The sequence below is a fragment of the Kitasatospora sp. NPDC094016 genome (genome assembly GCF_040304045.1).
Taxonomy (GTDB): Bacteria; Actinomycetota; Actinomycetes; order Streptomycetales; family Streptomycetaceae; genus Kitasatospora.
In genome coordinates this window covers 1-115343 of sequence record NZ_JBEOUK010000009.1, presented here as the reverse complement: position 1 = coordinate 115343, position 115343 = coordinate 1, and the positions used below count along the sequence as shown (strand labels likewise).

At 71.9% G+C, this 115343-nt stretch carries 95 protein-coding genes, 1 tRNA gene and 6 pseudogenes; 63 read left to right on the top strand and 39 right to left on the bottom strand.

Features of this window, described 5'->3' with window-relative positions; genetic code table 11:
- Position 1: 1 nt before the first annotated feature.
- A complete protein-coding gene (locus ABT015_RS11845; protein ID WP_184941582.1) occupies positions 2-205 on the bottom strand; it encodes a cold-shock protein in 204 nt (67 codons plus the stop codon).
- Between the two features lie 982 nt (positions 206-1187).
- Between ABT015_RS11845 and ABT015_RS11840 the strand changes: the two genes are divergently transcribed.
- Both ABT015_RS11840 and ABT015_RS11835 read left to right on the top strand, forming a co-directional pair.
- On the top strand, positions 1188-3326 hold the full coding sequence (locus ABT015_RS11840; protein ID WP_350878627.1) for a tetratricopeptide repeat protein: 2139 nt from the start codon (positions 1188-1190) through the stop codon (positions 3324-3326).
- A 172-nt stretch (positions 3327-3498) separates the two neighbouring features.
- The gene (locus ABT015_RS11835) at positions 3499-4536 is read left to right on the top strand and encodes an NAD-dependent epimerase/dehydratase family protein (protein WP_350878625.1); all 1038 of its coding nucleotides are present in this window, start codon (positions 3499-3501) and stop codon (positions 4534-4536) included.
- Positions 4537-4699: 163 nt separating this feature from the next.
- Here ABT015_RS11835 and ABT015_RS11830 read toward each other — a convergent pair whose 3' ends face one another.
- On the bottom strand, positions 4700-6376 hold the full coding sequence (locus ABT015_RS11830) for a phospholipase D-like domain-containing protein (protein ID WP_350878623.1): 1677 nt from the start codon (positions 6374-6376) through the stop codon (positions 4700-4702).
- Between the two features lie 347 nt (positions 6377-6723).
- Here ABT015_RS11830 and ABT015_RS11825 point away from each other — a divergent pair, with 347 nt between their 5' ends.
- Both ABT015_RS11825 and ABT015_RS11820 read left to right on the top strand, forming a co-directional pair.
- Positions 6724-8046: a hypothetical protein gene (locus ABT015_RS11825; RefSeq protein WP_350878622.1), complete on the top strand. Its 1323-nt coding sequence runs from the start codon at positions 6724-6726 to the stop codon at positions 8044-8046.
- A 208-nt stretch (positions 8047-8254) separates the two neighbouring features.
- On the top strand, positions 8255-11620 hold the full coding sequence (locus ABT015_RS11820) for a hypothetical protein (protein ID WP_350878621.1): 3366 nt from the start codon (positions 8255-8257) through the stop codon (positions 11618-11620).
- A 119-nt stretch (positions 11621-11739) separates the two neighbouring features.
- Here the strand turns inward: ABT015_RS11820 and ABT015_RS11815 are convergent, their stop codons facing one another.
- Positions 11740-12240, bottom strand: coding sequence for a hypothetical protein (locus ABT015_RS11815; RefSeq protein WP_350878620.1), 501 nt, complete (start codon positions 12238-12240; stop codon positions 11740-11742).
- Between the two features lie 441 nt (positions 12241-12681).
- On the opposite strand from ABT015_RS11815, the gene ABT015_RS11810 reads away from it, so the two are divergent.
- Positions 12682-13590 carry a DUF6528 family protein gene (locus tag ABT015_RS11810; RefSeq protein ID WP_350878619.1) on the top strand — a complete coding sequence of 303 codons (909 nt, stop codon included), beginning with the start codon at positions 12682-12684 and terminating at the stop codon, positions 13588-13590.
- A gap of 148 nt (positions 13591-13738) precedes the next feature.
- Here ABT015_RS11810 and ABT015_RS11805 read toward each other — a convergent pair whose 3' ends face one another.
- Complete coding sequence (locus ABT015_RS11805) at positions 13739-14053, bottom strand: hypothetical protein (RefSeq protein WP_350878618.1); 315 nt, start codon at positions 14051-14053, stop codon at positions 13739-13741.
- Between the two features lie 466 nt (positions 14054-14519).
- Between ABT015_RS11805 and ABT015_RS11800 the strand changes: the two genes are divergently transcribed.
- The 5 genes from ABT015_RS11800 (at position 14520) to ABT015_RS11780 (ending at position 22161) form a co-directional block, all read left to right on the top strand.
- Entirely contained in the window at positions 14520-15974 is a 1455-nt protein-coding gene (locus ABT015_RS11800) for an MFS transporter (protein WP_350878617.1), read from the top strand.
- Positions 15975-16244: 270 nt separating this feature from the next.
- Positions 16245-17228, top strand: coding sequence for an ABC transporter permease (locus tag ABT015_RS11795; RefSeq protein WP_350878616.1), 984 nt, complete (start codon positions 16245-16247; stop codon positions 17226-17228).
- Positions 17229-17376: 148 nt separating this feature from the next.
- Positions 17377-18237 carry an ABC transporter permease gene (locus tag ABT015_RS11790; RefSeq protein ID WP_502897291.1) on the top strand — a complete coding sequence of 287 codons (861 nt, stop codon included), beginning with the start codon at positions 17377-17379 and terminating at the stop codon, positions 18235-18237.
- Positions 18234-20399 carry a dipeptide ABC transporter ATP-binding protein gene (locus ABT015_RS11785; RefSeq protein WP_350878613.1) on the top strand — a complete coding sequence of 722 codons (2166 nt, stop codon included), beginning with the start codon at positions 18234-18236 and terminating at the stop codon, positions 20397-20399. The genes ABT015_RS11790 and ABT015_RS11785 overlap by 4 nt, the downstream gene beginning before the upstream one ends.
- 61 nt (positions 20400-20460) lie before the next feature.
- The gene (locus tag ABT015_RS11780; RefSeq protein ID WP_350878611.1) at positions 20461-22161 is read left to right on the top strand and encodes an ABC transporter family substrate-binding protein; all 1701 of its coding nucleotides are present in this window, start codon (positions 20461-20463) and stop codon (positions 22159-22161) included.
- Positions 22162-22375: 214 nt separating this feature from the next.
- Here ABT015_RS11780 and ABT015_RS11775 read toward each other — a convergent pair whose 3' ends face one another.
- Complete coding sequence (locus ABT015_RS11775) at positions 22376-29353, bottom strand: LamG-like jellyroll fold domain-containing protein (RefSeq protein ID WP_350878609.1); 6978 nt, start codon at positions 29351-29353, stop codon at positions 22376-22378.
- Positions 29354-29891: 538 nt separating this feature from the next.
- On the opposite strand from ABT015_RS11775, the pseudogene ABT015_RS11770 reads away from it, so the two are divergent.
- From ABT015_RS11770 to ABT015_RS11740, 7 genes and pseudogenes are all read left to right on the top strand, one after another.
- Positions 29892-30224: pseudogene (locus tag ABT015_RS11770) on the top strand (transposase); the annotation flags it as partial.
- 261 nt (positions 30225-30485) lie between these two features.
- The gene (locus tag ABT015_RS11765; RefSeq protein ID WP_350878607.1) at positions 30486-34388 is read left to right on the top strand and encodes a DUF6603 domain-containing protein; all 3903 of its coding nucleotides are present in this window, start codon (positions 30486-30488) and stop codon (positions 34386-34388) included.
- 16 nt (positions 34389-34404) lie between these two features.
- Complete coding sequence (locus tag ABT015_RS11760) at positions 34405-36615, top strand: hypothetical protein (RefSeq protein ID WP_350878606.1); 2211 nt, start codon at positions 34405-34407, stop codon at positions 36613-36615.
- Positions 36612-40085, top strand: coding sequence for a hypothetical protein (locus ABT015_RS11755; protein ID WP_350878604.1), 3474 nt, complete (start codon positions 36612-36614; stop codon positions 40083-40085). Before ABT015_RS11760 ends, ABT015_RS11755 begins: the two co-directional genes overlap by 4 nt.
- The gene (locus ABT015_RS11750; RefSeq protein ID WP_350878603.1) at positions 40082-40747 is read left to right on the top strand and encodes a hypothetical protein; all 666 of its coding nucleotides are present in this window, start codon (positions 40082-40084) and stop codon (positions 40745-40747) included. The genes ABT015_RS11755 and ABT015_RS11750 overlap by 4 nt, the downstream gene beginning before the upstream one ends.
- A 36-nt stretch (positions 40748-40783) precedes the next feature.
- On the top strand, positions 40784-42355 hold the full coding sequence (locus ABT015_RS11745; protein ID WP_350878602.1) for a hypothetical protein: 1572 nt from the start codon (positions 40784-40786) through the stop codon (positions 42353-42355).
- On the top strand, positions 42352-43431 hold the full coding sequence (locus ABT015_RS11740; protein ID WP_350878601.1) for a hypothetical protein: 1080 nt from the start codon (positions 42352-42354) through the stop codon (positions 43429-43431). Before ABT015_RS11745 ends, ABT015_RS11740 begins: the two co-directional genes overlap by 4 nt.
- A 30-nt stretch (positions 43432-43461) precedes the next feature.
- Here ABT015_RS11740 and ABT015_RS11735 read toward each other — a convergent pair whose 3' ends face one another.
- The 6 genes and pseudogenes from ABT015_RS11735 to ABT015_RS11710 all read right to left on the bottom strand — a co-directional run bounded on the left by ABT015_RS11735 (position 43462) and on the right by ABT015_RS11710 (position 50046).
- On the bottom strand, positions 43462-43818 hold the full coding sequence (locus tag ABT015_RS11735; RefSeq protein WP_502897290.1) for an integrase core domain-containing protein: 357 nt from the start codon (positions 43816-43818) through the stop codon (positions 43462-43464).
- A 234-nt stretch (positions 43819-44052) separates the two neighbouring features.
- Positions 44053-44307, bottom strand: a pseudogene (locus ABT015_RS11730) (transposase family protein); the annotation flags it as partial.
- A 503-nt stretch (positions 44308-44810) separates the two neighbouring features.
- Positions 44811-46130 carry an ALF repeat-containing protein gene (locus tag ABT015_RS11725; RefSeq protein ID WP_350878600.1) on the bottom strand — a complete coding sequence of 440 codons (1320 nt, stop codon included), beginning with the start codon at positions 46128-46130 and terminating at the stop codon, positions 44811-44813.
- Positions 46131-46333: 203 nt separating this feature from the next.
- Positions 46334-47593: an acetylxylan esterase family protein gene (locus ABT015_RS11720; protein WP_350878598.1), complete on the bottom strand. Its 1260-nt coding sequence runs from the start codon at positions 47591-47593 to the stop codon at positions 46334-46336.
- Positions 47594-47902: 309 nt separating this feature from the next.
- The gene (locus ABT015_RS11715; RefSeq protein ID WP_350878597.1) at positions 47903-48412 is read right to left on the bottom strand and encodes a hypothetical protein; all 510 of its coding nucleotides are present in this window, start codon (positions 48410-48412) and stop codon (positions 47903-47905) included.
- Between the two features lie 203 nt (positions 48413-48615).
- Positions 48616-50046 (bottom strand): alkaline phosphatase family protein, encoded by a 1431-nt coding sequence (locus ABT015_RS11710; RefSeq protein WP_350878596.1) that lies wholly within the window; start codon positions 50044-50046, stop codon positions 48616-48618.
- Between the two features lie 349 nt (positions 50047-50395).
- On the opposite strand from ABT015_RS11710, the gene ABT015_RS11705 reads away from it, so the two are divergent.
- A complete protein-coding gene (locus ABT015_RS11705) occupies positions 50396-50836 on the top strand; it encodes a hypothetical protein (protein ID WP_350878593.1) in 441 nt (146 codons plus the stop codon).
- A 319-nt stretch (positions 50837-51155) separates the two neighbouring features.
- Here the strand turns inward: ABT015_RS11705 and ABT015_RS11700 are convergent, their stop codons facing one another.
- From ABT015_RS11700 to ABT015_RS11655, 10 genes are all read right to left on the bottom strand, one after another.
- Positions 51156-51449, bottom strand: coding sequence for a DUF1330 domain-containing protein (locus tag ABT015_RS11700; RefSeq protein WP_350878592.1), 294 nt, complete (start codon positions 51447-51449; stop codon positions 51156-51158).
- Positions 51450-51481: 32 nt separating this feature from the next.
- A complete protein-coding gene (locus tag ABT015_RS11695) occupies positions 51482-52915 on the bottom strand; it encodes an MFS transporter (protein ID WP_350878590.1) in 1434 nt (477 codons plus the stop codon).
- Positions 52912-53274 carry a MarR family winged helix-turn-helix transcriptional regulator gene (locus ABT015_RS11690; RefSeq protein ID WP_350878772.1) on the bottom strand — a complete coding sequence of 121 codons (363 nt, stop codon included), beginning with the start codon at positions 53272-53274 and terminating at the stop codon, positions 52912-52914. Before ABT015_RS11690 ends, ABT015_RS11695 begins: the two co-directional genes overlap by 4 nt.
- A 120-nt stretch (positions 53275-53394) precedes the next feature.
- On the bottom strand, positions 53395-54261 hold the full coding sequence (locus tag ABT015_RS11685; protein ID WP_350878771.1) for a PIG-L deacetylase family protein: 867 nt from the start codon (positions 54259-54261) through the stop codon (positions 53395-53397).
- Positions 54262-54629: 368 nt separating this feature from the next.
- Positions 54630-55148, bottom strand: coding sequence for a hypothetical protein (locus ABT015_RS11680; protein WP_350878588.1), 519 nt, complete (start codon positions 55146-55148; stop codon positions 54630-54632).
- 168 nt (positions 55149-55316) lie between these two features.
- Positions 55317-55829 carry an NUDIX domain-containing protein gene (locus ABT015_RS11675; RefSeq protein ID WP_350878586.1) on the bottom strand — a complete coding sequence of 171 codons (513 nt, stop codon included), beginning with the start codon at positions 55827-55829 and terminating at the stop codon, positions 55317-55319.
- A gap of 2 nt (positions 55830-55831) precedes the next feature.
- Entirely contained in the window at positions 55832-56344 is a 513-nt protein-coding gene (locus ABT015_RS11670; protein WP_350878585.1) for an HIT family protein, read from the bottom strand.
- Positions 56341-56817 carry a GNAT family N-acetyltransferase gene (locus ABT015_RS11665; RefSeq protein ID WP_350878584.1) on the bottom strand — a complete coding sequence of 159 codons (477 nt, stop codon included), beginning with the start codon at positions 56815-56817 and terminating at the stop codon, positions 56341-56343. The genes ABT015_RS11670 and ABT015_RS11665 overlap by 4 nt, the downstream gene beginning before the upstream one ends.
- Positions 56818-57092: 275 nt before the next feature.
- Positions 57093-57575, bottom strand: a complete 483-nt coding sequence (locus ABT015_RS11660) for an NUDIX domain-containing protein (RefSeq protein ID WP_350878583.1) — start codon at positions 57573-57575, stop codon at positions 57093-57095.
- 24 nt (positions 57576-57599) lie between these two features.
- Positions 57600-58115, bottom strand: a complete 516-nt coding sequence (locus ABT015_RS11655; protein WP_350878582.1) for an NUDIX hydrolase — start codon at positions 58113-58115, stop codon at positions 57600-57602.
- A gap of 407 nt (positions 58116-58522) precedes the next feature.
- On the opposite strand from ABT015_RS11655, the gene ABT015_RS11650 reads away from it, so the two are divergent.
- Both ABT015_RS11650 and ABT015_RS11645 read left to right on the top strand, forming a co-directional pair.
- Positions 58523-58846, top strand: a complete 324-nt coding sequence (locus ABT015_RS11650) for a DinB family protein (protein ID WP_350878581.1) — start codon at positions 58523-58525, stop codon at positions 58844-58846.
- A 391-nt stretch (positions 58847-59237) separates the two neighbouring features.
- Complete coding sequence (locus ABT015_RS11645) at positions 59238-59996, top strand: hypothetical protein (RefSeq protein WP_350878580.1); 759 nt, start codon at positions 59238-59240, stop codon at positions 59994-59996.
- A gap of 739 nt (positions 59997-60735) precedes the next feature.
- Here the strand turns inward: ABT015_RS11645 and ABT015_RS11640 are convergent.
- From ABT015_RS11640 to ABT015_RS11630, 3 genes are all read right to left on the bottom strand, one after another.
- A complete protein-coding gene (locus ABT015_RS11640; protein WP_350878579.1) occupies positions 60736-61194 on the bottom strand; it encodes a MarR family winged helix-turn-helix transcriptional regulator in 459 nt (152 codons plus the stop codon).
- Complete coding sequence (locus ABT015_RS11635) at positions 61187-61942, bottom strand: alpha/beta fold hydrolase (protein ID WP_350878577.1); 756 nt, start codon at positions 61940-61942, stop codon at positions 61187-61189. The genes ABT015_RS11640 and ABT015_RS11635 overlap by 8 nt, the downstream gene beginning before the upstream one ends.
- A 332-nt stretch (positions 61943-62274) precedes the next feature.
- Positions 62275-63045, bottom strand: coding sequence for a class I SAM-dependent methyltransferase (locus ABT015_RS11630; protein ID WP_350878769.1), 771 nt, complete (start codon positions 63043-63045; stop codon positions 62275-62277).
- Between the two features lie 187 nt (positions 63046-63232).
- Here ABT015_RS11630 and ABT015_RS11625 point away from each other — a divergent pair.
- Positions 63233-63724: pseudogene (locus ABT015_RS11625) on the top strand (helix-turn-helix domain-containing protein); the annotation flags it as partial.
- A 552-nt stretch (positions 63725-64276) separates the two neighbouring features.
- Here ABT015_RS11625 and ABT015_RS11620 read toward each other — a convergent pair.
- The 4 genes from ABT015_RS11620 to ABT015_RS11605 all read right to left on the bottom strand — a co-directional run bounded on the left by ABT015_RS11620 (position 64277) and on the right by ABT015_RS11605 (position 68367).
- A complete protein-coding gene (locus ABT015_RS11620; protein WP_331742835.1) occupies positions 64277-64627 on the bottom strand; it encodes a beta/gamma crystallin domain-containing protein in 351 nt (116 codons plus the stop codon).
- Positions 64628-65337: 710 nt separating this feature from the next.
- Positions 65338-66498 carry a serine hydrolase domain-containing protein gene (locus ABT015_RS11615; RefSeq protein WP_350878575.1) on the bottom strand — a complete coding sequence of 387 codons (1161 nt, stop codon included), beginning with the start codon at positions 66496-66498 and terminating at the stop codon, positions 65338-65340.
- 58 nt (positions 66499-66556) lie between these two features.
- Positions 66557-66910 carry a DUF4190 domain-containing protein gene (locus tag ABT015_RS11610; protein WP_350878574.1) on the bottom strand — a complete coding sequence of 118 codons (354 nt, stop codon included), beginning with the start codon at positions 66908-66910 and terminating at the stop codon, positions 66557-66559.
- 1010 nt (positions 66911-67920) lie between these two features.
- Positions 67921-68367, bottom strand: coding sequence for a hypothetical protein (locus ABT015_RS11605; RefSeq protein WP_350878573.1), 447 nt, complete (start codon positions 68365-68367; stop codon positions 67921-67923).
- Between the two features lie 289 nt (positions 68368-68656).
- On the opposite strand from ABT015_RS11605, the gene ABT015_RS11600 reads away from it, so the two are divergent.
- Both ABT015_RS11600 and ABT015_RS11595 read left to right on the top strand, forming a co-directional pair.
- The gene (locus tag ABT015_RS11600) at positions 68657-69127 is read left to right on the top strand and encodes a hypothetical protein (protein ID WP_350878571.1); all 471 of its coding nucleotides are present in this window, start codon (positions 68657-68659) and stop codon (positions 69125-69127) included.
- 433 nt (positions 69128-69560) lie between these two features.
- The gene (locus ABT015_RS11595) at positions 69561-69941 is read left to right on the top strand and encodes a hypothetical protein (RefSeq protein ID WP_350878570.1); all 381 of its coding nucleotides are present in this window, start codon (positions 69561-69563) and stop codon (positions 69939-69941) included.
- A gap of 9 nt (positions 69942-69950) precedes the next feature.
- On the opposite strand, the gene ABT015_RS11590 is transcribed toward ABT015_RS11595, so the two are convergent.
- On the bottom strand, positions 69951-70805 hold the full coding sequence (locus ABT015_RS11590) for a DUF6895 family protein (protein ID WP_350878568.1): 855 nt from the start codon (positions 70803-70805) through the stop codon (positions 69951-69953).
- 131 nt (positions 70806-70936) lie between these two features.
- A complete protein-coding gene (locus tag ABT015_RS11585) occupies positions 70937-71806 on the bottom strand; it encodes an endonuclease/exonuclease/phosphatase family protein (protein ID WP_350878768.1) in 870 nt (289 codons plus the stop codon).
- A gap of 363 nt (positions 71807-72169) precedes the next feature.
- Between ABT015_RS11585 and ABT015_RS11580 the strand changes: the two genes are divergently transcribed.
- From ABT015_RS11580 to ABT015_RS11560, 5 genes and pseudogenes are all read left to right on the top strand, one after another.
- Positions 72170-72721, top strand: coding sequence for a MauE/DoxX family redox-associated membrane protein (locus ABT015_RS11580; RefSeq protein ID WP_350878567.1), 552 nt, complete (start codon positions 72170-72172; stop codon positions 72719-72721).
- Positions 72722-72810: 89 nt separating this feature from the next.
- Positions 72811-72987 (top strand): hypothetical protein, encoded by a 177-nt coding sequence (locus tag ABT015_RS11575; protein ID WP_350878565.1) that lies wholly within the window; start codon positions 72811-72813, stop codon positions 72985-72987.
- 679 nt (positions 72988-73666) lie between these two features.
- Positions 73667-73996 (top strand): hypothetical protein, encoded by a 330-nt coding sequence (locus tag ABT015_RS11570; RefSeq protein WP_350878563.1) that lies wholly within the window; start codon positions 73667-73669, stop codon positions 73994-73996.
- Positions 73997-74266: 270 nt separating this feature from the next.
- Positions 74267-74611, top strand: a complete 345-nt coding sequence (locus tag ABT015_RS11565) for a hypothetical protein (protein ID WP_350878562.1) — start codon at positions 74267-74269, stop codon at positions 74609-74611.
- Between the two features lie 235 nt (positions 74612-74846).
- Positions 74847-75373, top strand: a pseudogene (locus ABT015_RS11560) (GNAT family N-acetyltransferase).
- Between the two features lie 25 nt (positions 75374-75398).
- On the opposite strand, the gene ABT015_RS11555 reads toward ABT015_RS11560, so the two are convergent.
- Entirely contained in the window at positions 75399-76601 is a 1203-nt protein-coding gene (locus ABT015_RS11555; RefSeq protein WP_350878561.1) for an IS110 family RNA-guided transposase, read from the bottom strand.
- A gap of 885 nt (positions 76602-77486) precedes the next feature.
- On the bottom strand, positions 77487-77909 hold the full coding sequence (locus tag ABT015_RS11550; RefSeq protein ID WP_350878559.1) for a hypothetical protein: 423 nt from the start codon (positions 77907-77909) through the stop codon (positions 77487-77489).
- Between the two features lie 528 nt (positions 77910-78437).
- On the opposite strand from ABT015_RS11550, the gene ABT015_RS11545 reads away from it, so the two are divergent.
- The 7 genes and pseudogenes from ABT015_RS11545 to ABT015_RS11515 all read left to right on the top strand — a co-directional run bounded on the left by ABT015_RS11545 (position 78438) and on the right by ABT015_RS11515 (position 82387).
- Positions 78438-79349, top strand: a complete 912-nt coding sequence (locus ABT015_RS11545) for an aminoglycoside phosphotransferase family protein (RefSeq protein ID WP_350878557.1) — start codon at positions 78438-78440, stop codon at positions 79347-79349.
- 241 nt (positions 79350-79590) lie between these two features.
- On the top strand, positions 79591-80391 hold the full coding sequence (locus ABT015_RS11540; RefSeq protein WP_350878555.1) for a fumarylacetoacetate hydrolase family protein: 801 nt from the start codon (positions 79591-79593) through the stop codon (positions 80389-80391).
- Positions 80388-80927, top strand: a pseudogene (locus tag ABT015_RS11535) (thiolase family protein); the annotation flags it as partial. The gene ABT015_RS11540 and the pseudogene ABT015_RS11535, both read left to right, overlap by 4 nt.
- Before the next feature lie 217 nt (positions 80928-81144).
- A complete protein-coding gene (locus tag ABT015_RS11530; RefSeq protein WP_350878553.1) occupies positions 81145-81612 on the top strand; it encodes a thiolase C-terminal domain-containing protein in 468 nt (155 codons plus the stop codon).
- Complete coding sequence (locus ABT015_RS11525) at positions 81609-81785, top strand: hypothetical protein (protein WP_350878786.1); 177 nt, start codon at positions 81609-81611, stop codon at positions 81783-81785. Before ABT015_RS11530 ends, ABT015_RS11525 begins: the two co-directional genes overlap by 4 nt.
- Positions 81764-81895: pseudogene (locus tag ABT015_RS11520) on the top strand (hypothetical protein); the annotation flags it as partial. The gene ABT015_RS11525 and the pseudogene ABT015_RS11520, both read left to right, overlap by 22 nt.
- A 45-nt stretch (positions 81896-81940) precedes the next feature.
- Positions 81941-82387 (top strand): AMP-binding enzyme, encoded by a 447-nt coding sequence (locus ABT015_RS11515; RefSeq protein WP_350878767.1) that lies wholly within the window; start codon positions 81941-81943, stop codon positions 82385-82387.
- A 123-nt stretch (positions 82388-82510) separates the two neighbouring features.
- On the opposite strand, the gene ABT015_RS11510 is transcribed toward ABT015_RS11515, so the two are convergent.
- On the bottom strand, positions 82511-83344 hold the full coding sequence (locus ABT015_RS11510) for a TetR/AcrR family transcriptional regulator (protein WP_350878552.1): 834 nt from the start codon (positions 83342-83344) through the stop codon (positions 82511-82513).
- 211 nt (positions 83345-83555) lie between these two features.
- Between ABT015_RS11510 and ABT015_RS11505 the strand changes: the two genes are divergently transcribed.
- From ABT015_RS11505 to ABT015_RS11485, 5 genes are all read left to right on the top strand, one after another.
- Complete coding sequence (locus ABT015_RS11505) at positions 83556-85154, top strand: MFS transporter (protein WP_350878551.1); 1599 nt, start codon at positions 83556-83558, stop codon at positions 85152-85154.
- A 136-nt stretch (positions 85155-85290) separates the two neighbouring features.
- A complete protein-coding gene (locus ABT015_RS11500) occupies positions 85291-85641 on the top strand; it encodes a DUF3703 domain-containing protein (RefSeq protein ID WP_350878766.1) in 351 nt (116 codons plus the stop codon).
- 679 nt (positions 85642-86320) lie between these two features.
- Positions 86321-86482 carry a hypothetical protein gene (locus ABT015_RS11495; RefSeq protein WP_350878550.1) on the top strand — a complete coding sequence of 54 codons (162 nt, stop codon included), beginning with the start codon at positions 86321-86323 and terminating at the stop codon, positions 86480-86482.
- Between the two features lie 92 nt (positions 86483-86574).
- Entirely contained in the window at positions 86575-86877 is a 303-nt protein-coding gene (locus ABT015_RS11490; RefSeq protein WP_350878549.1) for a hypothetical protein, read from the top strand.
- A 243-nt stretch (positions 86878-87120) separates the two neighbouring features.
- Positions 87121-87582, top strand: coding sequence for a hypothetical protein (locus ABT015_RS11485; protein WP_350878547.1), 462 nt, complete (start codon positions 87121-87123; stop codon positions 87580-87582).
- 161 nt (positions 87583-87743) lie between these two features.
- Here ABT015_RS11485 and ABT015_RS11480 read toward each other — a convergent pair whose 3' ends face one another.
- Positions 87744-87893 (bottom strand): DUF6368 family protein, encoded by a 150-nt coding sequence (locus ABT015_RS11480; protein WP_350878765.1) that lies wholly within the window; start codon positions 87891-87893, stop codon positions 87744-87746.
- 206 nt (positions 87894-88099) lie between these two features.
- Here ABT015_RS11480 and ABT015_RS11475 point away from each other — a divergent pair, with 206 nt between their 5' ends.
- The 8 genes from ABT015_RS11475 to ABT015_RS11440 all read left to right on the top strand — a co-directional run bounded on the left by ABT015_RS11475 (position 88100) and on the right by ABT015_RS11440 (position 93090).
- On the top strand, positions 88100-88339 hold the full coding sequence (locus ABT015_RS11475) for a hypothetical protein (protein ID WP_350878546.1): 240 nt from the start codon (positions 88100-88102) through the stop codon (positions 88337-88339).
- Between the two features lie 90 nt (positions 88340-88429).
- Entirely contained in the window at positions 88430-89215 is a 786-nt protein-coding gene (locus ABT015_RS11470; RefSeq protein WP_350878545.1) for a hypothetical protein, read from the top strand.
- Between the two features lie 152 nt (positions 89216-89367).
- Positions 89368-89649: a hypothetical protein gene (locus ABT015_RS11465; protein WP_350878543.1), complete on the top strand. Its 282-nt coding sequence runs from the start codon at positions 89368-89370 to the stop codon at positions 89647-89649.
- Positions 89603-90130 (top strand): DUF6879 family protein, encoded by a 528-nt coding sequence (locus ABT015_RS11460; protein WP_350878542.1) that lies wholly within the window; start codon positions 89603-89605, stop codon positions 90128-90130. Before ABT015_RS11465 ends, ABT015_RS11460 begins: the two co-directional genes overlap by 47 nt.
- A 40-nt stretch (positions 90131-90170) precedes the next feature.
- On the top strand, positions 90171-91019 hold the full coding sequence (locus tag ABT015_RS11455; RefSeq protein ID WP_350878541.1) for a helix-turn-helix domain-containing protein: 849 nt from the start codon (positions 90171-90173) through the stop codon (positions 91017-91019).
- A 274-nt stretch (positions 91020-91293) separates the two neighbouring features.
- Positions 91294-91719, top strand: coding sequence for an ATP-binding protein (locus ABT015_RS11450; RefSeq protein WP_350878540.1), 426 nt, complete (start codon positions 91294-91296; stop codon positions 91717-91719).
- 91 nt (positions 91720-91810) lie between these two features.
- A complete protein-coding gene (locus ABT015_RS11445; RefSeq protein WP_350878539.1) occupies positions 91811-91960 on the top strand; it encodes a hypothetical protein in 150 nt (49 codons plus the stop codon).
- Positions 91957-93090, top strand: a complete 1134-nt coding sequence (locus ABT015_RS11440; RefSeq protein WP_350878538.1) for a methyltransferase domain-containing protein — start codon at positions 91957-91959, stop codon at positions 93088-93090. Before ABT015_RS11445 ends, ABT015_RS11440 begins: the two co-directional genes overlap by 4 nt.
- A 144-nt stretch (positions 93091-93234) precedes the next feature.
- Here ABT015_RS11440 and ABT015_RS11435 read toward each other — a convergent pair whose 3' ends face one another.
- Complete coding sequence (locus tag ABT015_RS11435) at positions 93235-94437, bottom strand: IS110 family RNA-guided transposase (RefSeq protein ID WP_502897288.1); 1203 nt, start codon at positions 94435-94437, stop codon at positions 93235-93237.
- A 239-nt stretch (positions 94438-94676) separates the two neighbouring features.
- On the opposite strand from ABT015_RS11435, the gene ABT015_RS11430 reads away from it, so the two are divergent.
- The 7 genes from ABT015_RS11430 to ABT015_RS11395 all read left to right on the top strand — a co-directional run bounded on the left by ABT015_RS11430 (position 94677) and on the right by ABT015_RS11395 (position 103134).
- Positions 94677-95183, top strand: coding sequence for an HIT family protein (locus ABT015_RS11430; RefSeq protein ID WP_350878537.1), 507 nt, complete (start codon positions 94677-94679; stop codon positions 95181-95183).
- A gap of 779 nt (positions 95184-95962) precedes the next feature.
- The gene (locus ABT015_RS11425; RefSeq protein WP_350878784.1) at positions 95963-96349 is read left to right on the top strand and encodes a peptidoglycan recognition protein family protein; all 387 of its coding nucleotides are present in this window, start codon (positions 95963-95965) and stop codon (positions 96347-96349) included.
- A gap of 241 nt (positions 96350-96590) precedes the next feature.
- Positions 96591-97322 (top strand): DUF7873 family protein, encoded by a 732-nt coding sequence (locus ABT015_RS11415; protein ID WP_350878535.1) that lies wholly within the window; start codon positions 96591-96593, stop codon positions 97320-97322.
- Between the two features lie 64 nt (positions 97323-97386).
- Positions 97387-97480 (top strand) — tRNA-Phe (locus ABT015_RS11410).
- Positions 97481-98353: 873 nt separating this feature from the next.
- Complete coding sequence (locus ABT015_RS11405; RefSeq protein WP_350878533.1) at positions 98354-99223, top strand: LLM class F420-dependent oxidoreductase; 870 nt, start codon at positions 98354-98356, stop codon at positions 99221-99223.
- 501 nt (positions 99224-99724) lie between these two features.
- A complete protein-coding gene (locus ABT015_RS11400; protein ID WP_350878761.1) occupies positions 99725-100600 on the top strand; it encodes an ABC transporter ATP-binding protein in 876 nt (291 codons plus the stop codon).
- Positions 100597-103134 carry an FtsX-like permease family protein gene (locus ABT015_RS11395; RefSeq protein ID WP_350878532.1) on the top strand — a complete coding sequence of 846 codons (2538 nt, stop codon included), beginning with the start codon at positions 100597-100599 and terminating at the stop codon, positions 103132-103134. The genes ABT015_RS11400 and ABT015_RS11395 overlap by 4 nt, the downstream gene beginning before the upstream one ends.
- Before the next feature lie 14 nt (positions 103135-103148).
- Here the strand turns inward: ABT015_RS11395 and ABT015_RS11390 are convergent, their stop codons facing one another.
- Entirely contained in the window at positions 103149-103928 is a 780-nt protein-coding gene (locus tag ABT015_RS11390; protein WP_502897287.1) for an alkyl sulfatase C-terminal domain-containing protein, read from the bottom strand.
- Between the two features lie 205 nt (positions 103929-104133).
- A complete protein-coding gene (locus tag ABT015_RS11385) occupies positions 104134-105360 on the bottom strand; it encodes an alpha/beta hydrolase family protein (protein ID WP_350878530.1) in 1227 nt (408 codons plus the stop codon).
- A 167-nt stretch (positions 105361-105527) separates the two neighbouring features.
- On the opposite strand from ABT015_RS11385, the gene ABT015_RS11380 reads away from it, so the two are divergent.
- The 3 genes from ABT015_RS11380 to ABT015_RS11370 are packed head-to-tail and all read left to right on the top strand — an operon-like array spanning position 105528 to position 107674.
- Positions 105528-106715, top strand: coding sequence for a sensor histidine kinase (locus ABT015_RS11380; protein WP_350878529.1), 1188 nt, complete (start codon positions 105528-105530; stop codon positions 106713-106715).
- Positions 106712-107455 (top strand): response regulator, encoded by a 744-nt coding sequence (locus ABT015_RS11375; RefSeq protein ID WP_350878528.1) that lies wholly within the window; start codon positions 106712-106714, stop codon positions 107453-107455. The genes ABT015_RS11380 and ABT015_RS11375 overlap by 4 nt, the downstream gene beginning before the upstream one ends.
- 60 nt (positions 107456-107515) lie before the next feature.
- Positions 107516-107674: a hypothetical protein gene (locus ABT015_RS11370; RefSeq protein WP_502897286.1), complete on the top strand. Its 159-nt coding sequence runs from the start codon at positions 107516-107518 to the stop codon at positions 107672-107674.
- Positions 107675-107765: 91 nt separating this feature from the next.
- On the opposite strand, the gene ABT015_RS11365 is transcribed toward ABT015_RS11370, so the two are convergent.
- Both ABT015_RS11365 and ABT015_RS11360 read right to left on the bottom strand, forming a co-directional pair.
- The gene (locus ABT015_RS11365; RefSeq protein ID WP_350878526.1) at positions 107766-108866 is read right to left on the bottom strand and encodes a quinone oxidoreductase family protein; all 1101 of its coding nucleotides are present in this window, start codon (positions 108864-108866) and stop codon (positions 107766-107768) included.
- Between the two features lie 132 nt (positions 108867-108998).
- Positions 108999-110612 (bottom strand): CocE/NonD family hydrolase, encoded by a 1614-nt coding sequence (locus tag ABT015_RS11360; protein WP_350878524.1) that lies wholly within the window; start codon positions 110610-110612, stop codon positions 108999-109001.
- Positions 110613-110696: 84 nt separating this feature from the next.
- Between ABT015_RS11360 and ABT015_RS11355 the strand changes: the two genes are divergently transcribed.
- From ABT015_RS11355 to tpg, 5 genes are all read left to right on the top strand, one after another.
- On the top strand, positions 110697-111590 hold the full coding sequence (locus ABT015_RS11355) for a VOC family protein (RefSeq protein ID WP_350878522.1): 894 nt from the start codon (positions 110697-110699) through the stop codon (positions 111588-111590).
- A complete protein-coding gene (locus ABT015_RS11350) occupies positions 111587-112648 on the top strand; it encodes an alcohol dehydrogenase catalytic domain-containing protein (RefSeq protein WP_350878520.1) in 1062 nt (353 codons plus the stop codon). Before ABT015_RS11355 ends, ABT015_RS11350 begins: the two co-directional genes overlap by 4 nt.
- Before the next feature lie 14 nt (positions 112649-112662).
- On the top strand, positions 112663-113145 hold the full coding sequence (locus ABT015_RS11345) for a MarR family winged helix-turn-helix transcriptional regulator (protein ID WP_350878518.1): 483 nt from the start codon (positions 112663-112665) through the stop codon (positions 113143-113145).
- A gap of 765 nt (positions 113146-113910) precedes the next feature.
- Positions 113911-114156, top strand: coding sequence for a hypothetical protein (locus ABT015_RS11340; RefSeq protein ID WP_350878516.1), 246 nt, complete (start codon positions 113911-113913; stop codon positions 114154-114156).
- Between the two features lie 90 nt (positions 114157-114246).
- Positions 114247-114720, top strand: coding sequence for a telomere-protecting terminal protein Tpg (gene tpg, locus ABT015_RS11335; RefSeq protein WP_350878513.1), 474 nt, complete (start codon positions 114247-114249; stop codon positions 114718-114720).
- The last annotated feature ends 623 nt before the right edge of the window (positions 114721-115343 follow it).

Sequence of the window (115343 nt, the reverse complement as noted above, 5' to 3'; positions counted from 1 at the left end):
GTCAGGCGGGGCGGATGTGCTCGGCCTGGGGGCCCTTCTGGCCCTGGGTGACGTCGAAGGTCACCTTCTGGCCCTCCTGGAGCTCACGGAAGCCCTGCGCGTCGATGTTGGAGTAGTGGGCGAAGACGTCGGCGCCGCCGCCGTCCTGCTCGATGAAACCGAAGCCCTTTTCGGCGTTGAACCACTTCACGGTGCCGGTGGCCATGTGCTGCTCCCTGGTCGGGGACGGGATACGCGCTGGTGCGTACCCCTGGGGTTGAGGTGATCGCCCTGGTCCTCCGACTGCTGGTGTTGCTGCACTTCGGATCCACGACTGCTTACTCAGACCGTACCCACGACAGCAGAGATCATGCAGCCGCTCGCCCGGGCCGGCGAGGGGGAGCGGTTTCCCGGCGCGTCCCCGTTCAACGGACTGACCGGCCTCGGTGGCCGCCCGTCGCGGGGGACGGACAGCGCGGCACCCTGACCACCGCCACCCGGGCCCTCGACCTCGGCCGCGTCCGATCCGTCTGGTACCGCAGCCCCTCCACGTACGGGCCCCGGCCGGGATGGCGGGGCAGGACGCGGCGTTCTGCCTGGCCCGGGCCCACTGGGGGGTCGGCGCCGTCTACAAGCCGCTGTGGAACGGTCCGTACCGGGGAGAGGACGGCCGAGCCGCGCAGGCCTGGGTGTCCGAGGTGAGGCCGCAGAAGATCACCGGGGCGGTCGCGGCCTGCCCCCACCTGTTCCAGGCCAGCATGGACAAGGCGTACGACGTGCGCCTCACCGCCGTCGGGACCCGGGTGTTCGCGGTCCGGATCGACAGCCCCGACCTCGACTGGCGCCGCCGGCAGAACCGCTCTTTGATTAGCGGAGTCCCCAATTCCTTGACAGTTCATGCGAATTATCACCACCATTGGCGGTGGTCGCCGCGAGTCCCGGCCGACCGCCCCCACACGCACCGAAGGAGACAGACATGCGGAAGATGACGACCCGTAAGTCCGGCACCGTCGCACTGACCGGCAACGCCCGCCGGCTCTGGTTGGAGTGGTGCTGGTAACTCCGGCGCACCACTGACACCGGTGGTGCGCCAGGGCGCTCGGAGTGCCCTGGCGCGCCACCGGTCAGCCGAGGTCCCGGAGCGACGGCCCGCACGGGCCCGTCGACACGGGAAGGACCCGTCGACACGAGAAGGGGATGAGTCGAGCATGCGGCACGTCTGGCTGGAAGCACCGCTGCCCCGGGACCGGTGCGCGGCGGCCGCCGGAGCCGACGGGCTCCTGGGCTCCTTCGACTGCCGGGTCTGGCAGCGCGGACCCTACGGCGGGGTCGGCGAATTCGTCCGCCGTCTCGTCCTCGACCAGGGGCAATCCCCGCTGGTGGTCCGGCATCAGGTCGAACTCATCTGCGCAGTGAGGGACTTGAAGCCGACGATGCCGTGGGCCACCGAGGCGGTCACGGCCCTGGACGCCGCGGACGTCCAGATCAGGTTCCATCCGGCCCGGCGCACCCGCTATCTCGCCTACGGGATAGCCGAGTTCGTCGCAGCCTGGTCGGAGGGGCTCCGGTCGCCGGCCGCCGTCGTGCTCGACCGGGTGGACCAGGCGGACGCCACCACCGTCGAACTCGTCGACACCCTGCTACGACGCGTCGACCCGTCTCGGCTGAGGCTGTACGTCGGCGGCGCCTCGCTGCCCGCCGCGCTCAAGGAGGCCGTCGCCGAGTACTCCCGGCCCCTCACCACCGGCCCGCCCCGACCGGCCACCGAGCACGTCACCGCGGTCCACGATCCCACCGCGGTCCACGACCCGACCGCGGTCCACGATCCCACCGCGCACCACGACCCGACCGCGGTCCACGATCCCACCGCGCACCACGACCCGACCGCGGTCCACGACCCCGCCTGGCACGACGAGCGCGCCGACGAACTGGCCGCGACCGGCGAGTGGTCCTGGCAGCTGGGCGCGATCCCCTACCACCGCGAGCGCGGCACCCGCCCGGCCACCGACGGCGTCGAAGCGCTGCGCACCGCGCTCGGCCTGGCCCTGCACAGCGGCTTCTACGAGCACGCCGTCCGGCTCGCCGGGCGCGGCCTGCCGCTGGTCACCCCGGCGGGGGACACGCGGAACTGGTGGGCCTTCACCACCATGCTGGCCACCGCTCTGACCGCCCTGGACCGCCCGGCCGAGGCGCTCGCGCTCTACGACCACGCCCGGCAGGTCACCGACGAGCCGAGGATCCACCTGTCCGCGGCCTACTCCACCGCCATGCTCCACGCCCGCCACCTGCCGTCGCCCGCCCGGGACCTCACGGTCGCCCGCACCTGGCTGGACCGCGCCCTCACCCTCGCCGGACAGCTCGACGACCCGCGCGAACGCACCGTCACCACCGTCTTCCACCGCCAGGGCCTGGCCCTGCTGGACAGCCGTGCCGGCGACCACCCGGCGGCGCTGCGGACGGTCGAGGACGGTATCGCGAAGCTCGCCGAGACCCTGGCACCCGGCGAACGCCCCCAGGACCGCGCCCGGCTGGTGCACAACCGGGCCCAGCTGCACCTCGCGCTGGGCGATCCGGCCCGGGCGCTCGCCGACCTCGACACGGTGATCGCGCAGGACCCGCAGAACGCGGAGTACTACGTCGACCGGGCCGCCCTCCACCGGGCCACCGGACGGCCGGACGACGCGATCGCCGACTACGACACCGCGATCCGCCTCGGCCCGCATCTCCCCGAGGCGTACTACAACCGCGCCGAGACCCACACCGACCTGGGCCGGCCGGAGGCGGCCCTGGCCGACCTGGACCGGACCCTGCGCATTGACCCCGGCCACCTCGACGCACTGGTCAACCGGGCCGGCCTGTACCTGGACGACGGTGAACTCGACCTCGCCGAACGCGACGCACACGCGGGCCTGGGCCGGTCGCCCGGCCAGCCGCACCTGCTCTGCGTGCTCGGTCTGGTCGAGTCCGAACGCGGCCGGCTCCCCGAGGCCGAGGCCCTGCTCACCCGGGCCGTCGAGCACGCCCCCGACCTGCCGACCGCCTGGGCCAACCGCGCGACGATCCGCTTCAAACGCGGCGACACCCCCGGTGCCATCGCCGATCTGGACCGCGCCATCGCCCTGGACCCCGATCCCGTCGCCCTCTACAACCGGGGGCTGGCCCACCGCGGGCTCGGCAACCGGGCCGCCGCCGCCGAGGACTTCACCCGCGCACTCGCCGCCGACCCCGGCCCGGACCTCGAACTGCGCGCCGAACTGCTCCGGGAACTGGCCTCCTGCACCTCGCCCGCGCCGGGCTCTCCTCTCCCGGCCCCCGGACCGCCCCCAAGCGATTCCCCCTGCCGCTGACCACCGCCCCCCGCAGTGCGGCGACGAGTTCGCCCACGGACACGGCACGCGTCACCGCCGCTGCCACGGCTACGGTCCGGTCCGGTCCGGGCCTCGGTCACTCAGCGGGACCGGGAGAACCCGCCGGGTGCCGCACGGTTCTGCGGCACGGCCTCCGGGGCACGATCGTCACATGCGAATCCTCGTTCTCGGCGGGTCGGTGTTCCTCGGCCGCGCCTTCGTCACGGAGGCCCTGGCCCGGGGCCACGAGGTCACCGTGTTCAACCGAGGCCGTTCCGGACCCGACCTGCCGGGCACCGTGACGGTGCGCGGCGACCGCCACAATGCCGGTGACCTGGCCGCGTTGGTCGAGCGGGCGCCGGGCCCCGACCGGGCCTGGGAGGCGGTGATCGACACCAGCGGCCAGCAGCCGCACGCCGTCGCCACCTCGGCCCGGTTGCTGCGCGAGCACGCGAGCCACTACGCCTTCGTCTCCTCGGTCCACGCCTTCGCCCGATGGCCCGACCGGCCGGTCGACGAGGGCTCGCCGCTGCACGACTGCCCGGCCGACTCGCCGCCCGGCCTGCCGTTCGGCACCGCGCTCAAGGCGGGCTGCGAGCGGGCGGTGCTCGAACAGTTCGGCGCCGATCGATCGACCGTCCTCAACTGCGGTCTGCTGATCGGCCCGCACGAGAGCATCGGGCGGCTGCCCTGGTGGTTGGAGCGGACGGCGCGCGGCGGGCGCGTGCTGGCCCCCGGCAGGCCGGATCTGCCGATCCAACTGGTCGATGCCCGGGACTTTGCCGCCTTCGGGCTGGACCTGGGGGAACGCGGCGTCGGCGGCCGGTTCGTGACCACCTCGCTGCCGGGGTCGAGCACCTACGGCGAACTGCTCACGGCCTGTGCGGCGGCCAGCGGTTCGAACGCCGAACTCGTCTGGGTTGAGGACCAGCGGCTGCGCGCGGCCGGCGTCCGGCCGTGGAGCGAACTCCCACTCTGGTACCCGGAGTTCGATGACAACGGGAGCGCCGGCGCGAGCTGGCGGGCGGACTCCCGGGCAGCCGCGGCGGCCGGGCTGCGCTGTCGCCCGCTCGCCGAAACGGTGCATGACACCTGGGCCTGGCTGCAGGAACGCGGCCCGCGCGAGGAGCCCTACACCCAGGGCCTACAGGGCGACGTGCTCGGCATCGATCCGCAGAAGGAGCGCCGGATCCTGGCGGGCGAACTCTGACGGCGGACCCTGACGGCGAACTCTGACGGCGAACTCGAGAACGGGCACCCGGTGCCGAGAACGGACACCGGGCACCCCGCTACGACGTCGGCAGGACCGTCCGGCGCCCCGAGGTGCTGAGACGCCGGTGGCCCCGGAAGATCCTGACGGACGGAGAACGCGCTCAGTTCGGGCAGATGCCGCGGGTGTAGTCGACCGTGGCGGCGGCCTGCGAGTAGCGCCACTCGGGTGCCAGCAGGTTCGCGTCGAGCTGGGCGGCCGCGTCCGGGCTCTCCACCAGGTAGCCGAAGTCCTGCAGCCAGGCGGGGTAGAGGTTCTTCGAGCCGACGAAGAACGCCGAGCCGTCGACCGCGACGACCTTGTGGTGCAGTGCGTACGGGTGACCGTCGGCCCAGGTCGCGGTCGGCGCCGCGCGGAAGGAGGCGAGCTGGAGGTTCCGGCACATGGTGGCCTTCGCACCGGACGCGTCGCCGGTCCGGGCCGCCAGCCGGGCCTGGAGCGCGTCGCTGATCTCGGAGAGGGATTTGATCTGCGAGTAGCCGCCGCTGCCGACCGTGCCGCGGTTGGCCGGGTCGCTCACCACGATGCGCACCTTCACGCCGGCGGTGAGCTTGGCGGCGAGCAGGTCGTAGAGGCGCAGGTCGTAGCGCGGCAGCGGCGGGCAGGTGCCGTTCAGGTCCTGCTGGGAGATCTCTATGTGGCTGGTGGCGCCGGCCACCAGGGCCCGGAGCGCGCTCTCCTCGGGGTTGACCGTCTCGTAGTCGCGGTCGCCGTTGGTGTTGTCGTGCAGGGCGACCAGGCCGCACTTGGCGTCGGCGGCGGCCGGCAGGTCCGGCTGGTAGGTGGAGGCCGGGTCTGCGCTCCGGATGCCGACGCCGAGGCCGCCGATCGCGATCACCGGCAGGTTGCCGGTGGCCGGCACGGGGCCGGGGTTGGCGTCCTTCTCCAGGTTCGGCAGGCAGGGCGCGCCGTTGCTGGAGGCGAACCAGGCACTCGACAGCACTCCGGTGTTCTTGCAGGTCCAGCCCCACAGGGTGTCGAGGTAGGAGCCGGCCGAGGCGGCGGCGGGGCCGGTCAGCGCGAGGTCGACGTCGGACACCGGGTGGGTGGTGTCGATGTAGTCGTCCTTCCAGTTGTTGATGCCGCCGGTGATCACGCTGCGGCCGTCCACCACCAGCAGCTTGGAGTGGTTCCAGGACAGGGCGGTTTTCGAGGTGGTCATCGAGGCGACGTTCAGCGTGACGCCGGCGGCGGCCGGGCCGAGCCGGGCCAGCAGGTCGTCCCGGTAGCTGGTCGGCAGCGCGGTGATGTTGTAGAGGGGGGCGGCCCCCACCAGGACCCGCACGGTCAGCTTGTTGCCCGCCGCCACCGAGGCCTTCAGGCCCGAGACGATCGCGTCCTGGAACGCGCCGTTGGGGAACGGCGCGAGGGTGGAGATGTCGACGGTGCGGGTCGCGCCGGCGATGTTCGCCGTCATCTTGGCCAGCAGCTTGTCGGTGCCGGCCCGGTCGGTGCAGTTCGGGTCGCCCCAGCAGTTCGGGGTCTGCAGCAGCCAGCCGGCCGGGTCACCGGCGGGGGCGTCCAGGTTGTTGCCGCCGGTGCGCTGCCAGACCGTCCCCTCCAGGCCGGGCGAGACCTGACGCAGCATCTGCTCGACGACGTCCAGGTGCGGGGTGCCGGTGGCGGCAGGCGCCGCCGGGGCGGGTATCCGCGTGTCGGCGGAGGCGGAGGCGAAGGCGGGTGCGGCGGGCAGTGCTGTCAGCGCTGTGCCGAGGGTGAGGGCGGCGGTGAGCGTGGTGCGGGCGGAGCGGCTGAGGCGGGGGGACGGACGACGGGGCACGGGCAATCCTTCAAGAAGTGGCAATGTTCACCTGAAAGGCCCCTTAAAAATACCTGATAGTAACTTGAAGATGTGTCAGGGGCCTGTCGGGATCAGCCCGCTGGGGCTGCCGGCCCGGCTGTGCCGAGATCGCTCGTCGTCGGCAGGTGTCCGGAGACGGGGAGGAATTTCTTTCCGATCACCTGCAACCTTTGGCCGGGCTCCACGTCTATGGCAGTGAGAAGCGGGGCCGTGGGCGCCCCCGGCCGCACACAAACCTGCTGCGGCCCGCTCGCCATCAGTCATTCAGTCATCAGCCATCAGCGCGCTGCTGCGGCCTGCCCGCAGAACGGTTTCAGGGGAGAACTGTGTCCACCATCGTTCATGTTCGTCGTACCCGTCGTGCCATCGTCGTCGCCGCCGCCCTCGGCGTCGCCGCAGTCTGCGGATCGGTCGTGGCCGCCGCCCCGGTGGCCTTCGCGGGAGAGCCGTCGCACACCTCGCTCTCCGTCGAGGCCCCGGCCTCGGTCGGATTCGCCGGTGGGCCGGTCGAGTTCACCGAGGACATCACCAACTCGGGCCAGGAGAGCACCGGTTACAACCTGGAGCTGCGGACCGTCACCGACGTCGGAACGCCGCCGGACGCGATCGTCATCGACTTCAGGGACCCGGCCGACGGTACGTGGAAGTCGGTGCCCCTGGTGATGACCGCCACCGCCGGAGGCGTCGTGTACGACGGGACGGTGCTCGGGCTCACCGTCCCGGCCGGGCGGACCCTCAGGGTCGACCTGCGGATCGGCGCGCCGATGGGCCTGCCCCACAACGGCGCCACCAACGGCGGCTTCCGATCCATCGCCCTGCATTCCGCCGTCGTCGTCGACCCCCTCGAGCCGGTGCAGGCCGAGGTGACCAGCACGATCAAGGTCACCTCGATCACGAGCTCGCTCGACCACGTGCCGGCCACCGCCGTCGCGGGCGGCGCGCCGGTCGAGTTCGACGCCACCCTCGACAACCCCACGCCGTCCGACTACACCAACCTCGGCAACGTCCTGTTCGTGGACCGGTACGCGACCGTGCAGGTGCGTACGGCGGACGGGGCCTGGCGGACGCTGGACAAGGTGGCCGGAATCGCGCCCGACGACCCGGACGGCGTGTACCTCCAGGGGCGTGACTCCAGCCTCCGGTCGGGTGGCAAGGCCGTCGCCCGGGTGCGGGTGTCGTACGACGCGAAGACTCCGGCGGGCGCCACCACGCTCGGCCCGTGCGTGTTCGTCAACGAGGGCGAGCCGTTCCGGGGAACCACGAACTGCGGTACCCGCTCGACGATTCAGATCCTGCCCGCCGCCACGAAGGCGCCCGAGCCGAGCCCGTCCTCCTCCTCCTCCTCCTCGGCGCCGTCGGCCCCGGTGTCCTCGGCCCCGTCGGCCCCGGCCGGCGCCGCCGTGCCGGTCTCCGCGTCCTCCCCGAGCGCCCCGAGCGCCTCGGCTCCGGCGGACCCGTCCACCACCTCCACCGCGCCGTCCGTCCAGCAGGCCCGCGTCGCCGACGTCGCGCAGCCTGCCGCGCCGTCGTCCGTCCAGCTCGCCTCCACCGGGGCCGACCACACCGCGGGCCTCGCCTTCGGCGGCCTCGCCCTGACGGCCGCCGGGGCCGGCGCTCTCTGGCTGCGCCGGGTGCTGCGCCGGGCCTGAGCGCGCACGGGGAAACCGAACGCGAAGGAGCCCGCCATCCTCCCCGGGTGGCGGGCTCCAGCCGCGGGCGGCACGTCGGGCGCGCGGCGTCGGCGCCGGCCCAGGCACGGTCCTCGTCCGCCCCGCGTCCTCGTCCGCCCCACACCCGCTGCCCGCATCCCCGGAAATCCGGTGGGAGGCACCCGTCGCGGCAGGTCAGAATGGTCGCATGCCGCACGAAGTCGAACAGTTGCTCGCCGACCTCGACCTGCTCCCTCACCCGGAGCGTCAACGGCTCGTCGCCCGCAGGGCCCGGGAGCTCGCCGTCGACGGCGAGCTCCCGGGCCTGCTGCTCGACCTGGAGCGCTCTGGTCTGTACGGTCGGCGGCTGGCCGCGCTCGCCGCGTCGGCCGGCTGCGCCACCGACTACCTCTCCGAGCGGCTGACCGACCCCGACCCGGTGGTCCGGGGGTACGCCCTGCGCGCCGCCCGCACCCAGGGCGTCCCGGACGAGGCGATCGAGGCGGCCTTCACCGGCGCCTCCTGCACCCTGCGCCGGCAGTTGGCCCGGGTCGTCCGGCACGGCCGCCGGCACCGGCTGGCCGAGCGACTGGTGGGCCGCCTGCGCGCCGAGTGGGGCGATGCCGAGGCCGCCCGGCTGCTCTCCGCCTGCAGCCCCGCCTTCGTCGAGCGGACCCTGCCCGACCTCGCGCACGCCGTACCGCTCGCCCCCCTCGCCGCGCGTTTCCCGGACGAGGTCCTGGCCTACCTGGAGCGGCTCCTCGCCGAGCACCCCGAGACGCTGAGGCTCGGGCAGTGGCCCGCCCTCGCCGACGCCCTCGGCGCCACCGTGCGAGCCCGCCCCGAACGGGTCCTCGACCTGCTGGAGCGGTTCGGGCCCGATATCCCGCTGCGCCGCGACCATCTGCCGCCGCTGGCCGCCACGGACGCCGAACGCACCGTCCGGCTCCTCGCCGACCCGCGGCGCGGCGCGGTCGGGCCGTACACCACGCCGCCGACGAGCGGCACGCTGCGCCGGCTGGTGCGCGCCGACCCGCTCTCGCTCGCCGCCCTGGGCCGCCACTGGCTGGCCGCACCCCGCTGCTTCGCCGCCCTGTTGCGTGCTCTCCCTCCGGGCCGGCGCGACGCGTTCCTCGACCTCGTGTACGCCGGAGCCCTCCCACGGGAGGCCGAACTCTCCCTCCTGCTGCCGCTGTTCCCGCACGCCCGCCGCCACGCCGAGGCGCGGCGGCAGGTCGCCGCGCGCCGCGCGGAGGGCCGCCCCTGGGCCCGGATCGCCCTCGCCTTGGCGTATCTGCCCACCGAGGAGGCCCAGCCGGAGCTGCGGGCCGCTCTCTCCCGCCCGGACGCCGACGACCGCTCCGCCGCCTGGACGGCCCTGTTCGCCAACGCCGCCGCTTCGGACGACGGGGCCGCCGTCCAGGACGCGCTCGGTCTGCTGCCGCGGCTGCGCAACGAGCAGGACCCGGTGCGCTGCGCGGCGCTGACCGCACTCGTCCAGGTGCCCGCCCGGCTGCTGACCCGGGCGGCGGTGCCCCTCCTCGACGCCGGCGTCCAGGACGCGGTCGACGCCCGTGACTGCTCGTACGCCACCCGCGCCGCTCTGCAGCGGCTGGTCGCCGAGGTCCTGCGCGAGCACGCCGTCGCCGACGGCGCCGAGCTGGTCGAGTGGGCGCTGCGGAGCCTGCGCAGGATCGCCGGGCAGACCGGCACGGTCGAACTCGGCCGACTGGAGCACCGGCTGCGGCGAGGCCAGGAGCACGCGGTGTTCGCGACCTTGCGGCCGTGGCTGGACACCATGGCCGACACCGCGGAGTACTGGCTGCTGTTCACCCTGGCGCGCTCGCTCGGCCGACGGGCCCACAACATCCCCGAGCTGCAGGAACTCCTCCTGCACGCCCTCCAGTTCGGGTCGGACGGCGCGTTCACCACGGCCGCCGCCCTCTGGCTGGACGACCCGCGCACCCGCGGCGCCCGGGTCGCCGAGATCCTCGAACTCGAGCCCTCCGCCGCCGTCCTGCCACCGGTGCAGGGCGTGTTGGTCGAGCGGCGCACCGACCTGCTCGACCCGCTGCTCGCCCCCCTGCCGCCGTACGGGCGGTTCCTCAGGCGGTCGAAGCGGGCGACCCTGCCGCCCACCTGCTCGGCGAGCCGCTGGACACCGCGCCAGTGGCAGGCCGCCGCCCGCCTCGCCGCCACGGCGGCGAGCGATCCCACGGTGCCGCTGCACGGGCGGGCCGCGGCCGTCCACGCCGCCGCCGCGATCCCGCAGTACGGCGAGGCGGTCGTCCGCGCCCAGCTGGACTCCGCCGAGGTGGTGCTCGCCGAGGCGGCGCTCGCCGCGCTGGCCTGGACGGACCGGCCCGCCGACGCGCTGCGCGATCTGCTGGCCCACGCGGGCGGCGATCGCGCCCGGGTCGCGGTGTACGCGGCCACCCGGGCCGCCCGGTTCGTCCCGCCGGGCGAGCTCGCCGAGCGGCTCGGCGAGCTGCTGTCCCAGACGCGGGGCAGCAAGGTGACCAGCCGCAAGGAAGCCGTGCGGCTGGCCGCCGAGCACCTGCCGCCGTCGGCCGCCGCCGACCTGCTCGTCGCCGCGTACCGTGCCGAAGGCCAGCACCACGACGTGCGCGCCGCGGCGGTCGCCTTCGCGACCGGCCTGCTGGACGCCGAACCCGTCTGGGAACTGCTCGCCGACGCCGCCGGGCAGGCTCCGCCGTCCGTGCGCCGCGCCGTGCTACGGGCCGACCCGGGGCATCTGCCCGAGACCCACCGGGCCCGCTACGCCAGGCTGGTGGCCTCCGTCGCCGCCGCGCCGGAGCCGGAAGTCGCCGCACCCGCCCTCGCCGCGCTGCCGCGGTGGGCGGCCTGGGCCCCGGAGACCGCGGACACGGCGCGGCGGGCCGTCACCGACCCGGCCAACCGGGGCGGCTGGCAGGAGGCGGCGGGCGCCGTCCGTGCGCTCGCCGCCTCCGGGCTGCCGCACCCGCTCGGCGGCGCCGCCCCTGGCAGCCTGCTGCACCGCACCCTCGCCGAACTCGCCGCCGCCGCACGGACGGACGACCTCGACGCCGAGGGCGACCAGGACCTTCCGGCCCGCCGGAGGCTGGCGCACCTCACCGATCTCCCCGCCGACGACCGCCACCGGCCGCTGCTGGCCGGCGCCGCCGACCTGCTCGCGGACGAACCCGACCTGGCGGGCATCAGGGCCGCCGCGCTGCGCCGACTGGTGGACCCCACGGCCGGGCCGCAGGCGCTGGCGGCCGCGCTCGGCGTGCTCGCCGACGCCCACCGAGGCCGGCCGGCGGCGGCCGCGCTCACCGCGCTGGCGCTGTTGCGGGAACACGCCTCGGGCCCGCTGCCGCCGCCCGGGACGATCGATGTGCTGGCCCGGACCGCCCGCCGGGACGGGGACACCGGCCCGGCTGCCGGACTGTTCGCCACGGCGCTGACGGAGGCCTTCGGGGACCGCCTCGGCTGGCCCCAGGAGTGGCGGGCCCTGTTGCGCGGGCTGCGCGGCCACCCCTCGGCGGACGTCCGCGAGCGCGCCCTCGCGGTCGTCACGCACCGGGAGTGACCTGCTGCACGCACCGGGAGTGACCTGCGGCCGGGCCGTCCGGCGCGCGGCGCCTCGACGAAGCGGGCGGCCCCTGGAAACCGCCATGCGAACGGGGCCGCCCGGGGAGCCGGTCGGCGTCAGTCGCAGTGCGGCAGGGACTCCTGGCTGCTGTCGTAGCTTCCGTTGGAGAAGTTCCACGTGACGGTCTGACCGTTGCAGTTGTGGCCGCCGGCGGTGAAGTTCCAGTTGCCGTGGTAGAGACGGGTGTTCGACACGCCGGTCACCGGAATGAATCCGGAGTCCCACCACCACGAGCCGACGTTCGGCTGGGGCGAGCCCGTGTTCGAGTTGTGGTTCGAGCTGGACTTCACGTCGATCAGGCCGCCGTGCCAGTTGCCGTTGACGTAGTTGGTGTTCCACAGGTTGATCTCGGTGTAGGCCTGCTTGCTGCAGGAGTTCCACGCGAGGTAGGCCCGACCGATCGACTGGCCGCCGGCCACGATGGTGCGGGCGGGTCCGAGCACCTGGCCGCAGTCGGCCGCGCCGGCGGTTCCCGCTCCGACCGTGGCGAACGTGAGGCTGCCCGCAATGACGGTGAGCACGGCCGAGGCGGCGCGCAATCGCGTGCTGATCCGCATGACTCTCCTTGGGAAGAGCTTCGAGGTGACTGTGGGTCACCCGTTGGCACCAATGCTTCCACCGGACGTGCACACGGTCCATAGGAAGGACGTCAAGGGTCCGCTGGGACGGGTTCACCCGGACGCTGCGACGAGGATGGCGCCGGGCCGGGCCGCCGGGACGCAGAGTAGATAGTCCGATAATCATGGCGCGAAAGGGACGTGGCAGTGTGCGCAAGAGCCGGAGCGGGACTCAGGCTGGGATCCGTCCTGGGCGGCCTGATGCTGACGGCGTGTTCGACCCCCGCCCCGCAAGCCGTGGACGGCAGCGCCGGAGAGCCTCGCGGCAGCGCGGTGGTCATCGCGGCTGATCAGGCGCCCGGGCAGGCAGCCGTGCCGGGTGATGCGTCGGGTGATGCGGCCGACCCGGGGTCCGGGCAGGCCGGCGTCCGGGGCAGTGCGTTGATCGTCGCGGTCGATCAGGCGTCCCGGCAGGTTCTCGTCCTGGACGGCGAGACGGCGCGGGAGGCCGGACCCGAGGCCGACCAGTTACCGGTGGTGTGGTCGTGGACCGCTGACGGCGACGACCGGCTGGCCGACCTGGAGCCGGCCCGCAGCTGGGCCAGGCCCACCGAGGCCAGGGACGTGGTGCTCGACGGTGAAGGCTCCCTCCTGGTCACCGCCTCGGGTGGCCTGGCAGCCCTGGTCGACACGGCGACCGGCACGCCGATCTGGGCCACCGACCTCGGCACCTCCGCCAACCCCCACAGCGCGGAGCTCCTACCGGACGGCAACGTCGCCGTGGTCGCCAGCACCGGCGGCTGGGTGCGGCTGTACGCGGCCTCGGAGGGGCCCCGCAGCACCACCTACACCGAGCAGGAACTCGACGGGGCCCACGCCGTGCAGTGGGACGAGAGCGCGCAGCTGCTCTGGGTGCTCGGGGACGACACCCTGCTGGCCCTTCGGGTCGGTGGCACGCCCGACATCCCGTCCCTCACCCCCGAACGCAGCATCCCCCTTCCGGAAGTCGGGGGACACGACCTCGCACCCGTGCGCTCCGCGCCGGGGACGTTCTGGCTCAGCACCGGCGACCGCCTGTGGCGCTACGACTCACACCTCGACCGCTTCGAGGCCGTCGGGCTGGGCGCGGAGGACTCGGCCCGCGGAATCAAGAGCGTGGGCAGTGAGCCCGTCACCGGTCGCCTGCTCACCATCACGCCCGATCACGCGGGGACCTGCTCCTGGTGCACCTCCGCCGTCACCTTCCACCACCCCGACGGGACGCTCGCCCTGACCGGAACCGAGCTGTACAAGGCCCGCTGGTGGACCACGCCGCTGCCAGGTCCGGGCCCGACGAACCGATCCCGGTAGCGCGCTCCTCCGGCAGCCGCGGGCCACGCTCGACGCCGAGGCGGGGCCTGCGGCATCCTCGCCGCCACTGCCGCCGCCGGCCACGCCGAGTGGCAGCGCATCAGCGACCACAACCGGCCCCGCCCCGGCCTGCCGGGCCTCGCCCGTGTCAGCGTGGGAGAAGGGACTGCACCAGGTCGTTCGCCGAAATGAGCCCCAGCCCCGGGACGGTGTCCCGCAGCACCTTCACGGCCCGGACCGGGTCCAGCGCGGGGTCGACGTCCGCCGCGGACAGGATCCGGCCTGCCCACCGGCTGACACGCTCCTCGTCCGCCACGATCACCTGGCGATCCACCACGCGCAGGGCCGCTTCCAACCCGGGCCGCTCCGCCGCGCCCGCCGTCCGTATTTCCGCCAGGAGCTCGGCACGGACGTCGTCCAGGTCGTGCAGGACCACGACGGGGTGTGTGGTGTTGGTGAACATACGAGTTCTCCGATCAGAGCGCGAAGCAGAGCGCGAAGCAGAGCACGAAGCAGAGCACGAAACAGGGCAGGACGCGGGCGACCACGTGGTCGGCTCTCGTGTACGACCTGTCGCCGGCTCCCGCCGATTCCAACCTAGACCACCATGCGAACCTCCCGCTGCCGCGCCAGTGGCAGGCTCCCCCGCCACGGAAACGGCCGGATCATCCGCACCACCGCGACGCCGTTTCGCCCGAACTGATGGTCCCTCAGTCGGCAAGTCCCCTATCCTCGCGTTCGGGGGGAGGCCAACGGACCGTCATGACCTCCTCCCACCTGCGCATACCGCCGCCGTCACCTCCGTCGACCACGTCGCCGACGTCCTGGGCGAGTCCTTCACCAGCGGTGAGCCCGCGCCCCGGATGCCGCCGCGCTGTCGTCCGGGCGCCTCGCCGAGCTGCTGCGACCACCATGGACTGGAGATTCCGATGCCCGCCCCCGGACCGACGACCAACGCCCCGCCGGTGAACGGGATACCGCCCGGGCGTCCGTTCTCGTGGCGATTCACCACCCCGTTGTTCGTCGGTTCGGCGCTCAACCCGATCAACAGCTCGCTGATCGCCACGGCTCTCGTACCGATCGCCCACGGACTCGGTGTGTCGATCGGGCAGACCGCCGCGCTGGTCACGGCCCTGTACCTGGCCAGCGCGATCGCCCTGCCCACCGCGGGCAAGGCCGCCGAGGTGTTCGGCCCACGACGGGTGTTCCTGGCCGGAATCGGACTCGTCATCGTCGGAGGACTCGTGGGCGGCGCCGCCGACAGCCTTCCGATCCTCCTGATCAGCCGAGTACTGATCGGGTCGGGCACCTCGTGCGCCTATCCGACGGCCATGCTGCTGATCCGCCGCCGCGCCGAGGACGCCGGTCTGGACAAGCCGCCGGGCGGAGTGCTGGGCGGCCTGCAGATCGCCGGCATCGCCACCGCCTCCCTCGGGCTGCCCCTGGGCGGTGTCCTGGTGGCCGCGCTGGGCTGGCGATCCGTGTTCCTCGTCAACGTTCCGGTCGCACTCGTCGCGCTGGTCACGACAGTGGCCTGGGTCCCACCCGACAGCCCACCAGGCAGCCCGTCCGACAGCCCGTCCGGCAGCCCACCGAACCGCAGCCGACGCGCCCGTGACGTCGCGGCCGCCCTCGATGTCGTCGGCATCGCCGGGTTCGCCGCCGCGATGATCGCGCTGCTGCTGTTCCTGTTCGCCCTGCCCGACGCCCACTGGTACCTGCTGGCGATCTCCGCCGTGCTGTGGATCGCCCTGGTGCTGTGGGAGCTGCGAGCCGCCACCCCGTTCCTCGACCTGCGCCTGCTCGCCGGCAACCGGGCCCTGACCAGCACCTATCTTCGCTACGGCCTGGTCCTGGTCTGCGCGTACGTCGTGCTCTACGGCGTCACCCAGTGGGCCCAGAGCGTCCGGGGACTGTCCGAGACCGAAGCCGGACTGCTCCTGTTGCCCATGACGCTGATGTCCGGCCTGGTGATCTCGCTCATCTCCCGGCGCAACACGGTGCGCGGACCGGTCACAGCGGCGGCCCTGGCCTGCCTCGTCGGCTCCGCCGGCGTACTGCTGCTCAGCACCTCGGGCTGGATCGGATGGGTCGTGGTGGTCACGCTCGTCTTCGGCGTCGCCATGGGCACGTCCGGCGCGGGCAACCAGACCGCCCTCTACGAACACGCCCCCACCGAACAACTCGGCACCGCCTCCGGCCTGCTGCGCACCTTCGGCTACCTCGGCTCGATCGCCGCTTCCGCGATCACCGGCATCGTCTTCCGCACCCACGTCTCCGACCGCGGCATGCACCTCGTCGCCTGGATCATGGTCGGCGTCGGCGTCGTCCTGCTCCTGACGACCCTCGCCGACCGCACCCTGCGTACCCGGCCCGCCTCCTGAGCAGGTATCTGCGGGGAGGGCGTCGTCGACCCGGTCACCTGCGAATGTGAACGGGGGAGTGGGGTCGACGCCTCTTTGCTGCGGGGGTGTTTCGTTCCCATGTACATATGCCCGGATCACTGGCGTCGCGCACCAGTCGTACACAGACTCGTATCTGCACGATCGTGCACTCGACTCCCACCCCCAGAAGGTCCCTACCGGCATGTGCACCTCCTCCAGACCCGACGTTCCCCAGGCGCTCCCGCCGCACCTGGTGGGGAGGTGCCGTCCGTGCTCCGGTACGTGACACGCAGGGCGGCGGGCTGGCTCCTGGTGATCGCCATGGCCACCAACGCCACGTACTTCCTCGCCAGTTGGTTCCTCGACCCGCGCTCGAACTTCAAGGAACTGCGTCCGGTCCGCACCGAGGAGCAGATATCCCGGGCCCTGGCCCCCTACAACCTCGACCCGCACGAGCCGCTGCTCCACCGCTGGTGGGACTGGCTGACCAGCGTGGTCCTGCACTTCGACTGGGGCCGCTCCCCGGTCGGGGTCCACGTGAACGGGGAGATCGGCTACCGCTCCCTCGTCAGCGCCGAGCTGGTGAGCGGCGCGACGGTCCTGTCGGTCGTCGTCGGTGTCGCCCTCGCGGTCCACACCGCCTCGCGCCAGTACGGCTGGAGGGACCGGGCCGCCCAGGCCGTCTCCATGGCGCTGTTCAACGTCCCGGTGTCCATCGCCGCCCTTGCCGTGGTGCTGCTGGCCATCTGGCTGAACGAGCAGGCCGGTTGGCACTTCCTGTACGTCGCGGGGGAGAACTCGCCCGGCGTGGAAGGGTTCTGGGCGACGGTCGGTGACCGGCTGCTGCACCTGATCCTGCCGACGCTGACGCTCACCCTGACGGGGTACGTGGGCTACCACCTCACCCAGCGCTCCCTGCTGCTGGACGTCATCGGCTCCGACTTCGTGCGCACCGCCCGGGCCACCGGGCTCACACGTGCCCAGGCGATCCGCCGGCACGCCCTGCGCACCGCCCTGATCCCCACCGCGCAGTCCGTGGCCTTCAGCATCCCGGCCGTCTTCACCGGCGCGGTCCTCACCGAGACGATCTTCGGCTGGAACGGCATGGGCCAGTACTTCATCCAGACCATCGGCAAGAACGACGTGCACGGCACCGTGGCGGTCGCCGCCTTCGCCGCCGCCCTGACCGCGATCGGCGCGATCCTCGCGGACATCGCCACCGTTCTCCTCGACCCGAGAGTGCGGGTGAGCTGAGATGGGCACCCCTGTGAGTCCCGACGGGAGCTCCGAAGGCGCACTCGCCATCGCACCCGCGCGAGCCGCCGATCCGCCGCCCACCGGGCAGGCCGGGCCCACCGTGCACGCCGGGCCTGATGGGCGCGACGGGCGCGACGGGCACTACCTGGGCCGGCGCCGTCTCTACCTGCGGCGCTTCCTGCGCAACCGGATCGCCGTCGCCGGCGTGGTGATCTTCCTGCTGCTCGTGCTGTTCAGCGCGCTCGGCGACCTGTTCACCCCGTACGGCTACGCGGACGCCGACTTCTCGGCACTGACCCAGGCCCCCGGCGCCGAGCACTGGTTCGGCACCAACCAGGGCGGCAACGACGTCTATGCCGCCGCCGTGCACGGCCTCCAGCGCTCGCTGGTGATCGCGGTGAGCGTGTCCGTGCTGACCGTCGCCATCGCCGCGGTCGTGGGCGCGGGCGCGGCCTACTTCGGGGGCCGGGTGGAGAAGGCCACCCTCGCCGTCATCCACTTCCTGCTGATCGTGCCCTCCTTCCTCATCCTCGCCCTGGTCTCGCACCGGCTGGCGGGCGACTGGCGGGTCCTCATCCTCGTGCTGACGGTGTTCGGCTGGATGTCCACCGCGCGCGTGGTCTGGTCGGTGTCCACGTCCCTGCGTGAGCGCGACTACGTGCGCGCCGCGGAGTACATGGGCGTGCGTCCCCTGCGCATCGTGATGCGCCACATCATTCCGAACCTGGGCTCCCTGCTCATCGTCAACCTCACCCTGGGCGTGGTCTCCACCGTGCTCAGCGAGACCGCCCTGTCCATCCTGGGCTTCGGCGTGCAGACCCCGGACGTGTCCCTGGGCACGATGCTCGCCGACGGCGTGGGCACCATCACCAGCGCCCCATGGCTCTTCGCCTTCCCCGCCGGGCTGACCGTCCTGCTCACCGTCTCGATGACCTTCGTCGGCGACGGCCTGCGCGACGCCCTCGACCCCACGTCCACCACCGGCGCGGCAGGAGGCCGACGATGACCCTCGCACCCGCCCGCCGCACCGGGCCCGTGGCCGGGACCACCGAGCCCGCACCCGTCCTGTCCGTACGCGACCTGAGCGTCTCCTTCCCCTCCGAGGCCGGACCGGTGGAGGCCGTGCGCGGCATCGGCTTCGACCTGCTGCCCGGGCGCACCCTGGGCATCGTCGGGGAGTCCGGCTCCGGCAAGTCCGCCACCGCCCTCGCCGTCATGGGCCTGCTGCCGCCCACCGCGCGCCTCGGCGGCCGGATCCTCCTGGGTGGCCGCGACCTGGCGGCGATGGACGACAAGGGCCTCTCCCAGGTGCGCGGCAAGGACATCGGCATGGTCTTCCAGGACCCGATGTCCGCGCTCACGCCCATCTTCAGCGTCGGCCGGCTGCTCTCCCAGGCCCTGCGCGTGCACCGGGAACTGTCGAAGAAGGACGCGTGGGAGCAGGCGGTGGAACTGCTCGACCTGGTCGGCATCCCCGATCCGCGCGAACGCGCCAAGTCGTTCCCGCACGAGTTCTCCGGCGGCATGCGCCAACGCGTCGTCATCGCCCTGGCCATCGCCAACAAGCCCTCGGTCCTCGTCGCCGACGAGCCCACCACGGCGCTCGACGTCACCGTCCAGGCGCAGATCCTCGACGTGCTGCGCCTGGCCCAGCGCGAGACCGGCGCCGGCCTCGTCCTGATCACCCACGACCTGGGCGTGGTGGCGGGCCACGCCGACGAGGTCGCCGTCATGTACGCCGGACGGATCGTCGAGCACGCGAGCGTCGACGAGCTCTTCCGCCGCCCCACGATGCCCTACACCGCCCGGCTGCTGGCCAGCGTCCCCACCGTGGACAGCGGCGTCGAACGGCCCCTGATCCCGGTCGGCGGCGAGCCGCCCTCCCTGGTCGGCCTGCCCGGCGGCTGCCCCTTCGCGCCCCGCTGCGCGGTGGCCCTGGACGTGTGCCGGACCACCGAACCGGACCTGACCGCACCGGACTTGGCCGAGCGGGATCTGACCGCACCGGACCTGACCGAGCGGGACCTGACCGTACCGGACCTGACCGCACCGGGCGGGCAGCACGGCCGCGTCGCCTGCCACCGCGCGCAGGAGATCGCCGACGGAACCCTCGACCCGGCCGGGCGCGCCGATGCCGTGCCACCGTCCCGCGCCGGAGCCCGGACCGCCGGCGAGGTGGTCCTGCGCGTGGAGGACCTGGTCAAGACCTTCCCCGTCACCAAGGGGGCCCTCCTCAAGCGGCGGGTGGGAACCCTGCACGCGGTCAACCACGTCAGCTTCGAACTGCGCGCGGGCGAGACCCTGGGCCTGGTGGGGGAGTCCGGCAGCGGCAAGACCACCACGCTGCGCGAGGTGCTGCGGCTGCGCGCCCCCGAGGGCGGCCGCATCGAAGTGGCCGGCACCGACGTCGCCACGCTGCGGTCGGCGGCCCAGGTGCGCGAGCTGCGGCGCGACGTCCAGATCGTCCTCCAGGACCCGACGGACGCCCTGGACCCCCGCCTGACCGTCTTCGACCTGCTGGCCGAACCGCTCCAGGCCGCCGGTGTCGACCGGACGGCCATCCGGTCCAGGGTCACCCGTCTCCTGGACCTGGTGGGCCTGGACCGCGCCATGGGCGACCGCTTCCCCGCCGCCCTGTCCGGCGGCCAGCGCCAGCGCGTCGGCATCGCCCGCGCCCTGGCCCGCGAGCCGAAACTCCTGGTCCTGGACGAACCGCTGTCCGCGCTGGACGTCTCCGTGCAGGCCGAGATCATCAACCTGCTCGCCCGGCTGAAGCACGAACTGGGCCTGGCGTACCTGGTGGTGGCCCACGACCTGGCCGTGGTGCGCTACGTCTCCGACCGCATCGCGGTGATGTACCTCGGGCACATCGTCGAGTCCGGTGCCACCGAGGAGATCTTCGCCCGGCCCCGGCACCCGTACACCCAGGCCCTGCTGTCGGCGATTCCGGTGCCCGACCCGGAGCGCGAGCGCCACCGCGAGCGCATCGTCCTCGCGGGCGAGCAGCCCAGTGCCACCCGGCTGCCGGAGGGCTGCGTGTTCGTCGACCGCTGCCCGCTGTACCGGGAGGCCGACGAGAGCGTACGGGCCCGCTGCCGCACCGAGCGGCCGGCGACCGTCGCCGCCCCGGACGGCTCCGACCACCAGTACGCCTGCCACGCGGCCTGACACCCGTCCCGTCCCACCCCCGTCCCACCCCCTTCTCGCCGATTCCCACCAAGGACATCCCATGCGTCGAAAGCTCGCCCCGCCCCTCGCGCTCGCCGCGGCCGTCCTGGTCGCCGCCACCGCGTGCTCCTCCTCGACCTCCTCATCGTCGTCCTCCGCCGGTGGATCCTCCGGGCCGAACGCCACGAACGCCGCCAAGGCCGCGTCCTCGGTCACCGACTACAACCCCCAGCCGTACGAGAACATCAAGGACGGCGGCACCTACACCACCGCGGGCACCTTCGACGAGCAGGGCAACCCCTTCAACGTCAACGGCACCCTGAACGCCTCGCGGATCTGGTCCTGGTACAACGCCCACGCCATCACCTACTCGCCCACCGGCGAGGTCCAGTACAACCCGGACTACTACAGCGACGTGAAGGTCTCGGTCGAGGGCGGCGACCAGAAGGTCGTCATCACCCTCAACCCCAAGGCCGTCTTCAACGACGGCACCCCCATCGACTGGCGGGCCATCGAGGCGACCTGGAAGGCCGACAACGGCTCGGACAAGGACTACGCGGCCGCCTCCACCGACGGCTACGACCGCATCACCTCCGTCACCCGGGGCGCCGACGACAAGCAGGCGGTCATCGCCTTCAAGGGCGTCAACGCCGCCTGGTCCGCGCTGTTCACCACCTTCCTGCACCCCCAGGCCGCCACCGTCGACAACTTCAACAAGGCGTACGTCAAGACGGCCCACCCCGAATGGGGCACCGGACCGTACACCGTGGGCACCTGGGACGAGCACTCCGGCAACATCACCTTCGTGCGCAACCCCAACTGGTGGGGCCGGCCGGGCAAGTTGGACAAGCGCGTCTACGTCAACCTGGAGAACACCGCCTCGGTCAACGCCTTCAAGAACGGCGAACTCGACTACGCCCCCGTCGGGACCGCGGAGAACCTCAAGCAGGTGAAGACGGTCAAGGACGCCGAGATCCGCAGCGGCGGCAGCCCCTTCGAGTACGCGCTGTACCTCAATGCCAAGTCCCCGTTCCTCGGTGACGTCCAGGTCCGCAAGGCGGTGCAGGAGAGCATCGACCGTCCGCAGATAGCGAAGATCCGGTTCCAGGGCCTCGACTACACGGAGCCGCTGCCCGGCTCGGCGGTGCTCTACAGCTTCCAGCAGGGCTATCAGGACAACGTCGCCGCTGTCCTGAAGTACGACCCGCAGGAGGCGCGGAAGACCCTGGACGCGGCCGGCTGGAAGCCCGGAGCCGACGGCATCCGCGCCAAGGACGGCAAGCAACTCGAGCTCGGCTACACCATGCTCGGCGACGAGCCCATCGAGAAGGCCATCGCCGGAGCGCTCACCGCGATGCTCAAGGGCGTCGGCGTGAAGGTGAACGTCAACAAGGTCTCCGAGAACGACTTCTCCAAGGTGCTCAGCGACCGCCGCTTCGACCTGTTCATCTCCGGCAACCGCTCGACGGATCCCTTCGGCGCGCGGTACCTGTGCGACTTCTACTGCTCGGACCGTGACTCCAACATCACCGGAACCGGCACTCCCGAGCTGGACAAGGAGATCCGCGCCACCGGCGAGATCGCCGACCTCGGGCAGCAGATCGAGGCCGTCAACAAGGTCGAGCAGAAGGCCCTCCAGCAGTACGCCCTCCTGCCGCTCTACAGCGGTCCCTCCACCTACGGCATCAGGAAGGGCCTCGCCAACGTCGGTGCCGCCATCTTCTACAGCCCGCTGCCCGAGACCATCGGCTGGCAGAAGTAGCACCGGTGTTCCGGCGGCCTCGTCGGGAAGGAGTCGGGAGCGCAACAGCCCCGACGAGGGCCGGCGGATCACCAACGGCCACAGCGCCCTCAGGCTGGAGATCGGCGGCTGGGCCACCGACAGCGGCGCCACGGCTGGCCGCGCTGGGCGGGGCCGGCCCGTCTCGGCCGGAGCGGACGCGGGTCGCATCCGCTCCGGCCGGGGCGGGCGTCAGCTACGGCTTCAGCTCGTAGTAGCGCGCCAGATAGGTGATGATCTGTTCGGTGTAGGGGACCAGCCGCGGGAACCGCGTGGCCACCGCGTCCCGTACGGCGGCGGCGAACTCCTGGTTCGTGGTCGCGTGCTCCTTGACGTACGGCTCCAGTTTCCGGATCAGCTCGTAGTCGCTGGAGACGTTCTCGGCCCGCATCGCCTTCTCGACCGGGGAAGCGCCCTCCGGGACGACGGCCGGGAGCTTGCGGCTGACGAAGGTCACCCGGTGGAACACCCGCCAGCACGGCGGTTTCTTGTCGGACTGCTGTGCCTGGCGCAGGGCCGCGGCGTTGGGGTGGTCGCTTCCGCTGAGCCACAGGGGATCGACGACCTTGCCGTAGAAGTCCTCGAAGTTCTCCTTGTCGGCGTCGAGGTAGAACGTCATGAACCGGTACGCGTCCACCCGCCCCGGGACCTCGACCGGGTTGCCGTTCTCGTCGAAGACAGGGGTGTTCGCGGAGTCGTACCGCTGCATGTCGCCCGCCGGGTCGCAAACCACCTCCAGGCCGAAGGTGCGGGTGGCCTCCCTGGCGCGGGCCCGGGTGCGGTGCAGGGCCCCGCCGACCGAGCCGTCGACCTGGAGGGCCGCACCCACACCGAAGATCTTGACGCCGCCCGAGGCGGAGAAGGAGGTGGAGCCGGTCAGGTCGTACGAGCCCGAGGTGACCTCGGTGACCACGTCCGTGGCCTCCGTCGTCTCGGCGAAGAAACCGCCGTCGGCCGACCACACATAGGTGTTGGCGATGTTGCGCCGGGCGAAGCCTCGGGCGGTCTCGGTGTCCTCGGGAGCCTTGCTCTCCGGCTCCCGCAGGGGGCCGACGAAGTCACCGAGGAGTTTGCGGGCCCTGCCCGCTGTCGGGTCCTCGGCGTGGGTCTCGGTGGAGACCGTGTCGTAGTACGCCCGGAGGCGCTGCTGCTCCTCGGTGATGCGGCGCTTGAGCGCGTACGCCTCCCGGGGCTTGTGATAGCTGTGCTCGCCGTTCGTGGGCGCCCCGTCGTAGTGGGGGTCGGGCACCGGCCTGCCGTTCTCGTCGAAGCCGATCGTCCCGTCCAGGGTCCCCTGCTTGGTGTAGAGCGGGTTGATCGGGAACGGCAGGATGTTCCAGTCCCGGGGGATGTCGGGGTTCGGCAGGATCCGGTACGCGACCAGGGCCTGGTTGTGAGCCAGCCGCAGGGCGAAGAGATCGGCGGTCTCGGACTGCACGAGCGCGTACCCGGTGTTGGCGGGAAGGAAGCGCCGCCCGTTGAAGGTGTTGCCGAGGTGCTCCGGGTCCTCCCAGCCGCCGGACAGACCCACCGAGGTGGCCCGGGTCGTGTTACGGCCCTGGGACACCGTGGTCTCGTCGCCCCAGGCGTTGGAGTACTCCAGACGGCCCCCGCCGGAGAGGCTGACACCTCCCTCCGCGATCGGCTTCGCGGTGCCCATGCCGAGCGGGGCCGTGATGAGCAGGGTGCTGACGTCCACCTCCTTGGCGAGCGAGAAGCCGAACGCCGCGTCCACACTCCGCTCCCGGGCCGAGGAGAGCGTGCTGACCACCTGGTCGGCCTGGGCGAAGGTCACGGAGGACGCGTTGAGGTAGGTGAAGTTCCGGGGATTCTTCGTGGGAACCAGATTTTCCGAGGGAACCGGGGGGGCACCCTCGACGAATCCGATGATCTGCGGGTCGAACTGGACCTGGCCGACCCACTCCGTGAGCAGATCACCGATCTTGTAGCCGGTCACCAGCCGCCAGGAGCCGTCCCGGAGGAAGCCGTAGCAGCGCTTGAGCACCCCGCGGGTGCCGCGGCCGCCGTCCCGCTGGATGTCGGCGTACTCGGTCACCGCCGGGGTCCCGCTGACGGCCCGCGCGTAGCCGGTGGTGACCTTGGAGAAGACGGGCCGCACCTCCACCGTGTCCCCCGAGATGGGCGCCGTGGACAGCACGGGCGAGGGCCGCCGCGCCTCCGGGCCGGACAGCACCAGGTCACAGCCGCGCAGTCCCCGGTCGGCCAGGGTGCCCGCCGCGTCCTCCGTGGAGTCGTCGTCGAAGGGGTAGTACGCGAGCAGGTCCTCCTTCTCGCCCCGCAGCCGGGTGAAGAGATTGTCGAGGATCTGCTCCTCGGAGCGCGCGGTACGCCAGACGCGGACCTCCTCCAGGGTGCCCGTATAGCCCTCGTGCACCTCCTCGCCCGCCCATCGGCCCGCCAGGGTGAACTGCTCGTCGCCGTAGGTCGTCTCCGCCCCGGACGGCGCACCGGCGGCAGGCGGCGCCGAGGGCGTGGGCTGCCCGTCGACGTAGAGCCGGAACACACTGCCCCGGGGGTCCGGGTTCTTCTCCCAGACCACGCCGCGCAGCCGTGCCGGGTGCGAACCCGTGTCGTCGTGGGCGGTGTTGCCCTCGTTCTCCTCGAAGCGCCAGCGGGCGGCGAGCCCCTGGACCCGCGTGGTCGGTTCGGCCCCGAGCTGGGACATCTCGCGGGCCGTGTTCCAGATCCGCACCTCGCTGATGAGCCCGGTGAAGGGCTGGGCCTCCGCGCCTTGCCAGGCGCGGCCGATCTCCAGAGCCCCTTCACCGCCGAGGGGCGCGGCGCCGCGGTGGCGGACGGTGCCCGCGTCCCGGCCGTCGATGCTGAAACGGATGTCGAACCACTCCTCGGTCAGGACCGACTCGACGACATCGACCTTGTGGGTGGCCGGGGTGCCGGAGGAATCCGTGACCGTGATGTCCTTGGTGCCGCGTTGCTCCTGGAGCGACTGGCCCGCCTTGCGCACCACCGCCACACGGTGGAAGACACCGGGAGTGACCGCCTCCGTCGAGGTGTGCCGGACCACGGCCCCGTCGGCGGTCTCCATGGCGAGGACGAGACGCCCTTCGGCGTCGAGCAGCAGCTGATACGGGACGTGCCTGCCCCGGCCGTCGGCGATACGGCCCTTGGAGACCAGGCCCTGCGGCGCGCCGAGCGCCGGGGTCCGGAAGAACACCTCCAGGGTGAGGTCGCGGGAGAGATTCAGCGCCTCCGTGTGCGGGGCCTCCAGGGACGCGTCACCGTCGAACGACAGGGCCCACGACTGCTCGAAGGCGGCGGCGACATGGGTCCACCTGCCGTCCGGCACGGTGGCCCGGCTGGTCACGAAGCGGTCGCCGACCCCGGCGACCAGCGGCCTGCCGCCGTCCGGTGCCGCCGCGCCCAGGGCGAGGGTGTACCTCGACCCGGGCACCTGGGCGTGCACCAGACGCGCGAACCCGCCGGGGCCGGGCTGCACCCACGCCTCCAGGGTGAGGTCATCGGCCGCGCGGACCGCGCCGTGCCGCTCCCCGGGCAGCGAGGGCGGCCGCGAGACCTCGGTGAAGGACAGGGCGCGCCCCGGGATGTCACCCCACCAGCGGGTGGGCCGGGCGTCGGCCAGGTCGGCCGCGGTGCCGTCGGGCACCTCGGCCACCGGCCCGGCCAGGGCGGCCGTCACCAGCCGCGAGCCGTGGCGGGCGGTGGCGCCTGGCCGGGTGTGCCGGACGAGCGAGGGATCGTACGAGACGAGGTGCACCGGTGTGCCGGGGGCCACCCAGATGTCGTCCTCGTCGGCCGAGAGCATCAGCTCGGTGGCGTCCCCGGCGGCTTCCCGCTCCAGGACGCGTACCCGCCCGCCGAGGCTCAGCAGGGCCCCGGCGGGGAGTGCCCGCCCGGCTGGCTCCTCCAGGGTGAGCAGATCGTCCCAGAGCTCCGCGACCTCGCCGAGCAGGGCGGGCTCGTCACGTGCGCCGTTGAGGGTCCTGACGATCAGATCGGCGCGGCGAGGCATCAGCGGCCAGGTCTCCCTCTCGCCGCCGGACGCGGCGCCGCCGTCCCGCAGGGTCACGGTGCAGCGGCCGGGGTGCCCGCTCTCCGTCACCTCGACGGTGACGTCCTTGAGGTCGGTGCCGGGGTCGCGGGCGGTCAGCAGGATGCCGCTCCCGGTACCGGCCGGGAGCCGTTTGGCGGACCGGGCTACGCCGGTGTCGTAGTACGCGGCGGTGAAGTAGCCCTCCTCGTCGCGGAAGTACAGGCCCACATGGCCGGAACCGCTCTCCAGCAGCGAGGGGGCGGCCGTGGCCCGGGCGAAGGTGAGCAGCGCCCCGGACCAGCCCAGTCCGAGCCGGTCCCGGCCGAGCTGCGGCATGGGCAGGCTCAACGCGCTGCGGCCGCGAAGCCCGCCGGTGAGCCTGCCCAGCTCGGCCTGCCGGGCCTCCAACTCCCCTTCCAGGCCGGTGATCGCCACGTCGAAGACGCCGCGCTCGTCGCGTACCCGCTCGGCCTGCCGGACGCGCTCCTCCAGGGCGGTGACGGCATCGCGGGCGTCGGCCAGGGGCTTCTCCAGGCCGGTGGGGGCGTGGACGGGGACGGAGACGAGTGGCGTCCCGGTGTGCGGCTTGCCTTCCACCGAACCGTAGGGCGTCCATGCCGCGTCGCCCCGGTCGCTCGCGAGGTAGCAGCGCCCGTCGCCGACGAGCACGATCTGCTTGGCGATCCCGTACGGCCGCAGCCAGTAGTTGAAGTCCGCGACGAACGTGGGTGTGAACCACTCGTCGTCATAGCTCCAGGTGCGCAGATTGCTCCAGCGCAGCGCGGTGGTGCCCCGGGCGGTGTAGTGGAGCCGCAGTTTCGTCCGCAGGTTGACGTAGGAGAGGTGTTTGCCGGAGCGCGAGACGTTGACGATCCACAGGGCGCGCTCGTCCTCCGGGTCGTCGGTGAAGGAGATCCCCGGGGTGCCCGCCGTGTCCTTCGTGACCGCCAGATACACCGACTCCGCTGTGGTGGTGCCGCTTGCGGCGACCCCGGCGGGGAACTTGAGCAGGCGCATCCGTGTGTCGAGGTAGGTGTGGTCGTCGGTGAGCTGGGCGGTCTTCTGCTGCTGGGCGGTGAGCTCCTGCTGGAGCGCCGGGAGCCGGGCCGCGTCCGCCTCGGCGGCGGCACGGGCGTCGACTGCGCTCTGCAGCCGCCGCTTGAGCGTGTCGACCGCCTCCTCCACGACGGTGATCTCCTTCGGGTCCACCGCCTCCACCGCCTCGCCGAGGAGCGGCAGTTCGACCGCGTCCGGGAGCTGGACGAGGCGGCCGTCGCGGGCGACGGCGAGATCGAGCGCGGCCACACAGCCAGGGCCGCCGTCACCGCCGCCGTCCGGGGCCGCCACCCAGGTCAGCAACACCCGGGCGTGCTTCTTGAGCGGCCTGGGCTCGGCCGAGTGGCCGGTGACCGCCCGCTCCTGTTGGTGGTACAGCACCGCCGCGAGTCCGGAGCCGACCGTGCGGCCCGGCACCGAGAAACTCTCCCTGCGCACCCCCGGGTGGTCGCCGATCGGCGCCCCGGAGGTGATCCAGCGGGGCCCGCCGTGCAGGGTGCCGTGGGCGGCCGAGTCCGTCTGGTCGTACAGCTCGGTGCCGGAACCGGCGTCGAACCGGTAGTAGGCGGTGAGCCCCGACTCGTCGCCGATGAGCCGGTACGAGCGGTCCCGCTCCAGCTCGTCGGCGCCCCGGGCACGGTCCCAGATCCGGATCTCGTCGATGACGCCGGTGAAGAACGAGCCCACCACGCCGTCCTCGCCGGCCCTCGCCCCGATCAGCAGCCGGTCCCCGCCGGGGCCGACCGGCGGCAGCTCGGCCCCGTCACCGCGGGACCCGTCGACGTACAGCACGGCCGTGGTCCCGTCGTGGACCACGGCGATGTGTGTGTACGAGCCCTCGACGGGCACCGGGACCGAGGAGACGGCCTCGGTCCCGCCACCGGCGTGGCCGAGCCGCAGGAATCCCTCGTCGTCGATGCGCAGCACGATCCCGCCCGCCACGACGGTGCCGCCGGTGGCGGCGGGGCTGAGCCACATCTCCAGGGTGTAGGGCCCGCTCCCCGGCGGCGGCGTGGTGGCCGGGACACTGAGGTACGCGCCGGTCCCGTCGAACTCCAGCGCGGTCTCGGCGAAGCCCTCCGTCGTGGCGACCGGCACGAGCCCGGCCCCGGTGAAGGGGCACAGCCCGGGGCCGCGTTCGAGGACGGCCTTGCGGTACACCGGGTCCGGGCTGGTGTAAAAGCGGGTGCCCTCCGTGTCGAACAGGCCGTCCGCGCCCTGCTCGACGTTGAGCGCGTCGATCCGGCCGGTACGGTCGTTGTGGACGAAGAACTGCCAGCGGCGCACGTCGTGCACGGCGGTCGGCAGCAACAACGCGGTGAAGCGCCCGCCGTTGATGCGTCCGGCGAAACCGAGCTCCAGCGTGGGCTCGTGGAAGTCGTTGCCGTCCATGTCCCGGGTGCCGAGGCTGTCCTTGGCCGAGTCCGGCAGGGTGCGGTGGCGGCTGCGCCGGTAGCGCACCTCGGGCGCGGGGCGCAGCCGCCCGCCCACCAGCAGGAACCGGTCGCACAGCAGGGCATCGCGCACCACGGGGACCGCCGAGCCGGTCGCCGGGGCGCGGACGGTGTCGTCCCGTGCCGCGCCGCCGGAGCAGCCGCCGCCGGTCAGATGGAAGAGCGCGTCCTCGTGCCCGTCCCCGACCGACTGGCGGAAGACATGGACATGTTTGCCGTCGGAGACCGCCTGGAAGGGGACGTCGGCGGTCAGCCGGGCGGTGGAGGACAGGAAGCCGTCCACCTCGTCCGCGCCGAGGACCTCGGCGGCACCGGCCTCGGTCCGGGAGCCCGCCTTGACCCGGGGCAGCGCCAGCGCGCCCGTGACGCCGTATCCCGCGCGCGCGATCTCGCGCGGGAAGCTCAGCTCCGCGGGTTCCTCCGGCCAGTACGCGACATCGAGCCCGGCCTCCGCGGCGTGCTCCTGCCCGTCGGGCGCGTCCTGGGCGCGGTCGGGGTCGAGGACGCTGTAGAAGATGCGGCGGGTGTCGTCCATGGCGAACGCCACGGTCGTTCCCTGGTGACGCACCATCGTGGTGTGCAGGTACCGCCGGTCGTTGTAGATCTTTGTGCGGGAGCTGTCGGACGGCATCCAAACCCCTGTCTCGGCTGCCAAGAGATGGCCGGGTGCGGTGCCGGGTGCGGCACCGCACCCGGCCATCTCGTCAACCGAGGAGGGAAGGAAACGTCACGGAGAGGAGTTGTCCGGAAACCGACAGTGGTTTGCCCTGTTGTCCCGAGGTCTTCTCCCGTGCACCCCGGGACGGCCGGGTGCGGCGCCCGGTGCCGGCGGAGACGCCCGGTGGCCGCGCTGGTGGCCGCCCCGGACGATCCGTGGTGGGAGGCGCGGGCGCTGCACGCCAGGCCCTGCCCGGCCAAGGGCCGCATCAGCGTGTGAACGTACCCCCGGCCGCCCCATCCGAACAGCGGGCGGCCCGACGGCAACGACGACCAGGGCGACGCCGTCGACCCGCCGCAGCCGCCCCGGCCGGGCCGGACCGCGTTCGTGCGCGGGGCCGCCGACCCGAACGGCTCGACCAGCACCCTGTACTCCGATGTCCTCGGCGCGCTCGGCGTACTCAAGGTCGCGACCGCCGACCGGTTCCAGCGTTCGGCCGGCAGGACTACGGTACCGAGACCTGATCGTCCGGGCCCGCACCCAGCTCGGAGGCCCGATCGTGCTGGTCTGGGACAACCTCTCCGCCCATCTGATGCCACCGATGAAGGAGTTCATCACCGCGAGCAGCGATTGGCTCACGGTCTTCCAACTCCCTTCGTGTGCACCGGATTTCAATCCGCAGGAAGGGATCTGGGCGCTGATGAAACGAGGGATCGGCAACCTCGCCGTCGTCAACGTCGACCACCTGGCCAAGTCCGTCAAGCGACGCCTCGAGAAGATCCAGTACCGCCCCCATCTGATCGATGGCTGCCTTGCGGGCGTGGGTCCGATCATGGACGGTTGATCACGACCGGACCCGACATCACGCTTTAAAGTTCAGTGTTCTGACGTGCCGCCAGATGTGGTGATGGTTGTCTGCTTCGCGGTCCCGGCGGCTGGACCGCCAGATCGGGACGGGTGAGCTTCAGGCGGTCAAGGGTGTTCCGGACAGCGGCGCGCCATAATCCGCCAGATTCAGGAATGGCCCAGGCTTGCTTGTCGAGATCGGATTTGATGGTCCGGCGATTGTATGCCAACTGCGGGGACTGCCAGTGGAGGACGGCCCATGGGCGACACGGTAACGGTGAAACTGACCGTTGACGACGGGCGGTTGGACAATCCGTTCGGCACGCGAATCCAGGACGACGACCGCGACCCAGATGACCTGGACAAGCGGCTCCAGGGCGGCGTGCCGCTCGCCCGCCACCACATCGTGCCGTGCAACCGACTGATCCAGTTCTGGAATACCGTCATCAGGTTGGAGTACAACAAGCCGAAGTCTCCACTCCGGGGCGACCTGGTGGCTCTGGTGTCCGTCCTGTCCGTGCAATCCCGCTGCTACGAAGACCTCAGTTACCTCGCAGCTGACTTCGACAGCATCGACGCGTTCGCGGCGAACTTCAGAGACGGCTACCGGCACGGTGACGGCGCGCAGAGCCCGGACGGCCGAGACGATCTGGTGCGGCTCTTCGAGTGGCTGCCGGGGAACCTCTTCATCGGGCCGACAGGTGGCAGGCGCTATGACGACCCCCACGACGGCTTCGAGGGCACGTGCGCACTGGTTGTCGGAAGGGATGCTTTCCACCACCGTGACAAGGCCAACAAGCTCCTGACGAGGTACCTCGCGGATCCGGCGAATTTGCAGAAGACCGGGAGGAACTTCCTCAAGCTGCTGCGCAGCGCCCTGGTCCCGCCCACCGGCCTGTGGGCACTCAAGGCGGCCAACTGGCAACGGCAGGGCAAGCAGTCGGCCGCGTGCCGGTTCGGCATCCACGGCGCAGCGGCGCATTCCAGCGCGGCAGCCGCACTTCCCGGAGACGACCCCGTCACCCAGATCACCATCAACAACCGGACCCTGGACCTGGAGATCTGGTACCAGGAGGACGGCTGGACCCGAACACGCGGCAGTGCCCAGGACATTCCGATCGGCGACCTCCTCAACTACCTCGCCCAGAACTGGACGGGCAGCGACCTCCCGAAGGGTCTGGCGGACCTCACCCTGAGCAATCTGACGCTGGAGGTCCTGACCGGCCCCGACGGCTCGGAATGGACCTTCACCCTCGCCGCCCAGACGCAGCTCGGCGACGTGACCCCGGAGCTGCTGGTCGACATCCGCCGGTCCACCCTCGGCGACGGCGGCCCGCAGGAGGCCACCGTCACGGTGTCCGCGGCGGTCGGCGTCGACATCGGTGACGCCGGGTACCTCTGGTTCGACGGCGAGATCGCCCACACCTCGGGCGGCGGTTACACGGTCTCCGCGGCCTGGAACGCCGACGAGGACGAGACGGTCTCCCCGGCAGACCTGGCCGGGCCACTCGGCATCGACCTGACCGGCCTGCCGAGCGCCCTCCAGCCCGTCCTGACCTCGGCGGCCCTGCGCTTCGACACCGGAACCGGCACCCTGGTGCTCGCCGTCTCGACGGAGCACACCCGGTGCGTGCTCGCCGCGGTCCGCACCGGCGCGTCGGGGTACGCGTGGGCGGCCGCGCTGGAAGCGGTCGTTACGGCGAAGGCATCGGACCTGCCGCTCGTGGGGCGGCTGATCCCCGCGGAGGACGACATCCAGCTCGACGGTGCGACCGTCTCGGTCTGCGCCCGGCAGTTGACGCACGATCAGCTCGCCACGCTCAACGAGGCCATCGCGGCCACCGAGAGGGACGCCGCCACGCTGCCGCGCTTTCCGGACCCCGACGCCGGGTTGGATGAGGGGGCCGCACTCTCGGTACCCTACGAGATCGGCGGAGTGGCGCAGACCCCGCTGGTCGCAGCCTTCCCGACCTCATCATCGTCACCGACTCCGCGCGGGCCCGCCACGACGTCCGCCGGGCCGACCGCCTGGGTCCGGCTCGACCGGACGCTCGGCCCGCTCACCGTCACCCGACTCGGCCTGAGCTACCAGGACGGCACCGCCTGGGTGCTGGTCGATGCCTCCTTCACGGCCTCGGGTCTGCAGGTCGGCGCCGACGGGCTCGGGCTCGGGCTGCTCATCGACGCCGACATCTTCGAGGTGCGCACCCGGCTGGACGGACTGGGCGTGGCCTTCGACAGCCCGCCCGTGGAGCTGGCCGGGGCTCTGGTGGTGCGGCAGGACCCGCCGGCTCCGTACGACCTCCAGGTCGAGGGCGGGGTGATCATCAAGACACCGCCGGTCACCATCTCCGCGCTGGGCGGGTACTCCCACCAGAGCCACGGGTTCGCGTCGATGTTCGTCCTCGGGGGGCTGTCCCTGTCGGGTGAGGGATTCGGCCCACCGCCGTTCCGCGTCAAGGGACTCGTCGCGGGGTTCGGCTACAACAGCGACCTCAAGCTGCCCGCGCCGGACGCGGTGGACAGCTTCCCGCTGGTGACCCTGGTCAACGGCGACCAGTCCGACACCACCCCGCTGGAACTGCTGGAGCGGCTCGACCAGGACGGGTGGGTGAGCCCGCGCGCCGGGGAGGTCTGGGGCGTGCTCGGGCTGCGGTTCACCACCTTCGAACTGGTGGACTCGACGGCCCTGGCAGTGGTCGAGTTCGGAAACGACTTCACTATCGCGCTGCTGGGCGTGACGACGGCGTCCTTCCCGCCCGAGGGGTTTGCCTTCGCACGGATCCGGATCGACCTGGAGGCGCTGTACCAGTCCTCCCAGGGTCTGCTCGCGCTGACCGCCACCCTCACCCCGCAGTCGTACCTCATCGACCCCGCCTGCCGGTTGACGGGTGGCCTGGCCCTGCGGCTCTGGCTGGGCAGCAGTGGCCACGACGGGGACGCGGTCCTCACCATCGGCGGCTACCACCCCGCCTACCAGCGGCCCGCGTGGTACCCGGACGTGCCCCGGCTCGGCTACGGCTGGTCGGTGTCGGACGCCGTGTCGATCCGCGGTGAGGCGTACGCGGCGCTGACGCCGTCGGCCATCATGGCGGGCGCGTCGCTGAAGGTGAACTTCCACGCCGGTCCGGTGCGGGCCTGGCTCACCGCCTACCTCGACGCCCTGGTCCAGTGGGCACCGCTGTACTTCCGGGTCGACATCGGGGTCGACGTCGGCGTGTCGATCGACCTGTGGCTGTTCACCATCACCGTGGAACTCGGCGTCGACGTTCACCTGTGGGGGCCGCCGGTCGGGGGCGAGGCGGTCTTCCACGTCCTGTGGTTCCACATCGCGATCCCGTTCGGCTCCGACGGGCAGTGCGCCCCGCCGCCGCTGAACTGGGCGCAGTTCCTGTCCCGGCTGCCCGAGCCGGCGCAGGTGGTCCGGGTGAACGCCCTGCAGGGGCTGCTGCCTCTGGGGCCCGCCGCCACCGGAACGGCGGATCCGGCGGGGGCCGACTGGGCGGTGTCCGCGCACGGCTTCGCCTTCACCGTCTCCAGCGCCGTGCCCGCCTCGGCGCTCTTCGTCGCCGACACCTCCGTCACCGGCGCCGAGCAGCTGCTGAACATCCGTCCCATGGCCCGCGCCGGCCTGACCTCCCAACAGGTCCTGACCGTCCGGCGCGGCGAGGAGACCGTCGACATCCGCACCGACGGCTGGCTGGTCGAGCCCGTCACCACGGACGTTCCCAAGGCGCTGTGGGGCGAACCGGTCGACGGGGCCCCGCCGCTGCCCGAGGGCGGAAACGACGTGGTACCGGGCCAGTTGACCGGGCTCAAGGTCACCGTGCCGCCCGCTGTCCTCTCCGAACGCGAACTGACGGCGACGGAGCAGGCCCTGTCCGTCGAGGACCTGCCGGACGGCCCGCTGCCGATCGCCGACGACGCACCGGTGGGCCCCACGCCGCACGCGTGGCAGGCCGGCGATCCGAGCGTCGTGGGCATCGTCACCGCGGAGATCACCTCGGATGCCGTGACGGCCGCCCGCACCGAACTCACCACGGTGCTCGCGGCCCTGGGAGTCGGCGCCGGATACGACGACCCGCTCACCGGCTTCCAGTCGATGGCCGCGAACGACCTCGTCGCCGAACCCCTGCTCGTGTCCGCTCCGTCAGCGGCCTGATCTCCCGGGAGCCTCCGTGACCCGCCCGCACACGACCGACACGGCCGCCGACCGCCAGGTCATCCTGCGCGACTCCTACACCCCCGCCCTGGCCGGCGGGGCCTACACCATCGACGTCACCCACACCGTCGCCGACGGCGGCACCCCGCTGGGCGACCCGTTCGCCGCCACCCAGGGTTTCGAGGTCCGAGCCCCGCGCTTCTCCCTCACGCCGGACGCGATCCACAGCAGCACTCCGCCGGCCGGCGCCCGGGGATCCTTCGCCGACCTGCTGCCCCACCTCACCCTGGAGCGGGCGACGCTGCCCTGGGAGCAGCCGCTGGCCGACGACGGGGTGCCCGGCCCCTGGCTCGCCCTGCTGGTCTTCGCCCCGGACGAGCTGCCCGGCGACCCGGCGTGCGAGGGCCGGTACGCGACCACGACCGTGCGCGACCTGCTGAGTAATCCTCCCGTCGGCGTGCTGCCGCCGGCCATCGACCCGGCCTCGGCCGCGGCGGATGTGCTGGACGGCTCCTGCCGCTATCTCGACGTACCCGCCGAGGTGTTCACCGCCGTCGTGCCCCGACGGGCGGACCTGCCCTTCCTCGCCCATCTGCGCGATGTCGTCGACCCGGCCGCGTTCCGCGCCGCGCGGATGAGCGAGGAGCTCGACCCCGGGCGGTACGCCGTCGTGGTCGGCAACCGGTTCCCCACCGTCTCCGGGAGCTACGCCGTGCACCTGGTCTCTCTCGAAGGGTTCGCCGACCACCTCGACGGCAGCCGGCCGGCGCAGCCCACGGTGCGCATGGTGTCGTTGTGGTCGTGGTCGTTCCAGCACGACGCCCAGCAGACCGACGCCGACAGCGACTTCGCCACCCGGACGGCCGCGATCGCCGCGGCAGGCAGCCACGACCCCGCCGCCCTGACCCTGCGCCTGCCACCGCAGCAGGCACCCTCCCCGCCACCTCGCAGCGCCGCCGAACAGGAGGCCCTGGACCGGCTGTCCATGGGGTACGTCCCCGTCGCCCACCACACGCTGTCCGGCGAACGCACCCACGCCTGGTACCGGGGACCGCTCACGCCCGAGGTCCCGCAGGCCATCACCCCGGCGCCCGACGTCATCAGCAGCGCGGACCAAGCCCTCGTCTACGTCCGTGAGTCCGGCGTCTTCGACGTCAGCTACTCCAGTGCCTGGACCCTGGGCCAGGCCCTCGCGCTCGCCAACCCCGACACGGCGGCCACGCTCAACCGCATCCGCCACGAGCTGCGGGCCGCTGGCGCCCGGCTGCTGCGCCCAGCCGCACCGGGGCCCGGGCAGTCGGCAAGCGACCGCTTCCACCAGTTGCTGGCCGAGGGGTGGGGCGACCGACTCACGGCCGCCCTGGCCGGGCCACCCGGACCAGCTCGCGCCGCGGCACCGCCCGCTCCGCGGCCACACCCCGCTGCGCCCGGCTCGCCGGCGCAGGCGGACCTGGACGCCCTGGTCACCCCGCTGCTGGCCGAGTACGCCGGTCCGCTGTCCGCGGCGACCGACCCGGTGACCCTGCTCTCCGCGCTGCCGTTCGACGCCCTGGTCACGGACGCCCGCATGCTGCCCCCGGAGAGCCTGCGCTTCTTCCACGTCGACCCCGCCTGGCTCCAGGCCCTCACCGACGGCCTGCTGAGCACCGGCCTGGTCACCGGTCTGGACGCCCGCCTGCAAGCTCGGCTGCGCGGCGTGCTCGCCGCCGACCGGGCCGACACCCCGCAGCCGCAGGCCGGCTTCCTGCTGCGCTCCCGCCTGGTGCGGGACATGCCCGCCCTGATCGCCGAGGCCCAGGACGCCGACGGAACGGTCATCCCGCTGCTGCTGCGCGGCAACCCGGCGCCCGACATCCTGTTCTGCCTGCTCCCGCAGGTGCCCGCGACCGTCTCCCTGGCCGAACCCCAGCACGGGCTCTCCTTCGGCATCGACCCCGGGGACGCCATCGGCCTGCGGTACCTCACCACCGGGAACGGGCACCAGACCGGCGCCACCATCACCGGCGAGCAGCTGACGGACATCAGCAGCTTCCTGCGCCCCGGCGGCGTGCTCACCATCGCGGCCGACGGTTCCGCCGCCGCGCTCGCCCCGGCCCTGGCGGACCGACTCGCCACCCTGGGAGAACTGCCCTCGGCCGCGGACTACGGTCCGGTCGACCACGCCCTCCAACTGCTCAACTCCCCCTACCGGATCACCTTCCGCCACCCCCAAGGACCCCAGCGATGACCGGCCCGCTCCTGGTACCCGTCGAGGTCGAGGCCCTCCTCGTCAACGACCACGTGCGCAACAACGAGCCCTTCCAGCGATGGCAGGCCGACTTCTACAACAACCTCGACGACCACCATGACCCGGAGCCCGCCCCGTTCGAGAGCGTCGACGACTTCGCGAGCGATCCTTCCAACAACGGCGTCTACCTCCAGTGGCAACTTCCCCAGGCGCTGCGCTCCGGCTACCTCGACCCGGTCTCCAGTGCGACGGTGTTCCCCCTGGTCCCCAACCGCTGGCTGGTCACGCGCTCGCTGCGCCTGCCGGGCCAAGGAGACGCGGCGCCCGAGGTCACCGGCTGGATCGTCGACGGCGACTTCAACGACCAGGGGAGCGGAGACGGCACCGCTCCCTACCTCGATCCGACGGCCACCGCTCCGGCACCGGCGTGGATCGGCCGCTCCTGGGACCTCGCCCAGGGGCCCTGGCAGGAGCCGAGCGGGCGGACGATGTTCCTGACCGCCGTCGGCTGCGGCCTCGCCTCCTTCTCCACCTACCAGCCGTACAACGAGAACGTCCTCTCCTTCCACGACCTCCTCGACGGCGTGCCCGAGCAGGCGGAGTTGAGCTACTCGGTCATCGGCTGGTACTCCGACCAGGACATCCTCGCCGCCGGCGATCTCCAGGCCCGGCTCGCCGAACTCGGCTGGAGCGCAGACCAGTCGCTGACCGCCGTGAGCCGATCGCTCTACACCGGCCAGGCCCTCGGCCTGTCCTGGGACAACCGGGCCGACGCCAACCCGCCGGACTCCGACCGCCCGGCCGACTTCACCGTGGATGCGGCCATCGGCCATACCACCGCCGACGCCATGAGCGCCCTGCCCACCACGGACGACCCCGCCGAGCACCAGCTCTGGACGGCCCTGCAATACGGCCTGCTCGATGAACTCGACGTCAGTCAGGCGGCGTTCGACCAGGCCACGCACGCCGCGTGGTTCGGCCCGGCCCCGCCGCAGTACCAGTGGGCGATCACCGATCGCGCACCCGGGCCCGGCGGCAGCGCAGTGCCGGCGGACGAATCCTGGCTCGCTCAACTCAACGCCGACCAACGCGACTACGACACCAAACTCGGCCAACTCACCGAACTGCAGAAGCGCTTGTACGGCCTGTGGTGGCTGGCCGGCCTCCCGGACAACGAGACCACCCCGGACTTCCGCACCGGCTACCCGGCGCTCAGGGACGACCTGGCCCAGAAGATCGCGGCCCTGCAAGGCGAGGTGGCCGGCTTGAGTGCCCAACTCCCGAGCGGATCAACGCGCGATGCTCTCCAGCAGAGCATCGCGGCCTACGCGGCGGCGCACGGCATCGTTGACAACCGCGAGCTCAAGCGCACCGTCTGCCCGCCGTTCTTCCACACCCCCGACCCCGCCATCGTGCTGCGCAACACCGGCAACAGTCGGCGCATCACCCGTGACACCGACCTGCCCTGCCGGACCCCCGGGCAGCTGGTGACCACCGTGACCATCGCCGGCACGCCGGTCACCGCTCCCGCCGACCCGCCCACCCCCGACCTCACCGGCCTCCCCGAAACCGCTGCCCTGACCGCACTGCTGGCCGAGCACTACCTGCTCGGCCGAGCAGCCGCCTCGCCCGCGACCGACCAGGACCAGTACGTCAGTGCCCTCGCCGAGGACCTGACCGACCCCGCCCATCTGATCGTCGGCACGGTGGCCGAATTCACCGAGTCGTGGCGCCAGCCCTGGATGCCGCTGTACCTGGTGTGGGAGATCGGCATCCACCGACTGCCCTACCGCACCGGAACCAGCGCCGGCGACGCCACCGACAACTGGGCCTTCGACGGCACCCGTTACCGCTGGCAGGGCACCGACCCGGCACCGCAGCCGGCCACCGTCCGGGGACGCAGCATCCTGACCGCCCTGCCGCCCTTCAACGCCGCCGCCCGCCTCGCACAGCACGCCTCCCGCCACCCGGACGCTCCCGCCGCCGTCAATCGGCTGCGCGAAGCCGTCGCGGGCCTCGACCTCGTCTCGCAGACCCTCGACGGGATCAACAACTGGTTCCTGCAACGGCGGAGCAGCATCCGACTGCCCGCCGGGGACGACGTGGCCGTCCTCGCCGGATCGCCCCGCACGCCGGTTCCCGCCCCCGGTGATCCCGACCAGGTCGACGCCCACTTCCAGCCGGTCCGGGCCGGCCAGTTCTTCCTCCGCAACGTCATGCTGGTCGACAACTTCGGCCGCGCCTGCGCCGTCACCACCACTCAGGACCAGCAGTTCGAACAGTGCCGCCCCTACAAGGCCGTCAGCGTCACCCCGGACGACGGAAAGATCGCGGCCGACACCCCGCCGGCATGCTGCTTCACCGAACTCCCGCCGCGGCTGCTCCAACCCGCCCGCCTCGACTTCACCCTGGCTCCCGAGACCCGGGCGGTGTGCGGCTGGCTGCTGGCCACCCACCTGAACCGCGCCGACCGCGCCCTGCTGGTGTACGGCGAGGACGGCGCCGCCCTCGGCGAACTCCGGTTCGTCATCACCCCGGACCACGACCGGGCCGTCGCCTGGCACCCCCTGCCCGGCTCCGCCCACCCCGACCTGGACGACCCCGACTTCGCCGCCGCCTACCCCGAACTCACCGCCTTCCTCAAGGCATTGCGTGACCGGGGGGCTCCCGCCTTCACGAGCCTGCTCGACGTCCTGGACGACGTCCTGAGCACCCGGGCGGCACCGGCGGGAGTCCATACCGAGCACTCGCTGACCGAACTGGCCGGCCGTCCGCTCGCCCTGCTCCGGGCCCGGCTGCGCTTCGAACTCTCCAGCGGCCTGCTCGCCTGCGGCAGCTGGGACCGCATCCTGTCCCCGGCGACCCGCGACTACCTCCAGGACCCCTGGAACATTCGCCTCGGCGACCCCGACCTCCCCACCGACGGACTCGTCGGCTTCTTCACCGGAGACGACTACGGTGTCCTCCACACCCACGGCAACCCCCCGCAGCCCGACCCGTACCTGAACCCCATCACCGGTGCGGAGCTGCGCCTGCCCACCAGCCTGGCCGGCGACGACGAATCCGCCGAGAACTCCGCCCGGATCACCCTGATCGCCGACCCCTGGCTCGCCGTTCACGCCATCACCGACATCCTGCCGAGCACCGCCCTCCAACTGCCCGACGACACCGTCCGCACCGCCCTGTCCCGGTTGCGCGTCGCCTTCCGGATGGACAGCCTGCCCGCCTCGGAACAGGCGGACCGGCTGGTCATGCCCACCCCTGCGGCCTGGCAGGGGACCTGGAGCTGGTCCCAGCGGTCCCGCCCCGCGGCCGGCGACGCCCGGGAGGCGGACGCTCCCGGCTGGGACACCTTCCCGCTGACCGCCGCCTCCTCGGCGGCCCGACTGCCCCATCCCACACCCGCCGCGCGCAGCGGATACCTCCAGCTCGCCGACGACCTGACCGACCGCCAACGGAGCCAGTCATGAGCCCCCTTCCCGAAATCGCCGCCGACTTCACGATCGACGACTTCACTCCCGATTGTTCATCCGTCGAGCACGGCGCGACCGTCACGCTGACCTGGAAGTGCACCGTCGGCCCGGACTACACCATCCACTACGGCGAGGACGAGCAGGTGGCGGTGAACGACCGCGTCGACGGGGACGGCAACGGCTCCTGGACGTCCCCCGCCCTCACCACGACCACCGCCTTCCTGATCTCCGGCGCCAGCACCATCGCCGGGCAGCCCGTCGTGCACACCCGCAGCACCGCCGTCATCGTGGCCACTCCCGACATGAACGTCGGCAACCTCTCGGTCAACGGCACGGCAGCTCTGATGGGAACCGTCCAGACGATCGAACCCGCGGACAAGTACACCGCGGGCACCGACGGTTTCCTGCACGGGTACGTCAAGACCACCGACGACACCTGCCCGGCCTTCCTGAGCGTCACCATCACCCCGCCGGGCCAGGGCAGCCCGGCCACCATCTCCGTGACCTCCAACTCCGCCGCGGGCGGCGTGAGCAACCAGGACGGACGCATCCTCGCCCCCGTGCCCGGCGGATCGACCGTCCACATCAGCGTCCAGTGCGACGCCGAGCACTCGCAGCAGTTGCTGTGGGTACCGCTCGGTGCCGGAACGCTGAGCTGAGCGACCCGTTCATCGACACCTGATCAGGAGCCACCCATGCCGCCTTCTCCGTACATCGTCAGCGCTTACAACGCACCGTCCGCCACTGGGGGAGGGACCGCCGGCTACTTCACCAGCAAGCGCGGCGACCTGGTGTACGACTGGGCCGGCAACACCGGCGTCCGGGGGCACCAGCCCGATGCATTCTCCAGCCTTCCCACCGGGTTCGCGGCCCGCCCGATCGTGCTGCCGCAGTCGGGCAGCACCACGGAGGCATTCTTCTTCGCCGGCAACCAGGTCGTGCTCTACGACTGGAGCCGGCAGGCGGTCGTCGGCAAAGTCACCGACATCACCAACAAGTTCAGCTACCTCCCTTTCGTCGAGGGCATCGACGCCGTCCTTCCGGCAGTCGGCGGGGACGACTACGTCTGCTTCTTCCGGGGCGGCCAGTGCGCCGTGTACGACGTGACCGGCGACAGCCAGGTCTCGGGCCCCCAGGCGATCTCGGCCTACTGGCAGGGCGCGGATCCGGCCTTCGACACGTCGGGGGTGTCTGCGGCGCTCCACCACCCGGGCGAGGACCGCGCCTTCCTCTTCGTCGACAACCGCTTCCAGGAGTTCACGCCCAGCACGGGCAAGGCCGTCGGAGCCCTGCGGAAGGTGTCCGACGGGCCGTGGAACGGGATCACGCTGCTCTCCCACGGGACGGTCTACGTGGGAACGAACAAGACGCTGGCCGTCGTGGACGTCGACTCCGGCGTGGTGGTCCGCCATGACGACGTCACCTGCGACGCGAAGATGCTGGTCGCCGCGAATCCGGGATTCGACCACCTGGTGTTCGGGGACAGCGACCTGGTGAGCAATCCGTCCAGTGTGGACAACCCCTGTGTGTCGGGTCAGCCGTGGTGCGGAAACGTCCTCGCTGTCTCCTATCCCGCCGACGACCGGGTCTACGCCATCGACAGCGACGCCCAGCTCAACGGGCCGGTGGGAATCCTGCAGTTCTACCCGGACAAGGATGGAGCGCTCCTCCGGGAGAACACCGTGCATGTCGACCCCGGCGACCTGTCGGTCGAAGGCGCAGGACTCAGTGGAAACGCTGCGTGCTTCGTTGTCGAAGATGAGGAGGGAAAGGTCTACGTCGATGGAGTCGACGCGTCCGCGGGGGGCACCCTGAGCGCATCGACGCCACTCAAGGGCAGGACGATCAACGGCCCCATCGGGTTCATTCCGTACGACAATGGAGGAGATTGCGGGTGTGTCATTGCAGGTGATGGCTATATTGCCTACGTAGATTCAGACGGCGGCCGCTCCGAGGAGGTCGGCTCCCTCAAGCAGTGCTTCGGCGGCTGCTTCAGCGAGAATTCGCGACTCGTCTATGGGCTGACCTACGACTCGACGACGATCGTGTTCGACCTCTTGGATCCCACTGGGTCGATGCGGACCATCAAGCGACTGGGCTACCACGTTGCGGTCAATCCCCAGGAAACGGCCATCTACCTCGTCCAGGACGGCCGGATCATCGCGGTCGACCCGGAATCCGGCGACATCCTCGGCGATCCGATCGCCGTCCCCGGTGCGGGTCAGGACGGTTTCATCCTCATGCGCCCCTGGGGCGGTGGCCAGTGACCGAATCCTCGCTCACCTACACCGTCCAGCCTGATCCCGACCCCTTGCAGATCAGCGGCGACTCGGCGACGGTGACCATCACCGTCGCCAACAACTCACAGCAGACGGTGCCTTGTGGCTCCTTCACGTTCACGCTGCCCATCGGATCCGGCGCGGAGGATCTCACGGAGAACCCCGACGGCATCGGGGAGATCAAGCCCAGCAACTGGACGTTCTCCCAGCAACCCGCCAGCAGCGGTGTCTTCGTGGCGAAGCCGTCGAGCCCGAAGGCCAAGATGATCCATCCGGGCGACATCCTGACCTTCACCCTGAACTCCATCGTGGTGAACGCGACCGTCGGAACCTGCGAGCTGACGATCGCGGAGGGCACCGATCCGGCACCCCCCGACCAGCGGATCCCCCTCGACAAGGTGCCGGCGGGAGTGGAGTTCACCGACTTCGCTCCCAAGCGCGAGACGGTCGCGCGCGGCAGTGCCGCCTCGCTGATCTGGAAGGCGACCAACCCACCGCCGCAAGGAGTGTCGTACACCCTGCAGTACGGCGCCGCGGAGCAGGTGGTCGTGGACAACCTCGAAGCCTGGGACTCGCCCCCGCTCTACCAGGACACCGAGTTCATCCTCCGCCTCAACGCCACCCGGGACGGCCAGCAGGTGGAGCACAGCCTCATCGCCCTGGTCACCGTCACCGAACCGGACCTCTACGCCAACGACCTGTCCGTGAGCGGTACCGCGCAGGGGCTCAGCGCGCCGCAGACCCTCCTGACCGGCACCGAGAAGCCGCCGGAGAGCTACCTGGCCGAGACGGACGGCCTGGTGTCGGGCTGGATCCACACGACCGACGGCGACGTCCCGGCAACCCTGAGCGTCAAGGTCACTCCGCCCCAGGGACCTGCCTTCACCACGAGCGTCGAGTCGTACAGCGATCCTGACACCGAGTACCAGACCAGGGAATGCCTCTACGTTCCCGTCCCCAAGGGCTCCAAGGTCGAGATCAGAAGCAGGAGCGACACCGGCGAACTGAACGCCCTCGTCCAGTGGTCCTCCTGGGGAGCAGGAAGGCTCGTGGCGCAGCCGTAGTACCACGGGACCCTGGCTTCAAACGCGCTCTCAACCCTTGACAGCCGTCGGTACCAGTGAGGTCTCCTCGCCGGCAACGGAACCCAATCCGTGAGTGTCATGAATCCCGATAGTCCCCGGGCGAGTTGGTGCAGTTCGGTGAGCTGCCCCGACTTTCGTGGAGTCCGCGATCGTGTGATCAAGAGACTTGCGGGTGTTGCTCCGGCTCGTCCAGTACGCCTGCTCGTACTCGTCGGGCGGAATGTAGTCGAGGGCGGAGTGGAGGCGCTCGCTGTTGTACCACGCGATCCGCTGGAAGACGGCCCGCTCGACCTCGTCGAAGTCCCGCCACGGCCCCTGGTGTTCGATCAGTTCGGCCTTGAACGTGTCGTTCAGGGCCTCGGCCATCGCGTTGTCGTACGAGTCCGCGACGGACCCGACGGATGCCGACGCGCCGACCTCGACCGGTCGCTCCGTGTTAGCGACGATCAATTGAATCCGCCCTGCGACCCGCGGTCGCTGTGGTGGATGAGGCCGGCGCCACTCGGGCAGCCAGTCGTCCAGCGACGGCGGCAGCAGGACCTGGTACGGGTCGAACGTCCTGAACCGCTTGTCCACCGCCGCCGGACGGCTCTGTGGCTGCTTCTTCTCGACCGGCTCGAGTTGGTCGGAGAGCCGGCGTGTGCGCCGCTGGTAGCGTTCGAGTAGGCCGGGGACCTGCTCGCGGAACGTCTGCCGCGGGCAGCCCAGGACCGGGCACACCATGCGCCGCACCCGAACCGAGGCCACGACCCGACGCCCGTCCACCGGCACATCCGCGACCACCCGCCCGTGGAAGTCGTGCACCTGCCCCGTCGGCTGCCCGCACACCGGGCACGGCACCGCATCATCCCTGGTGCTCGGACCGTGACTCCAACATCACCGGAACCGGCACTCCCGACCGATCGGAAGGCCGTCGACCTGCAGGACGCCGCGGGGTGACGCAGGCCCCGTCGGCAGCCGGGACGGACCCGTGCTCGTCATGACGTCACCGCCGACGACCTGGTGAGGGAGCACCGGCACGCGGAGGGCGGACATCGGCCGACAGCACCCGCTCTCCGCGGAGTTCCACGAGCCCGTCCCGATACACCTCGCCGATCCGCTCCGGTCCGCTCACCCTCCGGGGCGCCGCCCAGACGATGACCGACGCCACCAGCGCCCGGCCGATCCGCACCCCCGACACCCTGAGCCGTGCCTCACAACAATGGCCGGGTCCCCACGTCCGTCGACGTGGGGACCCGGCCACCAGCGCATCGGTGGACACCCGCTGACCCGGCCCCGACCTGGGGTGTGGGTGCGGGGGTGTGTGTGGCGCCCCGCCGGCCGGCGTGAGGTGTGGGCCGGCCGGCGGAGGAGGGTGATCAGGCCTGCGAGCGGCGGCGGGAGGCGACGACCGCGCCGGCGCCCAGCACGACGGCCGCGCCGGCGGCGGCGCCGAGCTGCCCGAGCGGGGCGGTCGTGCCGGTGGCGGCCAGCGAGCCGCCGGCGGCGCTCCGGCCGTCCGTGGTGGCGGTGGTCGTCGTCGCGGTGGTCGTCGTGCCGCCGGCGGCCGAGGCGGGGGCGACCGTGGCGTCGGAGGCCACGGTGGTGACCGCCTGGGTGGTGCCGGAGCCGCCCCGCGAGGTGTCCTTGGCGGTCTCGGCAGTGGTCTTCGCGGCGGCCTCGTCCTTGGCCCGGGCGGTGAACTGGCCCTCCTTCAGGAAGGCCCGGACGTCCGCGGTGCCGCCGTCGAGCGCGGCGAGGCCGGCCTTGCGGACCTCGGGCCCCCCGGCCTCGACGAGCTGCGAGACGTGGATCCGGTCATCGCTCGCCCGCAGCGGCTCCAGCTGCGTCTTCAGGAAGTTCTCGACGTCCGCCGCGCTGCCGGCGAGCGCCTTCTCGGCCGCCTCCCGGACGTGGCGGCCGGTGCCCGCGTCGGCGAGGACGTCCTGGACCTTGGCGCGGTTCTCGTCCTCCGCCCGGGCGACGTACTGGCCGGTCTTCAGGAAGGCGCGGACGTCCTGGATGGTGCCGGACATCGCGGCGTTGGCGGCCTTCTTCACCGCGGGGCCGCCGCGGGACATGATCTGGCTGAGCAGGACCCGGTCGTCGTGCTCGGCGGCCGTCTTCAGCCCCGTGTCGAGGAAGCGCTCGACCTCCGCGGCGGTTCCCGCCAGTGCCGCCTGGGCGCCCTCGCGCACACCCGGTCCGGTGTTCGGGTCGTCGAGGAGCTGCTGCAGCTTGGCGCGGTTCTCGTCCTCGGCCCGGGCCGTGTACTGGCCGACGTTCAGGTAGGCGCGGAACACGTCGAGGTCGTTCGAGCCGAACGCGGTGTTGGCGGCCTTCTTGACGGCCGGGCCGGCGGCGTTCATGGTCCGCAGGATCGCGATCCGCGCGTCGTCCCGGCGGATCCTGTCCGCCTCCACCGCGAGGAAGCGCGCCCGGTCCGCGGGGGTGCCGGCGAGGGCCTGGCCCGCGTGCTCGCGCAGGTAGTCGCTCGGAGCCGTGAGCAGGTAGTCGTTCGGGTAGACGAGCAGCCTCTCGATCGCCGCCCGGTTCTCCTCGTCCGCCTTGGTCTCGGCCGGGTCGGTCTGCTCCTGCCCCGTCGGGACGGTGCCGGCGAACGCCGGGGCGGCGCCCACGGCGACGGGCGCGGCGGCCGCGGTGAGGAGGACGGCAGCGAGCGAATGACGGATCTTCAACGGTACCCCGGGATCTGAAACACGGATGAGCTCGTCGCGGCTTCGCGACGGTCGGCCGGGTGATCGTATAGCAACGGTACCCCCCGCTGGCGAACACATTTCCGTCACGTCCCACGCTTCGGCTTCGTCGCGTATTGCCTGGTCACACCAGCCGGGAGAACTGTCCGATCGGCACGGTCGGTGCGGCCGGGGCCGGCGGGTTCTCAGTGCAGTCGGCCGAACCAGCGCACGATGGCGGCGGTGCCGGCGACGTTGGAGCCGAGGTGTCTGGAACCCGCGAAGTCGGGGGTGCCGAGGTCGACGACCGCCGCGTTCACGCCGTGCGATCGCAGCGTGGCCTCGCAGTGGTCGGTGTTGGCATTGGCCGCCTGCTCGTCCGCGTCGGCCGTGTACAGGCGGACCGGGACGCGTGGTGCCCAGTCGCAGGTGCTGTCGGCCACCCGAAGTGCCTTGGCCAGTCGGCCGGTTGGGTGGCGCAGCAGCTCGAAGCCGGGTGGGGTGAGCAGTGCGTCGATGGTGTCGGGTGTGCTGGCGAAGAGTTGCGGGCCGGTGTGTGAACCGTCGAACAGCGCCTCGACCGTGCTGTCGTACGGGGCCTGGAAGACCTCGTCGGGGGAGTCGTAGAGATGGTGCAGCCGGTTCCAGGCGACGAGGAGGTATGCCGAGTACAGCACACCTGATTTCCGGTCGAGAGAGCCGTCGAGCAGCGCCGGCAGCTCGGCACGCCGGAAGTCGTAGGCGCCGCTGACCGGCGCGACGGCTTGGAGCCGGAACCACCGGTCGTCGCCGGCCTGGAGCGCCCGTGCGAGCCCCATCGCCGCCGAGGCGCCCTGGGAGAACCCGGTGACCAGCACGTCGTGTCCCAGTACCCGGCCCGCACGCGGGACGAAGGCGCGGGCTGCCCGGAGCATGTCCAGCGAGGCGGTGGTCTCCGACGGCACGTCCATCCAGGGGTGGAGCCCGGGGCCGGAGCCCAGACCGATGTAGTCCGGGGCGACGGCGGCGAACCCGGCGGACGCGTATGTGATGGCGGGTGAGGACGCGAACCCGGCCTTGGCCGTGGAGGACGGGGCGTCGTACCGGTAACTGGTCGTGCCGTGGGTGAACGACACCGCCCGCAACTCGTGTTCGCCGCCACGGGGCAGCACCAGCAGCCCGCTGGCGCTGATCGGCCGGCCGCCGGGGTCCACGGTGCGGTACACCAGCCGGTAGGCGTCCACTCCGAACCGGACTGCACCCACGTCGTACCCGGCGGCCGCCAGCGCCGCGGCGACGTCCTCCTTCGCGGCCAGGGTGGTCGTCCGCTGAACGGAAACCAGCCGCCCGCGATCGCTTCGCTGCCCCGTGTCCGCCGAGGCGGCTCCCGTCGACACGGTCGCGGCAGCCAGGACGGCCAGGACCGTCCCGACGCTCAGCCGGCGAAGCCCGGTCCGTAACATGCCCGCGACGTAGGTGGATTTCATGCCGCCGACGCTACGCACGCTCACCCCCGTGCCACAGCCCGGCCAGCAGGCGTATCCGTCCTGTGGCTAGCCCCACCGCGACACCGAAGAGCTCGACCGCGAGGCCCGCGCCCTCTTCGACCGCCCCTGCGACGAACTCGTCGGACCGAACGGTGCCGGACCGGACGGTGCCGGACCGGACGGTGCCGGACCGGACGGAATTCCCCGGACACCGCTCGACGGGCCGACGGCGAAGCGGGGGCGCCGGCAGCGGGTGGAAGCCGATCCTCCCGCCCGCTGACTCCGCTCACCCGGAAGGGGGAGGCGCCGTCAACCTCGCTTGCCAGGATCGGCGGCGAGGCGGCCGAGCATCGCCATCACGGTGATCCGCGCGTCCTTGTCGTTCGTCACCGTGCAGTGGGCGTCGACGCCTCGCGCGTCCGGTGCTTCATCCGGGTCGGTCAGGCCGATCCGGATCAGGTCGACGGCGTACTCGCGGCACTGGGAGTAGTCCTCTGCGGCGCGGACCGCCTCGACGTGGTCGATGTGGCCGGGGTCCGCAGCGCGCAGCAGGGCCGGGGTGGGCAGCGGGCCCAGTGCCTCTCCGATCCATTCCGAGACGGTCTCCCGAGGGCAGTCCCGTTCCAACCGCGACGCGCTCGCCGCAGTGAGCGCCAGGTGAATGAGGAGCGTCCCGAACCAGTTGGCGGCCTCGGCCGGAGAAGTGTCCGTGCCCGTCGGCGGCATCACGGCGCGGTACAGCGCAGCGGGGTCATCGGCATGTGCGGCGGCGGCGACCGCCTTCACGGCGCTGCCGAGGGCAGCCTGGTCGATGGTCACGTCGGTGCTTCTTTCCCTAGTCGGCAGCCGTCAACTTACCGCTCCGGCACGGTCGAAGGACCCGTTAACGGACATTCTGTGGGATCAGCTCCGTCGAGCAGTGGTCGTCATCCGGTGGCTGTCGCGATCCGCCGTGTGGCTGCTGCTCCTGCAGCGGCCTTCGGCCCGGGCCCTGGCCGAAGGCCGCCGAGTGCTGATGGGCGTTACCGGGGCAGGTGCGGCCGGTCGCCGGGCTCCTGGGTGGGGAACCGTTGGCCCGCGCCCGGAAGGGCGGGCGCCGGATAGTTCGACACCTCGTATTTGGCCAGTTCGAGCTGCTCGGCGGTCGGGGGCAGCGCCGGGGCCCTGCTCACGCCGCCGTTGAACTGGAAGGCCGAGGTCAGGTCCCCGAAGGTGTTGCGCCGCCAGTCGGTGACGGTGGCCGACCGGACTCCGGTGAACCGTTCCAGGAACTGCAGCACCGAGGTGTGGTCGAAGGCCTCGCCAGCGGCCCAGCCGCCCGTCGTCCAGGGCGAGATGATGATGCACGGCACTCGGAAGCCGCCGCCGATCGGCAGGCCGCCGACGAACTCGCCCGGCGTGCCGGCCGGGGGCACCGGTGGCGGCACGTGGTCGAACAGCCCGTCGTTCTCGTCGTAGTTGAGGATGAACACCGTCTTCGCCCAGACCTCGGGGTTCGACGCGACGGCCTCGATCTTGGAGGCGACGTAGTCGGCACCGGCGGCGGGCAGGTAGTCCGGGTGCTCGGACTGGTAGCTGGTCGGCAGGATCCAGGAGACGGCGGGCAGCCGGTTGTTGCGCGCGTCGTCCTCGAAGGTGCCGGCCGGCCGGGCCGTCATGCCCTTGCGGTGCAGTGCGCTGCCGGGCGCGGCCTGCTGGAAGTTCTTGAAGAGCGAGAGCATGTTGGTGCCGTAGTTGTCGGCTTCCTGGTAGACCTGCCAGCTGACGCCGGCCGCCTCCAGCTGTTCGGGGTAGGTCTTCCAGGTCAGCGGCGCGGGCGCCGAGTTCTTGATGATCGGGCCGCCCTGGCCACCGTCGGCTCCGATCGAACCCGTCATCCAGTACAGCCGGTTGGGCCAGGTCGGTCCCTGGACCGAGCAGAAGTAGTTGTCGCAGATGGTGAACGACTCGGCCAGGGCGAACTGGAAGGGGATGTCCTCCCGGGTGTAGTACCCCATCACGTACGGGCCGTTGACGCCGTCGGCGGACCGGTGCGCGGGCAGCCACCGGTCCATCTTCCCGCCGTTCCAGGCCCGGTGCTGCACCGACCAGGAGTGGCTGGTGGACGGGATCGCCTGCGCGCTCGTGGTGCGGGTGTCCAGGTGGAACGGCAGCAGGTAGCCGTCCGGGTTGACGCTGTCGGGCTGGTAGAACACCGAGCGCCCGTTGTCCAGCCGCAACGCGTTCGGGTCCGCGAAGCCGCGGACACCGGCCAGCGTGCCGAAGTAGTGGTCGAAGGACCGGTTCTCCTGCATCAGCAGGACCACGTGCTCGACGTCCCGCAGCGAACCGGCCTTCGGCACGCCCGCCGCTACCGCTCGCTGGACACTCGGTGGCAGCAGGCTCATCGCCGCTGCCGCTCCCATTGCGCCGGCCGCCGATCCCAGCAGCCTCCGTCGGGTTGTTCCGGACATCAGCCCTACCCTCTCCGTCGCGCCGGTGCGCGTGCGGGATGTCACCGCACCGGACCACCTGTGGCCTTCCCTGAAGAGCTTCGAGGCAGTGGAGATGACGGATGAACAGTCAGGGAATGTCAGGTACCCGCCAGGCGATGCAGCCGCGTGACGCTGCAGCTCGGGCACCGGTCAACGGGGGTGGGGGACCGCCGCTCCTCCGACCTTCGTCCAGAGGCCGGCACAGTCGGGTGGTGGCCGCAGATTCCTGATCGTTCTCACGTTGTTCGGGAACAACGTGCACCACCGCTCACCTGGGTGCAGAGGCCCTGGTGCGCGGGGTGGCGGCCGGGCAGGCTAGTTTGTCCGGGTGAGTCTCCTCGATGATGTGGCCAAGCGCGACGGCTGGCGATGCTGGGTGTGCGACGAACCGGTCGACCCCGACAAGTCGGTGAACGATCCCAGGGGGCCCAGCGTCGACAGCCGGACCGCCGACCGGAAGGCCAAGGTCGCCGAGCGGCTCGCGCACCGCGGGTGCAACAGCCGCAAGGGCGCGGTCAAGGTGGTCATCGCCTGGCCGGACCGCCTGTACGTGGCCGAACCCGCGCCGCTGATCACCGTTGCCGCGAGGCTGGAGCGCAAGGGCGGCCGCGAGATGGTGGGCCGTTGTCCGACCAGGCAGGACGCCCGGGAAGCGGCGGACTGGCTGGTGGACCGGTTCTCCCGACTGGCGCCGGGGCTGCCGGTGACCGCCGACATCGAGGCGGGCGGCGGCCAGTTCCTCGTCATCCTGGCCACCGGCCGCCGCTGACCGGGGACCACCAGCGCACACTCGCGTCGAGCTGGACCGCCGGACCACATCGACCCGCCCTGACGAAGGCTGACCCACGGGCGCGTGACGGGCTGCGACTCTCCGACCTGGCGCATCCTCACCGAACTCAGTACGAGCCCCGCCCGCGCCACCAGCCCGCTCCGCGCCCTGCTCGTCCTGGCGAACCTCGAACTCGACCGCTGACAGGCGATCAAGACCGAAGACGGCCGCCCACGACCGGCACGAGCACCCGCGAACCCCGCCGCACCGGCGGAGACCAGGATGGTGGATCTTCAGCGAGGATCCGACCGGACCTCGGTCAGCCGATGCCTTCGACGATGCGGAAGTCGCGCTCGACGCCGTCGGAGAGGGCGACCAGCGCCTCCCGGTAGGCCGCACTCTCGCGGGCCGCGACGGCCTGCTCGAAGCTGTCGAACTCGATCAGGATGGTGCGCTCGGCGATTCCGGCGTCGTGTGCGACGACCCGGCTGTCACGGGCGAGGACCCGTCCTCCCCCGGCCTTGACGGCGGGACCGGCCAGCTTGTCGTAGGCAGCCAGCTTCTCCGGGTCTGAAATGGTGCGGTAGACGCTGACCCAGTAGCCCTTGGGCATGGAACCTCCAGTGTCGGGATGGTGCATCTGACTTACGGGTTGGTCTCGGACGAGCGTCGGCGGGCGAGCGCGAGGCTTGTCAGTGTCGTGATCGCCATGGCACCGATGCCGACCAGCGCCGCGGTGGTGTAGGCGCCGTCGTCGGGGAAGAGGAGGCCGGGGCCGGTGCCCGCGGCGAGGATCAGGCCGCCGATGGCACTGCCCAGGGAGTACCCGACGCTGCGGACGACGTAGTTGAAGCTCATGGCGCTCGACGTCTCGCTCCTCGGGGTGACGGCCAGGATGACGCCGGGCATCACGGCCGAGAAGCCGCCGACGCCGAAGCCGAGCACGCCCATCGCCGCGAACAGTTCGGTCAGGTCCGACCGGGCCGCCGCGAACAGGGCGAACCCGCCGCCGACCACGACGGCACCGCCGGCCAGGAGCAGGGGGTCGGCGTTCCGCGTCCGGACCCGCGGCGTCAGCTTGCCGGCGACGAACCCCAGCACCGAGAACGGGATGAGGACCAGCCCGGCGACGAAGGTCGTCAGCCCGAAGCCGTAGCCGGCGCCGTGCGGCGTCTGCGCGTACCGGGTGATGAGCGTGAGCAGGAGGTACATGCCGATCCCGCCGACGAACATGGCGAGGTTCGCCCCGGCGACCGCCGGGTGCCGCACCGCCCGCACATCGACCAGGGGCGTCGTGCTGCGCAGCTCGATGACGGCCCAGACGCAGAGGAGCACCACCGCGACGACGGCGAGGCCCGCCGCCACGGCGAGGTGCCGGCTCCACAGATTCCGTTCGCCGGCGAGGAGCAGCACCAGGAGCAGCGCAGCGGCCAGGACGACCGCGCCTGCCACGTCCACGTGGGCGGAGCGGTCCTCGGGGGCTTCGGGGATGGAGCGCCACGCGGTCAGGAGGGCGGCGGCGGTGACGACCAGGCCTAGGCCGTAGGCGGTCCGTACCCCGCCGAGCTCGGCGAGCAGTGCGGCCAGCGGGTAGCCGACGCCGGCCCCGATGATCGAGACCACCGAGATCAGGGAGATCACGGCCGCGCTGCGCTCCTCGGGGAGGTGGTCCCGGGCCACGCCCATCATCAGCGCGGTCAGCCCGAGCCCGACGCCCTGGGCCGCCCTGCCGGCCAGCAGCCACGGGAACGGCAGCGGCAGCACGGTGAGCGCGCTGCCGGCGACGACGACCGCCAGCGTGGCGAGGATCGTGGCCCGCCGGTGCGGGCCGGCTCCGAGCCGGCCCAGGACCGGCGTGGCGACGGCGCCGCTGAGCAGCGCGACGGTCAGCGTCCACTGCGCGCTGCCGAGCGAGACGTGGAACGAGGTCGCCACGCTGGTGATGAGCGGCGTCCCGAGGCTGGCGACCGCCGCCACGACCAGAGCGATGAACATCAGGGCGGGGGCCAGCAGCCGCGCCTCGGAACGCGCCACCGGGAACGCCTCCGCCGCGACCGCGCCGACCGGCTGCCCGGTCACCGCTTCGGCCCTTCGCGGTCCTGGCTTTCGAGCTCTGCCAGATGCTTCAGCGCCGGAAGGGCCGCCACCAGCGCCTCGACCTCGTCGCCGGTGAGCTCGCCGATCAAGTGCTCGAACGCGTGGACGCCGGCCTGACGCCGCGTCCGGACATAGGAGGCGCCGGCCTCGGTCAGGCACACCAGCGTGACCCGCTTGTCGGACGCGTCGCCCCGCCGCTCGACCAGGCCGGACTCCTCCATCACCCGGACCAGCGTGGTCATCGCGGGCTGGGTGACGCCCTCGACCGCGGCCAGATCGGTGATGCGCCGCGGGCCGGTCCGGTCCAGGGTGGCGAGGGTGGCGGCGGACGTCAGGCTCATGTCCCGGGGCAGGCGTCTCGCGGCCCTGGTGGCCAGGCCGTAGAGGGCTGCCCCGATGGCGGCGGACGCGCCAGGAGTGGTGTCGTGACGACTCATGCTCGAAGCATAGCAATTTTATATTCATATTTTATGGATATGGTCGACCGGCGCGGGCTGCGGAAGTTCTGCTCGGCCGAGTGCCGGACCGCCCACAAGGGCGGGAAGTCCTTCGACAGCGGTCGGGTCGGTCCCGTTGGGAGCCGGGGAGTGTCGGGGCGGCGTGGTGAGTGACGTGAAGTGCTCGGTTCCGAGGATCCGGTACCTGATGTCCTCGGGCAGGCGGGCCAGGATTCCGGGGAGTGGGCGCTCTCCGTCGACCTGGCTGTGGTGGGCCGTGATCGCAGCCCACTTCTGGTCCAGCCACTGGCGTACGTCGTATGTCACGTCGGCCAGGGTGTCCGGGACGCTCAGTACGGATTTGCCGACCCGGCTCAGGAGCGGCCCGAGGTCGGCGATCGCCGAGTGGGGGTGGGTGGCCATGTGGACGGCGGCGGGCCGCCAGGGTTCCCCGGCGTCCGGGTAGAGGTGTTCGAGTCCGGAGGCGGCGATGGCCAGCAGGGTCGCCCGGTGGGTCTGCCGGTGGTCCGGGTGGCCGGTCAGTTGCCCGTAGGCGTCGTGGGTCAGCACGATGTCGGGCCTGATCGCGCGGATGTGCCGCACGATGTCCTCGACCACGCGGTCGACGGGCGCGTCGCACAGCCGCGGCCGGCCGGGGGCGGATTGCGGGACGCGGGCGTCGGCGTAGCCGAGCATCCTCGGTTCGCCGGCGCCCAGGATGTCCAGGGCGTCGGCGAGTTCGGCGGCGCGGTGGCTGTCCTCGGCCCAGGTGGCGGTGACGACGGCCGTCCGGGCCCCGGACGCGGCGTGCCGGGCGAGGGTGCCGCCGACGAGGAGCGATTCGTCGTCCGGGTGCGCGAGCACGGCGAGCAGGGACGGCAGGGGTGGCATGGCAGGTCCTCCTTGTCCGGCGGGCGCGGGGTGAGCGGCTGGTGACGGCTGCGCGGGTCGGAGGCGGGCGGCGAGTGCGGCCATGTCGGTGGTGAAGCGGCCTGCGAGGTCGACGCCGGTCTCCTGGGCGATGATCATGAGCGAGAACAGGCAGTCGGACAGTTCGTGGCCGATGGCCCCGGTGCTCGCGGTCACGTCGGCGCGGTGGCCCTGGTGGGCCATGACCAGTTTCGCGAGGTCGCCGACGTCGCCGGTGAAACCGAGGACGAAGTCGGACAGGTCCCAGGTGCGGCCCAGCTTCCGCCGGTTGATCTCGTCGTAGAGGTCGCGTACTTCGCCTGCGGCGGCGGACATCTCGTCCCAGGTGGTCATCGGCTGCTCCGTTTCGGGTGCGTGGTCGGGCGGGATCGGCGGCGGACGCGGTTGTGTTCCGCTGGTCGGGGATCTCGGTGGCGTACTGGCGGGCCTGGAGGAGGTAGGAGGAGCGGTTGACCGCTGTTCGGGCCGGCCATCGGCTGCGCGTGGGTGCCCTGTTCGGCGGGGCGGCCTTCGTGCAGGACGTGGATGAGATCGGCGCCCGCGGTGGCGGCGAGGGTGTCCCAGCCGTTGTCCTGGGCGTCGATGATCGGATGCAGGTCGGCGTAGTCGGCCGCGCGCTTGGGCAGGGCCGGGTCGTCGCTGCGTTCGGGTCGGCCGATCAGGACGTCGGCCCGCAGGGCGAGCGGTGGCTGCTGGAAGCTCTGTTCGAGGACGGTGGAGGGGGCGGACAGCTGGTCCCGGTCGGCGGTCGCGGCATCGACCCCGTCCCACAACATCCGGCGGGTATCGGGCAGGTGGAGGCCGGTGACGATCCGGCGGGCGGTTGTGAAGAAGCTGATTCCGAGCATGGTCTGCTTGTGGGAGGTGAACCCCCGGTCGGGGGCGGCCGGCCGCCGGACGGGAACTGCTCACTGTCGGAGACGTGGTCGGATGGCAGGGGGCGGACGCCGCAGGTTCGGACGGGCGGGGCTTCAAGCGGCCTCCTCCACCGTGTGGTTGGGGCGGGGCGCGGGGTGTCATCCGGGTTCGCCCGGCCGGCGGGGCTGTGAGACGAGGTACTGGGCGACGCCGGTGCGGCGGGCGGTGAGCGAGGCGCGGAGTGTGCGCAGTCGGCGCGGGGTGACGACACGCTCCCATTCCTGGACGGTGCGGACGGCGTGAGCGCTGTGTTCGGCGGGGTCGGGGGTGATGCGTTCGAGTTCCTTGTCGGTGAGGCGGCCGCCGTCGAAGGTGACGCCGATCTTCCAGGGCCATGGTGGTTCCGGCGGGGTGAAGGAGAGCATCAGGAGGCGGGGGGCGTCGTCGAGGGCGGCGGGGACGAAGCCGATCTCCTCGGCGGTCTCGCGCAGTGCGCATGTCCACGGGTCCTCGTCGTCGTCGAGGAGGCCGCCGGGGTACTGGTATTCGCCGGGGTGGTGGACGGAGGTGAGTAGGAGCGGCCGGTCGTGGCGGTCGGTGAGGAAGACACCGGCGTAGGAGATGCCGTGCGGCAGGGTGGGGACGAACCGCTCGGGCGGGACGAAGACCATGGTCAGGCTCCTCGCTGGTCGTGACGGCAGGGGTGGCCGAGCCGGGTGCGCAGGTCGGCGGCGAGGCGTTCGGTCCGGTCGGGGTCGTCGGGCAGGAGGCCCGCGCCTTCGGCCATCAGCGCGTGGAACTGCTGCTGCTCGTAGGGGGTGCCGGGCGGTAGGGCGGCGATGTGCCAGTGGACGTGGGCGTTGCCCTGCATGCTGCCCAGACTCAGCAGGTAGAGGCGTTCGGTGGGGACGGTCGCGGCGAGCGCGGTCGCCACCCGGTGCACGACCAGTTGCAGGGCGAGGTACTGGTCCTCGGTGAAGCCGCCGACGGTGTCCTCGACGTGGGCGCGCGGGGCGACGAGGAGTTTGCCGGGCAGGGTGGGGTAGCGGTCGAGGAAGGCGACGTGCACGCCGTCGTCGAGCACGATGCGGTGTTCATGCCCGGGCTCACCGGCGAGCATGGAGCAGATGAAGCAGGGGCCGTTGCGGGCCCGCTCGTTGTAGGCGTCGAGGTCGAAGGCGGTCACCCCGTCCAGCTTTCCGAGCCGGGGCGCAGCGTCATGTAGCCGTCGACGGGGTCGAATCCGAGGGCGCGGTAGAGCGGGGCTCCGGTCTCGCTGGCGCGCAGCTCGATCGATCCGCATCCGCAGTGCCGCAGTGCCTGGACCAGGGTGGTGGTGACGGCGCGGGCGTGCCCGCGGCGTCGGTGGGCGGGGTCGGTGGCGACGGTGTGGATCCGGGCCCACCGGCCGGTGGGGTGGGTGGGGCCCCGGTAGCCGCGGTAGACGATGCCGATGGCGCAGGAGGCCAGTGTGCCGTCGTCGGCGGGGACGACGTAGGCGAGCAGGTTCGGGTCGGTGCCGAGCCGTTCGCGCATGTCGTCGCGGAAGGTGGTGCGCCAGTCGTGGGTGAGTTGGGCGCCGTCGAGTACCGCGACGCGCAGGCGCAGCAGTTCGTCGGCGTCCTGGGGGCCGGCGGGGCGTACGGGGGATCCGGTCATGCGGGACTGCCTCCGGGGTTCGGTGGGTCATGCGGGTGGTTGTCGGGGGAGGTCGGGGCGGAGGCGGTTGCCGGTCGGTGCCGCCGTCGGGTCGGTGCGTGGTGCGGTAGACGTACGGGGTCCGGGTGGCGGGGAAGGTGGCGGTGCCTTCCTCCACGACGGGCTGCTGGTCGGCGATGGCCCGCGGCCGGGAGCCGGTGTCGGGCGGCAGCCGCGGCTCGGGCGGGCGTCGGTGGCGGCCGACATCCTCGGGCCCCAGCCCTCAGCCCCAGTCCTCAGTCCTGGACCAGGTCGCGGGGGTCGGCGCCCTCGGCCCAGCCGTGGGTGGAGAACCCGCGGCCACCGGACAGGTAGGCGGACAGGGCGGCGTGGGCGCTCGGGAACATCGGCAGCGGCAGCCCGCCCTCTGGCGACCACACCACGGCGAGGTGCTTTCCGGGCTCGGTGTTCGTCAACTCGCCCTGCCAGGCGGTGGCGAGGAACACCGACAGCAGGAAGGGGCCCTTGCCGTCCCAGCCCTGGCGGACCTGGACCGTGTGGACCAGCCGCAGGTCGCGCGGGTCGACGACCAGCCCCGTCTCCTCCGCCAGTTCACGGGCGGCGGCCTCGTCCAGACGCTCGCCGGCCTCGACCTTGCCACCGGGGATCGTCCACACCGGCGTCGTGTTCCAGCTGTTCGTCGCGTAGTTGACCGTCGCGACCCGGCCGCCACTCCGGTCGTGGACGATGACGGCCACCGCCTGTCGCAGGCTCTCCACAGCACTACCTCCAAGGACGCTTGGTCAAAGGGGACTTGGGGACTCCACGGTGCCCGGCGCCGGTCCGCGCGGCGGTTCCAGGACGGTGCGGGCGCAGCCGAGGACCTCGTCACCGCGGTGGTCCGGGGCCCGACGTAGCGCCGCGGGGCAGTCGATCGCGGCCCACGCCCGGCACGCCGCCCACTTTGCACTGCTCGGCGCGCGTCCGTGCCTGGCGAGGAACGCCGCCCGCGGGTCCGGGTGGTGCGGGGTGAGCTGGAGCATCACACGCATCAGGTCGCGCCGCACCGGCTCCTCGACCTGGGCGCGCTCGAAGTCGATCACGCCGACCACCAGGGCGCCGCGCTCGCGGCGCACCAGGCGATTGCGTGGCCGGAAGTCGTCGCCGCCCGGGTACTCCCACAGGCCGGGCAGGACGCCGTGCGCGGATCGGCGGATCATCAGGATCCGGCCGCGGGTGTCGCGGACCACCACGCCGACGCCGATCCGTTCGGCGCCCTCGCGGAAGGCGAGGGCGGTCAGCATGTCGAAGTCGATCACAGGGTGGACTCCTTGATCTCTCGGGCGGACGCAGCCCGCCGGCCGGCGTCGGTCTTCGCCGCGGTTCCTCCGGACACGGTCGGCGCGCGGGCGCGCGAGTGTGCTGGAAGAAGGCGATCCGGCATCCAAGTTTCTTTCTGCGGAACCGAGTTAAGGAACCCCCTAGAGGTTGGCGGTCTCCGATGATGGTGCTGTTCGAGTGCGGTGTTCAAGTGGATTACCTCCGGGCGAGCCCGGGTCGAACAGGGAGGTTTCGAGCACCTTCCGGGCGCGGTCGAGGGCGTCCCCCAGCCGGCCGCGGACGGGCTCGGGCAGGCTGACGGAGCCCAGTACGCAGGCGGCGAGAGCCTGTTCGAGCTCGGCCGTTGGGCCGGGTTCGAGGTAGTCGCGGACGCCCGGACGCCCGGGTGGCCGAGGAGGCCGCGCAGCGTGTGGCGGTCGCCCATTTCACCCGATCGGATGATTTCCGAGCGCCGGCCGTCCGCCTCCACACCGCGGCGCAGGGCCAGACCGAGGCGATGTGGGCGAGCGAGCACGAGACCCGTGAGGAGATCATCGGCCGGTACCGCCGGGTCGCGGAGCACTCCGACGCGACGATCGACGCCCCCACCGTCGAGGCGCCGGGCTACGTGCCCTGGTGGCCCCGTCCAGACGTCACGTCAGATTCCGGCCCCGGCTGGCTGGTACCACCAGGCGTCTCCAGCCGAAAACCGCTTCACCTCCCGGAGTGAGCTAGCACATCCTGGCCCCCATTCCCTGCGGGCGTGGCGATCAGGTGGTTTTCGCCATCCGCTGCGGGGGCGGACCTGGGCGCGCTACCGCACGTTGCGGGTCTGCTCCGAGTCGGCCACCGGAACCGGTCGCTGATCGCTGACGCGGTCACCGCCACCCTGCCCGCCCCGATGGATCCCGTCGTCGCCTGCAAGGATGCCGGACCAGTGGCCCTGTCACCGCGGTCCGGGCGGGAACGGGAGTGGATGCGCCACCGGATTGACAACTGATCGACCGGGCAGGAGCCGGTCCCTCGGAACGGTCATCTGGTAGGCGTACCAGGGAGTCGGCTGGTTCCCGCCGGTGTTCAATGGCTTCGTCATCGCATCGGTCTGGAAGGACACCCGTCACGTGGGACGCAGGAAGCCGGGCAAGCCGCGCCGCGGGCGAGGAGCGGTCGGGTACACGTTGCGGCAGCTCCAACCGCCCGGCTACGACCAGTGGATGGCCCCGGCCGTCGGACACGGGCCGGAACTGGCCGGCGCCGATTCCGGCCTCTCGCCGCAGGCCGTCGACCTGATGCGCCGTCTGACCCGCCTCCAGCCCGCCTACGGGTCGAAGATCCCGCTGCAGGCCGTCTGGCTCGACCTCGCCATCGACGACGGCGTCCTGCGGCTGCGCGGGAAGGACGGCGCGGTCGACCACCTGCCGGCCGCCGACCTCGCTCGCGCGTTCGGCCACGCGGCCGGCCCGGACGGGCTGCGGGCCCTGCTGCACGAACTGCACGCCGCCGGCGCGCTGCTGGTCGAGTCGGACGGCGGCGACGACACCGTGCTGCGCGTGGTCGTCGGCAGGCCCGCGAAGCCCGGCGACCCATGGCTGTTCGGCGGTGACGCCGCCGGCGATCTGGTGGCCCGGACCTGCGTCCCCGGTGACCCGCGGGTCCTCGGCGCGGAGAAGTTCGGCGCACTGGGGTACCTGCGGTCCCATCTCGCGGTGGGCACGGTCGGCAGTGCGGAGGAGTACGCGGCGTTCGAGGGTGTTGGATCGGTGGAGCGTGCCCGGGAGCTTTTCGACGCGGTCGCGGACCTGGTCGGCGTCCGTGGCTGCCCGGCCTGCCCGGCCGCGCACCTGTGTACTCGCGATCCGGACGCCGACCAGGTGGCGTGAGGACTCGGTGGGCCCGGCCCCGCCGGTGTCCGGTGGGGGAGACGGCTGCGCCGCGCGATGGCCGATACCACCCGCCCCGGCCTGGGACCTCGCCGCCCCACGCCCGAGTGGTGGGGTTGAGCCGGCCTGGTCGACGGGCGACTCGTCGTCACCCGGAGCCCGTCCTGCGCGTCGAGTCGTGGCCGGTCGGCCGGACGCTGCATGCAGCCCTTTCCCAGCACCCCGCCCACCCTGACGACGGCCGGAGCGAGGACGATGACGAGCCCGACGGCCGGGAGCACGGTCTGCTCGGCGACATCCGCACCAGGGTCCGCTGTCGGGCGGCCGGGCTCACCCTGGAGGTCATCGACCGGGCGCCCTGCCCGCCGCCCAGGACGACCTGCGGATCGCCGGCCGGCACGCCGACGCCTGTGCCGGGCGGCGGCGAGTGCGGGTGGCCGGGGCCGAAGCCGCTGTCCGCGGTCGGCAGGTTCGGGGGGCCGTACGCGGTGATGCGCAAGTGCTCCTCGGCCGGGCGCGGGAGTGTGCGGCTCTGGCGGCAGGTCGGGCCGGCCCCGGCCGGTCCCGGGAAGAGCTGCCCAGTGGTGTCGAGCGCGTGGTTCCAGCGCGAGGGGTTCTCGGGCCGTGCGAGGCGGGCGAAGACCGTGCTGACGGGCGCGTCGGCGGTCGGGGTGTTCTCGAATCGCGTGGTCGTTCCTTCCCCGGCGCGGGGTCGGCCGGTCCCGTGCGGGCCGTGGTGTCAGTCGAGGGCGAGGCGTTTGTTGAGGGCCTCGCCCGAGGGCAGGGGGTCGATGAAGTTGTGCAGGAACGTGAGCATCGCGTCGGTGTCCAGCCCCTGGCAGGCGGCGTCCATCGCGGCGTAGAGGGACTCCTCGATCCCGGCGACGGCGGTGGCCAGGCGTTCGCCCTCGGGGGTGAGGCTGAGCTGGAGGTAGCGGCGGTCCGCGGCGTCGGTGCGGCGCTCGACCAGTCCGGCCGCGACGACGCGTTCGACGAGCCGGCTGGGGTTGGTGCCGCTCTCGCACACCAGGAGCTGCCCGAGCCCGTTGAGACTCAAGGTGCCGTGCTGCTGGAGCAGGCGCAGCACCTCGGCCTGCGACGGGGTGATGCCGTGCGGTTTGAGGGCCTGGATCAGCAGCCGGTTGCCTTCGCGCTGGGCGGCCAGGATCGCGAACCGCAGGTGTTCGGCCTTACGCATCGGCGTTTCGCCGGGTGGTCGGCACGGTGGCGAGGAAGTCGTTGACCGCGGCGGCGTAGGTGGCGGGGTGGGAGAAGCGGAACATGTGGCCGGTGCGCGCCAGCACGACCTCCCGGGCGTCGGGGATGCCCGCGAGCATGACCTTGGAGGCGTTCTCGCCGATCAGCACGTCGTGGGAGGGGGTCAGGATCAGGGTCGGGACCTGGACCCGGCCCAGCGCGTCGACGTAGTCGGCGGTGAGGACGGCCCGCAGGCGGGCGCCGAAGGAGGCGGCGGGGGTGTTGGCGAGGAACAGTTCGCGGCTGCGCGCCTGGCTCCAGGGCACCTGGCCCTCGCCGTCGTACGGGGAGGTGAGGCGGCGGGCGTGGGCGCGCAGCGTCAGCTGCCGGTAGAGCGGCCCGCGGGCGCTGCCGATCGCCCGCATCAGGGCCTTCCACGGCTTCGAGTCGACCGGGTTGGCCGCGAAGCCGCCGGACATGACGAGGGCGCGTAGGCCCGGCGGGCGGCGGGTCGCCAGTGCGAGGGCGATGTTCGCGCCGAAGGAGTCGCCGACCAGCACGTAGTCGTCCAGGTCCGCGATCGCGCTCTCGACGTGGTCGGCGTAGCGCTCGATGTCGTCGACGCCCTCGGGCAGGCGCAGCGTCCGTTTGAGTGCCTCGCCGTAGGGGGCCAGTTGCTCGGCGCTCCATGGGGCGCCGGAGAAGCAGGGGATGAAGACGAGGGTCGGATTCTTCTCTGAAGTGTTCATAGCGGACACATTACACGACATACGTGTCGCGACACATGTGATCTAGGTCACATTCCTGGCCTATTTTCCCCGGACTCGCCCGGTCTCGGGCGGCGGTGCGGGCCGCCCCGGCACGCAGGCGGCGGTCAGCCGGCTGCGGGAGGCCGGGCCGCATGGCGATCAGCCTGGCCACCGACAGGCTCCCGAGCGGCGGCCGCTGGCGGGTCACGACCGGTGTGCGGCCTCGCCGGCCCCAGGTGCGTCCTCTGGGCGGTCTGCGGGTGAAGCCCGCCTCGTCCTCGAAGCAGATGTAGGCCCCGCAAGCCGCCCGGGCGCTTTTACCTCCGCCCGCGTCACCTCCTTCGTGCCGCCTCGGGCAGTGTGGCCAGACGCTCCTCTGTTCCGGCCGGGTCGAGGCAAGCAGCGATTTCCCAGCCACCGTCCTGAAGCTCTTCGGTATCGACCGACCCGCCGCCGTCGGCCATCCAGCCGACCTCGGACAGGAGACGCAGTGTCCCCTCACGGGAGAAAGGCGTGCGGACGTTGCCCTGACCATGCGACCCTGCGGCCTCGATCTGTCCCTGGATCAGCACGGCGAGGAGGTGCGCCAACTGGTCACCGGACGCGGGCGTCAAGTCCCACTCGGTGAACCACAGCCGCCGCGCCCACGGCCGTACCCGGGCCAGTGTGTCTCGAAGTTGTCCAAGCGATGCGAAATACCAGGAACAATGTGCGAGCACCACATGGTCGAAGGCACCCTCGGGGAAGTCCACTGATGGGTCAAGGACGTCGGTGCCGAAGCGGAAGTCGATGCGCGGCCCGAGGGGGCCCGCCGCGAGCCGGGCTGCCGATTCCCCGAGCGTCACCGGCGCCCCGTAGGAGGGCTCGGCCACGTCGACGGCAACCACGCGTCCCTTGGGCCCAGCCGCCTCTGCCAGGACGGCGGTCATGTCGCCCTGGCCGCAGCCCAGTTCGAGGACGGTTGAACCCGGCGCGATGTGCCAGCCCGCCACGAGCGCGGCGCGGTGACGAGTCTGGGACAACTGGCTGTCCGGGCTGTGATCGGCGGCAGCCATACCGGCCGCGAGCGAGGGGGCCTTGGCGCGAAGATCGGAGAGATTCACAAAGTCCTTGGTGATACTCGACGGGTCGGTGGTGGCCGATGGTATGAGACGCGGGGGCAGCACACCCCATATTTGCCTCGTCTGCTCCACCTGTGGGTCGGTGCGGAGCGCCTGACGCAGCACACGCCGTTCCCTGTGCAGATCTTGAGGTGTTGGGGCCCGAGATCGGTCGCGCAGGGAGAACGGCGTGCGGTTCACCAGGCTATTGAGGTCGCTGGTCGGATGCGAGCAGGAGGTGCCGGAAGATGCCTGGTTCGATGAGGGAACGCGGGTCATGGTGGTGGCGGTGCGTCCGAGGTCCCGGGCGCGTCGCCGCTGCGGGATCTGTCGCAGCCGCTGTCCGCGGTTCGATGCCGGGGCGGGACGCCGGCGGTGGCGGCACCTGGACGCGGCCGGGCTGCAGCTGTTCCTGGAGGCCGATGCCCCGCGTGTGTCGTGCGAACGGCACGGGGTGGTGGTCGCGGCGGTGCCCTGGGCCCGGCACGACGCCGGGCACACGCGCGACTTCGGCCAGCAAGTCGCCTGGCTGGCCACCGAGTGCTCCACGTCGGCCACCGCGCAGTTGACGCGGGTCGCCTGGCGCACCGTCGGCGCGATCCTGGCCCGCCACCAGCGTGATGCGGACGCCGGGCTCGACCGCCTCGCCGGGCTGCGGCGGATCGGGATCGACGAGAGGTCGCCACATTCCGCACGAGCACATCGTCGTGTGCCTTGCCGCAGTCTCGCGGGCCGTGATCACCGCCACGGCTCCGGTCGGTTGCTCGCGCGGTACCACCCGCTGGATGCGGTCTCGGCTGTCCGGCGCCGGGGCCACCGTGCCTGACCCGCCGGCCGCATCGTCCGGTCGGTGACCGGGGGACGCTGGGACACGGTCGCGGCGCGGGCGGCGGCCTTCTTTCGGTGGGGTCGGTGGAATTGAATGTCGGTCAGTTCCGCAGGGGTGCGCGATCGGGGGCAGGGGGTGGCCGGGAACGCTGTCGGAGGCGTTGGGCGCGGCCTGTTCGTCCTCCTCCTCGGCCTGGCCTCCTGGGCGACGGGGTCGGTCACCGCCTCGGTGAACTCGCACGACGGCAGCGGCGAGGTCGCCAGCCCCGTCCGCGTCCTCGCGCCCTCGTCCGGGGTCCTGTCGACTGGGTGCCGTGGGGCCCGCCCGCCGCCGGCTGCGCCGGGCGGCGGCTGCCTGTGGGGGGCCGGTCACAGGGGTACGGCTTCCTGTGACCGGCCGGTGGGTTCAGTTGATGTGGAGCGTGGTGATGGTGCCGTAGTTCTTGGTGATGGCCTGGTTCTTGCCGAAGGTGTGGCGGTAGAGGGAGCCGTCGCCCGGCTCGTACTCGAAGTACCCGGCGTTGTTGCCGCTGCTGAAACTCGTGACCGACCTCTGGTCGATCCAGATGTCGCCGGCGTTTGCGAAGCACCTCCTGAAACCGGTGCCGTTGTCGTTGGTGATGCCGATGGCGAAGTAGTCGCTGGCGAACAGGCATTCGGCGAAGTTGACTTCGTTGGTCGCGTGGGCGGGCACGGTGCCGACGGCCAGAGCCATCATGGCGACTCCTGCGGCCACGGCGATTCGTCGCTTCAGCATGACGCAAACTCCCTGGTGTGTGAGGTGGGGCATGCGAGTCGAAACTGAAGGGACACTAACAGGAGGTGTTCAGGTCGCAACCTGGTGTAACGATTTTCGGACATCATTCTGTTTCCCGGGGCTTTTGCGGGACTTTGCTGAGCCGAATTCCACACCCGCCACACCCACCACACCCACCACACCCGCCACACCAATCACACCTGTCACACGGACCCGCGCGGCCGTCCGCGCCGGGCCGACCCCTTGCGGGCGGGTCGAAGGGGAGACTCATGCGCAGCGGCCGTTCTCCCGTGCTTCGTGACGCGACATCTCGAAGTGTGGGGAACGGCCGCCTGCGCTGTCCCGGGAGGAAGCATGGATCAGCAGGTCGGGTGACCTGCGAGGTTGAACGGAAAGCTCAGAACGGAAAGCTCAGAATTGTCCACTGTTCGGGGCAGAGCCCGCTCGGCTGGGAGATCCCAGCCGAGCGGCTGTCCGAACTGCTCGCGGCCTGAACAGCCGGCCACGTGTTGCAACGGTCCCTGGAATCCGCTTTCGATGGCCGTGCCTTCGTCGTCTTTCGAATACCGTTGCCGTGCCGTGCCGTGCCGTGCCGTTCCGTGCCGTGCCGGCCCGGTGCACGGGCCCTCTCTGCGGGCGCCCACTGTGGGTCCGTTCAACGGCGCCGGCCAGGTTCCCCGGCGCGCCGGTGGTTCTCGGGGAGGTGCGGTTCAGCCGCACAGGGCCGCGTCGACGGCGTCCTCGGCCGGCTGCAGGTCCGCGGGGCCGGTCGGGTCGGCGGTCATCGTGACGCTGGCGGCGCGTCCGTCGCTGGTGGCGGCGCTCCAGGTTCCGTAGCCGGGGATGCTGCCGTTGTGCCACCAGAGAGTCTTGTGGCACGACAGTTGTGTCCTCATGATCCCCAGTCCGTAGTCGTAGCCGGGCGCGCCCGTGGGGACGGTGGTGCGCATCTGCGCGAGCTCGGGGCCGTTGAGGAGGTGGCCTTCCTTCATGAGTTCGGAGAAGAAGCGGGTGAGGTCGGAGCTGGTGGAGATCATCGCGCCTGCCGCCCAGGCCGCAGAGGGGTCGATCTCGGTGACATCGCGCAGCGGTCCGTTCGGGCCGTTCTTGTGGTAGCCGTGGGGGTGGGGTCCTCGGAGGGTGGTCTCGGCGGGGGCGGGGAGGTAGGTGTGGCGCAGTCCGGTCTTCTTGATGATGCGTTTGTCGACCTCGCCGGCGAGGGGCCGTCCGGTGACCTTTTCCACGATCATCCCGGCCACCAGGTAGTTCGTGTTGCTGTACCCCCAACTCGTTCCGGGGGCGAAGACGGCTTCGTGTCGTAGTGCGATGTCCAGGGTGTCGCGGGGAGAGAGGTAGCGGCGCTGGAGGATGTCGTCGGTGACGTCGTTCTCGTAGTCGGGGAGTCCGCTGGTGTGCTGCAGGAGCTGACGCACCGTGACGTGGTGCCCGTCGATCCCTTGTCCGCGCAGGAGGTTGGGCAGGTAGGTCTCGACCGGGTCGTCGAGGCGGATCTTGCCCTCGCCGACCAGTTGCAGGACGACTGTCGCGGTGAACGTCTTGGTGACGCTGCCGATGCGCACCTCGCCGTCCCGGGGCGTCTTCGCGCCGGTGGCCAGGTCCCCGATGCCCGCGGCATAGGTACGGGTGTGGCCGGCCTGGTCACGGACGGAAGCCAGAGCGCCGGGCACGTGATCGGGGCTCACCATGGCGTTCAGACGCTGCTGGATGGTGTCTGGCCTGGCGGCCCCCGAGGCGGCACCGGCGGAGGGGGCGAGGGCGCCGAGGGCGAGGGCCGCGGTGGCCACGGCGACGGCGGCGTGAGTCGTCCTGCGGCGCAGGGCGTGGGACCGGAGCTGCGTGTGTGAGTTCATGGGATGTCGTCTCTGATGGTGTGTGCGGTTCTGGTGTTCGCCGGGGTTTCCGGCGCGGTCAGTGTCCGGAGAGGTTGCGGCGGACGCACTGGACGTACTGGTGGAGGCCGTCGGGGCGGTAGCACTCCTGGGTGTGGTTCGCGTACCAGGCGAGGAAGGCGGCGGCCAGGACGGACACCGCGATCGCGGCGAGTGAGAGCAGCAGGCCGGCGAGCGCGCGGCCCCGGCCGGTGCCGGTGTGTCCGGACGTTCGCAGGGCGATGGTGCCCGTGACCAGGCCGGCGGCGCCGGCCAGGGCGCCGACGACCGCGAACGAGGTGAACAGGCCGAGCGTGCCCAGTGTCACGGCTGCCGTCGCCGGGGTGTTGCGTGTTGCTGCGGGCCGGGCGGCCGTCGTTCCAGGGGTGTGCATCCGCTGTCCTTCCGTGATCGGCCCGGTCGCTCCGGGCCTGACCGATCCTGGAACACGGCGCCTTGTGCGCGCCTCCCGGGCGGGAGGGAAACGGTGCTCCCCCGATCGGGGGAGGAGGGCGGGGGTGCGGGACGTCATACTCGGCGTCGATGACCTGAGGAATCCGGCCGTTGCTACGCGGCTCCACCTGCACGGGCGTGCTGTTCGTGTTCCTCGGCGCGGTGGCGGGCACGGTGCCGCTGCCGTTCGCCGTGCTGCCCGTGCTGCTGTGGGAGTTTGGCCCGTACGGGGTGCGGGCTGGTGCTGGTGGTGTGGGCGGGGCTGGTTCGCCGCGGCCGGGCCGGCGCGCACCACCGGGCGGGTGCTGATCGCGCGGGGCCGTTGCCTGCTGGACGCGCCGGTGCCGGAGTCGGCCGGTCCGCTCGGCGTGGGCCGGTGGCGTCCTTGACCCTGTCCGCCCTGCTTCCCCGCCGGGGCCCCGAGTGAGCCACCCACACAACCCCGACGGTCCCGGTGGCGACACGGTCGCGCTGGCCACCCCGGCTGCCGCGTCTTCGACTCCTACATCGAGACCAGCGGCGCCGCCTGGCGGATCTACTGGACCTGAGGCTCGGACGCCGCCACCCGCCGACAGGCCGACGGCCAGGAGGCGGTCCTCACCGTGCTGCTCATCGGCCCGCACCTCTGATATCGCCCCAGTGCCCAGCCTGCGGCCCGCGCGTTGACTCACCGGCGCAGATTCAACGTCTGCGCCACGCCCACAAAGGAGAAGACCGTCCCGAAGGTCCTAGAGGAGCGCGGCGGCCACCTGCCACACCGCAGCTACATCGCCGGCGTCGTCACCGAACTGGAGGCGCTCCGGTACGGCCCGGACATCTGGTGGCTGGAGCAGGCAAGCCCAGCCGGCGCGGACGCGCTGCGTGCGGACCCCGAACGGGACCGTGCCGCCGCAGTGGCAATCCGTGACGGCGGCGACCAGGTCGTGGTGGAGCTCGACAGCGGTGGGACGGTCAGAGGCAGTCGTGGAAGTCGTCGTTCCTATGGCCCGTGCCGACGCGGAACGCTGTGGTGACACTGGAGTAGTTCGGGTCGACAATCACACGCCACGTCCCACGCGCGTCGGTTCTGTCGTACTGCCATTTGCCGTAGCTCAGCACCGGGTGCCTGGTGCCTGCAACGTTGTTGATACAGGTCAGCAAGGAGAGTACGTCCAGGTCGCCGGTCGTTGGATGATGGCCGTCGTCGATGTGTCGCAGTCCGTACGAGGACGGGGTTCCGCAGAGCAGGTTGATGTCCCCGAGTGCACCACCCAGATCCTGCAAGTGGAACTGGGTGTGGACAGTAGTGGCGGGGACGACGGATTCGTCCTGTGCGCAGATGTCGCCCGGAGGTAGCGTCCGACCGGATGATGCGGCGGCCTCAGCGGTGGGAAGCGCGGTCAAGGACAGGATGCTCACGGCTACAGCCATGGTTCGGCTGAGGGTTCGTCTTGAAACGCGGACGGTGCGACAGCGCTGGTTCGGCACGGGGGGACTCCTTGTCGTGAGAGAGGGGTTGACGGTCGGATTCCCGGGTTTCGGATCTCGCATGTCGTCCTCCACACGGACTCATTCCAAGGCAGCGATGTGGCAAGGACGTTGTCCACCGTTCGAGGGGATTCCACGGCGTCACCCGCTCGGCGTTCGGAGGCTGAATTCCGGGGCAGCGGTGCCCGCGCCCGGTATCCGGTGCGTTGATGCGGATCCGATGCGCGACGAGACCATACGAGCGGCGGAGTTCGGGGAAGGCTTGGGCGGAAATGGATGGCAGCCCAAGTTCATCGGCGTTCCCGCGCCGACCCGAAAGGAGAAGATCATGACGGATCGTTCGTGTCTGGTTCACCTGCGCAATGGCACCGGCCTGACCATCGACTCGGTCACCGTGAAGCACAACTGCGGCGGCGATTCCTATCTTGTCGACAAAACGATCAAGGGTATGGCGCCGAACGACGAGCAGTACGTGTTCGACGCCAAGTACAAGACCGGAGCGATCCACTCGGACTCCGACCACTGGTACCTCGAGTACACGCAGGGCGATACCACGCACAAGACCAGCGATGGCTTCACTTGTGAACTGCAGTCCGACGACGACGGGGGGACCGTCGTGATGAGCTTCACGGAGACCAATCTCAACGTCAAGCCCCCGAAGTCGAGTGCCTGCGACAAGACCATCAAGTAGCCGCTGCTGGGCGGACCCCCGATAGCGACCGCCCCGGTCGGCCCGTCTCCGTCTCGGGTGCGGCGAACCGACAGGGTTCGGGTGTCCGTCCCAGAAGGCGTGGATGCCGCCCCGGTGGGTTGGCCCGAGGCGGCGACGGTCGTTCGATCGCCGCCTCGGTGGTTCGCCGGGTTCGCGGGCCGTCCGAGAGGTGGGGCCGCAGGCCGGCGGGCGGACCTGGGTCGGCGGTCGGTGCGATCGCCACGACCATCGCCGGCGCGAGGCCTGGCTGACTGCCTTGCGGCTCCCGCCATGCTCACCGGGCCGCAATTCGCGAGAAGATCCGACACCGCCCAGAGTGACGTTTCCGGATGGATCGCCAGGCTTGCCAGCCACGTTTCGATAGCCGGCCGAAGCGGATATGTCGCACATTACGCGAAGGGGAGTTCGAATCATGTCCTACACCGCCCCGGTGTACGTGTGGAACAATATGGCGGACGGGAAGAAGATCGACAGCATCACTGTCGGATACGAGCACCTGTTTGACGGTAGTGGCGAAGACCGTCGGACGAGGACGGTGGAAAACCTGCCCCACGGCCTGGATGGAAAGGTCTACCTCTATGACGTGAAGTATCGGACCGGCCCGCTCAGCGAAGACGAGTGCGACTGGACTATCACGTTTTTTGCGGGCGGTAAATCGTATACAGGGCGTGAGCGGTTCCGGTGCAAATTGTCGCCGGACGACGCAGGCAAGGATGTGCTCATCGGGCTCAGTGCGGAGGGTTTTCACATCGGTCTCGGAAGCTCAGGTGGTTGCGACGGCCCGGTTGAGTGATTCAGAACCTCATCCCGCCTGTTGCCCGGAGTCTGCGGCCACCAGCGCGGCCAGTGCGGTCAACGTTGTGTGGTAGCCGTTGCCGAAGTGGTCCCGGGCTGGATCGAACTGCCCGGACCACGGCGGGATTTGGCCGGTCGTAACCGCGTGGTCCGACAAGGTGTCGATGACTTCCTGGTGGTCCTCGTCGAGTGGTGCGCCTGCCCAGAGTGCTGCCGCCGTCAGCTCCGCCGCGAGGTCGTAGTCCCCAAGTCGGCATCGAGTGGCTGCCATTGATCCTGTGGACTTCTCCGCCCAGGCACGATGGGTCTCGCTCCAGGCCGGGTCGCGTCCTCCGAACCTGGTGGCGTAGAAGACGGTGTGGGTCAGGTCGTACAAGTCGCCGCGTCCCGCCGCGTCCAGGCCGTCCGGGTATCGGCGCATCAGGCTGTCCAGGACCGATTGCATATCGCCGCGACAGTCGCGTGCCCCGCGCAGATCCGCCGCGAGCGCTGCGTCAAAATCCAATGCTCCGGCGGCTGTTGTGGGCGCCTTCCGCAAGGAGGGGACGGGCGTGAAGACGCCGGGCAGCTGTCCTGTGGCTCGTTGCAGCGCGGTGAACACGAGCATGCCTTCCGCTCTCCCGGTCCGGTCCGGGGCCAGGTGCGCGGTGGGTGCCCGCCACGGCTGAGACCGTGACCGGGACAGCCGGTGTTGGCATTCGCGCGCGATGCGGTCCGCCCAGGAGGGATAGCCGCCGTCGATGGCGCAGCGGGACTCGCGGACGGACATCAGGATGAGGGACAGCTCGCAGAGTCGGTGGATCTCGACCGGCCAACGCGTGGTGAACACGGGCGGAAAGAACCGGTCCAGGTGTGTCTCCACCCATGCCCGCAGAACCCGCCCGGCCTCCTGACGGGTCGGGTCGGCCACGAGTGCGGGCGCGGGGTGTGGTTCGTGCGGTGGGGTGGAGGCCGGGCGAGCGGTGCCGCGTGGCGGCTGTTCACGAGCGGGCATCACTGTTCCCCCGCCAGGACGGGGTAGTGGTCGCTGTAGTTGGTGAATTGGTGGCCCTGCGCAGACCACGAGGGGGACGTGGTCTTGATCACCGTATTGTCCCACGTCGCGCAGGGTCGGGTGTGTCCGGTGCGCAGCAGTACGTGGTCAAGTAGTTGCCGAGGGTCCTTGGGATACCGGTACGCGGCGACGTCGTTCTCGGTGGTGTCGAACGAGTAGGGCGGGCCAAGCCGGTGGTCCGGGCGGTCCAGCCGTGCGTTCTTCAGGAGGTCGTCGAACTCCTCGGTGTGGCCGTCGATGTTGAAGTCGCCGGCGACGACGACCGGCTCTGCGCTCGGAATCGACAGGCTCGTCAGGTAGGAGTCGAGTTGCACGAGCTGCCTGGCCCGGACTTCGCGGGCTGTCTTCTGGTCGTCCGGGTCGTCCGACTGGGTGTGCGTGCCCACCACATGGACGCGCTTCCCGGCGACGTTCAGGATGACGTAGGCGAAGCCCTTGTTGGCCCACCAGTCCGCCCCGTGGCCGTCCCGGTAGATGAACTGTTCCTTATGGACGAGGGGCCAGGTGGAGACGATCACCACGCCACCGTTCTCCAGAAGCGGATTGTAGTTGCCGTTGGTGGCGTTCCAGTCGTCCGTGCTCCTGCCGATCACCGGTGTCTGATACTTGTACCCCTGCTCGGAAAGCGCGCCGAGCACATGGCCGGCAGGGGCGTCGGAGAACATCTCCTGCAACACCACGACATCATGGCCGTGCAGGAAACCGGCGTTCCCGAATAGCCCGGCACGTACGTCCTGGGCCCATGCGTCAGCACCCGCATCCTGATCCTCCGTCCGTCCACGCACCAGGGCGGCACACGGACTCTCCATGTCGACTCGAACACGCAAACAACGCTGCATATATGACGTACCTTCACGACTGGGAAGGAGTGCCGGAGGGCGGCCCGTGCGGCCCGATCGCCCTCGCGTCCTGCCTCCCGAACGTCATCCGACCGATGCGGTACGGTACTTGGGGGTCACCGCTGCGAGACGGTGAGCGGCAATCCGCGGCAGAGCACGTGTCTCTCCGCATGCCGGCAGCAGCATTCCTCCACTGCCCCGTCGTGAACGCGTTCGGGGCGATGGCTGCATCCCGGTGGTGGATCGACGTCACCCGGTCGCGTGGCCAGGCATGCCGCCCGCCGTGGCGCGACCTACAGTCCGAGGCATGAGCCGATCTCGGGAGCGTCGGATATGAGTGGGTGGCAGGTCCTGGAAGCCGTGGTGCGGGTCGCCGTGGGCGGCGTGCTGGTGGCCGCCGGGCTGGCCAAACTGAGGGCGGGGCGGACCAGCCTGCTGCGGGCGGTGCTCGCATACGACATGGCGGGACCGCGGCTCTCCGCAATGGTGAGTCGGGCCCTGCCGGCCACGGAGGTCGCCGTCGGTGCCGCGCTGATGCTCGGTGCAGCGACACGGCCGATGGCCGTCGCAGCCACCGGGTTGTTCGCACTGTTCACCGTGGTCGTCGCGGTCACCCTCCTGCGAGGGAAACGAGTGCCCTGCAACTGCTTCGGCTTCGCGCGTAGGTCCGCAGCCGTGCGCTGGTCGATGCTGGCCCGAAACGCGGTACTGATCAGCGCTGCCCTGTTCGTTCACCGACTCGCCGCCGACCACGGAGCAGGTCCGTGGTCGGTCGACGGCGTTGTCGGACCAGGCGGCGAGGTCCGGTCCGGCCTCGTTCTCGCGGCCATCGGCGTTGCTGTAGCAGCGACCGCCCGGACGGTGGCTCGCCGGGCGTCGGGGTAACCGCCGCCCACCCCGGCCGCGCGGCCGGAAGGTGGCGTGACGACCGTTCCGAGACTCCGTAGCTGTGGGAAGACGAAAGAATGCGATCGATGATGAAGACCCTGCGCACCATGCTCTCCGGCATCCTCGCCTTCGTCGTTCCGGAGACCCGGTTCCGGGTCAAGTGCACGGACCCGGTCAAGTTGGCGGCCTGCCAGGAGAAGTGTGTGGGCAGCGGTAGGGATCCATTCGGATGCCTGCTTGAGTGCGAAACCGACTGTCTGTAGACAGCGGACCGCTCGCCAAGATGCGCCGCCAGGACAGGGCGCTCCTGCTCTTGCTCCAGCTCGACCGCGCGGCCCGTAGCGGTAATGCCGCCCTGGCCCGCCAGGCCCTGGACGACGTCCTCTACGTCGCTTACGCCCTGACCGCCCGCCACCGCGAGCCCGCCGAACGGATCCTGGCCGCTCACCCGACCTGGCAGGGCGCGCCCGCTGATACTGCCCCGGCGGCCGCCGTTTCACCCTGGGGCGAAACGGCGGACACCGGGGCGGTCCCCCGAGATGCCGTCGAGACGGAGCCGGCCGTCGTGCCTGCTGACCGGGTGGCGATACCCGGCACCGAAGCACCCGCCATGCCGCCCCGGGGAGAAACCTCGGAGCCCGCGGGGCAGGCCCCCTTCGGCCGCCAGGCCCGTCCGGAAGGCGCTGAAGCGCCCCGGGCGGAAACCGCCCTGGTCGTCCCGGCCGGCGAGCGAGCGTTGCGCGAGCTGGTGGACCGCCGCCTGGCCCAGCAGCCGACCCCCGACCTCGACCCGGCCGCGCCCACCGCGCAGAAGCCCAGGGAGGTCACGGTCCCGACTGACCCGATGCTGCGCCGGCTGTCGGACATCGACGCCTCCGTCGCCCTGGATCCACATGTGTTCGGCGACTGTGGTCGCTGGCCGGATGGACCGTCAACCCGGACGTGTACCTCGTCCTCGGCGAGGGCCACCAGGTCGGCTGGGTCGAGCGCGGCCTGCCCGGCCTCGGCGACCGGTGGGTGGCGATGTACGAGAACCACTTCATCGGCGACCAGGCCACCCGGGAAGCGATGCTCCACGACACCCCGGAGCAGGCCGCCGCGGACTACGCGGCCGCCTACCCGGTGCCCGGGCACGGGGACGGGCTGGTGTTGGGCGGGGAGCTGCTGCCGGTCGGGTGGCTGGCCGAGGAGCGGGTGTTCGTCAGGCCGCTCCACTTCGACTGCGCGGACGACGTCCGGCCGCTGGGGTGTCGGTGCCGGTGCCGGTACTGAGGCGGTGTGGCTCCCGGCCCACCGGGCGGTCGTCACCGGCCTGGAGGCGAAACCCGGCGTCCCACCTCACGCCGGACGAGTCGACGGCCCGCGCCCTGGCCCACGCCGACCCCGAGCACGACGACTGGTTCGCGGCGCTGTTTCGGATCGCAGGCCCGCAGAGCCAGGAGAGGTTCGGCTGGGCCCGCGCGGCCGCCGAGGACGCCGGCGAGCCCGACCGCCGGTGCTCCGCGTTCGACGCGGTCACCGGCGCTGTCGCAGTGGCGGGCGGTGAGCCGCATCGACGCCGCACCGCCACGGGTGGACGCGACCACCACCGCTGCTGTGGCCATGAAGGGCGCAACGAGGTACACGCTCACCTACCGGGTTGCCGACCGCGACCACAGCACCGGCTCCCTCACGCCGCACGGCGTCAGGTCACCGGGCATCGGTGCGACGCTCCCGCTGGAAGTCGCAGCCGACGACCCCGAGGCCTCACGCGTCACCGGCGGCCATGACCCCGACGACGCCCTCCAGCCCACGATGATCCTCGTGGCCACCGCCGCCGTTGCCGGCCTCGCCACCTCCCTGCGCCTTCTCCACACGGCCACCAGACGCAACCGCCCGAGCCCCTGAACCAACCCCGTCCTGGCTGTTCCGCGGCGGCTGCGTGGCCTGCCCCGGCTCGCTTTGCCCCCTGGGGCGGGGGGTGCCCCTATCTCTTTCGTCAAGCGTCGGGCGCCGTGGTCGGCCCAAAATCGTCCCCTTTTGGCCCAGCGCCTGGGGCTGGCAGGAGGTCAGCGGTGCCGTCGCCTGCGGGAGGCGTGCGACGCCAGAAAAACCACTTGATCCGCTGGCTTACGGTTCCCGCATGACGACTACGCTCCGCCTGGAAACGGTCACTGCCGCCAACTTCGATGTCGCGATCGGCCTGAAGGTTCGCCCCGACCAGGAGCACCTGGTGGCGCCGGTGGTGAAGTCCCTCGCCGAGGCATACGTGTACCCAGGCATAGCCTGGCCCCGCATCATCTTCGACGGCGACCGGCCTGTCGGCTTCCTCATGGCCTTCCTTGACATCGACTTCGCGGGCGACGGCAGGGCGCCGACATCCGCTCGGGACTGTGGCGGCTCAACATTGCGGCCGGCGAACAGGGATGCGGATATGGCCGCTTCGCGGTCGAGTCCGTGGCCGCCGAGATCCGCCGCCGTGGTGGCACCCGATTGACCACAACCTGGCATCCGGGCGAGGACGGCCCCGAGGGTTTCTATCTGGGGCTGGGGTTCCGGCCGACGGGGGAGATGAGCGGGGATCAGAAGGTCGGGGAGTTGGAGTTGGGCAAGGTGGATCCGCCGGACGGCGCGGTCCGCCTGCCGGAGGGGGAAGGTCCCTCCTTGTAGAGCTCGGCTTGCCTCGCGCCCCAGGTCAGGATGCCGCTGCGGGTCGTGATTCGTAGAAGGTGCCGTCGCGGAGCATGGCGAACAGCACGTCGACGCGTCTTCGGGCGAGGCAGAGGAGCGCTTGGGTGTGGGTCTTGCCCTGGGCGCGTTTGCGGTCGTAGTAGGTGCGGGAGGCCGGATCTGCGAGGGAGGCGAACGCGGCGAGGAAGAAGGCTCGTTCGAGTTGCTTGTTTCCTCGCCGGGAGGGTTGTTCGCCGCGGATGCAGGATCCGGAGTTCCGGGAGGCGGGGGCCAGACCGGCGTAGGCGGCGAGGCGGCCGGAGGTAACGAAGGTACTGGCATCGCCGACGTCGATGAGGATGCGAGTGCCAGTCCTGACGCCTATCCCCGGCATCGACGTCAGGAGCTTCGAAAGAGGGTGGGCCTCCAGCAGGTCAGCGATCTGCCTTTCCAGGGCTGCGCGTTGGGACAAGTGCGCGCGTAGTTGGGCGGCAAGGCTGGGCACGATGGTGGCGGCCGCGCCGGTACCCGCGACGACGACGGTCTGCTCATCGAGGGTGGTGAAGATGTCCTCGACCAGGCGCTCGGCCATCCGGGGTGCCTTGGGCCGGATCAGGGTGACCAGGCGGCGGCGTCCTGCTTTGCGGATCAGTGCCGGGGAGCCGTATCGCTCCAGGATGGTGAGCACGGCGGGGTGTTGGATGCGTGGGCCCAGGACGCGTTCGAGCGAGGGGTGGATCTGGGTGAGCAAGCCGCGCAGCCGGTCGGCGGTGCGGGTGACCTCGCCGGCGAGGTCGTCGTCGAACCCGGCGAGCATGTCCAGCTCGGCGACGGTTTCGTCTGTGGTGGCCAGAGCGCGCAGGGTGTGGGGCACGGTGCGGGCGGCGTCGGCGATGATGAACGCATCGCGGGCGTCGGTCTTGGCCTCGCCCGGGTAGGGATCCGCGATCCGCCGCATGGTCAGGCCGGGCAGGTAGGCGACCAGGCAGCCCGCGTCGCGGGCGACGGCCAACGGCAGAGCGCCGATGTTGGCAGGCTGGTCGACGATCACCAGCACGGTGCCGTACTTCGCGTTCAGCTTGTCGAACAGGGCCCGCGGCCTGGGCTCGCTGTTGGGCAGCCGCTTGTCGAAGACGGTCTTGCCAGCGGGGGTCAGGCCCCGCCCGTGGTGTTCGCCCTTGCCGACGTCCAGGCCGAGGAAGACGGCCACCTCGCTGATCTCGATCACCAACAGCCTCCGCTGACGCGCTCGTGTCCCCGGCCTCACCTACGGCACCAGATGCCGGCATCCACGTTACGAAGGCCTGCCGTACCCGTCGCCGGGCCGGCGGTCGTGCCCCTAATCAGCGGTCTACCGGTGCCTCCGGTGCCCGGTGACACCACCCCCCGGATCATGCTTGCACCGCCGGACCGGAAATTCTTCGGCGCACTCCCGCCCGGGTAACCCCCCGAAGCCATCCACGACAGGAAGATCTCCCGTTTCCCGCGCCGCGCCATCGGGACCGCCCTGCGCCGCGTGGCCTGCCCGGCTGCGCCCCACCCGACCGGGCCTCGTTCCCACAGCCCTCCCACCGTCCCCGGCCACGCCCCGTCGTTGTGGCAGGCGTCGGCCGTCCCGTTCTGCTGCCCCCGGGGATGACGCCGTTGCGAGCGCCTCTCTTCGGCGCCGCCGCCCGTGGCCTGTTGTCGGGGTTGTCTTGTCGGTCGTCGTCACCGCCCCGCCTCGGGGACGGGGAGAGCCTGTCCGTCGCCCCGGTCCGTCGTCGGTGACCGCCCGCGCCGGCCGTCCCCCGGCCAGGACCGCCCCTGGCTGCCGCACTACGCTCTCCGACCGGATGAGACAGAAGGGGGGCTGCCCGGGGCCGAGCTGTCCGGGCCTGCTGTGCCCCGCGTGGTCGGCGTGCCTGTCATGGCCAGGACGGTGGCGAGCCCGGTGTCCCGGGCCGGCCTCGTGGCCTGCCTGTTCCCTGCCTCCGCGTCGCTGCCCCGCTTCGCCGCCTGTCGTCGCGTTCGCGCCCTCGCCGCCTCCTTTCCTCGCGGGCCGGGTTGACGGTCCATTACCGGGTGGCCGGGTGGCCGGTCCGTCTGGCGGCGGGGCGGGTTGTTGGCGTGGTCAGGGGCTTGGGGAAGCGGGGTCCCGCCGGGGTGGAAGGCTGGGACGGCCTCGGGGCGCGGTGTCGGCGAGGTGGCGGTGGGCGGCGTGGAGGTTTTCGGCGGCCTGGCGCAGGTGGTGGCAGGCCATGGAGGGAGAGACCGCGTTGTAGGGGCGGAGCCATCGTTCGGCGGCCTGGACGCGGGCGAGGGCGGCGGTCAGGGCCTGGTGGGCCGGCCGCATCGACGGGATCTCGGCGACTTCGTCCACGGTCCGGGAGAGCAGGACGGCGAGGTCCTCGGTGTCGGGCCACGCGCCGTCGGTGAAGTCGTGGCCCCACCAGGCCAGTCGGGCCGCGCATATCCCGACCCAGGCCTCCAGCCGGTCTTCCCAGGACGGCGGCCTGGCGGGCGGGGGCGGGGGCGGGTTCGCAATGATCGGCACCCGAACATGATCCGCCCACGGGCCACGGTCGCGTGGCCGTTTCACCGGAACCTGTTGACGACCTGTTGCACAACCCGGGCCCGGCGGCCGCCCACCCAGGCCGTGAGACGGTCGGAGACTGCTTCCCGGGTGCAGGGTGGGTGCAGGGACGGCCAGGGAGCGCTTCCCGGCAGCCGCCCGCCCGGGCCGCACAACGGCCAGCGTCAAGTGTTCTGTCCCATGAGGCCACGGATACGGCCGACGGGCGGCACAAGCACCTCCGCACAGGCACACCCGTCCTGGATCCGTACGGGAGTTCTCCGGCCCTCGGGGTGAACTGACCTGACAGGCAAGGGCATCCGATGCATAAGATCTCCTGTCGACCCGACCGTCCCTGTGGACGCACCGCACCGCACCGCACCGAACTGCGCCTCGCCGCACCCGCACCCGCACCGCACCGCACCGCACCGCACCGCACCGATCAGCGGGGAAAGGGCCCGACAACGAGGCCTGGACCAGACCGCAACGGAGACGCCGGATGGAGACACCGTGACTTCCGCGAGCCCACAACAACACCGCCTGACGCAGGTACCCGAGTCCCTTCGGGCCTTCGGCCGCTGGCAACACGAGGGCGAAGCGGGCCACCGCTGGCTGACGGCCCTGCCGGACACCGTCGCCCAATGGTGCGACCACTGGAACCTGAAGCCCGACGGGCCACCCATGCACGGCTACAACAGCCTCGTCGTGCCGGTCTGCCGGGACAGCGAGCCACTGGCACTGAAAGTCACGTGGCCCGACCAGCAGATGCAGGACCAGGCACTCGCCCTGCGCCTGTGGAACGGCCACGGCGCGGTCCGCCTGCTCGACACCGACACCACGGCAGGCGTCATGCTGCTGCAACGCCTCGACCACACCCGTCCACTGCGCGACGTGCCACTGACACAGGCCGTCCCCGTGATCGGGACACTGCTACGGCAACTGGCCATCGAGCCACCCCACAGCCTGCGCACGACCGCAGACATCGCCGCGGTCCACCGACGGGAACTCCCCACCCAGTGGGAGGAACTCGGCCGCCCGATACCCCGACACACCCTCCACCACGCACTGGACCTGGCCGAGGAACTGTCCCACGACGACTACACCGTCCTGGTCAACAACGACCTCCACTACGACCAGGTCCTGCGCACCCCCGACGGACACTGGTCCGTCGTCGACCCGCTGATCGTACGCGGCGTCCTCGAGTACCAGGTCGCACCCCTGCTGTGGAGCCGGTTCGACGAACTCGGCCCCTCCCGCGTCCAATGGGCCATCGACGCCCTGACCGACGCCGCGGACCTCGACCCCGACCGCGCCCGCACATGGGCACTACTGCGAGCCGTCGAGTACTGGATATGGGGCCTACGCGCCGGCTTCACCGAGGACCCGGCGCGCTGCGCCCAGATCGTGGAAGCACTCACCTGACCCCCGCCCCGCCCCGTGGAACGGCCGGCGCCGACCCAGACCGGCCACCGTCGACCCCGAAGGCCTACCGGAGGGACCGACAGGAATCCGGGCGCAGCGGGTCTACACAGACGGATCGGAGTGAGAAGCGGACCAGTGGTCGAAAGCGCGGTCCGGACGGCGGACATCCCCCCTTCACCGTCCGGACCCGTGCCACCGCCGCCACCCGCCGGGCCACCGGCCCGCCCCCGCGCTGGCCACCATGCAGGCCGTCATCGACGGCGGCGAACCCGTGCGGCAGACCCTGGAGCGGCTCGCCGCACTGGCGCCGTCCGAAGCGGTCGTCGCCGCGGCCGAGGTGCGCTGGCTGTCCCCGCTGCCCAGGCCCGTGCAGATCCGGGACTTCGGCAGCTTCATGGGCCACTTCCGCAACGCCCGTTCCCGGATCCAGGGAATCCCGGCCGACCGGGTCGAGCTGCCCGCCGTCATGTTCGAACGGCCGCTCTACTACCTGGCCAACCGGCTCGTCGTGACCGGCCACGACAGCGACATCCACTGGCCCCCGTACTCCTCCGTGCGGGACTACGAGCTGGAGTTCGCCTGCGTCCTGGGCCGCGGCGGCACCGACATCCCCGCGGCCGACGCCCAGGCGCACATCTTCGGCTACACGGTCTTCAACGACTTCAGCGCCCGCGACACCCAGTTGGAGGAGATCACCACCGGGCTGGGCCTGAGCAAGAGCAAGGACTTCACCGGCTCGAACGTCCTCGGCCCGTGGATCGTCACCGCCGACGAGGTCGGCGACCCGTACCGGCTCACCACGACCGCCCGCATCAACGGCGAGGAGGTCAGCCGGGGCACCTCTGCCGACATGCACCACAGCTTCGCCGACATGATCGCCTTCACCTCCCGGTCGACCCGGCTGCACCCGGGAGAGGTCCTGTGCTCGGGCACCGTGGCGACCGGCTGCGGACTGGAGCACGGCCGTTTCCTGGAACTCGGTGACACCGTCGAACTCGAGGTCTCCGGGCTGGGCGTGCTGCGCAACCGGGTGGTGTCATGAACCGCGAAGCACTCGTCCTCGGCGTCGGCTCCACCCGCTTCGGCCGCCTCGACCACAGCGCCGGCGACCTCGCCGGCCTCGCCGCGCACGAGGCGCTGCGCGACGCCGGGCTGACTCCGGCCGATGTCGGCGCCGTGTTCCACGCCACGGTCAGCCAGAAGGCGATCGACGGCCAGCACATGATCCCTGGCCAGGTCGCCCTGCGCCCTCATGGGTTCGCCGGCGTGCCCGTGGTGAACGTGGAGAACGCCTGCGCGGGCGGCGCGACCGCCCTGTGGCTGGCGATCGCCCACGTCCGGGCGGGCCTGTCCGACGTCGCCCTCGCCGTCGGCGTGGACAAGCTCGTCTGCGCCGACCCCGCCCAGGGGCTGGCGGTGTTCGACGGCGCCATGGACGTCGCCCACCGTGAGGAGACCCTCGCCGCGCTCGCCGCCCTGGCCGACCCGCTGCCGCCCGAACTCTCCGTGGACGGCGACCGGTCGGTGTTCATGGAGATCTACGCCTCCCTGGCCCGCGCCCACATGCGGCGCTTCGGCACCACCGAAGCCCACCTGGCCGCGGTCTCCGCGAAGAACCACGCCCACTCCGTCCACAACCCCCCGGGCCCATTTCCGCCGGCCGTTCACCGCGGACGAGGTCCTGGCGGCCCGGCGGGTGGCGTGGCCGCTGACGGTGCCGATGTGCTCACCGGTCAGCGACGGGGCCGCCGCCGCCGTCGTGACGAGAGCCGACTTCCCCCACGACGAATCGGCCGTGGCGGTCCTGAGCAGTGCCCTGCTGTCGGGCACCGACCGGGCGGCGGACGACGCCGAACACCACATCGGCCGTCGCGCCGCGCTCGCCGCCTACGAGAAGGCCGGCCTCGGTCCCCAGGACGTCGACGTGGCGGAGGTCCACGACGCCACCGCCTTCGGCGAGATCCAGCAGGCGGAGAACCTGGGCTTCTGCCCGATCGGCGACGGCGGCCCGTGGTCGGCCTCGGGTGCGAGCGCACTCGGGGGCACCCTTCCGGTGAACCCGTCGGGAGGACTCGAATCGCGCGGCCACCCGGTGTCCGCCACCGGACTGGCCCAGGTCTTCGAACTGGTCACGCAGTTGCGCGGCCGGGCAGGCGGACGACAGGTCCCCGACGCGCGCATCGCCATCGCCGAGAACGGCGGCGGCCTCTACGGAATCGAGGAGGCGGTGGCCGCCGTGACCATCCTGGGGAGGACCCGATGAGACCCCGCTACGCGGACCTGATCCTCACCGCGCTGCGCAGACGGCCCGAGCGCACCGCCTTCCGCTTCACCGGCGACGACGGGACGACCCCGCCCGGCTCGCCCAGGCCCGCCGGCTCCTCGGCCCCGTACTCAGCCAGCACTACGGCCAGGCCGAGGCCCCCAACGCACTGACCGTCCTGGACCCGGCAGAGCACCGCGACGACCGGGCCGTCCTGGGCAACTGCGGCCGACCGATGCCCGGTGTGGAGATCACCCTGCGCGATCCGCACGGCCGGGAGGTGCCGGCCGGTGAGCCGGGCGAACTGTGCGCCCGGGGACCGCTCGTGATGGACGGCTACTGGAACAAGCCCGAGCAGACCGCGGCTGCGCTCGAAGGAGGCTGGCTGCGTACCGGGGACGTCGCCCGCAGGGACGACGACGGTCTGATCACGATCATCGACCGGATCAAGGACACCATCATCACCGGCGGCTTCAACGTCTACCCGCGCGAGGTCGAGGAGGCCCTCTCCGCCCACCCGGCCGTCGCCGCCGTCGCTGTCTACGGCACACCCGACCCGCACTGGGGCGAAGCCGTCACCGCCACCGTGGTCCTGCGCTCCGGACGGCACGCCACCCCCGCCGAGCTGACGGACCACGTCCGCACCCGCAGGGGCCCCCTCTGGGTCCCGAAGCGGATCCACCTCGCCGACGCACTACCCCTCACCGCCCTGGGCAAGATCGACAAGAGGGAACTCCGCCACCGGGCCTCCGGGGAGGACCGGAGCGGCCGGTAGCAGGACCAACCGGCCCGCACCCGCCGTACGCGAGGCTCACGGACGGCCGGTGGGCCGTGAGCGGGCGCGCCCGGACGGTCGCGGACTCCCGCCGGTACGGCGAAATCCGGAGCGACCCGGGGCTCAGGCGTCGATGCCCTTTCGTGCGAGATCGGCTGCGATGCCGTCCAGAACGCCGGCCAGGCCCGAGGCGAACAGGGCGTCGAGGTCCCACGGGTCGGCGCCTGCGCGCATCGCACGGGCGAGCCGGGGGTACGCCCCGGGTTCGTACAGCGGGTCCTGCGCGCGGTCCGAGTCCTTTGCTCGCCGCGTCGCGCCGGTCCTCGACTGCCGCTCCGTCTCCAGATCGCTGACCAGGGTCACCGCTACGCCCTGCACGTAGGAGGCGAACATGAACATGTACCGGAAGGCGTCGGCGGGTTCGAGGTCGAGCCCGTCGAACGAGGAGAAGGCGCTTTCGCTGTCCGCGGCGAGGGCCGGGCTGAAGTAGGCGCGGGTCGTCACCATGACCCTCGGCAGGATCCACGGGTGACGGTGGTACAGCTCCCAGTCGCGGTCCGCGGCGCGTTCGAGGCCGTGCCGCCAGTTCCGCGGTGGCGATTCGGGCAGCGGCAGGTCGGCCATCGCGGCTTCCACCATCAGGGTTACCAGGTCGTCCTTGGACGCCACGTGCCGGTACAGGGACATCGTGCCGGTGCCCAGCTCCGCGGCGACACGGCGCATCGACAGCGCGTCGAGCCCCTCGGTGTCCGCGACGACGATCCCGGCCCGGACGATGCGCTCGACGGTGAGGTGCGGCGCGCCGTCGTCGGCCACCGGGACGTCGGCCGGGTCCTCCGCCCTGCGGGCCCGGTAGGCCCGCGCCTGGCACGCGCGGGAACAGTAGAGCCGGGGCCGCCCCCGGTCCGCGGGCTCCAGCCCCTTTCCGCAGGACGCGCACGCCGACTGCACGGACATCAACGGACTCCTTTTCGTCACACGCCAAGGTTGTGACGAAATCTTACCCCCGCAGTGCGGGTACGTGTGCATTTCAGGATGAATCTGCAGGTCAAATGGTGTTGTGCCATTTCAGCATGTGTGCGTACCCTGCACGTGTCGATGCGTACAAAGTACGCTCTCGAAGATGGTTACGTCCGCCCGGATCCCCACACACCGCTCAGGAGAGGGCATGACTGGAGAAGAGAAACGCGCCGGATCCAGGGAGTGGGCCGGCCTCGCCGTCCTGGTACTGCCCTGCGTCCTGGCATCCATGGACATGGCCGTCATGTTCATCACGCTCCCGTCCCTGGCGGCCGACCTCCGCCCAAGCGGTTCCGAGCAGCTCTGGATCATGGACGCCTACGGCTTCCTCCTCGCCGGCCTGCTCATCACGATGGGCACGCTCGGTGACCGGTTCGGGCGCCGACGGGTGCTGCTCACGGGCGCCACGGCCTTCGGCGCCGCCTCGGTCCTCGCGGCCTACTCGACCAGCCCCGGGACGCTCATCGCGGCCCGCGCCCTCCTGGGCATCGCCGGAGCCACGCTGGCACCGTCCACCCTCTCCCTGATCCGGAGCATGTTCCACGACGCCGCGCAGCGGGCTGCCGCGGTCGGCGTCTGGACGGCCGGCTTCGCGGGCGGCGCCGTCCTCGGTCCGATCATCGGCGGCCTGCTCCTGGAACACTTCTGGTGGGGATCGGTCTTCCTGATCAACGTGCCGGTGATGGTCCTGCTGCTGGTCCTCGGCCCGCTGCTGCTCACCGAAGACCGCGACCCCGAGCCGGGCCGCTTCGACCTGCTCGGCGCCGCCATGTCCCTCGTGGCCGTCCTCGGCGCCATCTACGGCGTCAAGGCCGTGGCGGAGCACGGGTTCGGGTGGATTCCCCTGACCTGCTGCGCCGCCGGCTTCGCTGTGGGAGCGGCGTTCCTCCGCCGCCAGAACCGGTCCGCGAACCCGATGATCGACATGGCTCTGTTCCGCAGCCGCCGGTTCAACGTGCCCCTGCTGATCGACGCGCTGGCGACGTTCGGGCTGGTCGGTTTCAGCCTGTTCAACTGGCAGTTCATGCAACTCGTCCTGGGAATGGGCCCGTTGGAGTCGGCCCTGTGGTCCTTGCCCACCTTCCTCGTGATGCCCGTGGGCATCGCGCTGGCCACCGCGCTCGCTCCGCGCATCGGCAAGCACAACGTGATCGCCGCCGGGCTGCTGGTGGCCACCGCCGGCTACGTCATGCTGGCCCTGCTCCAAGCCGGTTCGGGAGTCGTCCACCTCGTCAGCGGCATGACCGTCGTCTCGATCGGCATCGGCGCCGTCTCCGCGGTCGTCACCGAGGTGATCCTGTCCGCCGCACCACCGGAGCGGGCCGGAGCGGCCTCGGCCACGGCCGAGACCTCCGCCGAACTCGGCGGGGCGCTGGGCATCGCGCTCCTGGGCAGCATCGGCACCGCCGTCTACCGTTCGGAACTGGCGGCCAACGCCCCTGACGCCCTCACTCCCGGCCAACTGGAAGCGGCGCGGAGCACCCTAGGCGGCGCCGTCGAGACCGCCGCCACACTCCCGAGCGGCACCGCCGAGTCCCTGCGGCACGTGGCCTTCGACGCCTTCGCCCGGGAGGCCCGGATCGCCTCGGTGGTCAGCGCCGTCCTGATGGCGGGCGCGGCGGTCCTCATCGTCGCCGTGTTCCGAAGCTCCGACTGCGGGCTCGGGCCCGGAGCCTCCCGATCGGCGGCGGAGCCCCGACGAGGGGACCGTGCAGGGGACATGCGCAACCGAGCAACCTCGCCCTGATCGACGTGCCCATGCGCCGCACCGGCGCCCGCGGAGCCGTTCGCGGACCAAACCGCTCGGCACCGCCTCGCCGCATCCAGGTCTGAATCCATGAAATCCGAACCACTGGAGGTCTGTAGTGTCCCGCCGTGCTCCCATGCCGCCCGCCCTGCTCGAAGCATTCGATGCCGAGATGGCCGCGGCCCGGACCCCAGGACCCACGGCGCAGCGATGGAGGGCCGTGGAGCGTGCCCACATCCTCTCCCAGCCCTGGCCGTGGTCCCACACCCTCACCCACGGCGTGATGTTCCGCCTCGCCCTCCGCGACCGCGACGTGTGGGAGATGCTCGGCCAGCTGGGGCGCCTGGTCGTCGCCGCACCCGGTTCCGCGGCCGGGAACTACCCGGACGGCAACACCGGCCGCACCCGGGTCGGGCTGACCACCCACATGCCGATCCCGGACGATCTCGCGGCCCTGCTCCGCGACGCCGGCGCGCTGCGCGTGTAGGCCCGGCCGTCCGAGAACCTCCTCCCCCGTACCGCGTCGTGCCGGCGAGCTCCTCGAACCACCGTCCCAGCCCGGTGGGCCCGTTCCATCAGAACACCAGTCGACAGCGGAACCGGAGCCGCCGGCGACGCCGGCTGCCCCTCACACGTCCGTGAGGGGCAGCCGGCATCCTCGGCGGTCGGGTGAGTACGCGGGGCGGGGCGGATTCAGAGGTCCTGCCGACGCCAGTGCGGAACGCCGGAGTTCGGCGGCCGACTCGCGGGCGGGAGGTGCTTCGAGCCTGCCGTCAGCAACACGCGTGCGCTCCCACGGCCTGCGAGCTCGGCGTCACCCCAGCGCGGGGTGGACCAGCCGCCCGTGGTGGATGAGGGCCTGCCTACGCAGGGCCGTCTCGAACTGCGCGAATACCACCGCGGCACCCTGCGCTCGATGCGCTCTCGCCTGCGGTGGGAAACCGGCTCCGCCGAGACCTCGGAGAACCTCGCATTCTGGCACACGGCGGGAACTCGTCGGTGACGGAGTTCGCCGAGAGGGTGGTGAGAGCCATGTCGTCGTGTCCTTCGCAGAGGCGCTTACCTGGAAGTACGACAAGTGCCGATGATGCGTTACACTACGCACCGGCGTCGGGCGCACCAGCTGCATCCCCGACCGCGTCGCGACCACCGGCTACGACGCCGTCGTGGCCACGGGTACCGGGCAGCCGGCCTCCGCCGCCACCCGGCAGGTGCTCACCGGGCGGGACGCGACCGGCACCCCGGTCACGGAGTTCCAGGGCCGGGCCGTCCCCAGGGCGGCTGCCTCCAGGAAGGTCTGGACGCCGTCGGCGGAGCGGCGTTCCTGAACTCCGCTCCCTCCGCCCTGCCCGGCGGCGGGCCGCAGGAGCCCCTGACGGATCCACGCGTCGTGGCCGCCGACCGGCAGTGGAGCAACTGTATGAAGGATCACGGCTTCACCTACGCCACCCCGGCGGACGCCCACATGGACCCGCGCTGGCGCGACCGGACGCAGGGCGTCGGAGCGTCCGTCGGCCACACCCCGGCCGAACTCGCCACCGCGAGCGCGGATGACGCCTGCAAGCGCTCCACCGACTTCATGGGGATCGCGGTGGCCGTCCAGGCCGCCTACGACCGGCAGTGCATCGCGGCGCACCCGCAGGAGCTGGCGACGTTCACGCAGGGCATCAGCTGGCACGTCGCCGACGCGGAGAAGGCCGTCGCAGCGGGCGCGGCCGGGTAGCGGAGGCCCGGGCGGTGGTCGACGACACCGCTCGCCGGCAAGGCCACCACGCCCGGGCCGCGCGGACGCCAGGCCCCCGAGCACTTCGAGGAGCACCACCCCGTCCTGTCGGCGGGCAGCCCGGGGGCGAGTCCGTGCCCTGCCCCCGGTGGTGCGGCTACCGTTCGTATGCTGGTCCACGGGCGGTGGCGGCATCCCCGGACCTCGGGCGGCGCCGCGTGCCGCGGAAAGGGGGGCACGGACATGCGGAAGCGGAGGAGGCGCACGGCCTGGTCGCTCATCTACTTCCTGCTGGGTGGCGTGTGCCTGCTGATCGCCGTGGTGATGGCGACGGGCGTGGCGACGCGCGTGGCGACGACGGGGGACGCGCGCGGGGTGCAACACCTGATCCCGGTCCTGGTCCTCGGCGTACCGGGTGCGGTGCTGACGTTCCGTGCGCCGGTGTTCGGCGTCTCCTACGGGTCAGCCGGGGTGAAGTACTCCGGGCTGCTCAGGGCGCGCTCCTACGCGTGGGCGGACCTCCGGGAGGTGCGGGTGGCCGTCCTGCCGGGCACGGTCTACTCGTCCGATGTTCCGGAGCTGGTGCTGGCCTCCGGCGGAACGGACCAGCTGTACATGCTGGCGGGCCACGGCTCGGGCCGGACCAACAAGCGGGTCAAGCGGCTGGTGGCCGAGCTGGAGGCGGCGCGCGCGGCCGCGTCCTGACGCCGGTCGCCGCCGGTCGGTCCCACCGGCGGCGGCGCGCGGCACCGGCTCTCCCGGTACCGGTTGGTGCGGCGACCTGGCGGTTCTGAGCTTGCGAGACACGTTTGTTGGGACCACCTGGTCACGCTTCGTGCAACCTGCAGCGAATCGACACGGAGGTGCTACTTGATCAAGTGGAAGTCGGGATGCTCCAGCCAGGCCTCCAAGAACTCCACGTCTCCGAAGTGTCGAAGCTGCCGCCCACTGCCCCCGGTGTCATAGGAAACCTCCATGACTCTTCCCGGGAGGGTAGTCGCCGGGGCCGCCCGCAGTCGGCGACCAGCGCGTACTGGCGGCTCGCGTTCCGGTGGTTCCCGCGCCCTTCGTCGGAGCAGATCGTGCCGTTGAGGGCCCGTACCTTGGACAGCGGGTTTCCGGACCGGTCATGCGCTCCCACGCGCCCTTGACGTCCCGTCATGCTGGGGTGGAGCGTCGTGCGACGCTGCAGCCGACTCACGCCCGGGCGACGCTGGGCACGATGCTCGGTGAGCTGCCCAAGCTCAGGGACAAGCTGGTCTTCGAGATCGAAGGCAGGGATCCGCAGGACGGAATCGACATGGCGGGGTCGATGATGTCGCCGCTGTGGAACGGGCAGACCAGCCGGCACGGCAAGCAGCACGCGACAGACCGGGAGAAGGTGGTGGAAGCCGTGACGGCGGTGCACATCGCCGCGGCTCTCGCGCAGTTCTTCTCCACCGGGGCGATCCGCCGCAAGTAGGGCCGTCGTCGCTCGGACGAAGGGGTTGACGCCGGGGCCTGGCGGGGTAGACGAGGGCGGACTGGAAGCCGGCGCGGGGGACGAGCGGGCGTGGGTGACACGGCGCCAGGGGGAGGGTTCGAGGTCGATCCGGACGTGGTGTTCCGGGCGTCGGTGCAGTTCCTCGGCTCGAAGGACTTCGTCTACAACATCGCCTCGGGGGTGGTGGGAGACCTGGCGTCCTCGGAGGGGATGGCCGGTGACGACACGGTCGCCCACGACTTCGCGACGAAGTACGAGCGGACGGCCAAGAGTGTGGTCAAGGCGACCGGGACCGCCGGGCGGGCCATGGCGACGATCTCCAGCCGCCTGCTGACGATGGCCGCCAACTACCTGAGCGTCCAGGACTCGGTGGCCGCCGCGTCCACAGGCAAGATCAACACGTTGGCGCCGCTCGCCAAGGGCACCCAGCAGTGCGACGAGAGCGAGGCCCACAACAGTCTGCCGATGGTCACCGGTTCGAGGGAGGCCCACGAGATCCCGGTGATCGGCAAGTTCTGGCCGCAGGGCAACCCGAATCGCCTGCGCGGCGCGGCCCAGGTGTGGGAGCAGTGCGCCTCGGCCATCGACACGGCGCAGCGCCGGCCAGCATGCCGCGGACGTGATGGCGAAGTGCACCGCCACGGCGTTCGCGGGCTTCAAGTCGTACGCCGCGACGGTGTACGACGCCTGCCCGCCCGGCGGGACCGCCGTGTCGGCATCGCAACCGCTGATGGTGAACATCTCCTCGGCGTGCCGGGAACTGCAGTCCCTGTTCGACGTCGAGTAGCCGCGCCGTCCCGGTTCCTCCCGTTGCGTTCGCGGTCTGTCGTCGGCGGGAAGATCCGCACAGCCTGACTGGGCACCGGGCCCGAGGAGGCAGCTCTCCTCGGGCCCGTCCCGGCCGGTGCGTGCCGCCTGGCTGCTCCCGCGCGCCCTTGACGTCTCCTCAGCCGAGCGAAACGGTGGAGGCGCAAGGATCCGCAACCGGCTTGGCACAAGGAGCGGTCATGGCACTACGGTTCAGGGGCATCGACCCGGACACGCCCAACGGCGGCTCTCCGACCGTGTGGTTGGAGGACGAGAAGGCGGAGATCGTCGTCCAGGGCTGGCTGCCCGACATGGAGATGTACCGCGTGATCAGCGAGACCGAGTGGGTGGAGGGTCACGCCACCGGTGTCCCGGACCACGAGGGCGTCGTGCGGATCCCGGTCAGGATGATCCCGTTTCTGCGAAAGGTGTGCGATGAAGCCGAGCGTGCCGGACTTTGGCGCCCTGCTAAGGAGTGCTGAGCGCTCCGCCTGTCACCTGGAGATGCGCGACTCCTACATGGACGACCCGGTCTTCGCCGACTGGCGGGCCGGCCTTCCGGTGGATCGGCCCGAGGCGTACGACCTGCCCGAGGAGTACACCGCCTGGGCCGCCCTGGTGCGGGAGACGGTCGGGCGCGGGGTGGTGATGCGCCGGGCCCGGATCGTCTCGGAACCGGTCACCGCCTACATCCGGTGGGAGCACGCGATCACCAAGCGGCACAACATCGCCCTCGGCGAGCAGGTCCGCTGGCTGCCCCGCTCGAAGGCCTCCGACCTAGCACTGCCGGGCAACGACCTGTGGCTGATCGACGACCGCGAGGTCCTCTTCCACTGGTTCACCGGTGACGGTGAGTGGGCCGGCCACGAGAGCACCGAGGGCCAGGCCGTGGTGAAGTCGGTGGCTGCGGCCTTCGAGGCGGTGTGGGACCGGGCCGTCCCGCACGCGCACTACACCGTCTGACCAACCCGTCCACCACCACCCGCAGCGGGCAGCCAGCACCATGTCGTCGTCACCGTCGTCCAGCGTCATCGAGGCCCGCAAGGCCCTCGCCGCCCGCCTGGTGGCCTTGCGCAAGGACGCAGGCCTGACCGGCGACGAACTGTCCGCCCGCTGCGGCTGGCACCCGGCGAAGACCTCCCGGATCCAGAGCGGCAAGTCCGCCCCCTCCGAAGACGACCTGCGCGCCTGGTGCACCGCCTGCGCCGCCGACGGCCAGGTCCCCGACCTCATCGCCGCCGCCCGCGCGGTCGACTCGATGTACACCGACTGGCGCCGCATGGAACGTACCGGGCTGCGTGCCGCCCAGGAGTCCGTCGCCGCCCTCTACAGCCGCACCGGCCACTTCCGCGTCTACGCCAGCCGCGTCCTGCCGGGCATGGTGCAGACCCCCGAGTACACCACCGCCGTCCTGCGCTCGATCCAGCGCGCCCGGGTCGAGGTCGACGACGTCGCCGACGCGGTGGAGGCCCGGCTGGAGCGCCAGCGGATGCTGTTCTCCGGTCGGCACCGCTTCGGCCTGCTGATCGAGGAGTGGGTGCTGCGCGCCGCGGTGTGCGCCCCGGAGACGATGGCGGCCCAGCTCGGCCACCTCCTCGCCGTCTCCTCCAGCCCGTTCGTCAGCGTCGGCGTCATCCCCACCGGACCCGGCCGCCCGCACTTGCCGGTTGAAGACTTCTACCTGTTCGACGAGGACGAGGTGGCCGTCGAGCTGACCTCCGGCTACCTGCGGATCACCCAGCCGCGCGAGATCGCCGACTACGTGCGCACCTTCACCGACCTGGCATCCATGGCCGTCCACGGCGTGCAAGCCCGTCAGCTGATCACCGCCGCCATAGCCACTCTCGGGTGACTTCGCGCAAGAAGTCGCAACCTCGTTGAGGGCCCGGCCGCATACTCCCTACCGTCGATCCGTTGCCCACGGGGAGTGGACCGGACACCCTGGCCCGCCGGGGTGTGGGCGGCGAGTTGGGGCCGCTGCGCGCGCCCTCCCCCCCCGTCGGGTCCGCGCAGCCGTCACCGCCGACGAGAGAGCGGAGTACCGCCGTGGCCGCGCACCCCATACCCCGCCCACCGGCCACGTCTGCGGTCGCACTCGGGCAGCGCCGGCGGGTGCGAGGCACACGGTGACCGCGGCCGTCGAGGCCCCGCCGCGCACCGAGGCTGCCGACCAGACGAGAGCCCTGCTGCCGTACGAGCCGCAGTCCGCCGCCGCGGCCCGGCGCCTGGTGCGCACGACACTGCGCGCGTGGGGGCTGGACGACCTGGTCGAGGCCGGCGAACTCGTCGTCAGCGAGCTGGCGGGTAGCGCGGCGAAGACCGGGTGCCAGCGGAAGATGACGGTCGCCATCGAGCGGATCACCGACCGGTGCGTGCGGATCAGCGTCCGCGACGGCTCCCGTGCCTTGCCCTGCCTGATCGACGCGGGCCTGGCCGCCGTGTCGGGCCGCGGCATGGCCCTGGTCCACCACCTCACCGGCGGGCACTGGAGCGTGACCTTGGAGCCGCTCGGCAAGACCGTGCACGCGGATCTACGCACCCGCCCGACGTAGCCCCCACCACCTGCCCCGGTGCGCCGGGGCGGCCCTCTACTCCTCCCGGACCTCGGGAGGGCACCATCACAGCGACGACAAGGAGCGCGGCATGGACATCGAGGCAGTCGACGGCGGTGGCTCGGGCGGCGACGGGGGTGGCGGGGGCGACGGGCACCCGGGCGCTCCGTGGACGCCGCCGTCCGACCCGCCGTCCCCGGACGGTACCACCCCGCCCGGGGACGGGGGACACCGCAAGTGACGCTCGCACCTGAGCAGGAGGGCCGCCCCGCGCCGGGGCGGCCCTTCCCCGTCGCGGACGCCTGGGCGCCGGCCTTCGACGCGGTCCCACGCTCGCTGTTCCTGCCGGCCATGGTCTGGGCGCATGACATGGCCACCGGGAAGAGCCGACCCGTCGACCGCACCACCGATGAGCGGGGCTGGCTGGCGGCGGCGGCCGCGGACATCCCGATCGTCACGCAGTGGGACGACGGCGAGCACCAGGGCGTGGAGCCCGGCACCGTGCCGACCAGCTCGGCATCACAGCCGTCGCTGGTCGCCTCGATGCTGGACGACCTCCGGGTCGAGCCGGGGATGCGGGTGCTGGAGCAGGGCACCGGCACCGGCTGGAACGCCGCCCTGCTGAGCCACCGGCTCGGCGACGCGAACGTGACCACGGTCGAGATCGACCCCCAGGTGTCCGCCCAGGCCCGTGCCGCGCTGCACTCCGCCGACTACCGGCCGACCGTCGTCTGCGCGGACGGCGCGCTCGGTCACCCGCCCGGCGCCCCGTACGACCGGATCACCGCGACCTACGGGCTTCGCCAGATCCCGCAGGCGTGGATCGAACAGACCCGGCCCGGCGGGCTGATCCTGGCGCCGTTCGGCACCCACTACTCCAACGCCGACGCCCTGATCCGCCTCACCGTCCAGGCCGACGGCACCGCGTCCGGCCCGTTCCTCCAGCCGGTCGAGTTCATGAAGATGCGCTCCCAGCGCCTCCAGTGGCCGCAGAACCCCGCCGACGGCGGCACCCTCGCCGAGACCACGACCACCGCGGCGCTGCCTACGCACGGCAAGTTCGACCCGTTCCCGCTCGCCGCCGGCCTGCGGCTGCGGGACGCCGTCCACGCGATCCAGCCGCACGAGGACGGCGCCCGCACGCTGTGGCTCTACTCCCTCACCACCCCGGCCTGGTCGGCGACGACATTCCGCGACGGCGAGGACGAGCACCTGGCCCGCCAGTACGGCGGCCGCCGCCTGTGGGACGACTTCGAGCGGACCCTCACCTGGTGGCACCGGGCGGGCGAGCCCGGCGTCGACCGGCTCGGACTCACCGTCACCCCCCAGGGCTGGCACGCCTGGCTCGACGAGCCCGCCCAGCCGATCTGACCAGCCCTCCAGCCCGGTCCGGTGCCGTGGACCGTCTCGCGGCACCGGACCCGTCACCGAACCCCGCCCGCCCCGGCGGGCGCACACGGAAGGGGATTCCCAATGATGCTGTCAAGTCGCTGTGAGGGGCTCTTGGGCGCTTCCTCATGCCGCGACGGCAGCTGGTTCGGACGGACGGGCCTCGAAGGTTCGGCTGTCGCGTATGAGGGCCCAGAGCACGTTCAGGCGGCGTCTGGCGAGGGCCAGGATTGCCTGCTTGTGAGACTTTCCCTCGTTGCGCTTGCGCCGGTAGAACGTCTTGGAGACGGGGCAGTGCACGGCGGCGACCTGGGCAGACAGGTAGAACATCCGCAGGAGTCTTCGGCTGTAGCGGCGGGGCCGGCGGAGGTTGCCGCTGACCTTGCCGGAGTCCCGGGGGACGGGTGCGAGGCCGGCGACGCCGGCGAGGCGGTCGGGACTGCCGAAGGCGGTCATGTCGCCACCGGTGCCGGCGCCGAGCATGTCGCCGATGCCGGGCATGCTGGTGATCACCTCGGCGTGGGGGTGCTCGCGAAACCGTCCCGCGATCAGGTCCTCGAGCTCGGCGATCTCCTGGTCGAGGGACATCACCTCCCTGGCCAGGGTGCGGACCATCCTCGCGGCGGTCTTCTCCCCGGGGACGGAGGTGGACTGGGCTTCAGCGGCGGTGATCGCGGCGTCAGCGGCGCTCCTGGCGCCGGTGATCGTCCGGACGCCGTGGTTCTTCAGCCAGGCCGCCAGCCGGGCCCGGCCGATGCGGCGCAAGGCGGCGGGTGTCTGGTAGCCCGTCAGGAGGACCAGCGCGCTCTTGGAGACGCTGTAGTCGAAGGCCCGCTCCAGTGCGGGGAAGTACTCCGGCATCTGGGCGCGGAGCCGGTTGATCGCGCGGGTGCGGTCGGCCGACAGGTCGATGCGGCGGGCGGTCAGGATCCGCAGGTCCACCGCGATCTCGCCGGTCTGCTCCAGCGGTTGCAGGTCGCGGCGCATGCGGGCGGTGTCGGCGATGACGAAGGCGTCCTTGGCGTCCGTCTTTCCGCTGCCCCGGTAGGCGGCCGAGGCGTGGTGCACGGTCCGGCCGGGGATGTAGAGAAGCTTCTGCCCGTGGCCGACCAGGAGGGCGATCCACAACGCGGCACCGCCCGAGTTCAGGTCGACGGCCCAGGTCACTGGGGAGCCACCGGCCAACTCCAGGACGTCGCCCAGCAGCTCCAGCAGTTCGGCCTCGTTGTTCGGCACTCGCCGGGAGAGCACCGTCTTCCCGTCCGTGTCGATCGCCGTGCAATGGTGCTCGGCCTTGCCCGCGTCCGTCCCGGCCCACAGTTCGGGCACCAGGTCCTCCTCCGTCGACGTGCCTGTCCTCGATCCCAGCAGACGACCTCGCCGACGTTTCCATACGAGCGATGCGGTTCGCGTATCCCAATCAGCGGCCGAGTCGTCGCGGGGAGTCGGGCGGCCAATCCCCTTGAGCCACAACAGCGGCGAGCACATGGCAGCCACACCCGAATCCCCTGGGTGTCCCGATCTTACGAATGATCCGAACTGACCCACGAAGAAAGGTATGGAAGCGCATGGAACGCCGGCCGATGGACCTGGACACCTACAGCGAGCACGCCCAGAACGGGCCCTGCTTCATCTGCTGCCTCGTCGAAGGCGACCCCGCCTATGCCCACGAGATCGTCTACGAGACCGAGCAGCACCTGGCCTTCCTCGACAAGTGGCCCGTCCTGCCCGGCAAGCTCCTCGTCGTGCCCAAGCAGCACATCGAGCACGTCGTCACCGACCTCACCGAGGACGACTACCTCGCCATGATGCGCACCCTACGGCTGGTCGCCCTCGCCGCCGAGGACGTCCTCGGCGGCGAACGCACCTACCTCTTCTCCCTCGGCTCCCAGGACGGCAACAGTCACCTCCACTGGCACATCGCCCGCCTCCCGCACGGAATCCCCTACGAACAGCAGCAGTTCGACGCCCTCGCCTTCACCAACGGCGTCCTCACCTACACCTCCACCGAACGCACCGACCTCGCCGACCGGCTGCGCCAGGCCGTCGCGGCCCGCGCCACCGCGGCCAGCTGACCGGCCGTTGCCCAACCAGGCGCCCGCTCCCGGCAGCGGTCCCCGGTCACCGTCCGAGGTGCTCATGCGGGAATCCACTTCGGCCACCAACCCGGGATATTGCTTGAGGGGCAGAGGCCGGTGTCGCTGACCGCTCCGGGAATAGTGCCGATCCATGCAAAATGGCACCAGGCCATAACGAGTAAGGCAACCACGGCTACTGCCGGAGGCAGCAGCGAACAGATCCCCCGACTTTTTGATCTGCGCACGGCGAGGAATGCAAGTCCGTGAGCGGCTAACGCGACAAAGAGGCCTGCCATGATCGAGAGCGGCAGCTCGTAGTGCCAGATGCTGTCCTACTTGCTGTACTCCTCCTGGTATGAGCCGCAGTACTTGCGGGCTGAGTCCGCAAGTGCCCACGAGCCGATACCTCCGGCCACCCCGAGGAGGGCTGTCAGGCAGCCTGGCGCGCAACTTGGTCCTGAAGGCTTGTTCACCTCCCGAAGGACGTGCGGGGATGCGCCGCGGTTCCCTATGGGCGGGCGGTGGGACCTTTATGAAATATTGCCAGATTTGACCTTTACTTGACCTAGTGTTGGGATGTTCAAAATCCGACAAAAGGTGGCATTTTGGTATTTAGCGGCAAAGTATGATTCTCTCGACGCGCGGCCATTCCCAATAGTGCGAGTGATTGAACACCAGCAATTCATTTGATTGCCCATCGAGGCCTACGTATGGTCGATCGTGTTCGGCGGAGTTGCGAATTCCGAACGGGGAACTTCTAGCCTTTGGGGGAATGCGTGAGGTTTGTCACGCGCGCAGAGTGGGGCGCTCGGCCGCCCAAGAACGGGCACCCGGAAATCGCCACGAACAAGGGCGTCAAGATCCACTACTTCGGCTCCCTCTTCGTCGGAGTCGAGCACGGCCAGTGCCCGCGGAAGATGCGCGAGACCCAGTCCGAGCACATGGACGGAAACGGGTGGGCCGACATCGGGTACAGCCTGGCCGTGTGCCAGCACGGCTACGTGTACGAGGGCCGGGGCAAGAACGCACAGAACTCGGCCAACGGAAACCCGGACCTCAACCGCGACCACTACGCGGTGCCGCCAAACAACTCGCCGGCCTCGCCACCGCACCACTGCGCCGCCCCGCCCTGCACGTCCACCTCGGCGCCCCGCTCCACCTAAACGGCGACATCCCCACGGCGACCGAGAGCGCCCACCGCGCCGTCACCGACGCCTGGCGCACCGCCCGCCGACACCACCCCGCCACGACCGGGTGAGGATCCGCGCCGCGCCGCCCCCTTGAGTACGGGAGAGACACCCGACCGTGCGCGCCGAGCCGACGACAATGTGCTGCTCCGCAGGGCCGGCGCCCAGTCAACAAACCGCTACCGTCGATCGATTCGGGACTGGTAGCGTCCCGGACGTGGCAAAGCTGAACCAGATCATCGCCGTTGAAAAGGGCGTCAAGTCCAAGTCCTTCCAGGAGCTGACGCAGGCCCACCAGGACCTGCAGAAGCCCGCGCTGCTGGCCGGGATCTCCCGGACCTACCAGCCCAAGGACGAGGAGGGCGAGCAGCTGCCGCCGGAGTCGACCCGGGTGCAGCTGAAGGCCGAGGACATCCTGCGCTCCACCGCGAACACCCTCACCCGGCTCTTCGACGTGACGGCCACCAAGGACTGGGCCAACGTCGGCGCCGGCGCCGACGTGGTGGTGGACGGCCAGGTGCTCCTGACCCGGGTGCCGGTGCCGTACCTGCTCTTCCTGGAGAAGCAGCTCACCGACCTGTCCACCTTCGTGCGCAAGCTTCCGGTGCTGGACGCCTCCGAGTCCTGGAACCTCGACCCGTCCACCGACTCCTGGAAGACCGAGCCGGTGCGCACCATCCGGACCAAGAAGGTGCCGCGCAACCACGTCAAGGCCGAGGCCACCGAGAAGCACCCGGCTCAGGTCGAGGTCTACTACGAGGACATCGCGGTCGGCTACTGGACCACGGTCAAGTTCTCGGGCGCGCTGCCCGCCCGCCGGGTGAACGAGCTCGCCGAGCGGGTGGACAAGCTCCAGCAGGCGGTCAAGTTCGCCCGCGAGGAGGCCAACGCCGCCGAGGTCACCGACCAGCGGGTGGGCGACGCCGTCTTCGGCTACCTGTTCCGGTAGCCTCACGATCACCCGCCCGGGGAGCCGAGCGGGTGCACCGCGCGCCGAGGACCTCGCCCGGGGAGCCGGGCGGGCCCGCTGCGCGGTGCGAAAGCTGACACTGACGTTGAAGCTGACCAGGGGTCACAGTGGAGGTTCGAATCCTTCCCCCGGCACCACCGGCCGGGGTAGCCCAAGCCAGGCAGAGGCGGGCCCCGTCAATCTCAGACTCTCGCTCCAGTCTCAGCATTCGCCGCCGAACACCGGATCGACCGGGTGCGGACGACCATCGACGAATGCAGGTTCAAGTCCTGTCTGTGCCGCTCCGTGGCACGGTAGTTCAAAGGCAGAACGCGTCGATTTCACACTGATCCGCGACCCTTAAACGTGCCGGTGTGCGCAATTGGGCGGCAAACAGGGGCCCGGGAGCAGGCTACGCTCCCGGGTCCTCTCACATTCCCTGCACGGCGCGGGGCGCCCGCCACGATCGGGGCGCGCCCGAGCGCAGATCCAGCAGGCCGCGACGGGGACCGCGAGGTGATCGACGCCATCGCACGCTGGCGAAGCCCTCTGCCGGGCCCACCGTCAAGGCGTGCACGCTCCGGGCGTGCCGGTGGGGCGCGGGCACCGGGCCGGCCCCGCCCGGGCCGGTCCACCCGCAGCGACGCGCAAGCGCCATCACCGGTGCACCGGCGCCTGGCCGTCGAGCCGTGAGGCCGCCCGCGCGCGCCGGGCCTTGGGCCGGAGGGAGAACCACGATGACTCTTCGATGGGAGGCGTTCCTGGAGGAGGTCCGGGAACGCGGTGAGTACGGCGGACGGTAGGTTTCCCCAGCACCCGCCCGCCGACACCACCCCGCCACGACCGGGTGAGGGCCCCCGCCGCGCTCCCACGGCCGCAGGGGCCCGGCGCCCCGGTTCGACACCCCGGTTCGATACCCCGCGTCGACGCCCCGGTCCCGGTCCCGGTCCCGGTCCCGGTCCCGGTCCCGGGCGCGCCGCGGCGCCCGCGCCCGCACCCCGCCGCCTAGGGTCGACGCCAGGAGGTGGAGCATGCGGGTGGGCCTGCACGCGCTCGGCATCGGTGACGGCGCCCGGCCGGAGGTGATCCGGGCCGTGGCGGTGGCGGCCGAGGCGCACGGCTTCGCGCGGCTGTGGTGCGGCGAGCACGTGGTCCTCGTCGACGAGCCCGACTCCCGCTACCCCTACTCCGCGGACGGCCGGATCGCCGTCCCCGCGGACGCGGACTGGCTGGACCCGCTGCTCGCCCTGGGCTTCGCCGCGGCCGTCACCAGCCGGATCGAACTCGCCACCGGCGTGCTCCTGCTGCCCGAGCACAACCCCGTCGTGGTCGCCAAGCAGGCCGCCACCCTCGACGTCCTGTCCGCCGGCCGCTTCGGCCTCGGCGTCGGAGTCGGCTGGTCGGCCGAGGAGTTCGCCGCGCTCGGCGTCCCCTTCGCCGCACGCGGCCGCCGCACCGACGAGTACCTCGCCGCGATCCGCATCCTCTGGGCCGACGACCCGGCCTCCTTCGCGGGGGAGTTCACCCGCTTCGACGCGATCCGGGTCAACCCCAAGCCGCTGCGCGGCGCCCGGCTGCCGGTCCTGGTCGGCGGGAACGGCGACGCCGCGCTGCGCCGTGCGGCGGCCCTCGCCGACGGCTGGTACGGCTTCAACGTGCCCGTGGCCGACATCCCGGCACGCGTCGCCGTCCTGGCCGACGCGTGCGCCCGCCGCGGCCGCGCCCTCGGGGACCTCACGGTCGCCGTCGCGCCGAGCGACGCCACCCCGGAAGACCTGCCCGGGCTCGCCGCAGCGGGCGTCACCGAACTCGTCGTCGTCGCCGCGCCCCCGGCGGCTCCCGGCGAGGCCGCCACCTGGGTCGCCGAACTCGCCCGCAGATGGATCCGCCCGGGCGGATGACCCGCGCGCACCGCCGGCCACCTCCTGCCGACCAGGGCGCCGCGCCCCCGGAGCCACCTCACCGCCACGGCGTCCTCCGGCGGCGCAGCCGGTTCGTGCACGCGATGGTCGGACGGGGGCCGACCCCACACAGCGTCACCCACCACCATCGAGAACGTGGACGGAAACCACGTCATCCAGGACCTCGACGGCGGGGTCCGGGCCAAGTCCGCCTTCCGGCAACGAAGTCGATCGGGCGTCGGCGGTGCCGACCGCCGCCGCGACCCGCCCCGGGGGCCGAACCGCGCTCGCTCCACCCGTCGGCAGTGAGCCGGTACACCGTCAAGTCCGCTCAGGTGCCGAAGCCTCACGCACACCGCCGTCCCCGTCGACGCCCCGACCGCCGGGCTCCGACCGGTGGGGATATCCCCACCCCCACCCCACCAGCGGCCACCATGGTTCGCCTGCACCCGACTTCCTAGCGTGGATCACACCGACGACTTCATGCAGGAAGGCCCCACGATGGCACGCCGCTCGCCCGAGCCCAGCACGATCCCGAACGACCCGACCACGGCCCCCGCCATCCACCTGCGCGGCGTCCACCGCACCTACCGCAGCGGCCGCACCGCGGTCCACGCCCTGCGCGGCATCGACCTCGCCCTCGCGCACGGCACCTTCACCGCCGTGATGGGCCCCTCCGGGTCCGGCAAGTCCACCTTCCTCCAGTGCGCCGCGGGCCTGGAGCGCCCGGACTCCGGCGAGATCCGCCTCGGCGGCCAGGACATCACCGGCCTCAACGAGAACCAGCTCACCAGGCTGCGCCGCACCCGGATCGGCTTCGTCTTCCAGTCCTTCAACCTGCTCCCCTCGCTCACCGTCGAGCAGAACGTGCTGCTGCCGCTGCGCCTGGCCGGCCGGCGTCAGGACACCCGGCAGGCCCGGGAACTGCTCGCCCAGGTCGGCCTGGGCGAGCACCACGCCCGGCGCCCCGGCCAGCTCTCCGGCGGCCAGCAGCAGCGCGTGGCCATCGCCCGGGCGCTGATCACCCGCCCCGACGTGGTCTTCGCCGACGAGCCCACCGGCGCGCTGGACACCCGCACCGCCCACGAGGTGCTCGGCCTGCTGCGGCACGCGGTGGACGCCCTGGGCGCCACCGTCGTCATGGTGACCCACGACCCGGTGGCGGCCTCGGCCGCCGACCAGACCCTCTTCCTCCTCGACGGCACGCTCGCCGACCGGCTGGAGCGCCCCACCCCGCAGGCTGTCGCCGACCACCTGGCCGCACTGACCGCCCGCACCACCCAGCCCGCCCCGACCGCCCAGCCCGCCCCGACCGCCCCGACGGCCCTGACCGGCCTGACCGCCCGCCAGGCCGCCCCGCTGGGAGCCACGGCATGACCAACGGCCTGGCCCGTGCCTCGATCCGGTTCCGACCCGCGTCCTTCGCCGGCACCCTGATCGCCCTGCTCCTCGGCTCCGCCGTCATCACCGCCTGCGGCCTGCTCCTGCAGACCGGCCTGACCGCCAAGCTCCCACCCGCCCGGTACGCGAACACACCCGTCCTCGTCGCCGGCGACACCACCGTCCGCACGACGTTCACGGCCGGCGGGGAGACCTCCCAGGCCCAGAGCACCCCGCTGTCCGAACGCGCCCGCCTGGACGCCACGACCGTCGCCGCGATCGCCGCCCTGCCCGGCGTCGCCGCAGCCCGCCCGGACAGCGCCTTCCCCCTCCCCGCCGCCGACGGCCACCCCGCGCTCACCGGCCGCGACTTCGCCGCCCTCGGCATCGCCGGCCCCGCCGACCGCCTCCTCGAAGGCCACCCGCCCGGCCCCGACGAAGTGGTCCTGGACACCGACACCGCGCACGCCGCCCACCTCGCACCCGGCGCCGGCCTCACCCTCACCGCCCCCGGCGCCACCGCGACCTACCGCCTCGCCGGCCTGGCCGCCGCCCAACCCACCGGCCCCACCGCCTGGTTCGCCGCCCCCACCGCCGACCGCCTCGGCGGCCACCCCGGCCTGATCGACGCGATCGCCGTACAGCCGCGCCCCGGCACCAGCACCACCGACCTCGCCGCCCAGGTCCGCCAGGCCGTCGGAACCGGCGCCGACGTCCTCACCGGCGACGACCGCGCCGCCGCCGAACAGCCCTCCCTCGGCCTGGCCCGCGAACTCCTCTACGCCGTCGGCGGCAGCTTCGGCGCCTACGCCGCCATGACCGCGATCTTCGTCGTCCTGAGCACCGTCGCACTCGCCACCGGCCAGCGCGCCCGCGAGTTCGCCCTGCTGCGCGCCATCGGCGCCACCCCGCGACAGATCCGCCGCACCATCGCCACCGAGGCCGCGCTCGTCGCCCCCCTCGCCGCCGCCCTCGGCATCCTGCCCGGACTCGCCTTCGCCCGCTGGTGGTTCGACGCACTGGTCTCACGCGGCGCGATCCCGGCCGGCATCCACCTCGACATCGGCCCGCTGCCGATGCTCGCCGCCGTCCTCACCTGCACCCTGTCCGCACTGACCGCCGGCTTCCTGGCCGCCCGCCGCCCCTCCAGGCTGCGCCCGGGCCAGGCACTGGGCCAGGCCGCCGTCGAACCCGGCCTGCCCGGCGTGGTGCGCACCGCGTTCGGCCTGCTCCTGGCCGCCGGCGGCGTGACCACCGCCGTCCTCAGCTCCGCCCTGGACGGCTCGAAGGCCGCCGCCAGCGCCCAGGGCACCGTCATCTGCTTCATGATCGCCGTCGCCCTGCTCGGCCCCTGGGTGGCCCGCCTGGCCTCCGCCGCTCTGGGCCCGGCCCTGCGCACCGGCGGCGCACCCGGCTCCCTGGCCGCCGACCACACCCGGGCCAACGCCCGCCGCCTGGCCTCCGCGATCACCCCGATCGTCCTGGTCACCGCGTTCTGCGGCACCCTGCTCTTCATCCAGAGCACGATCAGCCACGTCAGCGGCGAGAACGTGCGCAGCGGCATCACCGCCGAGCACGTCCTCGCCCCCGCCGACCACAGCCCCGGCCTGCCCCCCGGCACCGCCCAACGGGCGGCCGGCGTAGCGGGCGTGGACGCCGCGGTGGGCGTCCTGCGCACCTCGGTGCTCTACAGCAGCAGCAAGGCCATCGGCACCGCCACCGCGCTGGGCGTCGACGGCGACCCGGCGGCACTGTCCAAGGTGCTCGACCTCGGGGTACGGCAGGGCTCGCTCGCCGACCTCGGCCGCACCGCCGACACCGTCGCGCTGGACACCGGCCTGGCCGACGCGATGGACGCCCGGGTCGGCGACCGGGTACCGATCTGGCTCGGCGACGGCACCACCGCGCACCCCACCGTGGTCGCCACCTACGAGCGCGGGCTCGGCTTCGGCCGGGCCCTGCTGCCGCGGGCCGCCGTGGCCGCCCACGTCAGCGCCGGCTACGACAGCCAGGTCCTGGTCACCGACCGCCCGGACGCGGACCGCGCCGCCGTGGCCGCCCAGCTGCGCGCACTGGCCGACGGCGCCACCGTCACCGACCGGGCCGCCTTCATCGCCCACGCGGACCTGATGACCGAACTCAATGCCTGGGCCAACACCGTGATGGCCGCCGTCCTCGGCGGCTTCGCCGCGATCACCGCCGCCAACACCCTGGTCATGACCGCACTCGACCGGCGCCGCGAGGTCGCGCTGCTGCGCCTGGCCGGCACCACCCGGCGCCAGGTGCGCTCGATGATGCGCTGGGAGGCCCTGCTGGTCGCCGCCACCGGCCTGGCGATCGGCGCGGTCATCTCCTGGCTCACCCTCGTGCCGGTCACCCGGGCCGTCGCGGGCACCTCGCCGTACGTCCCGCCGGGCCTGGCGCTCCCGCTCGCCGCCGGCGCCGTGCTGCTCTGCCTCGCCGCGACCGGCCTGCCCACCCGGGCCCTGCTGCGCGGCCGCCCGGCGGTGGCTGGCGGCGGCCCCGCGTAGCGCCCGCCCGGGCCCTACGGCACGCGCGCCGCGGCCGTGCCCGCCGTCCGCCGGCTTCGAGTCCGGCCGGCGGACGCCGGGCACGATCGAGGCAGAGGACGCCGATCTGACCGATGGTCATGCCGAACGCCCCAGGTCGGTGATCCCGGAACACCCGGGGCGGGAGCCCTGCCGCCTCCTGCCGCTTGGTGCGCGCGGGGGGATCCGCCGTGCGCACCGTCAACCCGCCGGCTTCCTGCATGTTCATGGACCCATCGTGGCAGCACCTGAGCGTCGGCCCGGACGACCGCCCCGCCCTCCGCGTCGGGATCGGCGCCGGGGGCGTGGAGGCGGACCGGCGTCGGCGTCGTCTCGCCGAGGGCGGTGGGATCCGCTCCGCCGGTCGCGATGGCGGGTGGCGCCGTAGCCGGTGGGTGGAGCACGGCGTCGGCAGGGGCCGTCTGCGCGGCGGCGGTGCAGGTCAGCACTCCGTTGTGCAGCACCAGGCGGTAGCGGGTGCCGGTGTCGGTCAGGTCGAGGTCGAGGTCGAGGTCGAGTGCGAGGTGTTCGCGCCAGCAGTGCCGGCTGTTCACGCGGACCGCGAGGGCGTCGAGCACCTGTTCCGGTGTGAGCTGGGCGAGTACGTCGGGCGTGACGGGCGACACGGGGGTGCCGAAGCCGCCGTGGCGCAGCTCGTACGCTCCGGAGAGGTAGGCGCAGCGCCAGGTGCCGTTCTCCGCACCGTAGCCGAGCTGCTCGTAGGTGTCGGCGAGCAGTTCCCGCGCGGCCTCGTGGTCCGGCTGAGCGAACACCACGTGGTTGAGCACCTCGGCGACCCAGCGGAAGTCGCCGATTCTGACGCCTCGGGCGGGACTTGGTCGTTCGCGACCGCACGTGAGGCGGCCGAGTTCCCCGTGGCCGAGTTCCCCGTGGTCGAGTTCCCCGTGGTCGAGGTCCCAGAGGTCCCAGAGGTCCCGGCCGCCCAGGCGCGCTCGGCGGCCGGGAGCGGAGCCGGGGCGTTCACCGGGCGTAGGCCACCTCGGGGAAGTCGGGGGAGGGGCCGTCGAGGAGCTGTCCGCGGTGGCGGAGGTGGAGGTCGAAGAAGGCGCGCGGGTAGGCGCGTTGGAAGGCCTGTGCCCGGTGGCCGGGGATCGTTCCGACCTCGTCCTCCAGGTCGGGCGGTGACATGCCCAGGAGCGGGGCGATCAGCGGCAGGATCAGCTCGTCGTCGCCGAAGGACTGGTGTGCGGCTCCCCGTACGGTCAGGTGCAGGCGCCAGCCGCGCAGGTGCGACCAGAACGTGCGCAGGGCGGGGTTGTTGTCCATGCCGCCCTTGCCCGGGGTGTCCACGACCAGGAACGGGCGGTCGAGTCCGGCGGTGACGACGGGGCCGGCCGCGCCGCCGTCCAGGCTCGCTCCGGCCGTGATCCGTCGGTCGGTGTGCATGGTCGCGGCGGTGGTGGCGCCGCCCAGGGAGTGGCCGAGCATTCCGACGCGCTGCAGGTCCAGTGCCCGGCGCAGGCCGGCGGGCAGCGGGGCGGGGCGGGCGCCGGGGTGGCCGCCCGAGTACAGGACGGCGAGCCGGTCCAGGACGAAGCGGATGTCGGCGGTGCGGACCGCGAGGGCCTTGGCGGAGTCGCCGATGCCGCCGGGCGGGCTCGTCTCGACGCGTCCGCCGGGGAAGGCGACCGCCGCCGCGTCGTAGGTGTGGTCGACGGTGACGACCAGGAAGCCGTGGCTGGCGAGGTCTTCCACGACGCCGGTGCCGAACGAGCGCGACGCGTCGGCGCCGGGGGAGTAGAGCACGACCGGCAGGGGGCCGGGCGGGCCGCCGACGGGGGCGCCCTGGTGGCCGTGGGTGTTCCCCAGGTGTACCCGGCCGGGGGGCACGCCGAGGAGGTCCAGGTACCGGTCGGCCGCGGCGGCGGGCATCCAGGGCGCGGTGGTGCGGGCCGTGCCGCCGCGGGCGGGGTACCAGATGCTGATCATCAGCTCGCGGCAGGGGCGGGAGGGCACCCAGGGGTCCGGCCGCGCGGTGTCGGCCAGGTGCAGCGCGACCGTGCCCACCGGGTACGGCCCGTCGGGGGCGGGCAGTTGGAACCGCACGGGTTCCTCCTGCCCCGGGTGTGCGACGGCCGCCGGGTGTGCGACGGCCGCCGGGTGTGCGACGGCCGCCGGCGCGAGCGGGCCCAGGGCCGTGGCGGCGGCCAGTGCGGTGCACGAGGACAGCAGAGTTCTCCGGTTCATGCGCTCCACTGTCGCGCCCGGCGGGCCCGGCGGCTTCGCCTGCGGGGAGGAGCCCGGTGTCAGCCCAGGAGGGTAGGGCGGGCATCGGCCGCGCGGATGACTCCGCCCGTGGGATGACGTCCTGCGGGCTGACGGGCCCCGGGCCCCGCTTGGATAGCGTGGCGGGCATGGGTGATGGGCAGTCACGGCCGCTGGTGGCCGGGCGTCTGCGGGACGGGCAGTGGCACGGCGTGGACACGGTCGCGGCCGTGCTCCTGGCCCTGGCGTTCGGCGCGGGCGAGACGCACCGCGGCGGCTGGGTGGCGGGGGCCGTGGCGGCGGCGGTGTGGCTGCCGGTCGCGCTGCGGCGAAGGCGGCCCGTCCGGGTGCTGTACACGGTCTTGGCCGGAGCGGTCCTCGCCCTGGCGTTCACCGGATGGGAGCAGTCCTGGCTCCCCGTCGGGGCGGTCCTGTACACGGTGGGGGCGCGGGAGGCCCGGGGCCGCTCCGTGACGGCGCTCGGCTGCTCGCTGGGCGCCGTCGCGGCGACCACGGCCCTGGCACCGCGGCCGGTCCCGGTGCCGGCCTCCGGGGCCGCGGTTGCCGTTGGGGCCGTGGGGGGCGTCGTCTTCGCGTCGTTGATGATGACCCTGCCCTGGCTGGTGGGCACCGCGCTGAGGGAGCAGCGCTCGTACGCGGAACTCGCCGCCCGGCAGGCCGTGACGGACGAGCGCCTGCGGATCGCCCGCGAGCTGCACGACGTGGTGGCCCATCACCTGACGGTCATCGCGGTCCGGGCCGAGGTGGCCTGCGCGGTCGCTTCCGGCGACCCGCAGGAGGCCGGGCGCACCCTCGCACTGGTCGGGTCGGCGGGCCGCACGGCGCTCACCGAGATGCGCCGCATGCTCGGCGTCCTGCGATCGCCCGGTGACGGAGCCGAGTTGGGGGCCGCCCCCGGCCTGGCGGACCTGCCGGCGCTCGCGGCCGGTGCGGGCCCGCGCGTGGAGCTGTCCGTCGACCCGGGTCCGCCGCTGCCCCCGGGGGTGGAGCTGGCGGTCTACCGGATCGTCCAGGAGGCCCTCACCAACGCGGTCAGGCACGCGGGATCGGCGCCCTGCCGGGTGAGCCTGTCCCGGACGGGCCCCGGGGCGGTGGAGGTCGAGGTCGTCAACGACGCGCCGCTCCGGACCCCGTCCCGCTTACCGTCCCGTTTACCGCTCCGGGTGCCGTCCAGGAGTTCCGGTGGCGGGCACGGGCTCGTCGGGATGCGGGAACGGGCGGCGATGTGCGGCGGGACCCTCTCGGCCGGACCCCTGGCGGCGGGTGGGTTCCGGGTGCACGCGCGCCTGCCCTGCGCACCGGAGGCGGCACGGTGAACCGGCCGGTCCGGGTCCTCATCGCCGACAACCAGGCGCTGTTGCGCACGGGCTTTCGGCTGCTGATCGAGAGCGTGCCGGACCTCACCGTCGCGGGCGAGGCCGCCGGCGGCGGGCAGGCCGTCGAACTCGCCCTGCGGCTGCGGCCCGACGTGGTGCTGATGGACGTACGGATGCCGGGGATGGACGGCCTGGAGGCGACCCGGCGCATCTGCGCGGACCCGGACGCCGCCGGTACCCGCGTGCTGGTCCTCACCACGTTCGACCTGGACGAGTACGTGTACGCGGCACTGCGCGCCGGGGCCAGCGGGTTCCTCCTGAAGGACATCCTGCCCGCCGACCTGCTGACGGCCCTGCGGGTGGTCGCCGCCGGCGACGCCCTGCTCGCACCCGCCGTCACCCGCCGTCTGATCCGCGAGTTCGCCGCACGCCGCGAGCCGTACCCGCGGCCCGCCCCGGAGCCGGCGGGCGTGACCCCGCGGGAACGGGAGGTCCTCCTGCTCGTGGCCCGGGGGCTGCCCAACCCCGCGATCGCCGCGCACCTGGGGCTGAGCGTCGCGACCGTCAAGACGCACGTGCGGCGGCTGCTGGCCAAGCTCCACGCCCACGACCGGGCCCAGATGGTCGCCATCGCCTACGAGACGGGCATGGTCACCGCGGGCGGGTACCCCCCGCCCGCATGCCCGCGCCCCGCCGGCCGCGACGGCGGACCCGAGCAGGACGTCCCCGGCGGTCCGTAGGCTCCGCACACGGCGTCCCCGCCGGCATCGTGCATCCGCTACACCCTGCAACTGGACACGGTGTCGCTGCCCAAGACGGCCAACCCCGAGCACATGCGCTCCAACGCCCAGGTCGGCTTCGAGGTCTCCGGCGCCGACATGGACGTCCTGCGAGAGCTACGCGACGTGGACTACGGCGAGCACGACGTCTTCCCCGTCTACGGCCGTAAGCCCGGCTGAGCCCGTGCCAGGACGTCAGGACGTCAGGACGTCAGGACGGTGCCGCCGCGGTGGCCGGCGCAGCCCCGACTCCTGCACTTCCCGGAGAGCGTCACGACCCCGGCTTGAGGACGACCCGGCCCACGAGGTCGGTGCTGTTCTCCAGCAGCGCGTGTGCCCGATCGGCCTGGGACAGGGGAAAGCGTGCGGCGATCCGGATGCCGATCAGTCCCCGGGCCAGCAGGTCCAGGACGTCGAGGGCATCGCGATGGCGGGCACCGCGCACACCGACGACCGTCATCTCCAAGCGGGTGAGATCGCTCATCGTGAGCGGCAGGTACCCGCCCGTGCGCTGGTTGCCGGCCGCCGGACAGATCGTGCCGCCCAACCGCAGGGCGTCGACCGCCAGTCGGAAGAGGTCCGCGTCACCGGTGAAGTCGACGGCGTGGTCGAACCCGGTCCCGGCGGTCCAGTCCCGCAGCTCGGCCGCAGCCGCCGCCCGATCGGCGGTGACCACCACGTGGTCCGCGCCCGTCTCCTTCAGGAGGGCGGCCTTGTCGGCATGCCGGGTCGTCACGGCGACCCGGGCGCCGGCCATCCGGGCCAGGCGGACGGTGGCTTCCCCCATCCCCCCGGAGGCGCCGCACACCAGCACGGTCTCACCGAGCCGCACGCGCAGCCGGTCCAGAACGAGGCGGTGCGAGGTCGCGTACGGCCAGAGCAGCACCGCCGCCTGCTCCAGGTCGACGTGTGCCGGCAGCGGCAGCCAGAGCCGCTGATCACGCACCAGGTACTGCGCGTACGAGCCGAGACCGGCGTGGCCGGGCACGTCGACTCCGGTCGACAGGTTGCCCAGGCCCCGGTAGGTCTGCGACGCGTACGGATTCTCCGGGTGCACCACAGCGACGACGGGATCCCCCGGCCGGAACCCGGCCACCTCGTCTCCCACCGCCATGACGGTGCCCGCGGCCTCGCGGCCGAGTTGCTGGGGCATCGGCAGCGCGCGCCGGCCGGGCAGCCGCTCCCCGGACAGCTGCCCCGAGCGGTACTTGAGGTCCCAGCCCGAGACCGAGGCGGTGTCGACGGCGACCATGACATCGCGGGGTCCCGGTGGCGGGAGCGGGTAGTCGGCATGGACCAACTCCTCGGGTCCGCCGTGTTCGAAGACCCGAACCGCCTTCGTGGTGGTGGGCAACTGGCTGTCGGTGGTCATGAGCGGGCCTTTCCGATGTTCCGATGTAGGGACCGGCGGGTACCCGGCCCGGAGGTTGCTCTGCGCGAGGCGCTCGGCCGCGCCGACCGTGCTGTCGAGCGCCTCGGCGGGCCCAGGGGTCTTTCTGCGGGCTCAGGAGTCCTTCGGCGGGATCACGGGCACGAGCAGGTACGAGGGGTGGCGGCCGCCGGTGTGCACCGTGTTGGTTCCCGTGGCGTGGGCCCGGTCGACGGGGTCGTCGTGCCGGAAGCGGGTGGGGTCGCTGCGGTCGGCGGCCTGGATCACGAGCCCCAGCCGGTGGCCCGCCGCGAAGACCCTGCTGGTGGGCAGGATCTCGACCGCCGCCTCGACCGGGACCCCGGGCTGGAGCGGGCTGCGGCTGTCGTGGCGGTGCACCGGACGGTAGGGCTCGGTCCGGGTCTCGTCGAGCTCGCGGTGCGAGACCCGCAGCCAGCCCTTCACCACCGGGCCGCGGTTCCCGATGCCCGAGGCGTCCTCGAAGGTCACCTCCTTGCCCTCGGCGTCGATGTCGATCAGCGTGACGAACAGGTCCATGTCCTCGGTGTCCGCGCTGACCCACACGTGCAGCGCGGACGGGCCGGTGAGTTCGACGTCCTCGGTGAACGGGGCGGTGAACAGCGTGACACCGCCGGTGGGTGCCGGGTAGTCGACGCGTGCCTCGGCGGCGGGTGCTTCGGTGTCCAGGGAGCCGCGCTCGGCGTCCAGGTACAGGCGGGTCCATACGGTGCGCGCGATCGGCCATTCGGACTCGGCGCGCACGAAGGAGCCGCAGGGGTCGCGGATGGTCAGGCGCACCGGCGGCTCGTCCTGCCAGGCCGTTTCGTCGCCGGCCACGAAGCGGTCCAGGAAGCGCTTCTGGTAGAGCCGGCTCTCCTCGGTGTAAAAGGGCGTGAAGTGGTTGCCGTCGTGGATCTCCAGCCACTTGTGCGCGGAGCCGACGCCGAGGTAGCCCTCGACGTTGCCGCGCAGGTGCAGTGGATAGCCGGTCCAGTTGCCCGACGACAGCACCGGAACGGTGATCTTCGAGAGGTCGACCTCGCGGGCCCGGTAGTACGCCTTCAGCAGCGCGTGCTCGCGGAACTCGCCCGGCAGCCCGGCGTTGCCCTCCACGGCACGCTCCGGGTTGGGTGCGCCGGCGGGCAGGGCGCTCTGGTTGCCGGTGATCTGACGGGTCCACCACTCGTCGGTGAACAGGTTGCTCAGGATGCCGCCGTGGTGCGACCAGTCCCGGTAGATGTCGACCGCGCCCTCCCACGGCACGATCGCGGCCAGGTGCGGCGGCTGCAGCGCCGCGACGTGCCACTGTCCGACGGCGTAGTAGGAGATGCCCAGCAGGCCCACCTTGCCGGTGCTCCACGGTTGCACGCCGGCCCACTCGATCGCGTCGTGGTAGTCCTCCCGTTCGGTGGGCGAGAACAGCGCCATCCTGCCCCCGGAGCGTCCGGTGCCGCGCTGGTCGACCCGGACCACGGCGTAGCCGCGCGGCACCCACCATTCGGGGTTCGGCGTCTCCCAGGTCATGTGGGGGCCCTGCTCGTCGATCAGGCCGTAGGCGTGGGCGTTGAAGTCGGCGAAGTGGATGTCCTTGCCGTACGGGCCGTGCACCATCAGGACCGGGTGCGGGCCCGGCTGCGCCGGGCGGAACACGTCGGCGCGGAGCACGGTGCCGTCCCGGGTGGGGACCGGCACGTTCTTCTCGATCGTCATCTCGGCTGCTGCGGACACCGGGGCCTCCTCGGTCCTTGCCAGAATCTCAACTGCTTTATAAAGTACTTTACATCTACTGAGGGCGCAACGAGGAGAACGGCCATGACCGGCATCACCCATCTGCGCAGCATCGACATCGCGGCCACCGACCCCGCGGAGCTGTTGCCCTTCTACGAGCGGACCTGGGGTCTCGAACAGGTCCCCGACCCGACCGCCCCGGACGGGGGGATCGCCCTGCGGGCCCGCGGCACCGAACACCACGTGCTGCGACTGGTTCCGGGCGCCGGACGCGCGCTCGGGCGGATCGCGCTCGGCGCGGCGACGCCCGCCGACGTCGACCGGGTCGCGGCGAAGGCCGGCGCGGCCGGCGCGGCCGTGCTCACCGAACCCGGTGTGCGGGCCGACGGCGGCTACACGGTCGAGCTCAGCGATCCGGAGGGCCGCGTGCTCGAAGTCGGCACCGGCCTGCCGGAGCACCGCGAACCCGCGCGCCGGGCCTTCGGCCCGGACCGGCTCAGCCACGTCGTGCTGAACTCACCTGACCTGGACGCCGCCAGGACCTTCTACACCGACGTGCTGGGTTTCACGGTCTCCGACACCTACGAGAACGACCTGATGGTCTTCCTGCGCTGCAACTCCCAGCACCACTGCGTGGTCCTGGCGCCGGGCGAGTGGGCCACGCTGAACCACGTCGCCTTCGAGGTCCGCGACACCGACGAGGTGATGCGCTCGCTCGGCCGGATGCGCAAGGCCGGATTCGACACCATCTGGGGCCCCGGCCGCCACGGACCGGGCGGGAACGTCTTCTGCTACTTCCAGGATCCGGTCGGCAACGTCATCGAGTACACCTCGGACCTGATCGAGGTCGGCCCCGACTGGCAGGCGCACGCCTGGCCGCGCACCCAGGAGAACGCCGACGTCTGGGGCACCAGCGGCGGCATCACCCCCACCGTCGCCCGCGCGATGGCCAACCCCCCGACGGGAGCGCAACGATGAAGGCGATCGTGATCGACCGGTTCGGCGCGCCCGAGGTACTGCGCACCACGCGGCTGCCCGATCCCGAGCCCGGCCCCGGCGAGGTGCGCGTGCGGGTCGGCGCCGCGACGGTCTCCCGCACGAAGGACGTCGCCGTGCGGGCTGGCCGGCCTCCCTTCGCCGAGCAGGTCCGCACCTTCCCGCACGTGCTCGGCACCGAGCACGCCGGAGTCGTCGACGCGGTCGGCGAGGGGGTGGACACCGCCCTGCTCGGCGCCCGGGTCGCGGTCACCTCGGCGCTGACCTGCGGGCGCTGCCGGTACTGCGCGCAGGGCCGCGAGGAGGCCTGCCCCGCATTCCGCCTGCTCGGCATCCACCGCCCCGGCAGCTACGCCGAGTTCACCGCCGTACCGGCGGTGAACGTCCAGGTGATCCCGGACGGGATCACCCTGGCCCAGGCGGCCTCACTGGCCGTCAACGGCGTCGTCGCCGCGGCGCAGCTGGCCGCGGTCGGCGCCGGGCCGGACACGACGCTGCTGGTGCTCGGGGCCGGCGGCGCGCTCGGCTCGACCGTCGCCGCGCTGGCCGCCTCCCGCGGAAGCCGGGTGATCGCGGTCGCACGGGACCCGGGCCGGCTGGCGGGCCTTCCGCTGACCGCGGCGATCGACTCCGGCACGCACGACCTCACCGGCCGACTCCGGTCCGCCGCCGGCGACGACGGAATCGACTGCGTCATCGACAACCTCGGAATCCCGGCGCTGTGGGACGCCTACCTGCCCGCGCTGGCGCGAGCCGCGGTGGTCGTCGTCTCCGGCGCGATAGCCGATGACCCGGTGCCACTGCGGTTCCGGCAGCTGTACCTCCACAGCCATGCGATCGTCGGCGTGCGCACCGCCAACCGGACGCACCGCGATAACCTCTGGACCGAGGTGTCCGCCGGGTTCCGGCCGCCGGACGGCTTCGTCCACCCCACCCCCTGGGACCAGGCCGCCGCCGCCCACACCCGGATCGAGGCCGGACGCTCCGGCGGCCAGATCGTGCTCGAGTTCCCGGGGGTCACCGAAAGGCCGCGCCGATGACCCGGAGAGAGACAGTGCCCCGCCGAGAACCGCACCCCGTCGCACCCCGCACCCGCACCGCCTTCCTGGTCCGGCTGCTGTCGAACACGCTCAGCCAGCAGGTGGAACGCGCCCTGAAACCGCTGTCGCTGACCCAGGCCCAACTCGCGGCCCTGGCCCAGCTCACCTTCACCGACGAGGGCTGGCTCTCGGGCGCCGAACTGGGCCGCCGGGCCGGGGTCACCGCGCAGGCCATGTCCGCCGCGATCACCGACCTGGAACGACGCGGCCTGGTGCGCCGCAGCCCGCACCCCACCCAGGGGCGCATCCAGCGGGTCCACATCACCGAGGACGGGGTGCAGTTGCTCGACCGGGCACAGCAGGCGACCGAGCCCGTCGACGCCCGCGCACTGGCGCTGCTCACCGAAACCGAGCGCGACCAGTTCCGCAGCCTGCTGCTGCGCGTCATGACCGGCGCCGGGTGCGCGCCCACGGCGGAGGAGATGCCGGGCGAGTGAGTCCGGCCAAGTCCCGTCCGGGACGGCACCGGGGCCTGCCGGCCCCGACCACTACGAGCCGTCAACCGGCGCCTGGCGGGCGGCCGTCCAGACCCGGGCGCTGCGCAGCGAGGCCGGGTCGCCGCAGCCCGGCCCGTGCGCCCCGGGCCGCCCGGACTGGCCTGCCGTCTCTTGCGCCGCGGGCCGCGCTGGTCGGGCGCGCGGTGTGGGCCCGTGAGTCGGGGCCGGAGATGCTGGCCGGCCGTCAGCAGTGTCGGTGGTGCGCGCTACAGTGACGGTGGTGTACGGACGGCCCTGCGGCCGCCAACGCCTCAGCTGTGTCAGTCGCTTGGAGTGAAGTGCCCCGTCATCTCGACCCCGGGGTCGCGAAGGCGTACATGATCGCCAAGGGAGTCTGGCCGATATCGATGTGGCCCCACCAGCTCCAAGCCCTGGCTGAGCGTCTGCGTGGAGTGCGGTGAGTTCGTCAGGCCGATCTGCCGCAACGTCATGCAGCCCGGCCCGCAGAGGCTGCGACCCGTGCGGTCGCGCCCGCGCCGCCGTGCAGTGCAACGTCCCGGCCCACGTCATGAGTGCCGCCGGAGTGGAACCGCCGGAGGATCACCCGGGGGTTGACATCCCTTGGCGGAGCCTGTGCAGGAGCGCTCTGTGCCCGGGTCTGTGGGAAGGGGATCCGGCGGCCCACGCCTGTCGGGCGCCCGCAGGTTCCACCGGCGCTGTCGGTAACGGGAGTTAGGGTGACCAGGCCGGTGGTCAGGCCGGGACGTGAGGGGGCCGGGAGAGGCGGGGCGGGCGATCCCCGGCCCGTCCCCGCTGGACTTCCTGCCGTTGACCGGCTCCGGCAAGGGCGTCCTGCCCGGCACGTTCCGCCTCGGCGCCACCCCGGGCCTGTCGAAAGTCGAGGGCGTCCAGGCCATGCTGACCGTCGTCGACTGGCTCGAACGCGACCAGCCCATCAACCCGGCCCGCCACATCAAGGGCTACGACGCCAACGCCGTCGACGGCAAGTAGGAGAGACCCGTGGAGGAGATCACCGACGCCATCGACCGGGCCGCCCCCGAACACTTCACCCAGGCCCTGCCCAAGTCCGCACAGGCCTAGATGCGCGCCCTCGTACGGGCCGCCAGGGGCGACAAGAAAGCCGTCGCGGACCGCCTGGGCATCGACCCGAACACCGTGCGCCGCTACCTCAAGGGCGAGCGCAAGCACCCCCGCGCCGCGCTGCGCGAGGCCCTGAAACGCGAGGTCCAACGAGTGTGGCAGCCCGGCATCCGCCGCCGGGCCCGCAAGAAGGCCGCCACCAGCACGGGCATCACCGTCGAGGTGTGGGCCTACTTCGGCTACACCGCCCCCGTCGGCACCACCGACGAGGCCCGGCTGCGGCACCTGACCGTCCACCTCCCACCCGTCTACGCCGACCGCCTCTTCACCGCCCAGGACCAGGGCGCCGGTGACCAACAGATGCGCGCCATCATGGCCGAGGGATTCCAGGAAACCTACTTCAAGGACGGCGGCCGCGCCGCCGGACTCGAAGTCGAGTTCACCGGAATCCAGGCGATCGACGTCCAGTACTGACACTACACAGTGCATCATTACGATGCGCCGAAGCGTGCCACCCACATCTGAGGTAGCACGCTTCGGCGCATGTCGACGTCCCGGGGGTGAATGGTGACGGGCGCTCAGGGGTGGGCGGAGCGAAGCGGAGTCCACCAGGCTCAGGATGGTGTCGGTGTTGACCTGTTGTGAGATGGGGTGAGGTCAAATGGTGGGATGTGGGCCGGAGTTACTGGGCTTACACAGTGCACGAGCGATGCGTCACCTCCGGTTAGCGCACTGAGTTCCGCTTGCGGAATTCAGAGCCCCCGCTTGCGGGGGAACACGCCGGAGCGCAGCGGAGGCGTGTCCTACCTTCGACTTGCCGGCGGTGAATTCCCGCTTGCGGGAATTCAATCCTCGCGCAAGCGCGAGGATTTCATCCGGAGCGCAGCGGAGGCGTACTGCTCTCGGAGCGAAGCGGAGAGAGCAGGGCCCTGCGAAGCAGGGGAATTCCGCTTGCGGAATTCTATTCCCGCGCTTGCGCGGGGATTTCGCTGGAGCGAAGCGGAGGCGTTCGTCCCCGCGCAAGCGGGGATTGCGCCGAAGCGAAGCGGAGGCGTTCGCTGTCCGGCGGCTTGCCGCCGGGGTACCCGCTCCGCGGG

Bases quoted from the DNA above. Each gene is read 5' to 3' on its own strand.
- ABT015_RS11675 (WP_350878586.1), bottom strand. From the start codon at position 55,829: ATGGTCTTCGTCCCGCCCGAGCGGTTCGTCCCCACCCTGCCGCACGGC.
- ABT015_RS11765 (WP_350878607.1), top strand. From the start codon at position 30,486: ATGGGCGACACGGTAACGGTGAAACTGACCGTTGACGACGGGCGGTTG.
- ABT015_RS11540 (WP_350878555.1), top strand. From the start codon at position 79,591: ATGCAGGCCGTCATCGACGGCGGCGAACCCGTGCGGCAGACCCTGGAG.
- ABT015_RS11395 (WP_350878532.1), top strand. From the start codon at position 100,597: ATGACCAACGGCCTGGCCCGTGCCTCGATCCGGTTCCGACCCGCGTCC.
- ABT015_RS11355 (WP_350878522.1), top strand. From the start codon at position 110,697: ATGACCGGCATCACCCATCTGCGCAGCATCGACATCGCGGCCACCGAC.
- ABT015_RS11635 (WP_350878577.1), bottom strand. From the start codon at position 61,942: ATGAACACTTCAGAGAAGAATCCGACCCTCGTCTTCATCCCCTGCTTC.
- ABT015_RS11585 (WP_350878768.1), bottom strand. From the start codon at position 71,806: ATGGAGAGTCCGTGTGCCGCCCTGGTGCGTGGACGGACGGAGGATCAG.
- ABT015_RS11595 (WP_350878570.1), top strand. From the start codon at position 69,561: ATGTCCTACACCGCCCCGGTGTACGTGTGGAACAATATGGCGGACGGG.
- ABT015_RS11490 (WP_350878549.1), top strand. From the start codon at position 86,575: ATGAAGGATCACGGCTTCACCTACGCCACCCCGGCGGACGCCCACATG.
- ABT015_RS11815 (WP_350878620.1), bottom strand. From the start codon at position 12,240: ATGCGGATCAGCACGCGATTGCGCGCCGCCTCGGCCGTGCTCACCGTC.
- tpg (WP_350878513.1), top strand. From the start codon at position 114,247: ATGCGCGCCCTCGTACGGGCCGCCAGGGGCGACAAGAAAGCCGTCGCG.
- ABT015_RS11380 (WP_350878529.1), top strand. From the start codon at position 105,528: ATGGGTGATGGGCAGTCACGGCCGCTGGTGGCCGGGCGTCTGCGGGAC.
- ABT015_RS11405 (WP_350878533.1), top strand. From the start codon at position 98,354: ATGCGGGTGGGCCTGCACGCGCTCGGCATCGGTGACGGCGCCCGGCCG.
- ABT015_RS11385 (WP_350878530.1), bottom strand. From the start codon at position 105,360: ATGAACCGGAGAACTCTGCTGTCCTCGTGCACCGCACTGGCCGCCGCC.
- ABT015_RS11745 (WP_350878602.1), top strand. From the start codon at position 40,784: ATGCCGCCTTCTCCGTACATCGTCAGCGCTTACAACGCACCGTCCGCC.
- ABT015_RS11785 (WP_350878613.1), top strand. From the start codon at position 18,234: ATGACCCTCGCACCCGCCCGCCGCACCGGGCCCGTGGCCGGGACCACC.
- ABT015_RS11465 (WP_350878543.1), top strand. From the start codon at position 89,368: ATGGCACTACGGTTCAGGGGCATCGACCCGGACACGCCCAACGGCGGC.
- ABT015_RS11600 (WP_350878571.1), top strand. From the start codon at position 68,657: ATGCGCGACGAGACCATACGAGCGGCGGAGTTCGGGGAAGGCTTGGGC.
- ABT015_RS11505 (WP_350878551.1), top strand. From the start codon at position 83,556: ATGACTGGAGAAGAGAAACGCGCCGGATCCAGGGAGTGGGCCGGCCTC.
- ABT015_RS11735 (WP_502897290.1), bottom strand. From the start codon at position 43,818: ATGGCCGAGGCCCTGAACGACACGTTCAAGGCCGAACTGATCGAACAC.
- ABT015_RS11485 (WP_350878547.1), top strand. From the start codon at position 87,121: ATGCGGAAGCGGAGGAGGCGCACGGCCTGGTCGCTCATCTACTTCCTG.
- ABT015_RS11845 (WP_184941582.1), bottom strand. From the start codon at position 205: ATGGCCACCGGCACCGTGAAGTGGTTCAACGCCGAAAAGGGCTTCGGT.
- ABT015_RS11500 (WP_350878766.1), top strand. From the start codon at position 85,291: ATGCCGCCCGCCCTGCTCGAAGCATTCGATGCCGAGATGGCCGCGGCC.
- ABT015_RS11400 (WP_350878761.1), top strand. From the start codon at position 99,725: ATGGCACGCCGCTCGCCCGAGCCCAGCACGATCCCGAACGACCCGACC.
- ABT015_RS11720 (WP_350878598.1), bottom strand. From the start codon at position 47,593: ATGAAATCCACCTACGTCGCGGGCATGTTACGGACCGGGCTTCGCCGG.
- ABT015_RS11525 (WP_350878786.1), top strand. From the start codon at position 81,609: ATGAGACCCCGCTACGCGGACCTGATCCTCACCGCGCTGCGCAGACGG.
- ABT015_RS11460 (WP_350878542.1), top strand. From the start codon at position 89,603: ATGAAGCCGAGCGTGCCGGACTTTGGCGCCCTGCTAAGGAGTGCTGAG.
- ABT015_RS11610 (WP_350878574.1), bottom strand. From the start codon at position 66,910: ATGCACACCCCTGGAACGACGGCCGCCCGGCCCGCAGCAACACGCAAC.
- ABT015_RS11365 (WP_350878526.1), bottom strand. From the start codon at position 108,866: ATGACCACCGACAGCCAGTTGCCCACCACCACGAAGGCGGTTCGGGTC.
- ABT015_RS11780 (WP_350878611.1), top strand. From the start codon at position 20,461: ATGCGTCGAAAGCTCGCCCCGCCCCTCGCGCTCGCCGCGGCCGTCCTG.
- ABT015_RS11690 (WP_350878772.1), bottom strand. From the start codon at position 53,274: ATGAGCCTGACGTCCGCCGCCACCCTCGCCACCCTGGACCGGACCGGC.
- ABT015_RS11805 (WP_350878618.1), bottom strand. From the start codon at position 14,053: ATGTTCACCAACACCACACACCCCGTCGTGGTCCTGCACGACCTGGAC.
- ABT015_RS11840 (WP_350878627.1), top strand. From the start codon at position 1,188: ATGCGGCACGTCTGGCTGGAAGCACCGCTGCCCCGGGACCGGTGCGCG.
- ABT015_RS11640 (WP_350878579.1), bottom strand. From the start codon at position 61,194: ATGCGTAAGGCCGAACACCTGCGGTTCGCGATCCTGGCCGCCCAGCGC.
- ABT015_RS11710 (WP_350878596.1), bottom strand. From the start codon at position 50,046: ATGTCCGGAACAACCCGACGGAGGCTGCTGGGATCGGCGGCCGGCGCA.
- ABT015_RS11515 (WP_350878767.1), top strand. From the start codon at position 81,941: ATGGACGGCTACTGGAACAAGCCCGAGCAGACCGCGGCTGCGCTCGAA.
- ABT015_RS11685 (WP_350878771.1), bottom strand. From the start codon at position 54,261: ATGCCACCCCTGCCGTCCCTGCTCGCCGTGCTCGCGCACCCGGACGAC.
- ABT015_RS11580 (WP_350878567.1), top strand. From the start codon at position 72,170: ATGAGTGGGTGGCAGGTCCTGGAAGCCGTGGTGCGGGTCGCCGTGGGC.
- ABT015_RS11775 (WP_350878609.1), bottom strand. From the start codon at position 29,353: ATGCCGTCCGACAGCTCCCGCACAAAGATCTACAACGACCGGCGGTAC.
- ABT015_RS11445 (WP_350878539.1), top strand. From the start codon at position 91,811: ATGGACATCGAGGCAGTCGACGGCGGTGGCTCGGGCGGCGACGGGGGT.
- ABT015_RS11575 (WP_350878565.1), top strand. From the start codon at position 72,811: ATGATGAAGACCCTGCGCACCATGCTCTCCGGCATCCTCGCCTTCGTC.
- ABT015_RS11750 (WP_350878603.1), top strand. From the start codon at position 40,082: ATGAGCCCCCTTCCCGAAATCGCCGCCGACTTCACGATCGACGACTTC.
- ABT015_RS11700 (WP_350878592.1), bottom strand. From the start codon at position 51,449: ATGCCCAAGGGCTACTGGGTCAGCGTCTACCGCACCATTTCAGACCCG.
- ABT015_RS11350 (WP_350878520.1), top strand. From the start codon at position 111,587: ATGAAGGCGATCGTGATCGACCGGTTCGGCGCGCCCGAGGTACTGCGC.
- ABT015_RS11800 (WP_350878617.1), top strand. From the start codon at position 14,520: ATGCCCGCCCCCGGACCGACGACCAACGCCCCGCCGGTGAACGGGATA.
- ABT015_RS11475 (WP_350878546.1), top strand. From the start codon at position 88,100: ATGCTCGGTGAGCTGCCCAAGCTCAGGGACAAGCTGGTCTTCGAGATC.
- ABT015_RS11455 (WP_350878541.1), top strand. From the start codon at position 90,171: ATGTCGTCGTCACCGTCGTCCAGCGTCATCGAGGCCCGCAAGGCCCTC.
- ABT015_RS11820 (WP_350878621.1), top strand. From the start codon at position 8,255: ATGCCGCACGAAGTCGAACAGTTGCTCGCCGACCTCGACCTGCTCCCT.
- ABT015_RS11620 (WP_331742835.1), bottom strand. From the start codon at position 64,627: ATGCTGAAGCGACGAATCGCCGTGGCCGCAGGAGTCGCCATGATGGCT.
- ABT015_RS11430 (WP_350878537.1), top strand. From the start codon at position 94,677: ATGGAACGCCGGCCGATGGACCTGGACACCTACAGCGAGCACGCCCAG.
- ABT015_RS11615 (WP_350878575.1), bottom strand. From the start codon at position 66,498: ATGAACTCACACACGCAGCTCCGGTCCCACGCCCTGCGCCGCAGGACG.
- ABT015_RS11835 (WP_350878625.1), top strand. From the start codon at position 3,499: ATGCGAATCCTCGTTCTCGGCGGGTCGGTGTTCCTCGGCCGCGCCTTC.
- ABT015_RS11755 (WP_350878604.1), top strand. From the start codon at position 36,612: ATGACCGGCCCGCTCCTGGTACCCGTCGAGGTCGAGGCCCTCCTCGTC.
- ABT015_RS11665 (WP_350878584.1), bottom strand. From the start codon at position 56,817: ATGACCGGATCCCCCGTACGCCCCGCCGGCCCCCAGGACGCCGACGAA.
- ABT015_RS11680 (WP_350878588.1), bottom strand. From the start codon at position 55,148: ATGCTCGGAATCAGCTTCTTCACAACCGCCCGCCGGATCGTCACCGGC.
- ABT015_RS11510 (WP_350878552.1), bottom strand. From the start codon at position 83,344: ATGTCCGTGCAGTCGGCGTGCGCGTCCTGCGGAAAGGGGCTGGAGCCC.